This is a genomic window from Corynebacterium sp. HMSC068G04, assembly GCF_001814885.1.
GTDB lineage: Bacteria > Actinomycetota > Actinomycetes > Mycobacteriales > Mycobacteriaceae > Corynebacterium > Corynebacterium hiratae.
The window spans coordinates 46,902-159,564 of sequence record NZ_KV818340.1; the positions used below are offsets into that span (position 1 = coordinate 46,902).

General features: G+C 63.6%; 109 protein-coding genes and 1 pseudogene (1 of these 110 running past the window's edge). 40 read left to right on the plus strand and 70 right to left on the minus strand.

Features of this window, described 5'->3' with window-relative positions; genetic code table 11:
* The coding region (locus HMPREF2993_RS09640) for an MmgE/PrpD family protein (RefSeq protein ID WP_141758290.1) at window positions 1-609 on the minus strand (609 nt) is incomplete at its 3' end.
* Window positions 610-778: 169 nt separating this feature from the next.
* Here HMPREF2993_RS09640 and HMPREF2993_RS09645 point away from each other — a divergent pair.
* Together HMPREF2993_RS09645 and HMPREF2993_RS09650 are read left to right on the plus strand one after the other, a co-directional pair.
* Window positions 779-2,086, plus strand: coding sequence for a short-chain fatty acyl-CoA regulator family protein (locus HMPREF2993_RS09645; protein ID WP_070702118.1), 1,308 nt, complete (start codon window positions 779-781; stop codon window positions 2,084-2,086).
* Window positions 2,087-2,209: 123 nt separating this feature from the next.
* Window positions 2,210-2,947, plus strand: a complete 738-nt coding sequence (locus HMPREF2993_RS09650) for an Ltp family lipoprotein (protein WP_070702120.1) — start codon at window positions 2,210-2,212, stop codon at window positions 2,945-2,947.
* Between the two features lie 48 nt (window positions 2,948-2,995).
* Here the strand turns inward: HMPREF2993_RS09650 and HMPREF2993_RS09655 are convergent, their stop codons facing one another.
* From HMPREF2993_RS09655 to upp, 3 genes are all read right to left on the minus strand, one after another.
* The gene (locus HMPREF2993_RS09655; protein WP_046648361.1) at window positions 2,996-4,420 is read right to left on the minus strand and encodes an NAD(P)H-quinone dehydrogenase; all 1,425 of its coding nucleotides are present in this window, start codon (window positions 4,418-4,420) and stop codon (window positions 2,996-2,998) included.
* A 72-nt stretch (window positions 4,421-4,492) separates the two neighbouring features.
* The gene (locus HMPREF2993_RS09660) at window positions 4,493-5,674 is read right to left on the minus strand and encodes a M20 family metallopeptidase (RefSeq protein WP_049157262.1); all 1,182 of its coding nucleotides are present in this window, start codon (window positions 5,672-5,674) and stop codon (window positions 4,493-4,495) included.
* Between the two features lie 118 nt (window positions 5,675-5,792).
* Window positions 5,793-6,428 carry a uracil phosphoribosyltransferase gene (gene upp / locus HMPREF2993_RS09665; RefSeq protein ID WP_046648363.1) on the minus strand — a complete coding sequence of 212 codons (636 nt, stop codon included), beginning with the start codon at window positions 6,426-6,428 and terminating at the stop codon, window positions 5,793-5,795.
* Window positions 6,429-6,489: 61 nt separating this feature from the next.
* On the opposite strand from upp, the gene HMPREF2993_RS09670 reads away from it, so the two are divergent.
* Genes HMPREF2993_RS09670 through HMPREF2993_RS09680 form a run of 3 tightly spaced genes read left to right on the plus strand, consistent with a single transcriptional unit; the run spans window position 6,490 to window position 8,887 of the window.
* Window positions 6,490-6,774: a hypothetical protein gene (locus tag HMPREF2993_RS09670; RefSeq protein WP_070680438.1), complete on the plus strand. Its 285-nt coding sequence runs from the start codon at window positions 6,490-6,492 to the stop codon at window positions 6,772-6,774.
* Entirely contained in the window at window positions 6,774-7,637 is an 864-nt protein-coding gene (locus tag HMPREF2993_RS09675) for a C40 family peptidase (RefSeq protein ID WP_070702122.1), read from the plus strand. Before HMPREF2993_RS09670 ends, HMPREF2993_RS09675 begins: the two co-directional genes overlap by 1 nt.
* 11 nt (window positions 7,638-7,648) lie before the next feature.
* Complete coding sequence (locus HMPREF2993_RS09680; protein WP_070680443.1) at window positions 7,649-8,887, plus strand: hypothetical protein; 1,239 nt, start codon at window positions 7,649-7,651, stop codon at window positions 8,885-8,887.
* Window positions 8,888-8,890: 3 nt separating this feature from the next.
* On the opposite strand, the gene HMPREF2993_RS09685 is transcribed toward HMPREF2993_RS09680, so the two are convergent.
* Window positions 8,891-9,742, minus strand: coding sequence for an amidohydrolase family protein (locus tag HMPREF2993_RS09685; RefSeq protein WP_210401562.1), 852 nt, complete (start codon window positions 9,740-9,742; stop codon window positions 8,891-8,893).
* 39 nt (window positions 9,743-9,781) lie between these two features.
* Between HMPREF2993_RS09685 and HMPREF2993_RS09690 the strand changes: the two genes are divergently transcribed.
* Window positions 9,782-11,002, plus strand: coding sequence for a D-alanyl-D-alanine carboxypeptidase family protein (locus HMPREF2993_RS09690; protein ID WP_070702126.1), 1,221 nt, complete (start codon window positions 9,782-9,784; stop codon window positions 11,000-11,002).
* On the opposite strand, the gene HMPREF2993_RS09695 is transcribed toward HMPREF2993_RS09690, so the two are convergent.
* The 6 genes from HMPREF2993_RS09695 to HMPREF2993_RS09720 all read right to left on the minus strand — a co-directional run bounded on the left by HMPREF2993_RS09695 (window position 10,977) and on the right by HMPREF2993_RS09720 (window position 16,364).
* Entirely contained in the window at window positions 10,977-11,717 is a 741-nt protein-coding gene (locus HMPREF2993_RS09695; RefSeq protein ID WP_070511444.1) for an RDD family protein, read from the minus strand. The genes HMPREF2993_RS09690 and HMPREF2993_RS09695 overlap by 26 nt on opposite strands.
* 4 nt (window positions 11,718-11,721) lie before the next feature.
* Window positions 11,722-12,804 carry a YhjD/YihY/BrkB family envelope integrity protein gene (locus HMPREF2993_RS09700; protein WP_049157256.1) on the minus strand — a complete coding sequence of 361 codons (1,083 nt, stop codon included), beginning with the start codon at window positions 12,802-12,804 and terminating at the stop codon, window positions 11,722-11,724.
* Window positions 12,805-12,878: 74 nt separating this feature from the next.
* Window positions 12,879-13,913, minus strand: coding sequence for a tryptophan--tRNA ligase (gene trpS / locus HMPREF2993_RS09705; RefSeq protein ID WP_070511442.1), 1,035 nt, complete (start codon window positions 13,911-13,913; stop codon window positions 12,879-12,881).
* Between the two features lie 48 nt (window positions 13,914-13,961).
* The gene (locus HMPREF2993_RS09710; protein ID WP_049157254.1) at window positions 13,962-14,153 is read right to left on the minus strand and encodes a hypothetical protein; all 192 of its coding nucleotides are present in this window, start codon (window positions 14,151-14,153) and stop codon (window positions 13,962-13,964) included.
* A gap of 65 nt (window positions 14,154-14,218) precedes the next feature.
* Window positions 14,219-15,118, minus strand: a complete 900-nt coding sequence (locus tag HMPREF2993_RS09715; protein WP_070511440.1) for an exodeoxyribonuclease III — start codon at window positions 15,116-15,118, stop codon at window positions 14,219-14,221.
* 10 nt (window positions 15,119-15,128) lie between these two features.
* On the minus strand, window positions 15,129-16,364 hold the full coding sequence (locus HMPREF2993_RS09720) for an MFS transporter (RefSeq protein ID WP_198531389.1): 1,236 nt from the start codon (window positions 16,362-16,364) through the stop codon (window positions 15,129-15,131).
* 182 nt (window positions 16,365-16,546) lie between these two features.
* Between HMPREF2993_RS09720 and HMPREF2993_RS09725 the strand changes: the two genes are divergently transcribed.
* Window positions 16,547-18,730: an NADP-dependent isocitrate dehydrogenase gene (locus HMPREF2993_RS09725; protein ID WP_070702128.1), complete on the plus strand. Its 2,184-nt coding sequence runs from the start codon at window positions 16,547-16,549 to the stop codon at window positions 18,728-18,730.
* A 247-nt stretch (window positions 18,731-18,977) separates the two neighbouring features.
* Here the strand turns inward: HMPREF2993_RS09725 and HMPREF2993_RS09730 are convergent, their stop codons facing one another.
* Window positions 18,978-19,160, minus strand: a complete 183-nt coding sequence (locus HMPREF2993_RS09730; protein ID WP_046648373.1) for a hypothetical protein — start codon at window positions 19,158-19,160, stop codon at window positions 18,978-18,980.
* Window positions 19,161-19,865: 705 nt separating this feature from the next.
* On the opposite strand from HMPREF2993_RS09730, the gene HMPREF2993_RS09735 reads away from it, so the two are divergent.
* From HMPREF2993_RS09735 to HMPREF2993_RS09745, 3 genes are all read left to right on the plus strand, one after another.
* A complete protein-coding gene (locus HMPREF2993_RS09735; RefSeq protein WP_070702130.1) occupies window positions 19,866-21,233 on the plus strand; it encodes a PepSY-associated TM helix domain-containing protein in 1,368 nt (455 codons plus the stop codon).
* Between the two features lie 52 nt (window positions 21,234-21,285).
* The gene (locus tag HMPREF2993_RS09740) at window positions 21,286-23,355 is read left to right on the plus strand and encodes a M3 family metallopeptidase (protein ID WP_070702132.1); all 2,070 of its coding nucleotides are present in this window, start codon (window positions 21,286-21,288) and stop codon (window positions 23,353-23,355) included.
* A gap of 82 nt (window positions 23,356-23,437) precedes the next feature.
* Window positions 23,438-24,466: an HNH endonuclease signature motif containing protein gene (locus tag HMPREF2993_RS09745; RefSeq protein WP_070702134.1), complete on the plus strand. Its 1,029-nt coding sequence runs from the start codon at window positions 23,438-23,440 to the stop codon at window positions 24,464-24,466.
* Window positions 24,467-24,608: 142 nt separating this feature from the next.
* Here the strand turns inward: HMPREF2993_RS09745 and ppc are convergent, their stop codons facing one another.
* From ppc to pdxS, 3 genes are all read right to left on the minus strand, one after another.
* A complete protein-coding gene (gene ppc, locus HMPREF2993_RS09750; RefSeq protein ID WP_070702136.1) occupies window positions 24,609-27,359 on the minus strand; it encodes a phosphoenolpyruvate carboxylase in 2,751 nt (916 codons plus the stop codon).
* Window positions 27,360-27,434: 75 nt separating this feature from the next.
* Window positions 27,435-28,223 carry a pyridoxal 5'-phosphate synthase glutaminase subunit PdxT gene (gene pdxT, locus HMPREF2993_RS09755; RefSeq protein ID WP_070702139.1) on the minus strand — a complete coding sequence of 263 codons (789 nt, stop codon included), beginning with the start codon at window positions 28,221-28,223 and terminating at the stop codon, window positions 27,435-27,437.
* Between the two features lie 5 nt (window positions 28,224-28,228).
* Window positions 28,229-29,131, minus strand: a complete 903-nt coding sequence (gene pdxS, locus HMPREF2993_RS09760) for a pyridoxal 5'-phosphate synthase lyase subunit PdxS (protein ID WP_049157099.1) — start codon at window positions 29,129-29,131, stop codon at window positions 28,229-28,231.
* Window positions 29,132-29,212: 81 nt separating this feature from the next.
* On the opposite strand from pdxS, the gene HMPREF2993_RS09765 reads away from it, so the two are divergent.
* A complete protein-coding gene (locus HMPREF2993_RS09765; protein WP_070511423.1) occupies window positions 29,213-30,514 on the plus strand; it encodes a MocR-like pyridoxine biosynthesis transcription factor PdxR in 1,302 nt (433 codons plus the stop codon).
* 42 nt (window positions 30,515-30,556) lie between these two features.
* On the opposite strand, the gene HMPREF2993_RS09770 is transcribed toward HMPREF2993_RS09765, so the two are convergent.
* Genes HMPREF2993_RS09770 through HMPREF2993_RS09780 form a run of 3 tightly spaced genes read right to left on the minus strand, consistent with a single transcriptional unit; the run spans window position 30,557 to window position 32,008 of the window.
* The gene (locus tag HMPREF2993_RS09770; protein ID WP_070511420.1) at window positions 30,557-31,189 is read right to left on the minus strand and encodes an anti-sigma factor; all 633 of its coding nucleotides are present in this window, start codon (window positions 31,187-31,189) and stop codon (window positions 30,557-30,559) included.
* On the minus strand, window positions 31,186-31,794 hold the full coding sequence (locus tag HMPREF2993_RS09775) for a sigma-70 family RNA polymerase sigma factor (RefSeq protein WP_070702140.1): 609 nt from the start codon (window positions 31,792-31,794) through the stop codon (window positions 31,186-31,188). The genes HMPREF2993_RS09770 and HMPREF2993_RS09775 overlap by 4 nt, the downstream gene beginning before the upstream one ends.
* Before the next feature lie 7 nt (window positions 31,795-31,801).
* The gene (locus HMPREF2993_RS09780; RefSeq protein WP_049157090.1) at window positions 31,802-32,008 is read right to left on the minus strand and encodes a hypothetical protein; all 207 of its coding nucleotides are present in this window, start codon (window positions 32,006-32,008) and stop codon (window positions 31,802-31,804) included.
* Window positions 32,009-32,177: 169 nt separating this feature from the next.
* Here HMPREF2993_RS09780 and HMPREF2993_RS09785 point away from each other — a divergent pair, with 169 nt between their 5' ends.
* The 4 genes from HMPREF2993_RS09785 to HMPREF2993_RS09800 all read left to right on the plus strand — a co-directional run bounded on the left by HMPREF2993_RS09785 (window position 32,178) and on the right by HMPREF2993_RS09800 (window position 36,936).
* Window positions 32,178-33,758, plus strand: coding sequence for a redoxin domain-containing protein (locus HMPREF2993_RS09785; RefSeq protein WP_070680489.1), 1,581 nt, complete (start codon window positions 32,178-32,180; stop codon window positions 33,756-33,758).
* Between the two features lie 10 nt (window positions 33,759-33,768).
* Window positions 33,769-34,371: an MBL fold metallo-hydrolase gene (locus HMPREF2993_RS09790; RefSeq protein WP_070702231.1), complete on the plus strand. Its 603-nt coding sequence runs from the start codon at window positions 33,769-33,771 to the stop codon at window positions 34,369-34,371.
* Window positions 34,372-34,469: 98 nt separating this feature from the next.
* Entirely contained in the window at window positions 34,470-35,789 is a 1,320-nt protein-coding gene (locus HMPREF2993_RS09795; protein WP_046648383.1) for an O-acetylhomoserine/O-acetylserine sulfhydrylase, read from the plus strand.
* Window positions 35,737-36,936 (plus strand): homoserine O-acetyltransferase MetX, encoded by a 1,200-nt coding sequence (locus HMPREF2993_RS09800; RefSeq protein ID WP_246822427.1) that lies wholly within the window; start codon window positions 35,737-35,739, stop codon window positions 36,934-36,936. The genes HMPREF2993_RS09795 and HMPREF2993_RS09800 overlap by 53 nt, the downstream gene beginning before the upstream one ends.
* Here HMPREF2993_RS09800 and HMPREF2993_RS09805 read toward each other — a convergent pair.
* Window positions 36,933-37,247 carry a DUF3017 domain-containing protein gene (locus HMPREF2993_RS09805; RefSeq protein WP_049157087.1) on the minus strand — a complete coding sequence of 105 codons (315 nt, stop codon included), beginning with the start codon at window positions 37,245-37,247 and terminating at the stop codon, window positions 36,933-36,935. The genes HMPREF2993_RS09800 and HMPREF2993_RS09805 overlap by 4 nt on opposite strands.
* Window positions 37,248-37,421: 174 nt before the next feature.
* Window positions 37,422-38,276, minus strand: coding sequence for a bifunctional methylenetetrahydrofolate dehydrogenase/methenyltetrahydrofolate cyclohydrolase (locus HMPREF2993_RS09810; protein ID WP_049157086.1), 855 nt, complete (start codon window positions 38,274-38,276; stop codon window positions 37,422-37,424).
* 24 nt (window positions 38,277-38,300) lie between these two features.
* On the opposite strand from HMPREF2993_RS09810, the gene HMPREF2993_RS09815 reads away from it, so the two are divergent.
* The 4 genes from HMPREF2993_RS09815 (at window position 38,301) to feoB (ending at window position 43,015) form a co-directional block, all read left to right on the plus strand.
* Window positions 38,301-38,771 carry a tRNA (cytidine(34)-2'-O)-methyltransferase gene (locus HMPREF2993_RS09815; protein ID WP_070702142.1) on the plus strand — a complete coding sequence of 157 codons (471 nt, stop codon included), beginning with the start codon at window positions 38,301-38,303 and terminating at the stop codon, window positions 38,769-38,771.
* 47 nt (window positions 38,772-38,818) lie between these two features.
* Window positions 38,819-40,690, plus strand: a complete 1,872-nt coding sequence (locus HMPREF2993_RS09820; RefSeq protein WP_070702144.1) for a pyruvate kinase — start codon at window positions 38,819-38,821, stop codon at window positions 40,688-40,690.
* Window positions 40,691-40,828: 138 nt separating this feature from the next.
* Window positions 40,829-41,077 (plus strand): FeoA family protein, encoded by a 249-nt coding sequence (locus HMPREF2993_RS09825; protein ID WP_046648388.1) that lies wholly within the window; start codon window positions 40,829-40,831, stop codon window positions 41,075-41,077.
* A 3-nt stretch (window positions 41,078-41,080) separates the two neighbouring features.
* Entirely contained in the window at window positions 41,081-43,015 is a 1,935-nt protein-coding gene (feoB, locus tag HMPREF2993_RS09830; protein ID WP_070702147.1) for a ferrous iron transport protein B, read from the plus strand.
* 240 nt (window positions 43,016-43,255) lie between these two features.
* Here the strand turns inward: feoB and HMPREF2993_RS09840 are convergent, their stop codons facing one another.
* The gene (locus HMPREF2993_RS09840) at window positions 43,256-44,740 is read right to left on the minus strand and encodes a PH domain-containing protein (RefSeq protein WP_246819852.1); all 1,485 of its coding nucleotides are present in this window, start codon (window positions 44,738-44,740) and stop codon (window positions 43,256-43,258) included.
* Window positions 44,737-45,186 carry a PH domain-containing protein gene (locus tag HMPREF2993_RS09845; protein WP_070702149.1) on the minus strand — a complete coding sequence of 150 codons (450 nt, stop codon included), beginning with the start codon at window positions 45,184-45,186 and terminating at the stop codon, window positions 44,737-44,739. The genes HMPREF2993_RS09840 and HMPREF2993_RS09845 overlap by 4 nt, the downstream gene beginning before the upstream one ends.
* Window positions 45,187-45,244: 58 nt before the next feature.
* On the opposite strand from HMPREF2993_RS09845, the gene HMPREF2993_RS09850 reads away from it, so the two are divergent.
* Both HMPREF2993_RS09850 and HMPREF2993_RS09855 read left to right on the plus strand, forming a co-directional pair.
* On the plus strand, window positions 45,245-45,505 hold the full coding sequence (locus HMPREF2993_RS09850) for a helix-turn-helix transcriptional regulator (protein WP_039673876.1): 261 nt from the start codon (window positions 45,245-45,247) through the stop codon (window positions 45,503-45,505).
* A 7-nt stretch (window positions 45,506-45,512) separates the two neighbouring features.
* Window positions 45,513-45,983, plus strand: coding sequence for a hypothetical protein (locus HMPREF2993_RS09855; protein WP_049157075.1), 471 nt, complete (start codon window positions 45,513-45,515; stop codon window positions 45,981-45,983).
* A 5-nt stretch (window positions 45,984-45,988) separates the two neighbouring features.
* On the opposite strand, the gene HMPREF2993_RS09860 is transcribed toward HMPREF2993_RS09855, so the two are convergent.
* Window positions 45,989-49,126 carry an error-prone DNA polymerase gene (locus HMPREF2993_RS09860; protein WP_070702151.1) on the minus strand — a complete coding sequence of 1,046 codons (3,138 nt, stop codon included), beginning with the start codon at window positions 49,124-49,126 and terminating at the stop codon, window positions 45,989-45,991.
* Between the two features lie 164 nt (window positions 49,127-49,290).
* On the opposite strand from HMPREF2993_RS09860, the gene HMPREF2993_RS09865 reads away from it, so the two are divergent.
* The 3 genes from HMPREF2993_RS09865 to HMPREF2993_RS09875 are packed head-to-tail and all read left to right on the plus strand — an operon-like array spanning window position 49,291 to window position 52,014.
* A complete protein-coding gene (locus HMPREF2993_RS09865) occupies window positions 49,291-50,181 on the plus strand; it encodes a MetQ/NlpA family ABC transporter substrate-binding protein (protein WP_070702153.1) in 891 nt (296 codons plus the stop codon).
* Window positions 50,182-50,197: 16 nt separating this feature from the next.
* Window positions 50,198-51,337, plus strand: coding sequence for a methionine ABC transporter ATP-binding protein (locus HMPREF2993_RS09870; RefSeq protein WP_371325907.1), 1,140 nt, complete (start codon window positions 50,198-50,200; stop codon window positions 51,335-51,337).
* A complete protein-coding gene (locus HMPREF2993_RS09875) occupies window positions 51,334-52,014 on the plus strand; it encodes a methionine ABC transporter permease (protein ID WP_070702157.1) in 681 nt (226 codons plus the stop codon). The genes HMPREF2993_RS09870 and HMPREF2993_RS09875 overlap by 4 nt, the downstream gene beginning before the upstream one ends.
* 18 nt (window positions 52,015-52,032) lie before the next feature.
* On the opposite strand, the gene HMPREF2993_RS09880 is transcribed toward HMPREF2993_RS09875, so the two are convergent.
* Window positions 52,033-52,899, minus strand: a complete 867-nt coding sequence (locus HMPREF2993_RS09880; protein ID WP_070702159.1) for a sucrase ferredoxin — start codon at window positions 52,897-52,899, stop codon at window positions 52,033-52,035.
* Between the two features lie 98 nt (window positions 52,900-52,997).
* On the opposite strand from HMPREF2993_RS09880, the gene HMPREF2993_RS09885 reads away from it, so the two are divergent.
* A complete protein-coding gene (locus HMPREF2993_RS09885) occupies window positions 52,998-53,651 on the plus strand; it encodes an AMIN-like domain-containing (lipo)protein (protein ID WP_083318722.1) in 654 nt (217 codons plus the stop codon).
* Window positions 53,652-53,656: 5 nt separating this feature from the next.
* Here HMPREF2993_RS09885 and HMPREF2993_RS09890 read toward each other — a convergent pair whose 3' ends face one another.
* Complete coding sequence (locus HMPREF2993_RS09890; protein ID WP_070702163.1) at window positions 53,657-55,201, minus strand: DNA polymerase Y family protein; 1,545 nt, start codon at window positions 55,199-55,201, stop codon at window positions 53,657-53,659.
* On the minus strand, window positions 55,198-55,881 hold the full coding sequence (locus tag HMPREF2993_RS09895; protein WP_070702165.1) for a hypothetical protein: 684 nt from the start codon (window positions 55,879-55,881) through the stop codon (window positions 55,198-55,200). Before HMPREF2993_RS09895 ends, HMPREF2993_RS09890 begins: the two co-directional genes overlap by 4 nt.
* 59 nt (window positions 55,882-55,940) lie before the next feature.
* On the opposite strand from HMPREF2993_RS09895, the gene HMPREF2993_RS09900 reads away from it, so the two are divergent.
* Window positions 55,941-56,351: a hypothetical protein gene (locus HMPREF2993_RS09900; RefSeq protein WP_070702167.1), complete on the plus strand. Its 411-nt coding sequence runs from the start codon at window positions 55,941-55,943 to the stop codon at window positions 56,349-56,351.
* A 25-nt stretch (window positions 56,352-56,376) separates the two neighbouring features.
* Here HMPREF2993_RS09900 and HMPREF2993_RS09905 read toward each other — a convergent pair whose 3' ends face one another.
* A complete protein-coding gene (locus HMPREF2993_RS09905) occupies window positions 56,377-57,030 on the minus strand; it encodes a response regulator (protein ID WP_070702168.1) in 654 nt (217 codons plus the stop codon).
* Between the two features lie 2 nt (window positions 57,031-57,032).
* The gene (locus HMPREF2993_RS09910) at window positions 57,033-58,181 is read right to left on the minus strand and encodes an ATP-binding protein (RefSeq protein ID WP_198531335.1); all 1,149 of its coding nucleotides are present in this window, start codon (window positions 58,179-58,181) and stop codon (window positions 57,033-57,035) included.
* A gap of 113 nt (window positions 58,182-58,294) precedes the next feature.
* Here HMPREF2993_RS09910 and HMPREF2993_RS09915 point away from each other — a divergent pair, with 113 nt between their 5' ends.
* Genes HMPREF2993_RS09915 through HMPREF2993_RS09925 form a run of 3 tightly spaced genes read left to right on the plus strand, consistent with a single transcriptional unit; the run spans window position 58,295 to window position 61,611 of the window.
* Window positions 58,295-59,347: a PspC domain-containing protein gene (locus HMPREF2993_RS09915; protein WP_070702170.1), complete on the plus strand. Its 1,053-nt coding sequence runs from the start codon at window positions 58,295-58,297 to the stop codon at window positions 59,345-59,347.
* Between the two features lie 11 nt (window positions 59,348-59,358).
* Window positions 59,359-60,408 carry a threonine aldolase family protein gene (locus HMPREF2993_RS09920; RefSeq protein ID WP_070702172.1) on the plus strand — a complete coding sequence of 350 codons (1,050 nt, stop codon included), beginning with the start codon at window positions 59,359-59,361 and terminating at the stop codon, window positions 60,406-60,408.
* 33 nt (window positions 60,409-60,441) lie between these two features.
* Entirely contained in the window at window positions 60,442-61,611 is a 1,170-nt protein-coding gene (locus tag HMPREF2993_RS09925) for an HNH endonuclease signature motif containing protein (protein ID WP_070702174.1), read from the plus strand.
* A gap of 522 nt (window positions 61,612-62,133) precedes the next feature.
* On the opposite strand, the gene guaA is transcribed toward HMPREF2993_RS09925, so the two are convergent.
* Window positions 62,134-63,702, minus strand: coding sequence for a glutamine-hydrolyzing GMP synthase (gene guaA / locus HMPREF2993_RS09930; RefSeq protein ID WP_070702176.1), 1,569 nt, complete (start codon window positions 63,700-63,702; stop codon window positions 62,134-62,136).
* A gap of 24 nt (window positions 63,703-63,726) precedes the next feature.
* A complete protein-coding gene (locus HMPREF2993_RS09935) occupies window positions 63,727-64,653 on the minus strand; it encodes a LysR family transcriptional regulator (RefSeq protein ID WP_070545947.1) in 927 nt (308 codons plus the stop codon).
* Window positions 64,654-64,727: 74 nt separating this feature from the next.
* On the opposite strand from HMPREF2993_RS09935, the gene HMPREF2993_RS09940 reads away from it, so the two are divergent.
* On the plus strand, window positions 64,728-65,711 hold the full coding sequence (locus tag HMPREF2993_RS09940; RefSeq protein WP_049157046.1) for an EamA family transporter: 984 nt from the start codon (window positions 64,728-64,730) through the stop codon (window positions 65,709-65,711).
* 62 nt (window positions 65,712-65,773) lie between these two features.
* Here the strand turns inward: HMPREF2993_RS09940 and HMPREF2993_RS09945 are convergent, their stop codons facing one another.
* Both HMPREF2993_RS09945 and guaB read right to left on the minus strand, forming a co-directional pair.
* Entirely contained in the window at window positions 65,774-66,940 is a 1,167-nt protein-coding gene (locus HMPREF2993_RS09945) for a GuaB3 family IMP dehydrogenase-related protein (protein ID WP_070702178.1), read from the minus strand.
* A 9-nt stretch (window positions 66,941-66,949) separates the two neighbouring features.
* Window positions 66,950-68,464 carry an IMP dehydrogenase gene (gene guaB, locus HMPREF2993_RS09950; RefSeq protein WP_070680537.1) on the minus strand — a complete coding sequence of 505 codons (1,515 nt, stop codon included), beginning with the start codon at window positions 68,462-68,464 and terminating at the stop codon, window positions 66,950-66,952.
* Between the two features lie 149 nt (window positions 68,465-68,613).
* Between guaB and HMPREF2993_RS09955 the strand changes: the two genes are divergently transcribed.
* The gene (locus tag HMPREF2993_RS09955) at window positions 68,614-68,988 is read left to right on the plus strand and encodes a DUF5319 domain-containing protein (RefSeq protein ID WP_046648414.1); all 375 of its coding nucleotides are present in this window, start codon (window positions 68,614-68,616) and stop codon (window positions 68,986-68,988) included.
* Window positions 68,989-69,077: 89 nt separating this feature from the next.
* On the opposite strand, the gene HMPREF2993_RS09960 is transcribed toward HMPREF2993_RS09955, so the two are convergent.
* Together HMPREF2993_RS09960 and HMPREF2993_RS09965 are read right to left on the minus strand one after the other, a co-directional pair.
* Window positions 69,078-69,920 carry a hypothetical protein gene (locus tag HMPREF2993_RS09960; protein ID WP_070702180.1) on the minus strand — a complete coding sequence of 281 codons (843 nt, stop codon included), beginning with the start codon at window positions 69,918-69,920 and terminating at the stop codon, window positions 69,078-69,080.
* A 92-nt stretch (window positions 69,921-70,012) separates the two neighbouring features.
* A complete protein-coding gene (locus HMPREF2993_RS09965) occupies window positions 70,013-70,630 on the minus strand; it encodes a sigma-70 family RNA polymerase sigma factor (RefSeq protein ID WP_070517446.1) in 618 nt (205 codons plus the stop codon).
* A gap of 352 nt (window positions 70,631-70,982) precedes the next feature.
* Between HMPREF2993_RS09965 and HMPREF2993_RS09970 the strand changes: the two genes are divergently transcribed.
* A complete protein-coding gene (locus HMPREF2993_RS09970; protein ID WP_046648418.1) occupies window positions 70,983-71,282 on the plus strand; it encodes a WhiB family transcriptional regulator in 300 nt (99 codons plus the stop codon).
* A 289-nt stretch (window positions 71,283-71,571) separates the two neighbouring features.
* Here HMPREF2993_RS09970 and groL read toward each other — a convergent pair whose 3' ends face one another.
* The 11 genes from groL to glmS form a co-directional block, all read right to left on the minus strand.
* Window positions 71,572-73,188 carry a chaperonin GroEL gene (gene groL / locus HMPREF2993_RS09975; protein WP_070702182.1) on the minus strand — a complete coding sequence of 539 codons (1,617 nt, stop codon included), beginning with the start codon at window positions 73,186-73,188 and terminating at the stop codon, window positions 71,572-71,574.
* 12 nt (window positions 73,189-73,200) lie between these two features.
* The gene (gene groES, locus HMPREF2993_RS09980; RefSeq protein ID WP_167595557.1) at window positions 73,201-73,500 is read right to left on the minus strand and encodes a co-chaperone GroES; all 300 of its coding nucleotides are present in this window, start codon (window positions 73,498-73,500) and stop codon (window positions 73,201-73,203) included.
* Between the two features lie 355 nt (window positions 73,501-73,855).
* Window positions 73,856-74,284, minus strand: a complete 429-nt coding sequence (locus HMPREF2993_RS09985; protein WP_049157036.1) for a hypothetical protein — start codon at window positions 74,282-74,284, stop codon at window positions 73,856-73,858.
* A gap of 78 nt (window positions 74,285-74,362) precedes the next feature.
* Window positions 74,363-75,415: a tRNA (adenosine(37)-N6)-threonylcarbamoyltransferase complex transferase subunit TsaD gene (gene tsaD, locus HMPREF2993_RS09990; RefSeq protein ID WP_046648420.1), complete on the minus strand. Its 1,053-nt coding sequence runs from the start codon at window positions 75,413-75,415 to the stop codon at window positions 74,363-74,365.
* The gene (gene rimI / locus HMPREF2993_RS09995) at window positions 75,409-75,903 is read right to left on the minus strand and encodes a ribosomal protein S18-alanine N-acetyltransferase (RefSeq protein WP_070702185.1); all 495 of its coding nucleotides are present in this window, start codon (window positions 75,901-75,903) and stop codon (window positions 75,409-75,411) included. Before rimI ends, tsaD begins: the two co-directional genes overlap by 7 nt.
* Window positions 75,900-76,592 carry a tRNA (adenosine(37)-N6)-threonylcarbamoyltransferase complex dimerization subunit type 1 TsaB gene (gene tsaB, locus HMPREF2993_RS10000; RefSeq protein WP_070702187.1) on the minus strand — a complete coding sequence of 231 codons (693 nt, stop codon included), beginning with the start codon at window positions 76,590-76,592 and terminating at the stop codon, window positions 75,900-75,902. Before tsaB ends, rimI begins: the two co-directional genes overlap by 4 nt.
* Window positions 76,592-77,137, minus strand: a complete 546-nt coding sequence (locus tag HMPREF2993_RS10005; protein ID WP_046648423.1) for a hypothetical protein — start codon at window positions 77,135-77,137, stop codon at window positions 76,592-76,594. Before HMPREF2993_RS10005 ends, tsaB begins: the two co-directional genes overlap by 1 nt.
* A gap of 98 nt (window positions 77,138-77,235) precedes the next feature.
* Window positions 77,236-78,828, minus strand: a complete 1,593-nt coding sequence (locus HMPREF2993_RS10010; RefSeq protein WP_070511356.1) for an aspartate:alanine exchanger family transporter — start codon at window positions 78,826-78,828, stop codon at window positions 77,236-77,238.
* Between the two features lies 1 nt (window position 78,829).
* Entirely contained in the window at window positions 78,830-79,294 is a 465-nt protein-coding gene (gene tsaE / locus HMPREF2993_RS10015) for a tRNA (adenosine(37)-N6)-threonylcarbamoyltransferase complex ATPase subunit type 1 TsaE (protein WP_046648424.1), read from the minus strand.
* Window positions 79,284-80,384: an alanine racemase gene (gene alr, locus HMPREF2993_RS10020; protein WP_175973961.1), complete on the minus strand. Its 1,101-nt coding sequence runs from the start codon at window positions 80,382-80,384 to the stop codon at window positions 79,284-79,286. The genes tsaE and alr overlap by 11 nt, the downstream gene beginning before the upstream one ends.
* 31 nt (window positions 80,385-80,415) lie before the next feature.
* Window positions 80,416-82,287: a glutamine--fructose-6-phosphate transaminase (isomerizing) gene (gene glmS / locus HMPREF2993_RS10025; RefSeq protein WP_049157027.1), complete on the minus strand. Its 1,872-nt coding sequence runs from the start codon at window positions 82,285-82,287 to the stop codon at window positions 80,416-80,418.
* A 121-nt stretch (window positions 82,288-82,408) separates the two neighbouring features.
* Here glmS and HMPREF2993_RS10030 point away from each other — a divergent pair, with 121 nt between their 5' ends.
* The gene (locus HMPREF2993_RS10030; RefSeq protein ID WP_070511351.1) at window positions 82,409-83,242 is read left to right on the plus strand and encodes a dienelactone hydrolase family protein; all 834 of its coding nucleotides are present in this window, start codon (window positions 82,409-82,411) and stop codon (window positions 83,240-83,242) included.
* A gap of 55 nt (window positions 83,243-83,297) precedes the next feature.
* On the opposite strand, the gene HMPREF2993_RS10035 is transcribed toward HMPREF2993_RS10030, so the two are convergent.
* The 5 genes from HMPREF2993_RS10035 to glmM form a co-directional block, all read right to left on the minus strand.
* A complete protein-coding gene (locus HMPREF2993_RS10035) occupies window positions 83,298-83,522 on the minus strand; it encodes a hypothetical protein (protein ID WP_070702189.1) in 225 nt (74 codons plus the stop codon).
* A 98-nt stretch (window positions 83,523-83,620) separates the two neighbouring features.
* Window positions 83,621-83,893: a hypothetical protein gene (locus tag HMPREF2993_RS10040; protein WP_046648430.1), complete on the minus strand. Its 273-nt coding sequence runs from the start codon at window positions 83,891-83,893 to the stop codon at window positions 83,621-83,623.
* Window positions 83,893-85,650 carry a zinc metalloprotease gene (locus HMPREF2993_RS10045; protein WP_070702191.1) on the minus strand — a complete coding sequence of 586 codons (1,758 nt, stop codon included), beginning with the start codon at window positions 85,648-85,650 and terminating at the stop codon, window positions 83,893-83,895. Before HMPREF2993_RS10045 ends, HMPREF2993_RS10040 begins: the two co-directional genes overlap by 1 nt.
* Window positions 85,650-85,961, minus strand: coding sequence for a hypothetical protein (locus HMPREF2993_RS10050; protein ID WP_053089098.1), 312 nt, complete (start codon window positions 85,959-85,961; stop codon window positions 85,650-85,652). The genes HMPREF2993_RS10045 and HMPREF2993_RS10050 overlap by 1 nt, the downstream gene beginning before the upstream one ends.
* A gap of 140 nt (window positions 85,962-86,101) precedes the next feature.
* A complete protein-coding gene (glmM, locus tag HMPREF2993_RS10055) occupies window positions 86,102-87,445 on the minus strand; it encodes a phosphoglucosamine mutase (RefSeq protein ID WP_046648432.1) in 1,344 nt (447 codons plus the stop codon).
* A gap of 154 nt (window positions 87,446-87,599) precedes the next feature.
* On the opposite strand from glmM, the gene HMPREF2993_RS10060 reads away from it, so the two are divergent.
* From HMPREF2993_RS10060 to HMPREF2993_RS10070, 3 genes are read left to right on the plus strand one after another with little or no spacing between them, the layout of a single operon-like run.
* Window positions 87,600-88,148, plus strand: a complete 549-nt coding sequence (locus tag HMPREF2993_RS10060; protein WP_128081853.1) for a hypothetical protein — start codon at window positions 87,600-87,602, stop codon at window positions 88,146-88,148.
* On the plus strand, window positions 88,145-88,699 hold the full coding sequence (locus tag HMPREF2993_RS10065; protein WP_070511345.1) for a hypothetical protein: 555 nt from the start codon (window positions 88,145-88,147) through the stop codon (window positions 88,697-88,699). Before HMPREF2993_RS10060 ends, HMPREF2993_RS10065 begins: the two co-directional genes overlap by 4 nt.
* Window positions 88,696-89,376, plus strand: a complete 681-nt coding sequence (locus HMPREF2993_RS10070) for a hypothetical protein (protein WP_046648435.1) — start codon at window positions 88,696-88,698, stop codon at window positions 89,374-89,376. The genes HMPREF2993_RS10065 and HMPREF2993_RS10070 overlap by 4 nt, the downstream gene beginning before the upstream one ends.
* Here HMPREF2993_RS10070 and HMPREF2993_RS10075 read toward each other — a convergent pair.
* The 8 genes from HMPREF2993_RS10075 to eccCa all read right to left on the minus strand — a co-directional run bounded on the left by HMPREF2993_RS10075 (window position 89,373) and on the right by eccCa (window position 98,679).
* Window positions 89,373-90,041, minus strand: coding sequence for a hypothetical protein (locus HMPREF2993_RS10075; protein WP_141745913.1), 669 nt, complete (start codon window positions 90,039-90,041; stop codon window positions 89,373-89,375). The two genes, HMPREF2993_RS10070 and HMPREF2993_RS10075, sit on opposite strands and share 4 nt — an antisense overlap.
* A gap of 9 nt (window positions 90,042-90,050) precedes the next feature.
* The gene (locus HMPREF2993_RS10080; protein ID WP_070702193.1) at window positions 90,051-91,469 is read right to left on the minus strand and encodes a hypothetical protein; all 1,419 of its coding nucleotides are present in this window, start codon (window positions 91,467-91,469) and stop codon (window positions 90,051-90,053) included.
* 108 nt (window positions 91,470-91,577) lie between these two features.
* Window positions 91,578-92,114 (minus strand): 30S ribosomal protein S9, encoded by a 537-nt coding sequence (gene rpsI, locus HMPREF2993_RS10085; RefSeq protein WP_046648438.1) that lies wholly within the window; start codon window positions 92,112-92,114, stop codon window positions 91,578-91,580.
* The gene (rplM, locus tag HMPREF2993_RS10090; protein WP_010189505.1) at window positions 92,114-92,557 is read right to left on the minus strand and encodes a 50S ribosomal protein L13; all 444 of its coding nucleotides are present in this window, start codon (window positions 92,555-92,557) and stop codon (window positions 92,114-92,116) included. The genes rpsI and rplM overlap by 1 nt, the downstream gene beginning before the upstream one ends.
* Window positions 92,558-92,993: 436 nt before the next feature.
* Window positions 92,994-93,281 carry a WXG100 family type VII secretion target gene (locus tag HMPREF2993_RS10095; RefSeq protein WP_046648439.1) on the minus strand — a complete coding sequence of 96 codons (288 nt, stop codon included), beginning with the start codon at window positions 93,279-93,281 and terminating at the stop codon, window positions 92,994-92,996.
* A 71-nt stretch (window positions 93,282-93,352) separates the two neighbouring features.
* Window positions 93,353-93,670: a WXG100 family type VII secretion target gene (locus HMPREF2993_RS10100; RefSeq protein ID WP_046648440.1), complete on the minus strand. Its 318-nt coding sequence runs from the start codon at window positions 93,668-93,670 to the stop codon at window positions 93,353-93,355.
* 177 nt (window positions 93,671-93,847) lie between these two features.
* Entirely contained in the window at window positions 93,848-94,960 is a 1,113-nt protein-coding gene (locus tag HMPREF2993_RS10105) for a type VII secretion-associated protein (RefSeq protein ID WP_046648441.1), read from the minus strand.
* The gene (gene eccCa, locus HMPREF2993_RS10110; RefSeq protein ID WP_246822428.1) at window positions 94,957-98,679 is read right to left on the minus strand and encodes a type VII secretion protein EccCa; all 3,723 of its coding nucleotides are present in this window, start codon (window positions 98,677-98,679) and stop codon (window positions 94,957-94,959) included. Before eccCa ends, HMPREF2993_RS10105 begins: the two co-directional genes overlap by 4 nt.
* A 129-nt stretch (window positions 98,680-98,808) precedes the next feature.
* On the opposite strand from eccCa, the gene eccD reads away from it, so the two are divergent.
* Together eccD and HMPREF2993_RS13215 are read left to right on the plus strand one after the other, a co-directional pair.
* Window positions 98,809-100,140 (plus strand): type VII secretion integral membrane protein EccD, encoded by a 1,332-nt coding sequence (gene eccD, locus HMPREF2993_RS10115; RefSeq protein WP_070702197.1) that lies wholly within the window; start codon window positions 98,809-98,811, stop codon window positions 100,138-100,140.
* Window positions 100,137-101,105, plus strand: a pseudogene (locus HMPREF2993_RS13215) (S8 family serine peptidase); the annotation flags it as partial. The gene eccD and the pseudogene HMPREF2993_RS13215, both read left to right, overlap by 4 nt.
* A gap of 184 nt (window positions 101,106-101,289) precedes the next feature.
* Here the strand turns inward: HMPREF2993_RS13215 and eccB are convergent.
* The 12 genes from eccB to secY form a co-directional block, all read right to left on the minus strand.
* Window positions 101,290-102,549, minus strand: coding sequence for a type VII secretion protein EccB (gene eccB / locus HMPREF2993_RS10120; RefSeq protein ID WP_070702199.1), 1,260 nt, complete (start codon window positions 102,547-102,549; stop codon window positions 101,290-101,292).
* A gap of 53 nt (window positions 102,550-102,602) precedes the next feature.
* Complete coding sequence (gene truA, locus HMPREF2993_RS10125; protein WP_070702201.1) at window positions 102,603-103,463, minus strand: tRNA pseudouridine(38-40) synthase TruA; 861 nt, start codon at window positions 103,461-103,463, stop codon at window positions 102,603-102,605.
* 223 nt (window positions 103,464-103,686) lie between these two features.
* Window positions 103,687-104,187: a 50S ribosomal protein L17 gene (gene rplQ, locus HMPREF2993_RS10130; RefSeq protein ID WP_046648456.1), complete on the minus strand. Its 501-nt coding sequence runs from the start codon at window positions 104,185-104,187 to the stop codon at window positions 103,687-103,689.
* Window positions 104,188-104,266: 79 nt separating this feature from the next.
* Window positions 104,267-105,277: a DNA-directed RNA polymerase subunit alpha gene (locus HMPREF2993_RS10135; protein ID WP_010189530.1), complete on the minus strand. Its 1,011-nt coding sequence runs from the start codon at window positions 105,275-105,277 to the stop codon at window positions 104,267-104,269.
* 69 nt (window positions 105,278-105,346) lie between these two features.
* Window positions 105,347-105,952, minus strand: a complete 606-nt coding sequence (rpsD, locus tag HMPREF2993_RS10140) for a 30S ribosomal protein S4 (protein WP_010189536.1) — start codon at window positions 105,950-105,952, stop codon at window positions 105,347-105,349.
* Window positions 105,953-105,973: 21 nt separating this feature from the next.
* Entirely contained in the window at window positions 105,974-106,378 is a 405-nt protein-coding gene (rpsK, locus tag HMPREF2993_RS10145; protein ID WP_010189540.1) for a 30S ribosomal protein S11, read from the minus strand.
* 3 nt (window positions 106,379-106,381) lie between these two features.
* A complete protein-coding gene (gene rpsM / locus HMPREF2993_RS10150) occupies window positions 106,382-106,750 on the minus strand; it encodes a 30S ribosomal protein S13 (protein WP_039673764.1) in 369 nt (122 codons plus the stop codon).
* 188 nt (window positions 106,751-106,938) lie between these two features.
* Window positions 106,939-107,157, minus strand: coding sequence for a translation initiation factor IF-1 (infA, locus tag HMPREF2993_RS10155; protein ID WP_003854422.1), 219 nt, complete (start codon window positions 107,155-107,157; stop codon window positions 106,939-106,941).
* Between the two features lie 226 nt (window positions 107,158-107,383).
* On the minus strand, window positions 107,384-108,175 hold the full coding sequence (locus HMPREF2993_RS10160) for a L,D-transpeptidase (RefSeq protein ID WP_070702203.1): 792 nt from the start codon (window positions 108,173-108,175) through the stop codon (window positions 107,384-107,386).
* 51 nt (window positions 108,176-108,226) lie between these two features.
* Entirely contained in the window at window positions 108,227-109,021 is a 795-nt protein-coding gene (gene map, locus HMPREF2993_RS10165; RefSeq protein WP_046648458.1) for a type I methionyl aminopeptidase, read from the minus strand.
* 15 nt (window positions 109,022-109,036) lie between these two features.
* Window positions 109,037-109,582, minus strand: coding sequence for an adenylate kinase (locus HMPREF2993_RS10170; protein ID WP_046648459.1), 546 nt, complete (start codon window positions 109,580-109,582; stop codon window positions 109,037-109,039).
* Entirely contained in the window at window positions 109,582-110,907 is a 1,326-nt protein-coding gene (secY, locus tag HMPREF2993_RS10175) for a preprotein translocase subunit SecY (RefSeq protein WP_046648460.1), read from the minus strand. The genes HMPREF2993_RS10170 and secY overlap by 1 nt, the downstream gene beginning before the upstream one ends.
* A gap of 381 nt (window positions 110,908-111,288) precedes the next feature.
* Between secY and HMPREF2993_RS10180 the strand changes: the two genes are divergently transcribed.
* Both HMPREF2993_RS10180 and HMPREF2993_RS10185 read left to right on the plus strand, forming a co-directional pair.
* On the plus strand, window positions 111,289-112,596 hold the full coding sequence (locus tag HMPREF2993_RS10180) for a class I SAM-dependent methyltransferase (protein WP_070702205.1): 1,308 nt from the start codon (window positions 111,289-111,291) through the stop codon (window positions 112,594-112,596).
* 17 nt (window positions 112,597-112,613) lie between these two features.
* Window positions 112,614-112,663, plus strand: the beginning of a protein-coding gene (locus HMPREF2993_RS10185) for an FAD-binding oxidoreductase (RefSeq protein WP_070702207.1). Its footprint extends 1,432 nt past the window's final position; 50 of the gene's 1,482 nt are visible here — the first part of the coding sequence; the start codon lies at window positions 112,614-112,616; its stop codon lies off the right edge, out of view.

Sequence of the window (112,663 nt, forward strand, 5' to 3'; positions counted from 1 at the left end):
AGCGGTGGTGGTGTGCAGCGCCTGGCCGATGGCCTGGTAGATGGTCTCGACGTCGAGGTTCAGCATGGTGCCGAGGCCCGCGGCGACGGAGGGGCCGAGGTGCGCCACGTGGTCGATCTTCCACTCGTGGAGGCAGATGCCCTTAACCAGGTTGACCTGGATTTCATAGCCGGTAGCCAGGCCGCGGATGAGGTCCTTGCCGGTCAGCCCCTTGTGCTGTGCCACGGCCAGAATCGGCGGGATGTTATCGCCCGGGTGGGAGTAATCGGCGGCGAGGAAAGTGTCATGGTAGTCCAGCTCGCGCACGGCAGTGCCGTTGGCTAGGGCTGCCCACTCTGCGGAATAAGCGCCGTCCACACCGAAGATGGTGGCGCCGCCTTCCTGCACCGGGTGAGCCTGCGCAATGACGCGGGCGGAGGTAACCGGGCGGCGGGTGGCGGAAGCGACGGCCACGGAGGCGTTATCGATGATGCGGTTGATGATCATCTCGGTGGTCTCGGCCGGAACCTCGACGGGATCGGCGGCTACCTTGGCGATCTTGTAGGCGAGGTGCTCTTCGATGGGGAAGTTCTCGGCTGACTTGTGGGTACGTACTTCGTGGTTAATCAAAGGGGTTCTCCTCCTAGACAAGAACAACGATTGCGATAGGCATCACACTAACCCCAGCCCGTGCGCCCTGCCACATGTGTAAACTGTGACTATCTGTTGCAGGGATTTGCGTTACTTGCAAAACTTGTGGAATCCCCAGGCAGGAAGGCTTTTTAGGAGGAAACAGACGGTGACCAAGCACTACGCGGGGGCGAGAATCCACGCATTACGCAAGGAACGCCACCTCACGCAAGCCGCCATGGCGAAGCAGCTGGGGCTATCCACCAGCTATCTCAATCAGTTGGAAAATGACCAGCGCCCGCTCACCGTCACCGTCCTCATGCAGCTGACCCAACGCTTCGGCATTGATGCCACCTACTTCGCTGGGGACCGTGACCTGCGTGCGCTCGCCGAGCTGCGCCAACTCTTCCCTGAAGCCTCCGAAGCCACCCTTACTGACCTCAGCGGGCGCTTCCCCGAACTTCTGCCCCGGCTTGTCGACGCCGCCGCGCACACCCCCGCCGAACCCGGCCCCTTCGAAGCGGTCCGCGACTTCTTTTACGCCGCGCACAACTACGTCCACAGTCTCGACATCGCCGCCGAGGAGCTTTCCGATTCGCTCGGGGACCGAGTTCTGCGCCGCGGGCGCTTGGCTTCCGTCCTGCAAGACGAGTTCGGTGTTACGACGCGATTTTCCTCCTCGTCCCCGCGCCGACGCACCTTCCACAACCGGGAGCTGCACCTGCGCGCGGGCCTTACGGAATCCCAGCTGGTTTTTGAGATGGCGCTCCAGTACTGCCTGCTGGCCTACCCGGAGCACTGCGCGGAACTCGTCGCCGAATTACCCGGCGAGGAAGCGCAGACCATTGGCACGCTGGGCCTCGCGCAGTACTTTGCCGCCGCCGTGACCATGCCTTATACCCAGTTCCTCGCCACCGCGGAGGAAACGCGCTATGACATCGACGTCATCGCGACGGCCTTTGGCACTGGTTTCGAAACCACCGCGCAGCGCTTGGCGACGCTACAGCGACCCGGCCACCAAGGTGTTCCCTTCTCCTTCATCCGCACCGACCGCGCGGGCAATATCTCCAAGCGCCAGTCCTCCACCGCTTTCCACTTCGCCCGCAGCGGCGGCTCCTGCCCATTGTGGGTGGTGCACCGCGCGTTTGAAACGCCCAACCGCATCACGCGCCAGGTGGCCTCGATGCCCGATGACCACACCTACTTATGGATCGCGCGCTTCGTCCAAGGCCAGGCCCAGGCCTGGGGCACGCCGCGCAAGGAATTCGTCGTGGGCCTAGGCTGCGATATCGCACAAGCGGATCGCGTGGTCTACGCGGACGCGCTCAACCTCTCCCCTTCCGAGGCGACCCCCATCGGCCCCGGCTGCGCTGCGTGCCCGCGCCCGGCGTGCCCACAGCGTGCTTTCCCACAGGCGGGCCGGCCCGTCAGCCTCGACCTCAATGCCACGCCGGTGACGGCATACGCCACCTCGTAGTTCTCTCATTTTCGCCTAGGCTTTCGAATCTCTTGCGGCGATGTCCGGTGGGCTTGCCACTATAGGACGTGTTCGGCACCACGCCGAGTTCTCTTCACTCACCTACGCAGGAGGTTCTCTCTCATGTCCAACCCTTATGCAGCTCCCCAGTTCTCCCCGGAGCCAACCCCAGAGCAGGCAGCGCCGAAGAAAAAGAAGAAAGGCGGCTGCCTCAAGTGGGGCGCGGGTGCAATCGCGGTATTGGTGCTCGGCAGCGTCGCCCTCAATGCGGGTTCTGACGGCGATGACCCGACCAACACCGCCGCACCGGAGCCAAGCACAAGCATCACGGCCGTCGATATCAACAATGCCGCAGCTGACGTGGAATCCACTGCAAGCGATACTGGCAGCGATGACAACGCCGTGCCCACGGAACACAAGAATGCTCTGCGCGCGGCGAAGCGCTATGTGGACTTTTCTGCCTTCTCTGAGGCTAAGCTCTATGACCAGCTCACGAGCGAATACGGCTCGCAATTCTCCCCGGAGGCGGCGCAGTACGCCATGGATCAGCTCGATGTGGATTGGAATGCCGAGGCTCTCGAGTCCGCCGAACACTACGTGGATTTCGCCGCCTTTTCCAAGGCCAAGCTCTATGACCAGCTGACCTCCGAGTACGGAGAGAAGTTCACACCGGAACAGGCACAGTACGCCGTGGACACGGCAAATGCTGATTGGATGGCCGAAGCCGTCGAGGCAGCGGAAAACTACCAAGAGATGATGCCGATGTCCGGCCCGGCGCTGCTCGATCAGCTCACCAGCGAGTACGGCGAGAAGTTCACCATGGAAGAAGCCCAGCATGCCGTGAGCACACTGGGCTTATAAATCCGAGCCGAAGCTAAACCAGAGCCAGGTCTGATTTACTCGCGGTCGCTATTCAAGGTCGTCGTGGGCGACAAGGCGGCGGGCCGCCTCCGTGATGGTGCCCGACAGGGACGGGTAGACCGCGAAGGAATCCGCCAGCTGGTTCACCGTGAGCTGGTTGGTCACCGCCACGGCGATGGGCAGGATGAGTTCGGAGGCGGTCGGCGCGACGATAACGCCGCCGATGACACGGCCGGAGGTAGCGCGGCAGAAGAGCTTAACGAAGCCATGCTGCAGGGAGCGCATCTTGGCACGTGGGTTGGTGTTCAGCGGCATCATGACGGTGCGGGCAGCGACCTCACCGGCCTCAATCTCTGCCTGGGTGAAGCCCACGGCAGCGATCTCTGGGCGGGTAAACACGGCGGTTGCCACAGTCTTCAAGCGCAGCGGGGACACACCCTCACCCAGGGAGTGGTACATGGCGATGCGGCCCTGCATCGCAGCAACGGAAGCCAACGGGAACAGATCGGAGCAATCGCCGGCGGCATAGATGCCGGCCACGTTGGTGCGGGAGACGCGGTCAACCTCAATGTGACCGGACGGCGTGGTGGCCACACCAACGTGCTCCAAGCCGAGGTTCTTGGTATTCGGGATAGAACCGATGGACATGATGACGTGGGAGCCGTGGATCTCGCGGCCATCCTGGGTTTTGACCACGACGTTGCCGTCTTCTGTACGGGAGACCGTCTCCACGCGGCAGTTCTTCTCCAGCTCCACGCCGCGCTCAGCCAACACGGTCTCGAGGACGTCGGCAGCGTCGGCGTCATCGTGCGGCAGAATGCGGTCGCGGGACGCCACCATGGTCACGCGCACGCCCATCTCCGCGAAAGCAGAAACGAACTCCGCACCGGTCACACCGGAGCCCACCACGATGAGGTGCTCCGGCTCCTCCTTGAGGTCATAGACCTGCTGCCAGGTGAGGATGCGCTCGCCGTCCGGCTGCGCGCCCGGCAGGATGCGCGGGGTGGCACCGGTAGCAACGAGGACGAGGTCCGCGTCGAGGGTCTCAGTGGTGCCATCCTTGTGGGTGACGTCGATCTTGTGCGCTGCCCCCTTCACACCGTGCTGGTCCTCGGAGAAGGCAGCGCGCCCATCGATGACCTTGACGCCGATCTTCTCTAGGCCCGCGCGCACGTCGCGGGACTGGTTAGCAGCCAGCGCCTGCACACGGCCGTTGAGGGCCTCCAGGCTCAGCTGCAGCGAGCCGAGCTGGTGGTTCAGGCCCATATCATCCGCGCGGCGGAAGTCGGTGCGAATGTTGGCGCCAGCGATGAAAGACTTCGAGGGCACGCAGTCCAAGAGAACGGAGGAGCCACCCGGGCCCTGTTCCTCAACCAACGTAATGTGCGCGCCGTACTTGGCGCCGGCGGTCGCAGCCTCGTAGCCTGCGGGGCCACCGCCGATAATTACGATGCGGGGGGCTTCCTGTGACACTGTCGCTCCTTTTTTAAAATTCTGCCTATAAGAACTCTGGGAAATCCTTGTCACAGTGTAGTGCTTAGGCGCTTAATCCTCCACGTTGGCGAACTGTTCTGCTACGGAACCAAAGAGTTTGACACCCACGCCGATAGCCCGCTCATCAGGCGCCAAATCCCCCATGTGGAGATCGTGCTGCTCTCCTTCACCAGACCAGCAGCCCAAACGAGCCATGGAGCCGGGGACCTTCTCTAGGTACCACGAGAAGTCTTCGCCGCCCGAGGACTGCGGGGCCTGAACCACGGCTTGCGGGTCGATGGCCTGGGCAGCGCTGGCGAGGAGGGCGGTGGAGACGTCGTCGTTAAGCACGGGCGGAACCCCACGGTGATAGACCAACTCGTGCTCGACCCCCAAGGGAGCGAGAACCTGCTCGACGAGCTCGGAGAAGAGCTGCTGCATGTCGCGCCAAATGCCAATGTCCGCCGTGCGCATCGTGCCGGATACAGAACCGGTCTCGGGTATCGCGTTCGGGGCATAACCCGAATTCACCTGGCCGAACACCAAAACGGTGCCGGTGCGTGGATCCACGCGGCGCGAGAGCAAGCCCGGCAGGTCCGTCAGCAGCTTGCCCAGCGCATAGACGACGTCCGCCGACAAATGCGGGCGTGACGTGTGTCCGCCCGGTCCGGAGACGTTGATTTCCACGACATCGGTGGCCGAGGTGATCGCCCCGGCGCGGACGCCGATGCGCCCGACGCGCAGCTTCGGTTCCACGTGGACGGCAAAGATAGAGTTCACCCCGTCGAGCGCACCCCATTCAATGACGTCGGTGGCACCGCCCACCCACACCTCTTCAGCGGGCTGGAAGATGACACGAACACCGAACTCTAACGGATGCTCGCGGTTGAGGTCCGCCAAGGCGCAGGCCGTAGCAAGGGCGATGGTGGTGTGCATGTCGTGCCCACACGCATGCATGACGCCGGGCACCTCAGAGGTGTATTCGAGGCCGGTGACCTCAGTGACGGGAAGCGCGTCGATGTCGGCGCGGAAGGCCAGGCGCCCGAGTTCCGTATCGGGACCAATGTCCACCATGAGGCCGGTTTCGGGGAAAAGCTGCGGCTCCAAGCCGTACTCGCGCAGGGTGCGGGACAGGAAGCGGGTGGTTTCCACCTCGTTATTGGAGGTCTCCGGGTGGCGGTGGATATGGCGGCGCCACGCGATGACCTCCGCGCGGTGGTTGCTGAACCACTCACTGACGTAGTCCGAGATCACTGCTTCCTCCTCCGTGGTTTCCTATTGGGAAGAGTCTACAACTAGACCATGCGGTTCAGTTAGTCGGGCAGGTCACGCGCCAGATATACTGAGCGGTCTGCCCCGCCCGATGGTTTTGCTACAGGTCGATATTGCGGGGACCGTAAAGGCGATCGCCGGCATCGCCAAGGCCCGGGACGATGTAGGCGTCCTCGTTGAGGGAGGGATCAATCGCTGCGGTGACCAAGCGGACTGGCAGCCCCGAGTTGGCCAGCGCATCAACGCCCGGCTGCGCGGAGACCATGCAGATTGCCGTGATGTCGGTAGCGCCGCGATCTGCCAGGAGCTTCAGGGAGTGCAGGAGGGAACCACCCGTGGCGAGCATCGGATCAACCACGAAGACACTCCGACCGCTGAGATCCTCCGGCAGAGCTTCCAGGTAAGGCACCGGCTCGTGGGTTTCTTCATCGCGTGCCATGCCAATGAAGCCCACTTGGGCATCCGGGATCATGGACAGTGCCGGATCAATCATGCCCAGGCCAGCGCGGATAATGGGCACGATGATCGGAGGGTCCTGCAGGCGAGTACCGTCGGCCGTGGCGACGGGTGTGACGCACTCAAAGTGCTCAACGGGCAGGTCGCGCGCCGCCTCATAAACAAGCATCGTGCCCAGATCTCGCAAGGCAGCGCGGAAGGCGGCATTGTCGCTGCGGGCATCGCGCATGAGGGTCAGCCGGGATGTGGCGAGGGGGTGGTCTACTACGTGGATATCCATGTCCTTCACTGTATAAGAATTGGTCGGGAACCGATCAGCGGGCGGTGAAGTCTAATAAGGCATGACTAGCTTCGATACTTTCACCATTGATACTGAACACACTCGCCGCTTAGCCCACGAACTTGCCACTGTCTCTCAGGCCTCTCCCGCTCCTTCTCCCGAGCTACCGATAGAGCCGGTCGTGGACGGCTTTAGCAGTGCGTTCAACGCCGCCATGGAGAATCTCACAGCACGCCTTGCCCAGGTCAGGGCCGATGCCGGGGCGGTGGCAGAGTCCAGCTTCCGCATGGCGCGGGAAGCCGAGGAGACCGATAGTGCCCTCGCGAGCGCGTGTGGAGGTCTGTGATGTTGGAATCAGCGATAGCTCAGATTGCGCGGATGCAGCCGGCGCAGCTTCCCGACGTCTCCCTGCCCACTGTGCCCGATCTCACTGCCGCGGGACCCCTCGCGGAGATAGCGCACGGTGATCCGCGAACGCTGTTGGACACCGCCCGCCAAGCCACGGAGGATCTTTCCACGGCCCGCTCCGCCCTGGATTCCGCGCGCGGGCTGATTTCAGCGGCCGTCAGGGATCTCATCGGACTGGGCTTCGAGCTACTCCAGCGCGGGTTACCTATAGCTCTGGGATTGCTCATCCCGAACCCAGCGGCACAGGCCGCGGCGCGCTCAGCATTGCAGGCTCTCGCTATGGAGTACGTCGGCAAGGCACTGCAGCGTTTGAAGCACTTAGCCGGCGAACTCCTGCAGGCGGCGGCTCCCCTCGTTCCCATCGGTCAGCGCGCGGTCCAACCTTCGGTGCGTGGCCCCCAAGAAGAAAACATGGCGCGCCACGCGCTCGTCGCTCCGGCGGCGGAGAACGGGGCAACCACGCAGGGACAGGCCGCAGCACAAGCAGCGCTATCCCAGGTGGGGACTCCTTATGGCTGGGGAGGAACCGGCAACGGTAGTTTCGATTGCTCAGGACTCACCCAATGGGCCTGGAGACAGGCCGGCGTGGAACTGCCGCGCACCGCTGAAAGCCAGACCGTGGGCCGACAGGTCAGCGCGGAGGAGCTGCAACCCGGTGACCTCATCGTGTGGGATGGGCACGTGGCGATGTACTCCGGCGACGGGCAGATGGTGGAGGCCGGAAGCCCCGTGCAAACCAATCCATTGCGCACCAACAACATGGGGATGGCTTTCAAAGGCTTCTGGAGGCCCACAGGGTAGACTGTTTCCCCATGAACACCCGCGCTATTGTCCCTATCCAACTCTCCCTTTCCGAGGGCGATTTTTATACCCTATGGGCGCCAAAGTGGCGCCAGAACGGCTCCGAGTGGCAGGCCTTTCTTGGTGATGACGAGTCTGTCCTGCTCTTTAAAACGGAAGCCGAGATGCTGTGCTTCCTCGAGTCGAGGACGAAGCATGACTTGCTCGATCACCCCAAGTGGGAAGTGTTCAACTCCCAAGCGGCGGACCGCGTGGTTCCTGAAAAGAAGCACGTGTACGACCTCGTCGGCATGCCGAAGTACCTCGCCGGCCGCCCGAGCCACGAGAACGTCTCCACGGTCGCGCGTTGCTTGGAGATTGCGCACTCGCTGGCAGAGGTCAGCGGCGCCGAGCACACCGTCATCTTCTTCGCTTCGCACTCCATCCTGCGCAACCCTGCCCGCGGTGCCGATCACTACGCCGGCGACCAGGGCATGAGCGAGTGGTCCGGCGTGGGCCGCGTTATCCACAGCAACTGGCGCGCAGTGATCGAAGACCTCGACAAGGTGGTCAAGGTCGTTCCTTCTTCTGATTTCACCCAGGATGCAACCACGAGCGCCGCCACCCGCATTTCCTCCGCCACCGAAGCGGCGGAGGAAGCACGCAAAAAGGCCGAAGAAGAGCGCAAGGCCGCCGCACAATCGGCAGATCCTTATGACAGCTCCCCGTGGGCAGCCGCAGGCATCGACCCGGTAAAGATCACCGCCGACCAAAGGACTGTCTACACCCTGCGCACCTACCTCGACGGCAAGCCGGTGTTCCTGGGCAAGTGGGGCGAGATTTTTACCTTCCCCAGCTCCAAGGTGCTCGTGCGCTGGATCATGGAAAATGACGACCACGACTTGGCCAAGGTCTCCACTTGGGAGGAGGTCGTTGCCGCGGCGAACGCTGGTGAGCTGGAAGTCACGGTCCACCCGGATAACCAGTACAACTTCAACGGCATCGTGCGTGACATTGAAAAGGGCCCGGAGGCGGTCGATACGGATCAGATGGGCCGCTGCTACGAGGTCTGCGCTGATGCCGCCGACTGGTCCGGGGATGACTCCATCAACTCCTACATGCTGCAGAACCCGCGATTCCAGGACTACCTGGGCTACATGCTCGGCTCCACCGAGCACGCAGGCTACGTTCCCTCCAAGCCCTACACCGAGCACGCGGAGTCCTGGAAGGGCCTAGAGGAGATGCTGACGAAGCGCTTCTCCCGCTTTTAGTTTCTAGTCGGAGGACTCAGTTTCTTCTTTCTCGGAAGCGTCCTCCGCGAATTCCGGATCCGCCAGCTCCTCGTAGGCGGGCAGGATTTCCTGCTCGATGAGGCGCTGGCGGTCTTCTTCACTGGCAAAAGAGTTCTCAATCGCCTTGATAGTGAGATCGAAGAACTCCTCCAGCCCATAGCCAAAGGTCTCGCTCAGGGCCAAGAAGACGTCGCTGAGTTTCTCGCCCGCCACCGAGCAGGTAAATCCGAGCTGTTGCAGCAGCGGCAGAGGGTGATCAGCCAGCTCCTCTATCGGCATTTCCTCCAACGGCGCGAAGGTCAGCGCGATGTGGCGATCCCGCACCCACGCGGATGCCTTGCCAGGGCGGACGCCGTCGAGATCCGCGCTGAAGTCATCGACAAGATCAGTGGCGTGCACAAGGCGCGTCGCACCCGCCTGCACAGCCGCCACGGCATCCTCATAAGAATCGACATCGCGCTCCCACGGGATGAAATCCGCGCGGAGCTTCTCAGCCGCGGACAGCTCGGTCAGCGCCACGCCAACCGCGGCCTCGCTGGCATCGTCCTCGACGATAAGCCGGGCATCGATTCCAGGAACGTCCAGTCCTTCCTGCACGGCGGCGAGGGCCTCGGCCGCGTCGAAGGGGAAGACGCTGGGGCGCAGGCGGAGCTCGGCGTAGACCACGTGGTCGTCGGCAAGCGCCTGCACAACAGCGTGCGTGGCCGCGCGGAGCTCCTCTGGGGTGGAAGCATCCGTGGGCAACGGCGCGAAGAGCGTCACCTTGGGCAGGCCGACGAAAATCTCGGCGCCGGAGTCTTTATTTTCGGGGCTAATCAGAGGTGCGTCATGCATGAGGATCATCCTAGGACGGGGTCTAGGATTAAGCACGCTATGAAACATGTCCCCGCGATCCTCACTGCCCTCGCCCTAGCCGCCACCCCGCCGGCGTTCGCAGAGGAGGAAGAGTCAACGTCGCCCACGCGCACCACCGCGCCGGATACCGACTCCTGCCCGCACTCCCTCGTTCCCGAGGAACCATCCACCACCTCCGAGCGTCTCTCCCCCGGCCAAGTCGCGCCCACTCCCCTTCCCGCTGTTGCAGGCGCTGCGTGCGGCGTGACCGCCCCGCGCGGTTTTCGGGTCAATAAGGACGTGGTGGCGTCGGCGTGGATGGTCAGTGACCTGGACACCGGCGAAATCATCGCCATGAAGGACCCCAATGGGCGCTACCGCCCCGCCTCCATCATCAAGGCGCTGCTGGCGCTCGTGGTCATCGAGGAACTCCCCCTCGACCAGCGCATCACCGCCACGCTTGACGACGCCTCCATCGAGGGCTCCGCCGTCGGCCTTGGCCCCGATGGGGTCTACACCGTGGAGCAGCTTCTGCAGGGTTTGCTCATGGCTTCCGGCAACGACGCCGCGCACGCTCTCGCGCAGGCTGTTGGCGGGGATGAGGAGGCGCTGGAGAAGGTCAACGCGAAGGCACAGGAGATTGGCACGCGCTCGACGGTGGCGGCGAGCTACTCGGGCCTGGACGCGGCAGGGATGTCGACGTCCGCGGCAGATATCTCGCTGATTTACCGCACGGCTTTTGCCAACGACACCTTCGCGCGCATCGTCGATACAGAGCACGTGGAGTTTCCCGGCTGGGGTGAGATGCCTGGTTATGAGCTGTGGAACGACAATGGGCTCTTCCTCAACGACCCGGATGGCATCGGCGGAAAGACCGGCTATACCGAGGACGCGCACCATACCTTCGTCGGCGCGATCAATCGCGATGGGCGCCGCCTCCAGGCGGTGCTCCTCGATACGACCGTCGAGCATGGGTTCCGTGCCTGGGAGCAGGCGCAGATGCTTCTCGACGAAGCCTCCGACGTCCGCCCCGGCGATGGCGTCGGGCACTTAGATGACTTCGCAGCCGGAAAGGAAGAGCCTGCGGAGTCTGCGGTTACGAGCCCGGCTCCCACCACCCCGGCTGCGCCCGCCAGCGCGGAGGCGGCTGCGGAGTCTTCGTCCTTCGAAGGCTCGCAGAGCTGGATTGGCTGGATGGTGGCGGGGCTCGTCGCGCTCCTCGTCGTAGTGGTTGCTACTTTTTCACTACTTCGGCGTTAGCCATGATGTCGTGCTGGCCGCGTAGATTGTTCTTGGCCCCAATCGTGGTCACCACGTAGAGAGCACCAAAGAAGGCGATCAGCGGCCCAATGAGCGGCACGAGGGAGGCCACGCGCCACCAGTTGCGCCTGATGCTCTGCTGCCAGGTGAGCTTCTCGTGGGTCGTCACATCGCGCACGGTATACCCGGCAATCATCTTCGCAGGTGTTGCCCCGGCGAGGACCTCGAAACAGATGTAGTAAGCCACCGTGAAGATGCTGGAGATGCTGACGATCCACACCGAATTATCATCCGGGTTGGTAAAGCCAAAGCCGACGATGAAGGACACCACGAGGGCCGCGAGAAAGTAGTCAATGACGGCCATGAGCACGCGGTTGCCGGGAGAGGCGCGCCGCGCATCATCGCGGGGCGGAGTTGGCGTTGGGGCGTGCGCGCTCTCACCCCACCGGCCGGTAGTCGCGTAATCCTCCAGCTGCGCCCACGTGAGCTGGGCGCCGGACTCGACCTTTTGGTCATAGCTGGCGCGGGAGGAAGGCTCGCATAGAATGCGGGAGGCAACGGCAAGCTCCTCGCGCTCTGGGGCTTCGGGGAGGTAGCCGAGGCCTTCGAGGTGAGCGTCGGCAGCCGCCAACTGCACGCCCAGTTCTCGTGAGGTCGCGCGTGAATCGAGGCTGAAGTGCTCGTACAGGTTCGGGGCAAAAGACGCTGGTAGCATCGGCCTACTTTCGGCGCAGCAGGGCCCAGGCACCAGCTGCGGCTGCACCCAGGGCAGCACCGGCGCCCAGGGTCACGCCCGGGTTCGGGCCCTGGCGGATCTCGTTGCGGACGCGGATGACAGCCTGGTCTGGGACGGGCGGCACGAGCAGCTCGAGGGATTCCTCGGTGGTGGCCGTCCATGCGGAGACGTACAGGACGACGCGCCAGACCAAGTACATGACCACCATGAGGACGATTACGGGGCCGAACACGGCGCCTGCCGGGTTGCCCGCCGCGGAGGACATGATGACGGTGGACAGCTGCTTGATTACCTCAAAGAGCACCGCACCAATGGCCGCGCCCATCAGTCCCGACTTGGTGGGAACCTTCGTGCGCGGCAGGAAGGCCACCATCCACCAGAAGACGAGGAAGTTGGCGATAAGGCCGATGACGATACCGGCCACAACCAGCACTGCGCCCATGCCAGGGAAAGACTCAATACCGACCCACTCGAAAATCTTTTGGGTCAGTCCGGAAGAACCCGCCGCCGTCACGCCGAAGGCGATAACCATGGCCACGAGCAGGCCGATGAGCCCCAGCAGATCGCTGAGCTTCTTGGTCACAAAGTTGCCCGGGGCGTCAGTCGGATCCTGCATCCACATCGCCGAAATGCCAATGCGCAGGTTGTTCATCCAGCCCAGCCCGGACCACAGGGTAGTCAGGCCACCGATGCCGTACATCGCGCCGCGCTGTTCAATCGCGGTATGCAGAATCTGCGTAATCGAATCCCCCAGATCGCCAGACACGGAGTTCGCGATCTGCTCCTCCAGTTGCTGCATGAGATCGGGGCGATTGGCCAACACGGTGGCGATGGCTGCCACCGTGAGCATGAAGATGGGGAAGATAGCCAGAACCGAGAAATACGTAATTCCGGCCGCGAACTGGTTTCCGCCCTGGCTGCCGTAGCGGTCCAGCATCTTCATGATGTGGTCGATAAAACCGGACTTCTCGCGGACTTTATCTACCGCGCCCGGCTCATCGGCATTAGCACGCTCGATGCCGTAGTCATCGGTCTTCTTCTCATCGGGTTGAGTCGTTGGCGCCACAGGCTTTCCCCTTTTTATGAATTACAGAAATAAGTTACAGAGTCCTCTACACAGTCTTCATCATGCTAACCAACTCAGCCGCGGCGCGCGGGGAGGAAGCCCACCGCCTCGTAGACCTTGTCCACGAGCGGGGAGGCGATCTCCGTGGCGCGCTCGGCACCCTGGGCCAAGATGCGCTCGAGCTCGCCGCGGTCTTCCATGAGCTCGTCGTAGCGTGCCTTCAGCGGAGTGGTGAAGGCCTCCAGCGCTTCTGCTGTGTCCACCTTCAGGTGGCCATAGCCCTGGCCCGCGTACTTGTCCACGAGGTTCGGGATGCTCTCACCGGTCAGCGCAGACTGGATAGCCAGCAGGTTGGACACGCCGGGCTGCTTCTCGCGGTCGAAGGCCACCACGCCGAGGTCATCGGTCACCGCGGACTTAATGCGCTTAGCGGAGGTCTTAGGAGCATCGAGCAGGTTCACGATGCCCTTCGGGTTTGCGCCCGACTTCGACATCTTGGACGTCGGCTCCTGCAGGTCATAAATCTTGGCTGAGCCCTCCGGAATGAAGGCCTCTGGCACGCGGAAGACCTCGCCGTATTTGTTGTTGAAGCGCTCCGCCAGGTTGCGAGTGAGCTCGAGGTGCTGGCGCTGGTCCTCCCCCACCGGCACATAGTGCGGGGAATACAGGAGGATATCCGCGGCCATCAGGACGGGGTAGGTAAACAGGCCCACGGACGTGCGGTCCTGGCCTTGCTTGAGGGACTTGTCCTTGAACTGGGTCATGCGGGAGGCCTCACCGAAGCCGGTCAGGCACTGCAAAACCCACGTCAGCTCCGCGTGCGCGGGGACGTGGGATTGCACGAAGAGGGTCGATTTCGCCGGATCGATGCCCAATGCGATGAGCTGTGCGGCGCCCGCCACGGTGCGGTGGCGCAGCTCCTCCGGGTTCTGCTCCACCGTGATGGCGTGCAGGTCCGGGATGAAGTAAAAGGCCTCGTGCGAGTCTTGCAGGTCAATCCACTGCTTGAGCGCACCGAGGTAGTTACCGAGGTGGTAGGAGTCCGCCGTGGGCTGAATACCAGAGAGGACTCGAGAAGCGGAGGTCGATGCAGAAGTGGAGTCAGTCATGGTTGACTACTCTACTCTGCCGCCTCCGGCGGGGAGGCGGTGCGTCGGTTAAATCTTGCGGGAGGTCGGGCTAATGACGTCCATCATGACGGCGAAACCGGCCACCATGAACGCGCCGCCAACGCCCTGGAGGACGATCGGGCCAAGGAAGGCAAAGGACGGTCCGACGATGGTCCACCACCAGATACCCAGGGCAAGCAGAATAGCGCCGAGGACAAAGTAGATGATTGCGCGGGTCATGAGCATCTCCTGCGAAATAGAAAAGGACGTTAAGACGGGATTATCGTACCACTACTTGAATTCGGCTACTTGTACTCCACCAGAAGAGGAGAGTGATCGGACCAGCGCTCCTCCACCGTCGGCGCCTTCTCCACCCACGTGCGCTGCGCGCGCTCCAGCATAGACTTCGTGGCCGCTTGATAATCGATGCGCCACCCAGCGTCGTTATTGAAAGCCTGGCCGCGGTAGGTCCACCAGGTATAGGGCCCCTCAGCCTCCGGGTGCAGGCGCCTGGCGACGTCAAACCACTGCGGGTCCGCGGCCGCTTCCCAGGCGGTCTTGGTCTCATAATCCACCACGCCGAGCCAATCCCCGAGCCCCTTCTTCTCCTGCGGCTGCGCATCCGGGAAGGAGCCAAAGACGCGATCCATGAAAGCGCGCTCCTCCGGCAGGTGGCCGGACTTCTTCTCGTTGGGCTTGTTGTTCTTCAAGTCCTGGGCGCGGTGGCAAATATTCCAGTCACCACCGATAACAGCCTCCGGGTAGGTCGCAGCCATCTCATCCAAGACTGAAGAAAACTCGTCCAGGAAGAGGTACTTCTCATCCTGCTTCGGCGAATCCACATCGCCGGAGGGCAGATACAAAGAGGCCACGCGCACGCCTTCCACGGTGGCGGCAATGAAGCGGCCGGATTCGGCGAAGGAGCCGAAGCCCACGGAGACGTCGCCAAGCGCATGCTTCGATAAGATGCCCACGCCCGCGCGGCCCTTGGCGGCGGATTCGGCCTGCACCAGGTTCCATCCGGCCTCCAGAGCCGGGGCCAGGGCCTTCTGGGTCTGCTCGGGATTGGCGCGCACCTCCTGCATGAGGACGACATCGGCCGGCGTGGTATCCAACCACGCGTTCATCCCCGGGTTGTTCTCATTGCGCTGTTTGCAGGCCGCGCGGATGCCGTTGACGTTGACGGAGGCGATGGTGAAACTCATGCCGGTCAGTCTAACTCTGTTCAATAATCTTCACGGAAGGGCCCCGGCGGCGCTTGTCCCACATGGTGACGACCCAAGTAACACAGCCGGCCACCGCCAGGCCCGCGCCGGCCAGCGCGGTGGAGTTATAGGAGTAGCCCGCGCCCACGACCGCGCCACCGATAGCCGCGCCCGCTGCATTAGCGATGTTGAGCGCGGACTGGTTCAACGCCGCCGCGAGGGTCTGCGCATCCCCCGCTACGTTGACCAGGCGCAGCTGCAAGGAAGGCACGAGAATGGAGCCGAAGAAGGCCAAGACACCAAAGGCAATCGTGCCCGCCCATGCGTTGTGAGCCAGGAAGTAGAAGGCCACGGACACACCGACCATGCAGATGAGAGCAAAGATGATGCCGAATTCCAGGTTTCGGTCCGCCAGCGCACCACCGGCGACATTGCCAACAGTCATACCGATGCCATAGGCCATGAGCACAATCCACGTGTGGCTCGGGTCCATGCCGGCGACCTCCGTCATGGTCCACGTGATGTAGGTGTAGACGGCGAACATGCCACCGAAGCCGACGGTGCCGAGGAATACGGTGAGCAGAACCTGGCTGTTTTTCAGCGCGCCGAGCTCAGTAAACATATCCGTTTCCGGCATGCGCGTCATGTGCGGGAAGAGGAAAAAGAGCAGGACCATCGTGAGCCCCGCAATGGCCACGACCAAAAAGTACGCCGCATGCCAGCCCAATCCTTGGCCTAGGGCCTGGGCCGCGGGCACGCCGATCACGGTGGCGATGGACAGACCCATGCCCACCATCGACATGGCAAACCCTTGCTTGCCCGGTGGCGCCATCGATGCCGCAGCCAGATTAGCTACGGAAAAGTATGCGCCATGCGGCAGACCCGCGATGAAGCGCGCCACCAGCAGGACGCCGTAGTTCGGGGCCAGGGCTGTCAGCAGGTTACCCACGAGCAAGAAGGCGATGAGCAGGATGATGAGGCGGCGGCGTGGGAGCTTGCCTGTAAGTGCGGCGATGACTGGGGCGCCCACGACGACACCGAGTGCGTAGACGGAGATGACTACCGACGCCGTGTCTTCCGTAATGCCGAAATCATCCGCGATGAGCGGCAGCAGGCCCATGGAGGTGAACTCCGTGGTACCGATGGCGAAAGCACCCAGCGCCATGGCAATCATGACGATGGTGCGGCGCGTCGCGGAGATTTCCGTCTGGCGTGGGACGGGGCGGCGTTGGATACGGGTATTCATCGGTTTCACGTGGGCAGACCTTAGTACTTTCCCTGCCGAGCTCGTAAGTCCAGCCGGAAAGGTTGTGCCAAGTACACAGACTTCCCCCGCTGGTGGTGCGAGTCACAGGGGGACCGGCACCGCGAGAAAATAAGACAGGTATCCTGTGAGGTTGAACAGTTTTCAACTTCTTTAGGAGAACCATGGCAAAGATTATCTGGACCCGTACCGACGAGGCGCCGTTGCTGGCGACCTACTCCTTCAAGCCCGTCGTGGAGGCCTTCGCGTCCACCGCAGGCATCGAGGTGGAAACCCGCGACATTTCCCTGGCCGGCCGCATCCTGGCCCAGTTCCCGGAGCGCCTTGGTGACAAGAAGGTCTCCGATGCCCTGGCTGAGCTCGGCGAGCTGGCCAAGACCCCGGAAGCTAACATCATTAAGCTGCCGAACATCTCCGCTTCCCTGGTGCAGCTGAAGAAGGCCATCGCTGAGCTGCAGGCCGCCGGCTACGACCTTCCGGAGTACGAAGAGGCTCAGGAGAAGTACGACGCCGTCAAGGGCTCCGCCGTCAACCCGGTTCTGCGTGAGGGCAACTCCGACCGCCGCGCCCCGATTGCGGTCAAGAACTTTGCTAAGAAGAACCCGCACAAGATGGGTGCGTGGTCGGCGGATTCCAAGACCAACGTGGCCACCATGGACGCTGACGACTTCCGCCACAACGAGAAGTCCGTCATCATGCCGGAGGAGGACACCCTCTCCATCGTGCTGAAGACCGCCGAGGGCGAGCAGACCCTGCTGGAGAAGCTGCCGGTCCTCAAGGGTGAGGTCATCGACGGCACCTTCATGTCCGCCAAGGCACTCGACGAGTTCCTCAAGGCGCAGGTTGCCCGCGCCAAGGAAGAGGGCGTTCTCTTCTCCGCTCACCTCAAGGCCACCATGATGAAGGTCTCTGATCCCATCATCTTCGGCCACGTGGTGCGCGCTTTCTTCGCTGATGTCTTTGAGAAGTACGGCGAGGAGCTCGAGGCCGCTGGCCTCAACGGCGAGAACGGCCTGGGCGCTATCTACGAGGGCCTGGACAAGCTGGAGAACGGCGCTGAGATCAAGGCCGCTTTCGACGCCGCGCTGGCCGCGGGTCCGGACCTCGCCATGGTCAACTCCCACAAGGGCATTACCAACCTGCACGTTCCGTCCGACGTCATCATTGACGCCTCCATGCCGGCCATGATCCGCACCTCCGGCCACATGTGGAACAAGAACGACGAGGAGCAGGACACCCTCGCCGTCATCCCGGATTCCTCCTACGCCGGTGTCTACCAGGCCGTGATCGAGGACTGCAAGGCCAACGGCGCCTACGACCCGACCACCATGGGTACTGTCCCGAACGTCGGCCTCATGGCACAGAAGGCTGAGGAGTACGGCTCCCACAACAAGACCTTCAAGGTGCCGGCAGCCGGCACCGTTGAGGTCCGCAACTCCAAGGGCGAGGCTCTCATCTCCCACGACGTGGAGGAGGGGGACATCTGGCGCGCCTGCCAGACCAAGGACGCCCCGATCCAGGACTGGGTCAAGCTGGCTGTCAACCGTGCTCGCCTGTCCGGCATGAAGGCTATCTTCTGGCTCGACCCGGAGCGCGGCCACGACGCCAACCTCATCGAGCTGGTCAAGAAGTACCTGCAGGATCACGACACCGAGGGCCTCGACATCTCCATCGAGGATCCGGTCACCGCGACCAAGATCTCCGTCGAGCGCATCCGCAAGGGCGAGGACACCATCTCCGTCACCGGTAACGTCCTGCGTGACTACAACACCGACCTCTTCCCCATCCTCGAGCTCGGCACCTCCGCCAAGATGCTGTCCGTGGTTCCGCTCATGGCTGGCGGCGGCCTGTTCGAGACCGGTGCCGGCGGCTCCGCCCCGAAGCACGTCCAGCAGGTTCAGGAGGAGAACCACCTGCGCTGGGACTCCCTCGGTGAGTTCCTGGCCCTGGCTGAGTCCTTCCGCCACGAGCACAACACCAACGGCAACGCCAAGGCTGGTGTGCTGGCCGCTGCACTGGACAAGGCCACCGAGACCCTGCTGGATGAGGGCAAGTCCCCGTCCCGCAAGGTGGGCGAGAACGACAACCGCGGCTCCCACTTCTTCCTGACCCTCAACTGGGCCAAGGAGCTGGCTGCACAGTCTGACGACGCCGAGCTGGCGGAGGCCTTCAAGCCGGTTGCTGAGGCCCTCGAGGCCAAGGCAGGCGAGATTGAGCAGGCGCTTCTCGACGTCCAGGGCTCCCCCGTCGACCTCGGCGGCTACTACGCCCCGAACGAGGAGAAGCTCAACCAGACCATGCGCCCGGTTGCTGCCTTCAACGACATCATTGATGGCCTGAAGAAGTAATTCTTCGTAGCATCATGTTTCCGACCGCCGCGCGTATCCCCTCCGTAGTGGAGCGCGCGGCGCCGTCGTTTTCCTACGAAGACGTCCTTAACCACCAAGTCACCTTCGACGCCGCTGCGTGACGCGAGACATGGTCCCACCTCACGCTCTACCGGCGGTGTAACACCCCCTCCTCCTCCGATGCCATTGGGCAATTTCTCCGCTGCCTAAAATCAGGTGACTAGCGTCCCGTACAACCATGGGAGCATCAGCTACGGTCGATGCCATCCACTTTTTGAATCTGGCGCTTCTTAGAAATGAAATAGGCTGATACCCAGAGAATCGTCGTAAGTAGGGCCGTCCGGACTACCCACATCAAGTCAGCAGAGGAATACCCCACCATAAGTACCGCGCCTATCGACAAAATCCAACCAGCCAAAAATGATTTCATGCTCTCAACACCTCTACTTAGCGAGAATTGCATCCCAGTCGCAACTGGCGTAACCGTTTAGGCCACCCGCTACAACTCCGGTCGCAATTGCCTTAAGCATTCCTTGCACCGCCCGGCCCGCAGGAACACCAGCAACGGTCATCGCCACTAAGCATCTGTTCCATGCCTCCTGCTTCTCGGGAGATGCACCAGTTGCCACTCCTTCTGGCAATTTGCACGTAGCCGGATTGTTCGCACAGTCTTGGATGTAAGAGTCGGAGGGTTCAGTGGGAAACGGATTGTTGTAGTTTTGCGCATGCGCAGTTGGAATCTTCACAAAGCCTGCCAGCATTACGCCAGCAATGACTACCGCGGTAGTCTTATGTTGTCGTGCAGGGGGGGCAGATCTTCATAATGCTCATGTGCTCAGGCTATCAATATGAGATTAGCCTCGCTATCCCTATTGGCAGATCTCTGTAGCCGACCATCAATTGAAGTCCGACAACGGCTTATGCAAACCCCTAACCTCATCAAAGGTTGTAAAAGCTACACCGCACAGCAAAAGAGAGAGTTTTTCAATCCACGGGAACCAAGCAACCACCGCCTCCGACTAGTAGTGCAGTTGATATCAGCGCCTGTCCATCGCCCGTCTTGAGTGCCCGAAAGCATTCACCCTCAGGCACCCACTACGGGCCCTACCTGTACACACTGAAAAGAGCACTACTTATGAGTCGGACGGCTCTGCGATCCTTCATTCAACGCATCCACTTTTATGGCGGCATGTTCGTCGGCCCCTTCATCCTCGTTGCGGCATTGACTGGCTGTCTCTATGCCATGGCGCCCACCCTGGAGAAGGTGGTGTACCGCGACGTCATGACCGTTCCGGCGGTCGAGCACCCCGTAAGCTTGGAAGAACAAATCCAGGCCGCACAGCAGGGGCACCCCGACATGCCCGTGTCCCAAGTCTGGCCGGCAACCAGCCCCACGGATTCGACGCGCGTGCTGGTTTCCGATGACAGCATCGACGAAAGCCTGCAGCGCACCGTCTTCATCGACCCCGCCAACGCCGAGGTCATCGGGGACTACCCCACCTACTCGGGCCTGGGTGAGATGCCGCTGCGCCGCTGGATTTCCTCCCTGCACGAAAGCTTCCACTTGGGCAAGGTCGGTGAACTCTACTCGGAGCTAGCCGCCTCCTGGCTGTGGGTCATGGCCTGCGGCGGTCTTTATATGTGGTGGATTCGCCGCCGCCCGAAGAACAAGGCAACCGCGAACGCAGCGCAGCAGCAGCCCAAGCGCTCTGCCCGCTGGAAGGCCACCCGCCTGCATTCCACTGTTGGCGCCTGGATCTTCATCGGCCTGCTTGGCCTCTCTGCCACCGGTATCACGTGGTCGGGACTGGCCGGCGACAACGTCGATTCCCTCGTCGAGCGCATGGACTGGAAGGCCACCCCGATCGAGACTGCCCTCCCCGGTACCACCGCCGAAACACATGAGCACACTGGCCATGAAGGACATGAAGGTCATGGGGTTGGAGGGGCGTCGTCAAGCGCGAGCGTGGCTGCCGACGCCGAGCGCGTCCTCGCCACCGGCCGCGCCGAGGGTCTGACCGGACCGCTGCGCCTCTACCCGCCGGAGGACGCCCACTCCGCCTGGCAGGTCAGCGAACGCTGGGTGGAATGGCGCACCACCTCCGATGCAATTTCGGTAGATGGCACTACCGGCGACGTCATCGACCGCCAGCCTTTCTCCAGCCTGCCGCTGTTTAGCAAGCTCAGCAGCTGGGGCATCTACCTGCACATGGGCATCATGTTCGGCCTTCCACTGCAGATTGCGCTGCTCGCACTGGGTCTCGCCACCGCCGCTCTCGTAGTACTGGGGTACTACATGTGGTGGAAACGTCGCCCGCGCTTCCTCCCGACTGCCCACTTCTCCTGGGCCACCACAGGGTTGGGCGCGCTTTTCGCCGCCACCGTGGGCGTCTTCCTGCCGCTCTTAGGAATCACCTTGGCGGCGTTCTTGGTTCTCGATGTCATCCTTGTGAACCGTGCCACCGCCCCGCGCAGGGAACGCACGCCAATCCCGGTCGGATAATTTAGTGAAAGCCATCACATAGGGCGGAGCTTATTAGGTACGGTAGTTTCTTATGACTAACCCACTACTGACACCTTCCACGCTGCCCTACCAGCTCCCGCCGTTTGCGGAGATCAAGGTCGAGCACTACCGCCCCGCCTTCGACGAAGCACTCGCGCTTCACGACGCCGAAATCGCCTCCATCACCGACAACCCCACCACGCCTACGTGGGAAAACACCGTGGAGGCGCTCGAGCGCTCCGGCCAGGACCTCGACCGCGTCATGGCCGTCTTTGGCAACCTCTCCGGCACGGATGTCACCGATGAAATGGAGGAGATCGCCGCCGACATCTACCCGCGCCTGTCCGCGCACTATGACGCGATCTACCAGAACGAGGTGCTCTACGCGCGCATCAAGGAGGCCACGCCGCCTGCCGACGACGCGGAAGGCCAGCGCCTCCACGAGCACCTCCTGCGCACCTTTGCCCGCAAGGGTGCCGACCTCGACGCGGCCGGCAAGGCCCGCCTGTCCGAGATCAACCAGCGCCTCTCCGCGCTCTCTGAAGAATTCGGCCGCAACCTCATGGCGTCTACCCGCGAGCGCGCGGTCTCCTTCACCGAGGAAGAACTCGAGGGCCTGCCCGCCGAACGCATCGCCTCCGCCAAGGCCGATGCCGAAGCACTAGGCCGCGAGGGCTTCGTCATCCCGCTGGAGTTGCCGACCGTGCAGTCCGAGCTGAGCCGTCTGGCGCGGGAGGATGCGAGGGGGAGGCTGTATGGGGCGTCGACAAGCAGGGGCTCCGAGAACAACATCCCGGGGCTCATCGAGGCCGTGCAGCTGCGCGCCGAGCGAGCCGAGCTGCTGGGCTTTGCCACGCATGCCGACTACGTCATCGCCGAGGAAACCGCCGCGACTGCCGACGCCGCCCGCACCATGCTCTTCGACCTCGCCCCCGCCGCCGCGGCCAACGCCGAAGGCGAGCAGAAGCTCCTCACGGAGGAAGCAACGCTCAACGGCCAGGGTTTCAGCGCCGCGGACTGGCCTTATTGGGAATCCAAGGTCCGCGCCCGCGACTTCTCTCTCGATGAGGAGGAGCTGCGCAAGTACTTCCCGCTGGACCAGGTCCTGGAGAAGGGCGTCTTCGCCGCCGCCGAGCGCCTCTACGGCATCACCGTTATCCCCCGCGATGACCTCGAAGGCTATGCGGAGGGGGTTCGCGTGTGGGAGGTGATTGACGGAGACGTCAATCACGTGAATAAGGACCCGCACGTAGATATCGACTCGCACGGGGATAAGGGGATCGGCCTTCTTCTTACCGACTACTTCGGGCGTCCCACCAAGCGCGGCGGCGCATGGATGAGCGAGTTCGTGGGGCAGTCTAGGCTGCTGGAGCGGAAGCCGGTCATCGTCAACGTTATGGGCATCACCAAGCCCGCCGACGGCTCCCAGCCGCTGCTGAGCATGGACGAGGTCCGCACCGTCTTCCACGAATTCGGCCACGCCCTGCACGGCCTGCTTTCCGACGTCCGCTACCCCACCTTCGCCGGCACCAACGTCCCGCGCGACTGGGTGGAGTTCCCCTCGCAGATCAACGAGAACTGGGCGCTCGATAAGAACTTGGTCAAGGAGTACGCCCGCCACGTCGAGACGGGCGAACCTATTCCGGACGAGCTTCTCGACGCTATCTCCGCCGCCTCCGAGTTCGGCCAGGGTTTCGCTACCTCGGAGTATCTGGGAGCGTCGATCATCGACCTCGCGTGGCATTCCCTAAGTGCTGCCGAGGCCGCCAAGTTGGAGGCTACCCCGGAGGCCGTCGCCGAATTTGAGGCCGAAGCCCTGCGCGCGGCCGGGCTGGATAACGAGCTCATCGCGCCTCGCTACCGCTCGACCTACTTCAACCACATCTTCGCCGGCGGCTACTCGGCGGGCTACTACTCCTACCTGTGGGCCGAAGCGCTCGACGCCGATGGTTTCGAGTGGTTCAAAGAGCAAACCGACCTGCGCGAGGCCGGTCAGAAGTTCCGCGATGTCATCCTGTCCAAGGGCGCGTCTCGCGACTTCACGGAGGCCTACCGCGAGTTCCGCGGCCGCGACAAGGACGTCGCGCCGCTGCTTAAGCGCCGCGGCCTCGCCGGCGCCTAGTGCCGACTAGTTATCCACAGATTTCATCGGATGGCTAGTTCGGGGCTTGGAGGTGGGGTGGAGTGCTTTTAGGCTGCGGGGTATGAGATTACAGACGTTCTTCGCCGCCCTCGGCCGCGCCATTGACCTGGTGGCCGAGTGCGCGGGCCTGTCTGAATCTGATTTGGTGGCCCTCGGCGCCACGCCTGCCGACGCCACCGTGTTCCTCTCCCTCCACCACACCTACTTCGGGCACACCTCTTCTTCGAAGAAACAGCGCACGGCGGTTGCAGCCGCGCGCCAGCGCGGGCACGGGCTGGTGACCTTGCAGCTCATCGAGCACTTCGTGGCCAAAGTCCGGGACCATAACAAGGCCTGGGATTTGCGCGTGGAGCTGTGCCAGACCAGCGCGGAGCTGGTGGAAAAGGTAGCGCGCAAGCGCCTGCGTCAAATGCGCAAACCCCGCACGTATGCCGAGCGCGCCAAGCTCACCCAGCATGGCAACGGCCTTGCCACGCTCACCGTGACGGCGGACTCGCTCCAGCTGACGGGCGTATTTGAGGGTATCGACCAGGAACGCCCCGGCGAGAGTTTCCTAGAAAATCTGGAGGGCGGCGGCGTCAAGACTGAAGTTGCCACCATGGCGGTCTTGCAGCTCGATGACTACGCCGAGCTGCTCAAGGGCAATACGGAGAAGGACAGCGAGGAGTTCATCGTCCGGACGACCAATGGCGCGACGATGACCGGCTCGCAGCTGGTGGAGCGCGCTTTGCTGGACAAGGGGATCGTCGTGGCGGTCAGTCGCGAGCACGGTCCGCTTGATGTGTTCCGCTTCCAGCGCTTCGCCACCGCCAAGCAGCGTCTTGCCTTGGCTGCGGAGAATCCCTGCTGCGCCTGGGAGGGCTGCAAGGTTCCCTTTGAGAAGTGCCAAATCCACCACATCAAGGCCTGGGCCCGCGGCGGGCCCACCAATATCCTCAACCTGGTGCCACTGTGCCCGTACCATAATGGCGTCAACGACGATGATCCCGATGCCCCGCCCTCACGCGGCCACATGGACCGCATCGGCGGGCGCGTGGCATGGATCCCGCCATACGACGCCGCGCCGGTCTTTACCAGCGACTTCAACTAACGCTTCAACAAACCTCAAGGTCATCTTGCGCACCAGTGTGCCCCGCTCCGCCAGGGCACTCTTCCAGCACTGTTTGGTCGTACCCCGCAGGAAATCATCTCCTCGCGGGGCATTCGGCGTGCGGGTCAGTTGCCCGTGGGTCCTAGCCGGCGTTGCGCAGCGCGGTGGCCAACCCGTTCATCGTGACCTGGATGGTCTTGGACACCAGGAACTGGTCGTCGCCGCGACGGTAGCGGCGCAGCAACTCCAGCTGGATGGCGTTGAGTGGAAGCAGGTAAGGGTAACGCCGCTTGAGCGAACGCGCTTGGCGCTGATTCTCGCTCACCAGATCCGCGTTACCGGTGACCTTAAGGTAGACCTCGCGGGTGCGCTCAAATTCCTCGGATATCAGGCCAAAGATACGGTCTGCGGTGTCCTTGTCGTCGACCAAGTTGGCGTACAGACGCGCTAGCTGCATCTCCGCCTTGGCCATGACCTGCGCCATGTTGGCAAACACGGAGCGGAAGAAGGGCCACGTGCGGTACAGCTCGCGCAGCTCCTCCCAGCGCATCTCCACTTCTCCATCGCCACTATTTACTCCGGTCTTTCCGGTTTCTGCTCCATCCGCAGTGGCATTTGTTTCTTCTTCGCTGGCCGGTCCCGCTCCTAATGCGCCTCCGGAGGCTTGCTGCACCCACGCCGTCACCGCACTGCCCACGCCGAACCAGCCCGGGATGTTGGTGCGGGATTGTGACCACGACAGCACCCAAGGAATCGCACGCAAATCCGTAATCGCGGTGGTCTGCTTGCGCGAGGTCGGGCGCGAGCCCAAGTTGAGATCACCAATCTCGTGCAGCGGGGTGGACTGGGTGAAGTAGGTGATGAACCCGGGGTCGTCGACAAGCTGGCGGTAGGCCACGCCACTCAACGCCGCCAGCTCGCGCATGATCTCGTAGGCGCGCTCCGGATCCGTAATGGGCTCGGTATCCAACAACGATGCCTCCAGCGCTCCGGAAACAAACGCCTCCAAGTGGCGGCGCGCGGTCTCCGGCGCACCATATTTCGCAGAAATCACCTCCCCCTGCTCGGTAATGCGCACCGAGCCCGACACCGCGCCCTTCGGCTGCGCCAAAATCGCGTCATACGTCGGGCCACCACCCCGGCCCACCGCCCCACCGCGGCCATGCGCTAGGCGCAGCTCCACGCCATGACGCGAACACAACTCAACCAGGGCCAGTTCGGCGTCATACAGCGCCCAATTCGCCTGCAAATAACCGCCGTCCTTGTTGGAATCCGAGTACCCCAACATGACTTCTTGGATATCCCCGCGCGAGCGCAAATGCTCGCGGTACACGGGCACCTGCCACAGCTTCTCCAGAATGCCGGCGCCGGCCTTCAAATCCTCGATAGTCTCAAATAGCGGCACCACATCGACCTCGCTCAGTCCCACCTCCTTGAGCAGCACCATCGGCTCCAAGATATCGGAGACGGTGCCGGTCATGGAGATAATGCAGTGCGACACCGACTTCGGCCCAAAGTCCTGCACGGCGCGCGCCGCCGCACGGAAAATCCCCAGCTCCTTCGAGGTATCCTCGCTGAACTCCCGCTCGGAGCCGGGGAAGAGCAGCGGACGGTTGGTCTGCAGCTCGCGCACGAGCAGGGTGACCTTCTCCTCCTCCCCCAGCGCGCTGTAGTCCGGGGTGATGGTGGCCGCGGCGAAAATCTCGGTGAGAACGTTCTCAAAGGACTCGGAGTTTTGGCGCATATCCAGCGTCGAAAGGTGGAAGCCAAACGTGGTCACCGCGGAGCGCAGCCGAGCCAAGCGGTCATCGGCGATGATGTCGTCATTGAACTGGCGCAGCGAGCGGTCGATCACGTCCAGGTCACGTTTGAGTTCCTCCGGCGACGCATACGCGCTTGGCGACGTCTCCCCCTCCAGCCTCGCCAGCACCTTCTTCCGGATGCCGAAGATGGCCCGGCGGTAGGGCTCGTCGACGCGGGATTTTTCGTCGTTGTGGGCGGCGTCGGCAAGCGCGCCCAGCTCCTTGGAACTGGAGGAATATCGATCCGACAGGGAGAGCTCGCGCTCCAACTCGCCGAGCTCGTCGGCGTAGTACTGCAGCACCGTCGCTGCGGCCTTGCGGGTGGCGTAGGTCAGGGTGTGCTCGTTAACAAAGGGGTTGCCGTCATGGTCACCGCCAATCCAGGAGCCGGGGCGGACGACGGGGGAATCGGGAAGCTGCTGGCCAAAGGTCTCACGCATGGCGTGGCGGATGGCACGGTTGAGGGCGGGAACCTGGTCGAGCAGCGAAAGCTTGTAGTAGCGCAGGCCGACGTCGATCTCGTCTTCGAGGGTGGGGCGGGCGATACGAATCAGCGCGGTCTGCCACAGCAGCGTCATGCGCAGGTACATTTCCTTCTCGATCGCCGCCATGTCGCCGCCGCGGTGCGCTTCCTTGAGGAGATTCTTGATACGGGTCTGGGTATCGAAGACTGTGCGGCGGCGGGTTTCGGTGGGGTGCGCGGTGAGAACGGGGGCGACGTGCGCGCCGCGGATGACGGAGGCGGCGTCGGCGGGCGCAACACCTTCTTCTTTGAGCTTGGCGAATGTTTTGCGCAGGGAAACCGGCGCCTCGACGGACTCGTCATCCAAGTCCTCCGCTAGGTTCGCGATGAGCGCGAAGTAGCTGAACGCTCGCGCCACGAGGTTGACTTTGGTGATGTCGAGGTCGCGGAAAATAGCGACGAGGTCCTCCGGCTTGGCATCGCCGTGTGCGATGTCAAAGGCCATGCGGCGGGTGGATTCGACGAGCTCAAAAACGTCCTCGCCTTCCTGCTGCGCGATGACCCGGCCGAGCACCCGGCCGAGGAAACGGATGTCTTCGCGGACTTGTTCTGGGGCAGGTGTGCTCACGGCGAGGAGCCTTTCTGGGAGTGATGTGTTCAGCTAGCACATCTCAATGTAGCCCAGAGCACTATAGAGCGATAGTTATTTAGCAAAAGAAGCGAGCCACGCGGCGTGGAGGCGCGAGTCACCGTTTTCTTCCGGATGGAAGCTCAGCGCTGTGACCCGGCCCTGGCGCACGCCCACAATTGCTTCGTGCCCCGCGGCGGGATGAGTTAGCTTCCCGTCATATTCGGCGCTATCTTTGCACGCCGCGCTATCTTCGCCAGCCGCACCACTGGCTACGCTGTCGGGTGCAGGGGCAGGCACGGTGGCGATGACCTCGACACCTTCGCCCACGCGGGTAACGATGGGCGCGCGAATGAAGCTCGCCTCAATGTCGAGCGTGATGCTTCGGGCCCCTGTGTCATGAGCCTCGGCGTCGTCATGAGCCTCGGCGCCCCGGCGCCGTGCCCCGACCTCTGAGGCCTCTAGATCGGGCCGCTGACCTTGCAGCGCGACGGGAACGATGCGCTCCTCGGAGAAGCGTTGGTTGCCGAAGGCGTTGCGACGCACGGTGACGTCGATAAGCCCTAGCGTCTGCTGGCCCGGCGCGGGGTTCTCCAACTCGCGGGCGCTGTAGATGAGCCCCGCGCAAGTGGCCAGGACCGGCAGCCCTCCCTCGACAGCGCGGCGCAGCGGCTCGGCGACGCCAAAAGAGCGCGCCAGCTTATCGATGGTGCTCGACTCGCCGCCCGGCAGAATGATTCCGTCCAGCCCGTCGAGATCCTGCGGCAGGCGCACCCGGCGCGTTTCGACACCGAGGCTCTCCAACACGGCGAGGTGTTCCTCCACGCCGCCCTGCAGCGCGAGGACACCGACGAGTGGTCGCACCGCGTTTACCAACCGCGCTCAGCCAGGCGGTGCGGGGCGGGGATATCGTTGACGTTGATGCCCACCATGGCCTCACCCAGGCCGCGGCTGATCTTGGCCAGCTCGGCCGGCTGGTCGTAGAGGGTGGCCGCCTTAACGATGGCCTCCGCGCGCTTCGCAGGCTCGCCGGACTTGAAGATTCCGGAGCCAACGAAGACGCCTTCGGCGCCCATCTGGCGGACGAGGGCGGCGTCGGCAGGCGTGGCCACGCCACCAGCGACGAACAGCACGACCGGCAGCTTGCCGGTCTCCGCAACCTCAGCAACCAGGTCATACGGCGCCTGCAACTCCTTGGCTGCGACGTAGAGCTCATCGCGATCCAGGTTCTGGAGGCGCGCGATTTCACCCTTGATGGTGCGCAGGTGCTTGACGGCCTCGGAGACGTCGCCAGTGCCGGCCTCACCCTTGGAGCGGATCATGGCCGCACCCTCGGTGATGCGACGCAGGGCCTCGCCCAGGTTCGTCGCGCCGCACACGAACGGCACGTCGAAGTCCCACTTGTTGATGTGGTTGACGTAGTCGGCCGGGCTGAGCACCTCGGACTCGTCGATGAAATCTACGCCCAGCTCGCCGAGAATCTGCGCCTCCACGAAGTGGCCGATGCGGGCCTTCGCCATCACCGGAATGTCCACAGCGTTGACGATGCCCTCGATGAGGTCCGGGTCAGACATGCGGGCCACGCCGCCCTGAGCGCGAATATCGGCCGGCACGCGCTCCAGCGCCATGACGGCGGACGCACCTGCGTCCTCAGCAATTCGGGCCTGCTCCGGCGTCACGACATCCATGATGACGCCGCCCTTGAGCATGTCAGCCAGTCCACGTTTGACGCGCGTGGTGGCGCGTCCCTGTTCAATCTTCTGTTCAGTCATGGCTCACATAGTGGCCCAGAAAATTGGTCCAAGACAAGAGCCATTTTCCGAGTGTCGAATTAGACCACTTATGATGGGGTCGTGTCTTTCCGCCTCGATCCATCTGATACGCGCGCGTTGCCGGTGCAGATTGCCGAAGCCCTCCGCACCCAAGTCGCGGCGGGCATTTTGCTGCCCGGCGAGCAGGTGCCGTCGACGCGTTCGCTGGCGCGCGATCTGGGCATTTCCCGAGGCAGCGTGGTCACCGCCTACGAACAGCTCACCGCCGAGGGCTACCTCACTGCGTCGGTTGGCTCGGGCACAGTCATCAACCCGCACCTGCCCCATGGGCGCACCCCACAGCCTCACCCCGCGCCGCGGCCCAGCTCTGCCCCACCGCGCGTGGAGTTGACCCCCGGCTTGCCCGATACCGAAGGAATCATCACCCCCGAATGGAGGGCGGCGTGGCGCAAGGCCGCGGTGAATCCTTCCGGCGATCTTCCCCGCGAGGTGGCCGCGCACCTGCGCCACATGCGCGGGCTCACCGTCGACCCGGCCTACGTCGTCATCACCGCCGGCGCCCGCGACGGCCTCTCGGTGCTGCTGCGCGCGCTGGGCGGCCACTTGCGCGTGGGCGTGGAGTCCCCCGGCTACCCCAGCCTGCGCCGCGTTCCCCAAGCTTTGGGCCACACGCTTGTCGACGTCCCCACCGACGCCCACGGCGTCACCGTCCCCACCGTTGATCTCGACGTTCTCATCGTCACGCCATCCCACCAGCACCCTTATGGCGGTTCCCTGCCGGCCGCCCGGCGCGCGGAGCTCGTCGAGTGGGCACGCAACAACGACGTGCTCATCATCGAGGATGACTTCGATTCCGAGCTTCGCTACGTCGGCCAGCCCTTGCCCGCGCTGACCGCGCTCGCTCCCGAGCACACCGTCTTGCTAGGAACGTTTTCCTCGGTGATTTCGCCATCGATTGCCTGCGGCTACCTGGTGTTGCCCCCGAGCTTACGCACGGCGGTGGATCGGGTGCGGGAGGTCTTCGGCCAGCCTGTCGGCGCAATCCCCCAGGCGGCGTTGGCGAACTATCTGGCCAGCGGTGCGCTGCGGCGGCATACCGGACGGATGCGCCGCGCCTACAAGCGCCGCCGCGACCTCGTCCAAGCCGCGCTGGAAGACGCCCCCGCTACCCTTCTGCCCATCCACGGCGGGCTCCACGCGGTGCTGCTGTGCGATAACGCCGTGGTCGACCGCGCCGCCTCCCTAGGGCTAACGCTCACCCCGCTCAGCGACTACTGGGGCGGCGTGGCCGCCGAGGAAGGCGTGGTCTTGGGCTTCGGGCATTTGAGCGATGTTGAGCTCGCCGCCGCGCTGGAGCTGGTCAAGCAGGCCTTAACTAGCTGACACGTAGCTGGCTGACGCATAACTTGCCTAGCACATACTGGGCTAGCTTGCGCTGGCCAAGGTCACGGTGGCGAGGGTACGGCCCGTCGGTTGCTCGCTGCCACCCGCAGGTTCCTCGGTAACCATGACCTTGACCGCTGCGCCGTCGAAGGGCATCCACACCCCATCGTGTGGGTCCTGGCCGATAACCCCCGCCGAAGCCATCTCACCATCGGCACCAACTGCCCACACTTGGGCGCCCATGCCGTCGGCGAGCTGCGGCTGACCATCGACCATCGCGCCGGATTTCGCCATCGAGGCGGAGGAAACGATATCCAGTTGCGCGCCCGAGGCATCGGCATTGCCCTGCATAAGGTCCTCTGCGCCCATGATGTCGTGCATGGATTTTTCGCCCGGCGATTCAGCCTCTACTTGCGCGCTATCCGGTGCATCTTGCTGACCCAACTGCAAGAGCTGCGGCGCGGCTACCACGCCTGCGACGAGCACTGCGGCGGCAGCCGGCACCGCTACGAAGGCCCGCCAGCGGCGGCGTGGAAGCTCGATGACCTCAGCAGCTTCGCCACCGTCAATTTCCGCAAAGACAGCATCTTTCATTCGCGCTGGCGGTTCGACCTCGGGGAGGGAATCGAGGAAGTCGTCGAAAGTCTCATCAGAAAACTCATGCGTATTGCTCATCTTCCCTCCCTTCCGAGAATCGCTTTTAGCTTCTTAACGCCCTCGCGCACACGCGTCTTCGCCGTACCCAGCGGTACTCCCGTTGATTCTGCCAGTTCAGCATGCGTCAAGCCATTGAAAAATGCGAGGGCTACCGCGGTGGAATGCGGCTCCCCAATCTCGTCGATAGCCCGGCGCAGGCGCTGCGCTTCGACATGTCCCAGGGCCTCATCTTCGAGGGGCTCGGTGTAGGTAGCCTGGGTCAGCAGCGCGTCGCGGTTATCGCGTTGCACTGCAGCAACGTGGCTACGCAGCTTATCGACGGCCCTCCCATGCGCCAACCTGCCCACCCACGACCGCGCGTTTCCCCGCTGCGGGTCAAATTTCGCAGCGGAAGTCCACACCTCAACGAAGACATCTTGGGCAACCTCTTCGGCTAAGGCGGGATTGCGCAGAACGCTCAGGCACACGCTGTACACGGTGGGCGCGAGGGCGTCGTATAGCGCACTGAAGGCATGCTTGTCTGCCGCAGCGGTCTGAACGAGCAGGTCGTTCAGCCGCGCATGTTCATCAGGTGACATCGCAGACACGGGTGTAGAGCTTACCTCCAGCAGCGGGGCGGACATGGCACTTTTACTTAGTCATTTCTTCACTCGGCGCCATCATCTCATCGCTCTTCATTTCCTCAGTCATCATGGAATCCGACTCCATCGCATCAGAACTCGGGGCCATCATCTCAGAGCTGGGCTTCATGTCCACTTCTTCCTTCTTGTCGTTGCAGGCAACCAGCCCACTGGCGGCTACGGCAAGTGCAGCGGCGGCGGTAACAAGCTTCTTCATTTCGGTACTCCTTCTTCAGGTCTTCGGGTCCGGCCTTTCCGGACCCTGTATCTGACCATTCGGAGCCACCCTGCGATGCGGATTGGACGGATTTAAAAGCAATCCGCTTTTCACTCGTGTTCCGAACTAGTTGCATACGCACACCGCATCACAAGCGAAGGAGCACAGGATGTTATCTACGCTATTCATCGGGTTTACCGGTGGCCTTATCACCGGCATCTCGCCCTGCATCTTGCCGGTCTTGCCGCTGGTCCTCGCAGTCAGCGGCGGCTCACGGTGGCGGCCATGGCAGGTCGTCGGCGGACTCGTCACAAGTTTCAGCCTCGTCACGCTGTTTGCCACAACGCTGCTCAATGCCTTGGGCCTCCCGGCCGACGTCCTGTGGAAAGTGGGAATCGCGCTGCTCGTTCTCGTGGGCCTGGGAATGGTGTTCCCTCGCGTTCAGGAAGCCCTCGAGTGGCCTTTCCAGAAGCTCCCGAAAGCTGGCGGCTTGCAAGCCACAGCCCGCGACAAGGGCGGCTTCGTCGTTGGCCTAGCCATGGGGGCTGTCTTCGTTCCCTGCGCGGGCCCAGCACTGGCCGCAATCTCCGTGGCGGGCGCCACCGGGACTGTCGACGCCCACATCCTCCTCCTCTGTCTCTCCTTCGCCCTCGGCGTGGCGATCCCGCTGCTGGCTTTCGCCTTAGGCGGCAACGAGGTGGGCAAACGCGTCGATGCTTTCCGCTCCCACCAACGCGAGGTACGCGTCACCGCGGGAATTGTGGTGATCGCCATGGCCGGCGCCATCTCACTCGGCGCGCCCGCGTGGCTGCAGCAGAAGCTCCCCAGTATCAACACCGACGCCACGCCCGTTGAACAGGCCACCCTCACAGCCGAAGGAACCCCCGTGCCCGCGTTCGCGGGGCTGACCGGCTGGTTCAACACGGATGCGCCCGTCGATCCGCGGACCTCCGGCAAGGTCACGCTCATCGATTTTTGGGCCTATGCCTGCATCAACTGCCAGCGCAACAACACGCACCTGACCAAGCTCTATGCGCATTACAAGGACTACGGCTTCGACATCATCGGAATCCACGCGCCGGAATACGCTTTCGAGCACGAGGCCGACAACGTGCGCCGTGCGGCCCGCGAGCAGGGAATCGAGTATCCAGTGGCACAGGATAATGACTTCGCCACGTGGAAGAACTTTGGGAATCGGTACTGGCCGGCGCACTATCTCGTCGACAAGCACGGCATGTTGCGCCAATCCCACCACGGCGAGGGCGACTACGCCGAGACCGAGCGCCTCATTCGTGAGCTTCTCCTCGAGCGCGACCCCAGCATAGAACTGCCTGAGCCCATTGAAGCCGCCGATGCGCACAGCGCTCCGCGCTCGCCGGAGACCTACCTCGGCACCGCACGCGCACAGTATTTCACCAACCCCGATTACCACGACGGCACGCACCAGTTCACCACGAGCGAGCCGCCGTTAGGTCAGTATTCGCTGGGCGGGACGTGGACTTTGGCCGACCAGCCCATCACCGCCGGACCTAACGCGCGGCTGCGACTGAATTATCGCGCCGCCTGGGTACAGCTCGTGGCATCAGGGCAAGGAACGGTTCGCGTGCACCGCGCGAATGGTTCGGTCCGCACCTTCGACATCACCGAGGACGGCACGGTGGATCTCGTCAGGGAACCGGACAATCACACCGAAACAATCGAGCTGGAAGTAAGCGAAGGCCTCTCGCTGTATTCCTTTACTTTTGGCTAGCGTGGGGATCATGAAGGTTTCTCTGCATGGGCAATCCGCCGTGGCTGTCGAGGCTCCCCAGGGGCGCATCGTCATCGACCCCGGCCCCCTTTCAGACCTCAGCTGCCTGGAAGGCGCTGAGGCGGTGCTGCTCACGCACGCGCACGGCGATCACCTCGACGTCGATGCCGTGCGTGCAAGCGGCCTGCCAGTGTGGGGAACGCAGGAAGCCATCGACGCCCTCGGCTCCGGCACCATCGTGCATGCTGGAGAGACGTTCACGGTTCTGGGCCTTGAGATTCACGCGGTGGGCGGGCTTCACGAGGAAATCCACCCCAGCATTCCGCGCCCGGAAAACCTGGGTTATTTCTTTAATGGCGTGCTGCACCCCGGGGACCAATGGTGCGTCCCGAAGGGACGCACGGTAGACGTGCTCCTGCTCCCCATCGCCGGCCCGTGGGTGCGCGGGGCGGAGGCCGCGGATTATGCCATGCGCATCGGCGCGCGGCTGACGGTGCCCATCCATGACGCCGTGCTTTCCGACGCCGGCAAGCAAAACACCGACGGCATGCTCCAACGCGCCGGCGTGAGCGGCTATCGGCGCCTGCGGGTTGGTGAAAGCATCGACGTTTAAGCCGAACCAACTGCTCGGTCTATTTTTATTCTCGGGCTTGCCTGCGGTTTCCACAAAGCCACTAACGGCACTGAACCGCTTGGTCTAGCCTTTGTGGCATGAGCACCAAATACGATAATTCCGAAGTCAACGAGTGGTCGTTCGCGACCCGCGCCCTCCACGCCGGACAGAACCTGGACGGCTCCACCAACGCACGCAACGTTCCGATTTACCAAACCACCTCGTATGTCTTCAACGACGCCGAGCACGCCGCCAACCGCTTCAACCTCTCGGATGCCGGCCCGATTTATACCCGCCTGACCAACCCCACCCAGGACGCACTCGAGGAGCGCCTCGCTTCCCTCGAGGGCGGCGTCGCCGCCGTAGCTTTCGCCTCCGGCCAGGCCGCCGAAACCGCGGCCATCCTGAACCTGGCCTCCGCCGGCGACCATATCGTGACCTCCCCGCGCCTCTACGGCGGCACCTCCACGCTCTTTACCGTGACCTTGAAGCGCCTCGGCATTGACGTCACCCTCGTCGAGAACCCGGATGACCCGGCCTCCTGGCAGGACGCCGTCCAGCCAAACACGAAGGCTTTTTACGGCGAGACCTTCGGCAACCCAGTCGCCGATGTTCTCGACATCCCTGCCATCGCCGAGGTAGCCCACAAGAACCAGGTCCCGCTCATCGTGGATAACACCATCGCCACCGGCGCGCTCGCCCGCCCGCTGGAGCTGGGCGCGGACATCGTCGTGGTTTCCACCACCAAGTTCTATACCGGCAATGGCTCCGCCATCGGTGGTGCCATCATCGACGGCGGCTCCTTCGACTGGACCATCGAGCGTGACGGCGAGCCCGTCTTCCCCTACTTCGTCACCCCGGACGAGGCTTACCATGGCCTCAAGTACGCCGACCTGGGCGCACCGGCCTTCGCCATCAAGGCGCGTGCGGGCCTGCTGCGCGATACCGGTGCCGCCATCTCCCCCTTCAACGCCTGGCTGACGCTGAATGGCATTGAGACGTTGCAGTTGCGCGTCGAGAAGCACAATGCCAACGCCCAGGCCGTGGCAGAGTACCTGGAGTCCCACGCCAAGGTCACCACCGTCAATTACGCCGGCTTGGACTCCTCGCCGTACAAGGCCACCAAGGAGAAGCTCGGTTACGCCTACACCGGCTCCGTGCTCTCCTTCGACATCGACGGCGGCCGCGAGGAGGCGTGGGCGTTTATCGATGCGCTGAAGCTGCACTCGAACCTGGCCAACATCGGCGATACCCGCTCCCTGGTGGTGCACCCGGCGACCACGACACACTCGCAGTCCGATGAGGCCGCGCTTAAGGCCGCGGGCATTACGCAGGCCACGGTGCGCCTGTCGGTGGGCATCGAGGATGTCAACGACATCATCGCCGACCTCGAGCGTGGGTTCGCGGCCATTGGTTAGCGCCATCCCGGAACTCGCGCCCGAAGGCGAGCTCGCCGTCGTCCCCATCGGTGATTTCACCACGGAAGCAGGCGCCGTGCTTGCCGACGCCCACGTGGCCTACCAACGCTGGGGCGCTTTTGCCGGCGACCCAGACGGCGTCAACAACGTCCTCGTGGTTGAGCATGCGCTGACCGGTGATTCCAATGTGGCGGACTGGTGGTCCGACCTGGTGGGGCCTGGCAAGGCTCTGGACACCACGCGCTGGTGCGTTATCGCGACTAATGCGCTGGGCGGCTGCAATGGCTCGACGGGGCCGAAGTCGCTGCACCCGGATGGAAAGCCGTGGGGCGGGCGCTTCCCGGCGCTGTCGATTCGGGACTTGGTGGAGGCCGAGCACGACTGCTTGAAGGAACTGGGCATTTCGCGTGTGCACGCGGTGCTCGGCGGTTCGATGGGCGGCGCGCGAACTTTGGAGTGGAGCTTGCTGCACCCGGAAAGCGTGTCCGCGGTGTGTGTGATTGCGGTGTCTGCCCGGGCTTCGGGCTGGCAGATTGGCATCCAATCCGCGCAGATTTCTGCCATCGAGCGCGACCCGTTTTGGCATGGCGGAAATTACTACCTCACGGACAAGACTCCGCGGGATGGTCTGGCAGCGGCGCGCCGCATCGCGCATTTGACGTATCGCGGCGAGCAGGAGATCGACGAGCGCTTCGGCGCTACCGCACAGCAAGGCGAGAATCCCTTGGGTCCGCACCGCCAGCTGAACCAGCGTTTCGCGGTGAACTCCTACCTGGATTACCAGGGGGCGAAACTCACCGAGCGCTTCGATGCGGGTTCCTATGTGGTGCTCACGGAGGCGTTGAACCGGCATGACGTCGGCCGCGGGCGCGGCGGGCTCATCAAAGCGTTGGCGGCATCCCAGGTGCCGACGATGGTCGTGGGCGTGGACACGGATATCCTCTACCCCTATCACCAGCAGGAGCACATCTCCCGCAACGTCAACCACCTGCTGGCGATGGCCAAGATTGTCTCCCCCGTGGGCCACGACGCCTTCCTGACGGAGACCCGGCAGATGAACCGCATCCTGCGCAACTTCCTGCTGCTCTCCGCGCCGAATGGCCTCGATGTGGGCCCTGCGTACGTGGGCGATGAATATTACATCTAAGAGCCCAGCGCGTCGATGGAGAAGGCCATGAACACCATCGCCGCGCCCAAGATGCCTGTAAAGCAGGCATCGAAGCGCCGGGAGCGCACCGCGAGCACGCCGACCCGCGAGGAGTCGCAGGTCAAGCGGACCACCGTGAGCCACACCAGCGCCCCGCCCAGCAGCAGCGTGGCGCGGCGCCAGTGCTCGAACACGGCATAGAAACCCGACACCACAACCGCCACGACGAACAGGCCGATGGCCAGCCACTGGAGAGCCGGCGGCAGCGCCGAGGGCTTCAGGTGCGCATCGTGCGGGTTCGACAGGGACACCGGTGGCGTGGTTTTCCCGCGGGCTTGGCTTTCAGTCTGGCTTCCATTCTGGCTTCGAGGCTGGCCTTGAACAGGGCCCTGAGCTGGGCGCCGGGGTGTTCGTCGCTCTCTGCGTTGCGGGTTTTCGTCTGATTGTGGGGACATGCTCATTACTTGGGCGTTCGTGTTGCGCCGTTAGTGAGCGGCAAGCTTTTCGGCGCGCTCGACAATGTTGCTCACCAGGAACGCGCGCGTCAGCGGGCCCACGCCGCCCGGGTTCGGGGAGACGTAGCCGGCCTTCTCCCAGACGTCCTCGGCCACGTCGCCGGCGAGTTTGCCGTCAACGCGGGACACGCCGACGTCGAGAACCGCAGCACCTTCCTTGACCATATCGGCGGTGAGCATGTGTGCCTTGCCGGCTGCCGCGATAATGACATCGGCCTCACGGGTCTCCGCAGCGAGGTCCTTGGTGCCAGTGTGGCACAGCGTCACCGTGGAGTTTTCGCTGCGGCGGGTGAGCATCAGACCAATCGGGCGGCCCACGGTCACGCCGCGGCCAATAACCACGACCTTGGCGCCATCGAGCTCTACCCCAAAGCGGCGCAGCAGGTGGATGCAGCCATTCGGAGTGCAGGGCAGCGGGGCTTCCTCGTTGAGCACCAGCTTGCCCAGGTTGATCGGGTGCAGGCCATCAGCGTCCTTGGCCGGATCGATGAGCTCGAGCACGCGGTTTTCATCCAGGTGCTTCGGCAGCGGCAGCTGCACGATGTAGCCAGTGCAGGCGTCATCATTGTTGAGTTCCTCGATGACGCGCTCCAGCTCCTCCTGGGAGATATCTCCCGGCAGGTCCTTGCGAATCGAGTTGATACCGAGCTTCTCGCAATCACGGTGCTTCATCTTCACGTAGGAATGCGAACCCGGATCATCGCCCACCAAGACCGTAGCCAGGCCCGGGGTAATCCCCTTCTCCTTGAGGGCGGCCACGCGCTGGGCCAGGTCCTCAAAAATCTCGTCGCGGTACAAGTTGCCATCTAGTTTGGTAGCGCTCATGCACACCATCCTAGACTGATGCCTATGAGCAGCTTGCACATCGTCTTCGACAACCCCGTGATCCCTACCAACACCGGCAACGCCATCCGCCCCGCCGCCGTCACGGGCGCGAGCCTGCACCTCATCGAGCCGCTCGGCTTCAACTTCGAGGACAAACACCTCAAGCGCGCAGGCTTGGACTACCACGACTTAGCGGACCTCACGATCCACAAGGATTTCGACGCCTGCATGGACAGCTTGCCCGGCGCGCGCGTTTTCGCTTTCACCACCCACACGGACAAGTGGTTCACCGACGTGGAATACCAGGAGGGCGATGTCCTGCTTTTCGGCACCGAACCCACGGGCCTGCCGGAGGAACACGCCTTTCACCCGCGGGTAACGGAGCGCGTACGCATCCCCATGATGCCGGCGCGACGCTCGATGAATTTATCTAACGCGGCGTCGACAGCCGTGTATGAGGCCTGGCGGCAGCTCGGCTTCCGTGGCGCGGTCTAACAAGTCGCGGCACAATATGGGTGAACTTTCACACCGAAGGAGACACCTTGCCTAGCCTGCGCCCACTGCTTGATTCCCTCATCACCCGCGTCGAAGCTTCGTCTGCCGCCCACGCCACGCAGATCGCGCGCGTGGATCCCATCCACCGCCCCGGCGCGGTCAACCTCGTGCGCTACATGGAATTGCGCTCCCAGGACGCCGTCGAACTCCAGGAAGGCCTCACTGCGTTGGGCGCCACGAGCCTCAGCCACCCGGAGCCCGCGGTGCTGGAGCGCCTCCACGCCGCGCGCAACGTGCTCGACGCCTTCGATGGCCACGCGCCAACCTACTCCGTGCAGCCCATCGCCACGGCTTATGCGGACGCGGACGATATCCTCGACGCCAACACCGAAGCCCTCCTCGGCCCTACCCAGGAGGACACGCACGCGCGCATCATGGTGACTCTTCCTGCTGAGGCTGCGGAGGATTATGAACTGGTCCTCGGTTTCGCCCGCGCGGGCATGGAGTTAGCCCGCATCAACTGTGCGCACGATGACCAGGCGGCGTGGACAAAGATGGTGGAGCACGTCCACCGCGCCGCTGAAGAGGTGGGGCGCGAGATTCTGATTTCCTGCGATATTGCTGGCCCCAAGGTCCGCACCGGCAGCATCGAGCCGGGTCCGCAGGTCATTCGCGTGCGCGGCGAGCGCACCGCTGCGGGCGAGCTGCTGAGCCCAGCAACGCTCGTGCTTCACGACGCCCCCTCCTCTACCCGCGCCCACGGGGTGGCGGGGGAGGCGTCGCCAAGCGCGGCCCGCCCGGCGGTAGCGCTGGAGGTGGATGACGAGTGGTTGGCCCGCCTGCACCCCGGCAGCGAGGTGCGCTTCACGGAAGCGCGCGGGCGCTCGCGTGTGTTCACCGTGGAGAGCGCGGAAGCAGGCGTGGCGGTGCTGCACGGTGATCGCAACTGCTACCTCGCCGAGGGAACGGTGTTGAGCCACGGCGGGGACACCACGCAGGTGCATGGGGTTCCGGCACTGGAGCAGAAGATTCGCCTGCACCGCGGCGAGGAGTTGGTGCTGAGCACTTCGCAGGAGCCGGCGCGCATCGTCGAGGGCGAGGTGACCACGATTGGGTGCACGCTGCCGGAGGTGGTTGGCGCGCTCAAAGTGGGGCACCGGGTGATTTTCGATGATGGCGCCATCGCCGGCCGCGTCCGCGAGGTGCGGGAGAATGGTGCGGCGCACGAGGCCGTCGTCACCGTGGAGCATGCGGGACCGACCGGCACCAACCTGGCCGCCTATAAGGGAATCAACCTGCCGGATACCGACGTCCCGCTGCCCAGCCTCACCGAGGAAGACATCGAAGCACTTCGTTTTGTGGCCACGCACTGCGATATCGCGGCGGTTTCTTTCATCCGCACGCCGGCTGATGTGGCCTTCCTCTATGACACGCTTGAGGCGATTGCCGCCGAGCAGGAATCGGAGGAGATGGCGCAGCGCGTGCGTGACCTAGGCATCGTGCTCAAGATTGAGACGGTTCCGGCTTATGAGCAGCTGGGAAGTGTGTTGCTGGAGGGGATGCGGCACGCCAAGTTCGGCATCATGATTGCGCGCGGTGACTTGGCCGTGGAGTTGGGATTCGAGGAGATGGTCCAGGTGCCGGGGCGCATCATGAAGGTCGCGGAGGCGGCCCACATCCCGGTCATCATGGCCACGCAGGTTCTGGAGACCCTGGCCAAGACCGGGCTTCCCTCCCGCGCGGAAATCACGGACGCTGGCTATGCGCTGCGCGCGGAGTGCGTCATGCTCAACAAGGGGCCGCACATCACGGAGGCCATCCAGATTCTGGACCGCATGTCCCGCAAGCTAGGCCAATCGCGGCTGAAGAATCGCCAGAGGCTGCGCCAGGTCAGCAGCTGGACCAATCCACTCGCTTGATACGCGGCGTACCTGCGCCGCGTGGTGAGGATCACCTAAGAGATAGCCCTCAAAACCTAGACGGACCTATGTTTACTAAGGGTAACCTATAAAGGTAATGCTTATTCGGTAGTGCTTATTTAAGGAAGAGGGCTCACCGTGAAGTTATCTGAGCGCCCACGACAAACCGCCGACGCTATCCCCACGGGGTGCACCATCACCCTGAGAGACGAGTGCATCTCCTGCACCTGCGACGCCGCACTGGCGGTGCGCCTCGGCGAGCTGGGAATCCGCCCCGGCGCCACGCTAATCATGGGCCCGCGCGTGGCCGGTGGCGCGCGTGTTGTCTCGGTGGGCAGCTGCCGCTACGCCATCGATAAGGCGACACTGCAGGCCATCGAGGTCTAAGCCATGTCCACCACGAAACCCAGCTGTCACGGCGATCCGGGCGGCGCGGTAGCCCCTGCTGGCGCGCCCATCATCGCGCTCGTTGGCTCCCCCAACTCTGGCAAGTCCACTCTCTTTAACGCCCTGACCGGCGCGAAGGCGCAGACCGGCAACTGGCCGGGAACCACGGTTGAGGTCAGCCGCGGTGCGTGGAAGATCGGTGACGCAACCGCCGATCTCATCGATTTTCCCGGCACCTACTCACTCGACCCGCTCAGCCCCGATGAGGCGCTGACCCGCGCCATGCTCATCGATTGCCCAGATGATGAGCGCCCCGACGCCGTCGTCGTGGTCGTCGATGCCAGCGCCGTCGCGCGCGGCCTCAACGTGGCCCTCCAGTTAGCGGAGCAGCCCTACCGCCTCATCATCGCGCTGACGAAGACCGACGTGGCCCTCAACCAGGGCCAAACAGTGGATCCCGTTGCGCTCGCTGAATCCACCTCCATCCCGGTGGTGGTGGTTGATGGGCGTAAGCGGGAGGGCGTCGAGAAGCTGCGAGAGGTTGTTGTTGATTCTCTGGCGGCTGAGCCCGTGCAGCTGCGCGAGGACGCAGGTTTGGAGGCCCGCTTCGCGGAGTTGGATGCGGCGGCGAAGGCCTCGGTGAGCGAGGTCGAGCACGCCACACCCCTGTCCCACCGCCTCGATGCGGTGGCCCTCCACCCGGTGGTGGGACCGCTGCTGTTTCTGGCCGTGATGTGGGTGGTCTTCCAGATCACCACCACCGTGGCCGCTCCCCTCCAGGATGGCCTGGAGGCGTTAGTCTCCGGACCCTTGAGCGATTGGGCACGGGCGGGGCTTGAGGCCATCGGCCTGGGCCACCCCCTCGTTACGGGCTTGCTTGTCGACGGCCTCATCGGCGGCGTCGGCATGGTCCTCACCTTCGCCCCGCTCATGGCGCTGATGTTTTTGTGCCTGGCGGTGTTGGAGGATTCCGGCTACATGGCGCGCGCGGCGGTGGTCACGGATCGTCTCATGCGGGCCATCGGTCTGCCGGGCAAGGCTTTCATCCCCATTGTCGTGGGCTTTGGCTGCAACGTGCCGGCGATCTCGGCCACGCGCGTGCTGGGCAGCCCGCGGCATCGCATCATGACCGCGCTGCTCATTCCGTTTACCTCGTGCTCGGCGCGCTTGGTGGTCTTCGTCATGCTTTCGGCCACGTTTTTCCCAGATCATGCCGGCAGCGTGGTGTTCATCATGTACGTCATTTCCATCGCGCTGCTCGTGCTCGTGGGTTTGGTGCTGCGCAAGACTCTGTGGCGCGCGGTTCCGGAAGAGGCACTGGTTATTGATTTGCCGACGTACCAGCTGCCCACCGTGCGCCTAGCACTGAGCGTGATGTGGACGCGCTTGAAGGGCTTCTTGCAGACGGCCGGTGGCATCATCGTGAGCACCGTGGTCGTGGTGTGGCTGCTCATGGCCATCCCGGTGGGTGCGGCGGTCCAGGACTCCTCCTGGGGAGAACCGCCGGCGCCGGAGGATTCGGCCTACGGGGCGGTCGCGCACGCCATCGCTCCAGCCTTTGCCCCGGCCGGCTTCGACTCGTGGTCCTTGGCGGGTCCGCTAGTCACTGGTTTCGTGGCCAAGGAGGCGCTGATTTCGACGTGGGCGCAGACCTACGCGGTCGAGGATGTCACCGACGCCTCCGCGGAGGAACAATCCCATAGCGCGCTCAGCGATCACGTGCGCGCGGACTTCGAGCAGGCTTCTGACGGTCATCCCCTCGCCGCGGTGTGGGCCTACATGCTCTTCCTGCTGGCCTACACGCCCTGCGTGGCCACGATTGCCGCGCAGCGGCGAGAGATTGGCTGGCGCTGGACGCTCTTCGGCTTCGGCGTCCAGCTGGCCACAGCGTGGGTGCTGGCTGTAGCGGCCTTCCAGATTCTGAAGGTGTTTATCTAATGCCCGCCTCCCCCATCCAGGCCGTGCAGGAAGCCATCGAATCCGGCGTGCGCTCGCGGGCGGCCATCGCGGCACAGACCGGGCTGGAGCCCGGCACGGTGGACCTCATCCTGGATCACCTCACCGCCAGCGGGGTACTCGATATGGAGCCACTCGGCTCCTGCCCCGCGGGCGGATGCGGGTCCTGTTCGGCGGCCTCGGCGTGTGCCGGCCCCAGCAGCACGCGTGGGCCGGTTCTGCTTAAGCTTCGTCGCTGCCCCTAACCGCGCTGTCACGGGAGTCTTCACGTGGGTTCTGCCGCGGCTCAACCTGTGAGATGTTGACGGATGAGTCCATGGGACTTAGCGCTGACTCCATGGCAGGCAGGCGGCGGGAGCGCAGGCGGGTGAGGAGCTCGGAGGCGTCGGCAGGCGTGAGGTCTTGACCAGCCATCTTCACGGGGCCAGCCACGAGGTCGAAGCGCACGGTCCGCACGCCCGCAAGGTGCCCCAACGGCCCCACTTTCAGCGTGAGCTCCTGGATGTGCGGGGTTCCAATCACCATGACGCGGCGGTTAATGCGGCCGCGGTGCACGATGGTCACGGGAAGCGGGGAATCCACGAGCGTCACCGACTGCTGCTTGCGGTCGAGGGGGCTGATCCACGTCGCCCGGCGCGGGGAGGTATAAGTGGGCTGGGTGTGCCCTTCGGGGCGCGCGAAATCCTCAATCTGCGCACGATCCAGATCGGAGATGAGCTCTAAAAGCTCCAGCGCCTGCTCGCGGGTACCCACCGGCAGGATGCGAGTGGAACCGGACTGCTTACCGCTGCCCTTCGCGCCATAACCAGCTACAGAGACGTGCACCTCGTACCAGCCGAAGCGCCGCCATAAGAAGGGCTGGCTTACCCGCACGCCGTGGATGCGGCTAATGCGGATGGTTTGGCGGCGGCGGTCGGCAAGACCGTAAGAGACGTTGAGGGCGTTGGTGGGGGCGTCGTGAAGCGCGGTGAATTTCCAGGAAGAGTCCACCAAGCCCCAGACGCTTCCAACAAAGCCCACGATGATGGGCAGCAGCGCGGTCCACATACCCGGGATGAAGAGCAAGCCCCCAATAACGAGGGCCGCGAGGAGCGTGGGCAGGCGCAGCGCCTCAGCGGCAATCGTGCGCAGTATGGGAATCTCCGGGATCAGCGCGGCGGCTTCCTCCGCTTCCGGCGCCGGCTCACTGGCAGGGTTCTTATTCGTGCGCCGCAGCAACTCCGCGCGCAGCTCTTCTGCTTTCGCTTTGGGCAGGTACTCAATCTTGATCACCGACGAGGTACCGCCGGCGGTCTCCACCCGAACCGTGGCCAAACCCAACAAGCGCGCGATGATGGATTCCACGACGTCCACCGCCTGGATGCGCTCATAGCGCGCGGAGCGGAAGGACGTGGAGATGACGCCGTGGCGCAGCGCGATTTCATCCTCGGTGAGCTTGTAGCCCAGCTTGCGCCACCAGATTCCGGAGACCAGCCAAATCACTGCGCACACCAGCACGAAGGCGCCGATACCCAGCAGGGTACCGCGGCCGACCTCGCCGAGGTTGCCGCTCTGCAGGTAAGACACCACGTCCGAAATCATGGCGGCGTTGATGTTCACCGCAAAAATGGCCACCAGCGCTAAAATCAGCGACCAAAAGCGCAGCAGCGGGGTGAGGCGGTGGACGCGAATGTAGCCGTCGGCGTCGATAAGCGCGCGGTCCTTCACAGCCCACTCATCCTCTCGCGAGCCTTGACGGCGAGGCGCTCGCGCAGGGCATCGGCGTCCGCGGCAGGCAGGCCGGGGATGGTGGCGTCGCTGCTGGGCGACGCCGTGTGCAACTTCACCTTCTTCAGCCCCATCGCGCGCTCGATGGGGCCGGCCGTAACGTCGACGAATTGGATGCGGCCATAGGGCACGACGGTGAAAGTGTGCCAGATTTTGCCGCGGGTGACGAGCAATTCGTCGGCGGTTTCCTGCCAGCCTAGGTTTTTGACCTGCGCGGGGATGAGCCAGAGCTGATAGAGCGCCCACACAACGAGCGCTCCGGCGACCCAATAGAGCCAGTCCCACCAGAAATATGCCGCCGCGGCCGCCAGGGCGGCGAGGATGACGTCCCAGCTCAAGCGCGAAATGTAGCGGGCTTTAGTGAGTGACGGGGATACGGTATTCATGCCGCCACTTTAACACGAACCCTTGACAAGTCGTTGGGTTTATACAACACTGTGGTGCATGTCCCCAAAGAAAAAGCCAACCCGCCCACTATTTAACCGGGTCCGCGTGCTCCGCGTTGAACGGGACATGACGCGCGCACAGCTTGCCGACGCCATCGGGGTCAACCCCCAAACCATCGGCGCTCTCGAGCGCGGCGACCACTCCCCCAGCTTGGACCTCGCCTTCAACATCTGCGAAGTTTTCAATCTACCCGTGGAAGCCGTGTTCTCCCGGACCGAATTCACCCCCATGTCCTCCGAAATCTACCGAAAGGACTAAACCACACATGTCCGCCTCTATTCCCGATTCCGTTAAGACCCGCAAGCGCTACATCACCCTGACCGACCTGTCCACCGCCCTCATCATTGCATCCATCCCCCTGCAGTTCTGGAGCGCCTTTACCTCACTCATGGTGGCCGCCCTTGGAACTTTGCTGTGCGCGTTGATGACCGCTCGCCTCCGCACAACGATTGGTGCCGCAGACCTGCCCAGGACAGAACTGGATGAGTATCAGATGCAGCAGCACCTTGAAGCCCGCGACGACGGCCTCAAATTCTCCCTCGCAGCACTCGTCATCCTGCTTCCGGTGACTGGCCTTATCGCCTGGGGTGCCCGAACCATGCCCATCATGGACGGCGTATTCGTCTCCCAGCTCTACCTCAAAATCATCCTGCTACTCATGGTGTGGGTGCCCTTCTCCGTGGCACGTTCCCTGGCCGGAAAGATGAACCGCGACGAGCTCATCTCTAAGGAATAAGCCGCTTAGCGGAAATCCCGCGAGCCGCGCGAGAGCGCCTCACCGAAGGCCAGCGGCTCCAGCTGGTCCGCGGCAACGGTGACCGCGCCGGAGGCGTTCTGCACGATGCCGCGCACGATGAGCGCGGGCGCTGTTCGCGCGGTGACTTTATCCCGGGCCCACAGGCCTGGCGTGACCATCACGTTCATCAACCCGGTCTCATCCTCCAAACCAAAAAAGACCACCCCGCCCGCTGTCTGCGGGCGCTGGCGGTGCGTGACCACCCCGGCGATGCGCACGCGGGTGCCATCCTCCACTGCCGGCAAATCCGCCGCGGATAGGATGCCGCGGGCCTGCAATTCCCCGCGGACCTGCTCCATCGGCTGCTGGTTGTGAGTCACGCCGGTGCTCGCCACATCCGCCGCCATGAGCTCAAAGGCGCTCATCCCCGGCAAAGACGGCGCTTCAATCGCCGAAAGCCCTGGCAACATCCCCGCCCGTTCTGTTGCGGCCACGCCCGCCTGCCACAGCGCCTGGCGGCGATCCACCCCAAAGACGTCCAAGGCCCCCGCCACGGCGAGGGCCTCCACGTGATCGACGGTGAGGTCGGCGCGGCGGGAGAGATCGGGGACGTCGCCAAACGGCGCGGCCGCTTCAATGCGATCGGCGGCCTTATCACCCAACCCCTTGATGAGGTTAAGCCCCAAGCGGATACGCGCCTGACCGTCCGAGCCCACCACCACGCGCGCCTCGCGGCCCGACTCGTTGACGCTGACCGGCAGCACCTCCACCCCGTGGCGGCGGGCATCCTGAATAAGCGACTGCGGCGAGTAGAAACCCATCGGCTGCGCGCGCAGCAGGCCCACGCAAAACTGCGCCGGGTAATAGCGCTTAAACCACGCCGAAAAGTACACCAAGGAAGCAAAAGACTGCGAGTGGGACTCCGGGAAGCCATAAGCAGCGAAGGCCACAATCTTGGCCCACAACTTATCCGCCACCTCCCCGACGATCCCGTTGGTTTCCTCCAAGCCCTCATAAAAGCGCTGCTTGAGCGCTGCCATCTTGGCCGGCGAGCGCTTCGAGCCCATCGCGCGCCGCAGGTCATCCGCCTCCGCGCCGCTGAACCCGGCGGCATCAACCGCAATCTGCATGAGCTGCTCCTGAAAGAGCGGAATCCCCAGTGTCTTGCCCAGGGACTTCTCCAGCACCGGGTGGTCATAGGTCACCGGCTCCTTGCCATCGCGGCGGCGCAGGTAAGGATGCACCGACCCGCCCTGAATGGGGCCTGGACGGATGAGCGCGACCTCCACCACGAGGTCGAAGAAGACCCGCGGTTTGAGCCTCGGCAGCGTGCTCAGCTGCGCGCGCGATTCCACCTGGAACACGCCCACCGCGTCCGCGCGGCAGAGCATGTCATAGACTTCCGGGTCAGCCAGGTCCAGCTCCCACAGGTTGACCACCCGGCCGGTGCTCTCCTCCACCAAGTCCATCATGTGGTGCAGGGCTTCGAGCATGCCCAGGCCCAGCAGGTCGAACTTCACCAGCCCGGCGGCCGCACAATCATCCTTATCCCATTGCAGCACCGAACGATTCTCCATGCGCGCCCACTCCACGGGCACGACATCCGCAATTGGCCGGTCACACAGCACCATGCCGCCGGAGTGAATGCCCAGGTGGCGCGGCTGACCCAGAAACTGCTCGGCCAAGCATTCAACGTCCGAAGGCGCGAGCGCAATGCCCTTCGACCAGGCATCGGCCGAACCCTGCGGATAGCCCAACGCACGGGCCGCATCCCGCAGCGCACCTTTGCGCCGATACGTAATCACGTTCGCCACCTGCGCGGCGCGCTCGCGGCCGTGCTTGGCATAGACGTACTGAATAACTTCCTCGCGCCGCCCCGATTCAATATCGATGTCAATATCCGGCGGGCCATCACGGTCCGGGGATAGGAAGCGCTCAAAGAGCAGGCCCGCGGAAATCGGCTCCGCATTCGTAATCCCCAGCGCGAAGCACACCGCCGAATTCGCCGCCGATCCGCGCCCCTGGCACAGGATGTTCTCCCGTTTACAAAAGTCCACGAGGTCACACACGATGAGGAAGTAGCCGGGAAAGCCCAGCTGCTTGACGACACCCAGCTCATACCGCATCTGCTCCCACGCCCGCTCCCGAATCTCCTCTGGGCGCGTGGCATAACGTTCGGCAGCGCGCTCAAAGGTAAGGTGCTCCAGCCAGGACATCTCGGTATAGCCTTCCGGCACGTCGAAATCAGGCAGGTTCGGGGCCAGCGCCTCCCACGTGAAGCTGCAGTCCTCGAGGACGCGGACGGTTTCGGCAATGAGCTCGGGGCGCTCAGGCAGCAGGCGCGCCATTTGTTCCCCGGAGCGCAGCCAGGACGAGCCCATGGGGTGGGAGCTGGGGGAGGCGTCGGCAAGCGCGAGGCGTCTGGACAGGGCTTGTTTGGCTCCAGCCAACCGCGCGTGTTCACGCGTGGCGGCAGCCGGGCGCGCAGTGGCAATGGCGCGCGAAACCGGCAAGGAATCCAACAGTAGGTGGTGGTCCGCGTCCTCCGGGAGCTGGGTACATGCATACTCCAGAACCATGCTGTCTATTTTTATTCCCTCGACCAAAAGATCGAAATGCTCTACCCATTCCCAGCCCACCAGGAAGAGGCACTCGTCCTGCAGCTGCGCACCAATCTCCGCCAAAGAAGGATAGGATACAGCCCCCTTCTCCCCCGCCTCCATGTGAGCGCGGGAGATAAGCCGAGATAGACGCCTATAGCCCTCCGGGGTGCGCGCCAGGACGGTCAGCGGGGCTGGGTCGAGACTGAGCTCCGCCCCGAAGACCGCAGGCAGGCCAACTTTGGCGGCGGCCTCCGCAAACTTCATAAGACCATAGAATCCATCCCGATCTACCAGCGCAATCCCCCGCAGGCCCAGTTCGACGGCGCGCGCCACGAGCCCCTCCGGCTCGGAAGCGCCACACAGAAAGCTATAGGAGCTCACCGCATGCAGCTCGGCGAAAGGCACGGCGGAATGCCCCACCTTCGGCGCGTCCGTGGCCTGCGGTAGGTGGTCCACCGAGACCGGGACGGGCCCCGGGCGACCAGAGAGAATCCTCTCCACCCGGGACCACGGCAGCGCCTCACCCCCATTGAATCTCATAGCCCCACACACTATATTCGAACACAGGTTCCAGTCAAGGTTTTCGTTGAACAATTCTCCGAATAGACAAAGCGGTTCAATCGTTGCTAGTTTTTCGTGCAGCGCACAAATCCTGCGGTGACACGACTTGCCGCACAACCAAGAAGGGACACTAGGAACCCACCATGAGCATCCGTCGCGTACTTGCTGCCACCTCGGCAGCCGTCATCGCCGCAACCGGCCTGGTTGCTTGCTCCTCGGACTCCGCTGAGTCCAAGGATTCCGGCGAGGCCATCACCAAGGACTCCACCATCACCATCGGCACCACTGACGCCAACATGGAAGAGTGGGCCGTCTTCCAGGACCTGGCCAAGGAAGCCGGCTACGACGTCAAGCTGGAGAACTTCGCCGACTACAACACTCCGAACCAGGCTCTGGACCAGGGCCAGCTGAGCACCAACAAGTTCCAGCACCTGAAGTTCCTGGCTGAGTACAACAAGGGCAACGGCACCGATCTGGTCCCGCTGGCCTCCACCGAGATCTACCCGCTGGCCATCTACTGGAAGGACCACAAGGATCTCGCTGGCATCGAGGGCCAGGAAGTCGCCATCCCGAACGACTCCACTAACCAGGGCCGCGCCATCGGCCTGCTGGTTCAGGAAGGCCTGGTCACTCTCAAGGAGAACAGCCCGCTGACCCCCACCCCGCTAGACATCGATGAGGACAAGTCCAAGGTTAAGGTCACCCCGGTAGATGCTGCCCAGACCCCGGCCGCCTACGGCGAGGGCAAGCCGGCTGTCATCAACAACTCCTTCCTCGAGCGCGCCGGCATTGACCCGGAGTCCGCCGTCGCTCAGGACGACCCAGACTCCGCCGAGGCTGAGCCCTACATCAACGTCTGGGCCGTGCGCGCCGACGACGCCGACAACGAGGCCCTTCACGAGCTGGCCAAGCTGTGGAAGGACCCGAAGGTCACCGAGGCCGTCCTGAAGTCCTCCGGCGACACCGCCGTGGCCGTCGACCGCTCCCAGGAAGAGCTCCAGGAAATCCTGGACCGCCTCGAAGAGCAGGTCTAAGCCCCGCGTAATCCACATGTCCCCCGCGCTCACGCTTGATTGCGTGACCCGGGGGATTTTGCCCGTTACTCCCTCCTCACTCACTACACGGACACGTACAAAGGAAACCCACGTGACTGAACAACAAGGCGCCCACCGGGGCACCCGGATTGAATTCCGCAACATCACCAAAGTCTTTAAAAACAAGAAAACCACCACGAAAGCGCTTGATGATGTCTCCCTGACCGTCGAGCCCGGCGAAATCATCGGCATCATCGGTTTCTCCGGCGCGGGTAAGTCCACGCTGGTGCGCATGATCAACGGTCTGGATAAGCCGACCTCGGGGCAGCTGCTTCTCGACGGCACCGATGTCGTCCCCCTCCCCGAATCCAAGCTGCGCGGCATCCGCCGCAACATCGGCATGATCTTCCAGCAGTTCAACCTCATGTCCTCGCGCACCGCGGCGGGCAATATTGAGTACCCGCTGAAGCTGCAGGGCGTCGACAAGCAGGAGCGTAAAAAGCGCGTCCAGGAACTGCTGGAATTCGTCGGCTTGGCGGACAAGGGCGATAACTACCCGGAGCAGCTCTCCGGCGGCCAGAAGCAGCGCGTCGGCATCGCCCGCGCCCTGGCCAACAACCCTTCCCTGCTGCTGGCGGATGAGGCCACCTCGGCGCTGGACCCCACCACTACCCACGAGGTGCTCGACCTGCTGCGCAAGGTCAACCGCGACCTCGGCATCACCATCGTGGTCATTACCCACGAGATGGACGTCGTGCGCTCCATCGCCGACAAGGTGGCCGTCATGGAAAACGGCCGCGTCATTGAGGCCGGCAGCGTCTATGAGGTCTTTTCCAATCCGCAGACCAAGGTGGCGGAGAAGTTCGTGGCCACCTCGCTGCGCAACACCCCGGACGTCGTTGAGGCCGATGACCTGCTGGCCCACGAGGGCCGCCTGTTCACCATCAACTTGACGGAAAAGTCGGGCTTCTTCGACGCCGCCGGCAAGCTCGCGGACCAAGGCGTGTCCATCGCCGTGGTCCACGGCGGCATCACCACCTTGCAGAAGCATTCCTTCGGCAAGATCACCGTGCGCCTCAACGGCCCGGATGCGGCCATCGAAGATTTCTACGCACACATGCAACGCACCACCGATATTGAGGAGATCCAACGATGAACGTCACCTACCTCGCGCAGGCCAATTGGGACCGACTGGGCAGCACGCTTGTCGACGCCATCAAGGACACCCTCATCATGGTCGCCACCACCCTGGTGGTCGCCGGCATCATCGGCTTGGTTCTCGGCATCCTGCTCTACACCACCCGCCCGGGCGGCATCCTGCAGAACAAGCCCATCTACTTCATCATCAACATCCTGGTGAACTTTGTTCGCCCGATTCCGTTCATTATCTTGCTGGCCTTTGTCCAACCGCTGACGGTGGCGGTGCTAGGCAGCTCTATCGGCCGTGAACCGGCCACGTTCGTCATGGTTATTGCGGCCACGTTCGCGGTGGCGCGCATCGTGGAGCAGAATCTCGTGGCGCTGGACCCGGGCGTGATTGAAGCAGCCCGCGCGATGGGCGCTTCGCCGTGGAAGATCATCACCACGGTCATCATTCCGGAGGCGCTGGGCCCGCTGGTGCTGGGCTACACCTTCCTGTTCATCGGCATCGTCGACATGTCCGCGATGGCCGGCTACGTCGGCGGCGGTGGCTTGGGTGACTTCGCCATCGTCTACGGCTACCGCGCCTTCGAGTGGGAGGTCACCGTGGTGGCTACGCTTATCATCATCGTGCTGGTGCAGGCAGCGCAGTTCTTTGGCAACTGGCTCTCGGCCAAGATTATGCGCCGCTAACCGCGCCGACCCCGTGCTCTATACGCTGCGCTTTTCGACGCGGCGCGCGGCATAGAAACGAGAGGTCTTCGGCTCGTCTCCACAAGAAGAGACGACGCCGGAGGCCTCTTTTTCTTCGAGTTCTACGTCCCATGCGCGGCCATCGCGGTGGCGCACAGCGGCAGTACCTGCCGCTGTGGTATCTGTCGCGTCGACGGTGAGGTCGCCGTAGTGGAGGGTCTCGGAGGCGTCGAGAAGCTGGCGCGCCACCGCAAGCTCCGCCACCTGCCCTTGGGGCGTGGTGAGGCCGGAACCGCGGTTAGCGGGATAGAAATACTCGCCGTGCAGCGCCTTGCCCACGAGTTCGCGGCCAGCTTCCACGTTGAGGCGACCGAAGGAATATCCCCAGGGCATCAGCAGCACCGACGGTGCGAAACGATGGCCTTTGGTGTGGGAGGTTTCCCACACGGTCTCCTCAAATTCGCATGCCAGGGAGGCAGCAAGCGGGCGGCCCTTGATTGCGCAGCAGGCATCGCGCTTGGCGTGGGTGCACACGAGCACCAGCGGCAGGCACGTGCCGGTGGGGTGCTCCAGATCCAGATCGAGGATGTCCTCCGGGCCGTTCAGGACGTAATCCTGCACTAACCCCTCGCGTGCCCACACGACGAAACAGCGAAAGTGCCCCGTCCCCCGCTCGTGCCCGGCGCGCCCGGGGCGGCGAATGAGCTGCAGGCCCGCCACGCCTTTGAGCTTGGCCTTGAGCTTCTCGGTGAGGCCTGGGCCAAAAGTACGACTATCCAGCACGTCGCGAGACCAGGCCGTAGGCCACTCAAAAAGGACATAAACAGATTCTTGTTTAGCGGTACCAGCCAGGGGCTCGACCTGGACATCGGAGCAGAAGGTCATGGCGCCATCTTAACTGGCATCACTCCTTTCACAACAATGTGGTTACGATGTTTACTTCAATGCATAGAATGTCTCGCGGTACCGCTACCCTCGGAGTTATGCCGAAACACAATCTCTTGCGCACAGCCGCCCCCGTGGCCGCACTCGTTGTCTCGGGTGCGCTCGTGCTTCAGGGATGCGCTCCGTCTTCCTCCTCGGACGGCGGTACCGACGGCCCCACGAGGACTCTCGACGCTACCTTGTCCGGCGCCTCCACCTCCACTGCCACAGTCACTCCTGCTGCCCCCTCCCCCGCCGCACCGGCTGGGCTGACCCCGCTGGGCGACGCCAACATGGAGATGAAAACCCTCCGCCCACCGGCCCCCTCGGAGCTGGTGGTGACCGATGTCCGCGTGGGCAAGCATGAAGGTTTTGACCGCGTGGTCTTCGAATTCGTCGGGAACGGTTCACCGGGCTGGTTCATTGATTACACCGATGCCCCCGCCCAGCAGGGCTCCGGCAACCCGATTCCTTTCAAGGGTTCCACCGCGCTCGACGTCAGCATCGACGGCACTGCTTATCCCTTCCAGCTCGATATGGAAGACCCGAATATCGGCACCGTAAACGGCGCCGGCGGGCTGGTAACCCAGGTGGTCAGCGGCGGTACCTTCGAGGCTCGCTCGCAGTTCGTTATCGGGCTTAATGAACGCCACCCGTACTCGGTTCAGGTGCTCAAGGCACCGACGCGCCTGGTTATCGACATCCTGAACTAAACAGTTCAGGCATAGGTTGCCTCCACAGACCAGCGCCCGCCTGCCCACACGAGGAGCCAGGCGCGCTGGCCTTTCTCGTTTTCTCCGACGACTTGCAGACGCGCGCAGCGCTGCGCCGCGCCTGCTTCCCACCACCCGGTGTCTACGGGCCACGGGCCGGCCCAACCGGTCACCCGGTAGCGGTGGCACCCCCATCCCAGACCCGCCGGCTCCCCGGAAAGGAGGGCCTCGGCGGTGACGATGACGTCCTTCGAGGAGACGTCGATAAGCCGAATCCGCGCGGCCGGGTGCGCCAGGCTCGCCGGGAGCGGCGCCGGGATGCGCCCCGGCCAGGTGCCCTCCGGCTGCGGATCGCGCTGCTCGCCATAGGGGACGTACTCGATGCGCTCGGCCACCCCACGCCCGCCCGCTGGGCGGGGCTGCAGCACGCGGTCCACCCCCAGCTGGGATTGCACCCGCGCGATAACGCGCTTGGCCTGCTCCGCGGATTCGCCTGCGCCCCACAGGAGCCCATCCCCCGGCGGGGCGACCTCCACCGGCTCCAACGCCAGCTTGACGACGCCCCCTCCCTCACCCGGCGCACTTCCCGCCCGCGCAGCACTCAGCCAGCCATCGAGCTGCCAGCGCACGCGGTCTGCTGTAGCGGCCTCGCTGAGCGCTTCCTGGGTACGCCAGATCCGCTCCAAACGCTCGCCGCCCTCGAACTCCGCAGCAACGCGCAGCCGCAGACACACCACGCCGGCCTCATCGAGCACCACATGCAGGCGCGCCGCGAGCTGGCGCGCAGCAAAGGCCGCGGCGTCTACGCGCTCTAAGGGTTCTTCGAAGCCCTGCTCCACGCCCAGGTCCGGGCGTGCAAGCTCCGGCGCCACGCGCCGATCCGGTGCGGCCGCGGCCACCGCGTGGCACCGCCGTCCAGCCTCGCCGAAACGGGTGGTGACTTGGCGCAGCGGCAAACTCGCCAGCTCCCCTAACGTGCGCACGCCCAGCTGCTCCAAGGCATGCACCACGTCCGCCGCACACCCCAGCGCCACTTCCGCGGCCAATACTCCCACCGGCTGCTGAGCCAGAAAGTCGCGCGAGCCGCCTGCCGGGACTACCGCGCCCAGGTTGTGGTGGCGCGCGGCAATCAGCGCGGTGGCGATCTCATCGGCGACGCCGACGGTGGCGTCGAGGCGGGATCTGGAGGTGGCGTCGACAAGCATCTCTACCGCCTTCGCCTCACTGCCGTGGAAACGCCCGGCCGCGCCCGCATCCACAATGACCAAGCCCGGACGCAGCACCTCCACCGAGGAGGCCACCGCATCCAGCCCCGCGGCGATCTCCGCGAAGACCACGCCGTCTCGGTCCGGGTTGGCCTCCTCCACGCGCAGCTCCGGTAGGAGAGCTTGGGCTTGGCGCACCCGCATCCCGCGGCGCACCCCTGCCCGGCGCGCTGCTGCGTTGCAGACCGCCACGCGGTGCTGAGCAGCAATAACGCACGCTGCCCTGTCAGCGTCCTGCAGCGCCTGGATAGGCCAATCCGGGAACCACAGCGCCGCGACCCTCACACGACCTCCAAGTGCGGGCGCGCGTCCGGCCGCTGCCCGCACGTGAGCACTCCACGGCGCGGGCGCATGCTTGCCGACGCCACCCGCACCCCTATATCAACCCCCCGAATCCGCCCGCTGCCCCGGCCCAAACCATGTACCGCAACGACCTCCGCACCTATCTCCACAGCCGTGCCCGGCAGCCGGGTCCCCACGGTAAGCAGGGCCGCCTGCCCTGCCCGCACTTTCGCCAGCACGGGGCGCGCCCGGGTGGGGCTCAGCTCGCCTGTGCCTTTGTGCACCACCAGGTCCAGTCCCTCACACAGCACGCCGGTCACCGCCCAGGGCTCCGCGCCCGGTTCGGGCACCGCGATGACCCGGGAGATATCTCCATCCTCAACCACCTGTGCGAGTGAGAGATCGGGCCAGCCCACCACCGCAACGTGTCCGCCCGCCGCGCTAACATGGGATATCAGCTCCACCACGAGAGCGGCACATTCCGCACAGACGGTTGCCCGCTTGCGGGGAAGGCCACCGCCCGGGAGCAGCTCAGATAGCCCTTCGGGGACGCCGAGAAGCTCCACCTCCGGCTGCACCTGCGCGGCAACATCCGGGGTTTCCAGGCGTTGAATCTGGGCGCGCAGGACCGCAATTTGCTCGGCCTGCGATCCGCCCACCACACGAACACCTGTTTGATTCATGGCTCCTATTATGAACCTCTCTCCGGACGCGCGCAATTGCGCTGGTAGCGTTAGGCGCCATGAATCCCCTCCGCGCGCACACCACCCCAATCCCCACCCCGCTGTGGGTGCGACTCGGCGGATCTGCCTTGGCCGGCGCCGCCGTGGCGGTGGGTACCAGCCGCATCCACTTCGGCCTCGCCATGGGGCTTAGCCTGCTCTTCCTCCTCGCCGCCTGCACGCTCGTACTCCTACACCCCTACCGCGCGGACCTGCGTGATTATGCCCAGCGCCACAACGTCACCATGCTGCCCAACGCGGCACAGCTCATCCCGCTTATGGCGCTGTGGTTGATGGTCATGTTCTCCCCACTCCTCGCGCTGCCTGCCTGGGGCAGCGCACTGGTGTGGGTACTCGTTTCAGGCGCGGCCTTCCTCCTCTTCCCCCACGTCGACGGCTCCCGCAAGCTCGCCTACGCACCCCCTGCCTAAACCCAACCCGCCTAGGCCAGGCTGTTTAAGCCAGGTCGCGCGAGGTGGCCCAGCGCGTGAGCTGATGGCGGTTGGACTGCTGGGTCTTGCGCAAAATATTGGAGGCGTGTGTTTCCACCGTCTTCACCGAAATAAACAGCTGCTTGCCAATCTCGCGGTACGTATAGCCGCGCGCAAGCAACCGCAAGACCTCCAGCTCGCGGCGCGTGAGCGCATCCACCGCCGGGTCTTGTCCCTCCTCCGGCTCCGGCGCGGGCGAACCGGAAGCAAAAGCGTCGAGGACAAAACCCGCCAGGCGCGGCGAGAAATACGCATCCCCGCTGTGCACCTGCACCACCGCCTCGGCCAGATCCGGGCCGGAAATATTCTTCGTCACGTAGCCGCGCGCCCCTGCCCGAATCAGCGCAATCACGTCCTCCGCCGCATCCGACACGCTCAGCGCCAAAAACACCGGCTGCGCCGGCTGATTAGCCGTCGCGTTAATAACGGCGAGGCCACCGCCGTCGGGCATGTGGACGTCGAGAAGCACCACGTCCGGGGAGGTACGCGCAATGCCCTCCAGCGCCTCGGAGACGGTCCCAGCATCGCCCACGATCTCAATCTCCGAGGACGCCGCCAGCTCCGCGCGAACGCCCGCGCGAAAGACGGAGTGATCATCAACCAAAAAGACCTTCACCATGCTCATAACGCTACCGCGAGCTCCACCTCGGTGCCCTCCCCCGGGGTCGAGGAAATCCGCACGCGCCCACCAGATCCTTCTACGCGCGCGCGAATACTGTCACGAATCCCGTGCCTATCAGCGGGAATATCCTCCACGTCGAAACCCACCCCGCGGTCGCGCACAAAGATACTCAGCTCGCCCGCCAACAACTCCGCATAAACATCCACCACGTCCACACCCGCATGCTTGCCGGCATTCACCATGGCCTCACGCGCGGCCTGGATAAGCAGCTTCGCGGACTCCGTCAGCTCCGTGTCCTCACCCACCGTCACAGCAGATACCCGCATGTCGAAGAGATCTTCCACCTCCCCGCACGCCGATTCGAGGGCACCGAAACAGGTGGTGGGGGCGGCGGAGGGGGCATCGAAAAGCCAGGCGCGCAGCTCGCGTTCTTGGGCGCGCGCCAAACGCGTCACCTCGCGCGAATCCCCCGCCCGCTTCTGAATCAGCGCCAGCGTCTGCAGCACCGAATCGTGCAGGCGGGCGGCAATCTCGGCGCGCTCCTCCGAAACCGCCTTCGCCGCCTGTTCCTGAGATAGCGAGCGCCAGAGCTTCAGCACCAGCGGCACCACCAGCGCGCCAAAGCCCACCAGCGTCAGCGCCGTGGCCAGGATCGCCGAACCCGATCCGCTCTCCCACGTCACCGCCGCCACCACGACGCCACCGATGACCAGGACGGCACCGGCCGCCACAGCAACCAGGCCCACCGGCGTGTTCAGCCCGCGGTCATACGCCAACCACGCCAGCACCGCGCCGATGGCCACCACCGCCAATGGCACCGCCACGCTTAGCGACGCCCCCGAAACCCCCAACACACCCACCGCACTACCCGCCAGCGCCAGGAACACCAGCACGAGGGAGAGGGGGCTGCGGCGGGTGGAGGGGGCGTCGTCAAGCGCGGGCGTGAAAATCCACAGCCCGGCATAGGCCATCGCCCCCACCCCACCCAGCAGGGTCAACGCGGTCAAGGCGATGCGCACGGAGAGCGCCGAAACCCCCAGATTCTGCGCCAGCCCCGCCGCCACGCCGGCGACCACGCGGCCAGATTGGGGACGCGACATCACGGGATAGGGCGCCGCGTTTTCTGCGGGCACATAGGGCGAAGTCATACTAGCCATAGTCCCACGCGCCACCCCTCGGGCACATCAGGGACAACCCTGAGGTCAAAAAATCAGGGCGATTACCGATACCGCCGCGAGGCCCCACGCGGCACCATAAAAGCATGACGAAGAACAGCACACTCAACCAGATGTGGACGACCCGCCCCGTCCGCCTTCCCAAGAAACAGGGCGGTGACGCGCACATCGCTGGTGTCTGCGAAGGCATCGCGGTGCGCTACCAGCTTGACCCCACGATTGTGCGCGTGGCCTTCGTGGTCGCAGCACTCGCCTTCGGCGGCGGCATCGCCGCCTACCTCCTCGCGTGGGCGCTCATGCCGCGCTTCGGTTCGCCCTACTGCCCGCTCGATGCGGCCATGGGCAAGGATGGCGTCAAGGAGGAACAAGAGCTCGGCTGGGTGCTGATTATCGGCGTCCTTCTGACGTTTGGCTCCGGCCCGCTGTTCCTCAGCGGACAATTCCTCGCCGGCCTTCCGCCCGCTGCGCTGACCTTCGGCCTGTTGGCGCTGGCGTGGTACGCCCTTCACCAACGCGAACCGCTACCGCCCAGCGGGCTGTTGGCTGCCGAACAGCCGGTGCGCGAGGAACCGGTCAACCTCAACCCTTATACCCCAGCAGACGGACACCCCTTCCCACCGGGGCGCACGACCCCGCCGTCCTGGGATCCACTCGGCGTGGTGCCCGATGCCTGGGACCTGCCGGAGCCGGGCCCGCGGGAGGAACCGAAAAAGAAGCGCGGTTCGCAGTGGGTTGAGGGCGCGATTGCGCTCGGTGCCGTAGGCGCCGCCCTGACGATTGCCTTCCTTGGAGTCACCTTCGTCTCCGAGGCCGACGAGTCCGGCTTCAGCGCCCGCTTCAACGTCGGTGAGCAAGACATCGCGCCCACCCATGAAGATGAACTCGAGGACTACTACGACCTGGGCATCGGCGAATCGACGGTGGACTTCAGCCAGCTCCACGACCTCACAACCAAGCACGACGTCACCGTCGACGCCGGCATCGGCGCCGTCGAGGTCATCCTCCCGAAGGACATCCCCGTCGCGCTGACCTGTGATGACGGCCTGGGAGAGAGCAACTGCACCGAACGCCAAGACCCTGACGCGCTGCTGACCATTCACATCGACGCAGGCATCGGCGAGGTCACGGTCACCGGCTAAACTGGCCACCCATGATTCACTTCGGCAACGACTACCACCGCTTAGCCCACCCCCGCGTCCTCGAAGCCATTGCGGAGGCGGATGGGGCTTATGCCGGCTATGGCGCCGACGAGCTCTGTGCCACGGCCGCTGAGCGCATCCGCACTGCCTGCCAGGCGTCGAACGCTGAGGTGCATTTCATGGTCGGTGGCACGCAGGCCAACGCCACCATCATCGCCCACCGCCTGCGCCCCTGGGAAGGCGTTATCGCGGCGGATAGCGGGCACATCGCCACCCATGAGACGGGCGCCATCGAGCACACCGGGCACAAGGTCATCACGTTGCCGAACCAGCTGGGAAAAATCACCGCCGCGCAGGTTCGCGCCTGCATGGATGAGTACCGCGCCTCCGGGGTGGAAGAGCACATGCCGGAGCCGGCGCTGGTCTACATCACGCAGCCCACTGAGTTTGGCACCGCCTACTCCCGCGCCGAGCTCGTGGCCCTGCGCGCGGTCTGCGACGAGTACGAATTGGGCCTGTTTGTCGACGGCGCCCGCCTCGGCTACGGCCTGTCCGCTTCGGATGTCACCCTGTCGGACCTGGCCGCGCTTGTCGACGTCTTCACCATCGGCGGCACCAAATGCGGCGCCCTCTTCGGCGAAGCCATCGTCTTCCCCGCGGGTGCGCCGCGCTTTCGCAATGCCATGAAACAAAGCGGTGGCCTGCTGGCTAAGGGCTGGTTGCTCGGCGCGCAATTCGCCGCCCTCTTCAGCGCCCCTCCTACTGCCTCCGCCGACGCAGCAACGACCCTCTACGAGCAGATCTGCGCCCGCGCCAATGCCCAAGCCCAGCGCATCGCCGAGGCATTTCGTGCCGCAGGCATCGACATGCTCTTTGACTCCCCCACCAACCAGCAATTCGCGCTGTTGACCCGCGAGCAGGAAGAGAAGCTCTCGCAAGACTTCGTGTGCCAGTTCTTCGAAGAACACGAAGGCCTGCGCGTGGTGCGATTCTGTACGGCGTGGTCGACGGAAGAGAGGGACGTCGATAAGCTCTGCGCTGCGATTTCTGCGCTCAAGTAGCGAGGTTCCCCGGCCTGGTTTAGGCTGTGGGCTATGCAACTGGGGGGTTACATTCAAGCACTAGCGCGCGGGCTCGACGTGGTCGAGCAATGCGCCGGTGTCACACGCGCTCAGCTGGTTGAGATGGGTGCGCGGCCGGATTTCGCGGAGAAGCTCCTAGGGCTGCACGCGGTGTATTTCGGGGACACGATGTTCCGCTCCCGGCAGCGCAAGGCCCGCCGCACGGGCCACGACGTGTTCACGCTCCTCGATATCGAGCGCTATTGTTCCAAGCTCAAAGCCCGCAGGGCCTGGGAGCTGCGCCAGCTACTAGCTGCCACCCCGCGGGAGAAAATCCCCATGGTGGCGAAGGCAAAGCTCAAAGAATGGCGCCCGCCCAAGGACCCCGCCCCAGGCGTGCGAGTGACGCGGCGCGCGGGCCGCAACCACACGCTGAGCATTACGGATTCCTCGCTCAATATTTCCAAATTGCTGGCCGTGCTTAAGACCACCGACAAGGACTTGCTCACCGCGGCGCATACCGTGTTCCGCGGCGGGGGTGGCTCCGGCCAGAAGCTGCAGTCCAACGTCATCGTGCGATTGGATGAGCTCGACCGCATCGTCGATGGTGATGGCGAGGAGATTGAGTTGCAGCTGACTAATGGGGCCACGATGACGGGTGCGGAGTTCGTGCGCGAAAAGCTTGCCGACGTCGGCCTCATCACCCTCGTCCATCCCCACCACGGCCCCGTGAACCTGTACATGGCGAGCCGTTTCGCCAACACCAAGCAGCGCCTCGCGCTGTCTGCGGAGCACCCGACGTGCGCGTGGCCGGGTTGCAACGCGCCCGCGGAGGATTCGCAAATTCATCACCTCACCCGTTTCCAGGACGGCGGGCCGACAAACATGGCCAACTTGGTGCCACTGTGTGCGTATCACAACGCGGTCAATGACGATGATCCGGAAAAGCCCACCGGCCGCGGGCACCTCGACCGCATCGATGGCCGCGTGCACTACCTTCCGCCGTGGGCGGGGCCGCCAATTCCCATCGAAAGCCCGGCCCACCCGCCGCGCTCCGCTCCGGGGCCAGCTCGCGCATCCACGGATCCGCCGGCATCCGGCCCGCCCGACCCACGCTCCACGCCGCGTGGGACACCAGCCCCTGTCTCCGGCGCGCCACCGCATAACTCCGGCGAACCTCCGGACCCGCCACCGAGTTCATGAGTGCTTTTAGTCCGTAGACTTCGCCCTGATCTCACGGTGGAAGCGCCACCCCGCCGGCTCAATGGTTCAGCGGCTCGCGGGTCACCGCTCCGCCGAACCAACCGGTCGCAGGCTGCCGCTCCGCAGCCCCACCAGCCGGAGACGCCCTACGGCACACAGCCGCTTTAACCAGCCGCTCGCTGAGAAAATTTGCTCAGCGTGCGGCTACTCGCGCGCGCGATATAGAGGTATGCGTCCTTGTGCCGTGCGTACTAACGCCGTCGATACTGGCAACGGGCACGCTAACGCCATCCAGACTGGCGCCTGTCGCGACCACCCCCTGGAGGGTACGCAGGAGCCTGGCACCGCGCCATCTGCCCCCATTCCGCGGAGCTGAGTGCCGGGGATCGAAAACGGGGAACGCGGCCGCGCTACACAGCGTCTGGGAGTTTGCTTCGCTGCCCGCTTTCTACCACCGAGCTATCTCACTGAGATACTCCACTGCACTACTACAGTGCGTGTCCTAGTGTCTTTCGGCTGCGCTTACTCCCACTCGATGGTTCCCGGCGGCTTCGAGGTTACGTCGAGCACCACGCGGTTGACTTCCTTGACCTCGTTGGTGATGCGGGTGGAGATCTTCTCCAGCACGTCGTACGGCAGGCGGGTCCAGTCTGCGGTCATGGCGTCCTCGGAGGAGACCGGGCGCAGGACGATCGGGTGGCCATAGGTGCGGCCGTCGCCCTGGACGCCGACGGAACGGACGTCGGCAAGCAGCACCACCGGGCACTGCCAAATCTCGCCGTCCAGACCAGCGTTGGTCAGCTCGGTACGCGCGATGAGGTCCGCCTGACGCAGCGTCTCGAGGCGCTCCTCGGTGACCTCACCGATGATGCGGATACCCAGGCCCGGGCCCGGGAAGGGCTGGCGCGCCACGATTTCCTCCGGCAGGCCCAGCTCACGGCCCACCGCACGCACCTCATCCTTGAAGAGCAGGCGCAGCGGCTCGACGAGCTCGAACTCGACGTCGTCAGGCAGGCCGCCCACGTTGTGGTGGGACTTAATGTTCGCGGTACCGTCACCGCCACCGGACTCCACGACGTCCGGGTACAGCGTGCCCTGCACCAGGAAGGCGGCATCCTGGCCGTCCAGCGCCTGGTCGACGGCACGCTCGAAGGAGCGGATGAACTCCGCACCGATGGCCTTACGCTTGGCCTCTGGCTCGGTCACACCGGCCAGCTTGTTGAGGAAGGCCTCGCGCTCATCCACGGTGATGAGCTTGGCGCCAGTCGACGCCACGAAGTCCTTCTCCACCTGCTCACGCTCACCCGCGCGCAGCAGGCCGTGGTCAACGAAGACACAGGTCAAACGGTCACCGATAGCGCGCTGCACGAGGGCTGCGGCTACGGCGGAATCCACGCCGCCGGACAGGGCGCAGATTGCACGGCCTTCCTCACCGATCTGCTCGCGCACATCGTTAATGAGCTGCTCCGCAATGTTCTCTGCGGTCCAGTTCTGCTCCAAGCCTGCTACCTCAGTCAAAAAGCGCGTGAGCACCTCCTGGCCGTACGGCGAGTGAAGGACTTCCGGGTGATACTGCACGCCGGCCATCTGCTTGGACAGGCACTCGAAGGCTGCCACGGGAGCGCCTTCCGACGACGCGGTCACCTCAAAGCCCTCCGGGGCTTCAGAAACCGAATCGCCGTGGGACATCCACACCTTGTGCGTATCCTCGAGGCCCTTGTGGAGCACACCGCCAGACACGGTCATGTCCGTGCGGCCGTACTCGCGGGCACCCGTGGAGGCCACGGTGCCGCCCAGGGCTTGGGTCATGGACTGGAAGCCGTAGCAGATACCAAAGACCGGGATGCCGAGCTCGAGCAGCTCCGGCTTCAGTGCGGGGGCGCCGTCCGCGTATACGGAGGACGGGCCACCGGAGAGGATCAGCGCGGCCGGGTTCTTGGCCTTGATGTCCTCCACGGAGGCGGAATTGGGGACAACCTCGGAGTAGATGTTGGCCTCACGCACGCGCCGGGCGATGAGCTGCGCGTACTGGGCGCCAAAATCCACCACGAGGACAGGACGCGGGGTTGTATTTGGGTTAGTCACGGTCATCAGTTTAACGCAAGAACCCGCACCCTAGACCGCAGGGAGTGGCCCATAATCTTTCGCGGTGGCAGCTGCCTTGCTCAACGCTGCCCGAAACGCCCGCAAGGCTGGGTGTCCCTCGCGCCCAGCGCGAACCGCGGTGTAGAGCGTGCGGGTGGGATTACCAGGCAAGGCAACCACACGCACGCCTTCGATCTCTTCGAGAAAAAGGTCCGAGATCACCGCCACCGCGTGGCCCGTACGCACCAGGTGCGCGTGCAGGAACGGGTCCGGGGTTTCATAGAGCACACTGGGGTTAAACCCATGCCTGCGGCACAGCCGGTGGACGAACCTCCCCAACAAAAACTCCTCCGGGTCCATGGCAAAAGGGATTTCGTCATCGAACGCTGCAAAATCCTCCAATCGCAACTCGCTCCAGGGGCCGGTGAGTGGGGTGATGAGGCGGAGGGGGTCGTCGAGAAGCAGCTCCCGATGGGTGTGCTCATCCGTGGCGGGCATGTCCGACTCGTACTCCTCACCCAGGATGAGGTCCACCTCCCGGCGCTCCAGCAGCTCCATCGCGCCATCGGCTTCGCGCTGGATGATCTGCACGCGCAGGTCCGGGTACTCCCTGGCCAGCTCCGTGAGCGCCCGCGGGACCAGCGAGGACATGATGGTTTGAAACGTCGTGACCTTAATCGTGCCACGCACCGCATTGGTTGATGCGATGACCTGCGACTCCGCCTCATCCGCCAACGCGAGCATCCGCTCAGCATAAGACGCAAGGATTTCCCCCTGCTCCGTCAAACGCACGCGCCGGCCGACCTTTTCATACAGCGCCACGCCTACATCCTTTTCACACTGCGCCAGTTGTTGGGAGATAGCCGAGTGCGTATAGCGCAGCGATTCCGCCACCGCGGTGACGGTGCCGAGGCGTTGCAGCTCGTAGAGAATGCGCAGACGATGCAGATCCAACATGACAGAATCCCTAACAGGTACGTGTTAAAAACTGTAGATAGACTAACAGTTCTTCCCACCCCACAATGGTCTGCATGACCAACCCGTTTGCCGTTCTATGCGTCATTGGCTCGTGCATTTCCCTCCAGCTCGGAGCCAGCCTCGCCATCCAAATTTTCCCCACCGGCGGGCCCTGGGGCACCGCCTCGCTGCGTTTGCTTTTCGCCGCCGTGATTCTGCTCGCCATTGCGCGACCGCGCGTGCGCACATGGAGCCGCGAGAAATGGATCTCTGCCACCATTTTCGGCCTCACTCTGGGCCTGATGAATGGCTTCTTCTATTCCGGCATCGAGCTGGTTGCGCTGGGGCCTGCCGTGACCATCGAGTTCCTCGGCCCGCTGCTGCTGGCGGCGTGTCTCTCCCGCTCGCTTCGCGACGCCACCTGCGTCGCCCTCGCCCTTCTCGGCATGGGTCTGATGGGCCTGGATTCCTTCAACGGAGACCCCCTCGACCTGCGAGGTGTGTTCTTCCTGCTGTGCGCCGGCGCGATGTGGGCTGCTTATATCTTGGCCAGCAAGAAGGCCGGCGCGCTCTTTAGCGGTGCAGACGGCTTGGCTATGGCTTTCCTCATCGGCGGCCTCGTGCTCCTGCCAGTGGGTGGGCGCGGGGCGGTGGCGTTGGCCAGCGACCCCACCCTATTGCTGTTTGCCCTGGGCACGGGCGTGCTGGCCTCGCTCATCCCCTACTCGTTGGAGTTCCTGGCGCTACGCAGGCTTGCCCCCAACGTCTTTTCCATCTTGATCGCTTTGGAGCCCGTTTTCGCCGCGCTCTTTGGCTGGATCCTGCTCTCCCAGAACGTGTCTCAGCTCAAGCTGGCAGCTATCGGGCTGGTGGTGGTGGCCTCGGTGCTCCAAACCATGGCGCCGGCGCGCGGGCGCGTGGTTTTCCGCAAGGTGGCACTGCGCCCACGCCGCCTGAAGAAGCCCCGGCTGCTGTGGTTTCACAAGCCACGCAATCGCAGCTCTGATCCAGCAGTGAGTCCAGTGCTCAGCACAAAGGACGCCGAGGCAGCGAAGTAAACTCCGTCCCGAGCCAGGCTGAGCGGCGCAGCGCCCCAACGGGGGAAGCTGCGCCTGCAGGACTAGCGAACGGCTAGCCCAACCTTCTGGAAGGACTTCAGATCCGTGTAGCCGCACTTTGCCATGGCGCGCTTCAGCCCGCCAACCAGGTTGAGCTCACCCAGCGGCTCGTTGGACGGGCCATGGAGCACAACCTCCAACGACGGCGCACCCGCTGAGGCATCCTCGGCGGCGTCAAAAGCATCGGCGCCAGAAGTGCCGGTGCCCAGGAGGGCATCGGCCACGCCAATCGGCTCGATGAGGCCGCGCGGGAAACGCGGGTGGCCGGCCGTGGACGGCCAGTACCAGCCCTTGCCGCCGGCCTCCGCCGCGCGGGCCAGGACTGGCCCTAGAACGACACCATCGGCGCCACAGGCAATGGCCTTGGCGATGTCGGCGGAGGTGAAGATGTCGCCGTCGGCAAGCACGTGCACGTAGCGGCCCTCGGTCTCATCCAGGTAGTCGCGGCGTGCGGCCGCAACATCCGCGATGGTCGTCGCCATGGGGATATCGATGCCGACGGTCTCCGGGTTGGTGTTCACTCCGGAGCCAACGATAATGCCCGCAGCACCCGCGCGCATCAGGTGCAGCGCAGTGGTGTAATCCGCCACGCCACCGGCAATCACCGGGGTATCCAGCGAGCCGATGAACTCCTTCAAGTTGAGCGGCTCGCCACCAGTCTGCACGTGCTCAGCGGAAATCAGAGTGCCGTGGATAAACAGCAGCTCCGCGCCCGCCTTAATAACCACGGGCGCCAGCTCGCGGGCGCGCTGCGGGGACACGCGCACGGCGACGGTCACGCCGGAATCGCGGACCTGTGCGATGCGCTCGGCCAGCAGCTCTTCATTCAGGGGTGCTGCGTGCAGCTCCTGCAGCGTCGACAGGTCGCCGAAGTTCTCCGTCACGCGGGCAATCGCGCCCTCCAGATCCTCGTGACGGCCCCACAAGCCCTCTGCGTTGATGACGCCAAGGCCGCCCTGCTTGCCCATCTCGATAACGAACTCGGGAGTGGCCAGCGCATCGGTCGGCGCCGAGACGAATGGCACGTCAAAAGTGTAGGCATCGATGTGCCACGAGGTGTCCACATCCTTGGAGGAACGGGTGCGGCGAGTCGGCACCAGGGAGATCTGGTTCAGGTCATAGGTGCGGCGTGCCTCGCGGCCGACGCCGATTTCTACGTAATCGCGCATTGTTAGTCCTTAGCGGTAGTTCGGAGCTTCGACGATCTGCTGAAGGTGGTGCGGGTGAGACTCCTTGAGGCCCGCAGCGGTGATCTGGACAAACTGCTTGGTCTTGAGCTCAGCCAAGGTGGCGGAGCCGGTGTAGCCCATCGAGGCTCGCAGGCCGCCCACAATCTGGTGGACGATGGCATCGATATCACCGCGGAATGGCACGCGTCCCTCGACGCCCTCCGGCACTAGCTTGTCCTCGCTCTTGACGTCGGCCTGGAAGTAACGGTCCTTGGAGTAGGAGCGCTTCTCACCCGTCAGGCCGCGGCCCTGCATGGCACCCATGGAGCCCATTCCACGGTAACGCTTGTACTGCTTGCCCTGGACCACGACGATGTCACCCGGCGCCTCCGTGGTGCCGGCCAGCATGGAGCCCAGCATGACGGCATCGGCGCCGGCTGCCAAGGCCTTGGCGACGTCACCGGAGTACTGCATACCGCCATCGCCGATAACCGGCACACCTGCCGGGCCTGCCACGGCGGCGGCCTCCATGATGGCGGTGATCTGCGGGGCACCGACGCCCGCCACGACGCGCGTGGTGCAAATGGAGCCCGGTCCGATGCCGACCTTGATGGCGTCGGCGCCAGCCTCAATCATGTCGCGGGCTGCTTCACGGGTGGCCAGGTTGCCGCCGATGACGTCAATGCGGTCGCCGAAGTCCTTCTGCACGCGGGAGACCATCGCCAGCACGCGGTTGTTGTGGGCGTGGGCGGAGTCGACGACGAGGACGTCTACGCCGGCGTCGACAAGCTGGCCTGCGCGCTGGTAGGACTCCTCACCGGTGCCAATGCCGGCGGCCACGAGCAGGCGCCCGGAAGCATCCTTGGAGGCGTTGGGGAACTGTTCAGTCTTGACAAAGTCCTTGACGGTGATGAGGCCGACGAGCTTGTTCTCATCGTTGACGATGGGCAGCTTCTCCACCTTGTTGGCGGACAGCAGCGCCAGCGCCTCCTCCTTGCTGACGCCTTCCTTGGCCACAACCAGCGGCATCGGGGTCATAATCTCGGAGACCTTGCGGGAGAAATCCGGCTCGAAGCGCATGTCACGGTTGGTGCAGATACCCACGAGGGTGCCCTGCTTATCGACGACCGGCAGGCCCGAAATCCGGAACCGCGCGCACAGCGTGTCCACCTCGTCGATAGTCATGTCCGGGGTGGCGGTGACCGGGTCGGTCACCATGCCGGACTCGGAGCGCTTCACAATTTCCACCTGCTGCGCCTGATCCTCAGCAGAGAGGTTGCGGTGTAGGACGCCAATGCCGCCCTGACGGGCCATGCCGATGGCCATGCGGGCCTCGGTCACGGTGTCCATCGCGGCGGAAGCCAGCGGCACGCCGAGGCGAATGTTGCGGGTGAACTGCGCCGAGGTATCCACCTCGGAGGGAACGACGTTGGATTCTGCCGGCAACAGCAGGACATCATCAAAAGTAAGGCCGTAGAGTGCAATCTTGTCGGGGTTGTCTCCGCCGGTGTGGACGTGGCTCATGAGGGTGGGGCTCTCCTAAACTGACCAGATAGTTTTATGCGGTAGCCCTCACTGTAGTGCGTGGACGCCCCGTAGTGGTAGCCGTGGGTGGACGAATCGGTGTCGAGAGAGAATTGCTATGCGCGCACGGAGTTAATAGGCTCGCAGACGTGAACTTTTTCGCCAACATGCCCCGCGATCCTTTCGCGGACGATCCCAACGACCCAGCTTCCTTCCTCGAGGAGGAGGACCACGTCGAGCCGCTGTCCGAGGAGGACCGCCTCGCCGTCATCCACGATCTGGCCATGGTCCAAGAGTTCGCGCGCGTTCTCAGCCCGCGCGGCATCGACGGCATCTTCTTTTTCTGCGAGGACTGCGAGGAGAACCACTTCTACGAGTGGGACATTATGGCCTCCAACATGCAGGCCACGCTGGCAGGCCAGCTCGCCCCCGTCCATGAGCCGGGCGCGGAGCCGGACCCCATGCGCTATGTCCCATGGGATTATGCGGTGGGCTACCTCGACGGCATGGATTCGCGCTACTAACGCGCGCGGTTGGCGCGGATTAAGTACCGCGCCTTATACAACGAAAGAACCTCTCCTCCCCGCTGTGGGAAGGAGAGGTTCTGTGCGTTTTATTGCTGGAACTGCGGCGGCGGGAGTTGGCCGTTATCCCCAGTACCATCCCCGTCGGAGTTATCGCCCTGCGGAGGCGTTGGCTGCTCGCCACCACCCGGCTGGCTCGGCTCCGGGTAAGTAGGCGCTGGAGGGTTCAGCGGGTTACCGGCCGACACCGTCTGCGTGACCACAACGGTGGACACCGCAGTCTGGGTCTGCGTGACGGTTGCCGGCTCCTGCGGCGGCTGCTCCTCTTCCACCGGAACGGGCTTTTCCACGGTCTGCGTCTGCGTCACCGTGGCGCGGGGCTGCTGCTTCGTCGTACGCGGCGCTTCTGCCTCGCGTTCCCGCTTGGCCTGGTCCACCATCTTCCGGGCTTCTTCGAGCAACTGGCGGGTGCCGTCCATGTCTCCCTGTGCGGAACGCTTTTCCATTTCGTCGAGCGTTCCAGCGAGCTCCACTACGGACACATCCTCATTGTTCGTGCCGAAGAGCGACTGATTCACGCCATAAAGCGGCGATCCCGGGCCGGCGTTGACGACCACCGCTCCGCTACCTGCGATCAGGAGCGTAGCTGCGGCCGCGCCGATGAGGCCGTGAATGAATGGCTTGCCCCGACGACGGCGACGTGCCGCATCCAGGGAAATAACCTCCGGCTCTTCGTCCGCGCCTTCAATGAGCGGGGCCGGGGGCATCTGCTTTTCGACGTCCCCGCGCAACTCCAGCAGGAGCCCTGCCAGCTCATCACCGCCATCGGAGGGATCCGTTCCTTCGGAGAGAGTGGTGAGGAATGCATCATCATCAACCAAAGGCTGCAGCTGCTCAGCGACGCCCTGCTGAGGCTGGTCCTTCTTTGCCACGATGTCCTCCCTTCCTTGATAGAGAAATTCTTAACTTGTCGGTGCCAAGTGCCGATGGCTCACTGCTAGCTTGTGCTAGCCCCACTGCTGGTTCATAGCGTCTCGTGCGAGTCGAGGGATTTGCGCAATTGCGCCAGTGCACGATGCTGTGCCACGCGGACTGCGCCAGGGGTGGACTCCACAATTTCTGCGGTCTCCTCTGCCGACAGCCCCACGAACACACGCAAAATGATAATGTCCCGGGCCTTGTCACTTAACGTATCGAGCATGGCCCGCACTCTGTTACTACCGTCCATGACCAGAGCGGATTCTTCGGGGGTAGCGTCCTCAGCAGCGTCTTCCGGGACGTCGTCCGTGGGGTGGGTCTGATCGCGGCTGAGGGCGCGGTGGGCGTCGGTCACCTTGTGGGCAGCGATGCCATACACGTAGGCCATAAACGGGCGGCCCTTGTCCTTGTACGTGCCAATCGACGTCGCTACCGCCAAGCAGATTTCCTGCGCCACATCCTCTGCCGTGGGCTGGCGGTGGCCGCCGATGCGGGCGCGGCAATAGCGCAGGACCTGCGGGTGAATAATGCGCATGATGCGCTGAAGGGCGCGGCGGCTACCGTCGACAGCGAGCGGAACGAGGTCCGCTAGTTCCTTATCGCTGTCGCGCTTCGACGCCGCTGAGGAGCCGCTCGCGTCTGTAGCTTGAGTAGCCACTGTCATCCTTGCTTGTTCTGCTTGGTGTATTAGTTCATATTCTGCACGAATATCATGTCACAACCTTTGGTTGAAACCCGAAACGACGGGCCTATTCCCCACCCTTCGACGGCTATGAGAAAAGTTCATACACCGTTCATCTTAAGCGTAGGCGCAGGTCATTCAGGGTAAAAGTGAGAGGTTCCGACCTGCTACACCTACATGTCAGCATTGCGTAACGCGCCGTTTACCCAAGGGGGACACACTTCTATCTCGTCTCACCTCGCCCCGGTGCTCAGGGCATCACGCCCCGTGCGGAGGCTTGCCCACAGCACGATGCGCACCAGGGCGCTCTATCTTTGATTAAGGAGAATCGAACGTGTCTCAGTCCTTCCTGCTCCCCGGGCCGAATGCGGACTTTTGGGATTGGCAGCTCCACGGGGCATGCCGTGGAGAAAACTCTGACGTGTTCTACCACCCGGACGGCGAGCGCGGGCGCGCCCGCGCTCAGCGCGAAAGCCGCGCCAAGGCGATCTGCCACACCTGCCCAGTCATCGAAATGTGCCGCGAACATGCCCTGGCCTCCGGCGAGCCCTACGGCGTGTGGGGTGGCATGAGTGAATCTGAGCGCGTCGTAGCTCTGCGCTCGCGCGACGCTCACGCCACCGTCAGCGCCTAAGCCCCTCGCTTCACGCTTCGTAGCCGTAACGGGGCCAGACGCGCGGTTTCTTTAGGTAGCATCATTTCCCGCTCGTACCGACAGTCTTCGCGTCGAGGCAACCCCCGGATTCCGTGCCCACATCCCAGGGGATAGCACGGCTAGCTCCGTAGAACAGTTGCTCACCGGTGAGTCACCGGTGAATGCAGGACAAAGGCCCGCAGCCCCTTCCCCACGTACGGGGCTTGGGCGACGGGCCTTTTCTTGTAGCTCTTTGCTATTCCCGGAGAAACGTTGTTTCCCCGCGCTTTTAGTGGGCGTGCGCGTGGCCTGCCTGTGCTGGTTCCTCCTCGGCGGGCTTCTCCACCACGGAGGCCTCGGTGGTGAGCACCATGCGGGCCACGGAGGCGGCGTTAACCACGGCGGAGTGGGTGACCTTTACCGGGTCGATGATGCCCTGCTCCAGCAGGTTGCCGTACTCCAGGGTGGCGGCGTTGAAACCTTCACCGTTGGCCTGCTCGGCAACGCGGGCGACCACGACGGAACCATCCAGGCCGGCGTTCTCAGCGATCCAGTAGGCCGGGCGGGTCAGCGCACGGGCCACAGCCAGCACGCCAACCTTGGCCTCGCCCTCGAAGCCCTCGGCGAAGGCCTCAAGCTCCTGGGAGATCTGAACCAGCGCGGAGCCGCCGCCAGCGATAACGCCCTCTTCAACGGCCGCGCGGGCGGCGTTGATGGCGTCCTCGACGCGCAGCTTGCGCTCATTGACCTCGGTCTCGGTAGCGGCACCAACGCGGATGACGGCAACGCCACCGGAGAGCTTGGCCAAACGCTCCTCGAGCTTCTCCTTATCCCAGGTGGAGTCGGTGCGCTCGATCTCGCGACGCAGCTGCTCGCGGCGCTCCTCGACGGCCTCAGCAGTACCTGCACCATCCACGATCACGGTGTCCTCCTTGGACACGGTGACGCGACGTGCGGAGCCGAGAACCTCCGGGCCGACCTCCTTGAGGTTGATGCCAACCTCCGGGTCGACGACGGTAGCACCGGTGACAACAGCCAGGTCATCCATGAAGCCCTTGCGACGCTCGCCGAAGTACGGGGACTTCACGGCGGCGACCTTGAGGACCTTGCGGATGGAGTTCACCACGAGCGCCTGCAGCGGCTCGCCCTCGATGTCCTCAGCAATGATGAGCGTCGGGCGCGAGGACTCCGCGATCTTCTCCAACAGCGGCAGGAAGTCCGGCAGGGAGGAGATCTTGTTGCGGACGAGGAGAATGGCGGCGTCGTCAAGCACGGCGTTGTAGGTCTCCTCTTCCGTCGCGAAGTACGGGGAGAGGTAGCCCTTGTCGAAGGAAATGCCCTCGGTGACGTCCACGGTGGACTCAATGGTCTGGGACTCCTCGACGGTGACGACGCCGTCCTTGCCCACCTTGTCCATGGCGCCAGCAACCATCTCGCCGACCTCCGCATCGCGGGAGGACACGGTAGCAACCTGGGAGATCTCCGCAGAGGAGTTCACCGGGGTGGCGCGCTTCTTGAGCTCCTCGACGACCTTCTCGGCCGCCGCCTCGATGCCCTTGTTGAGCTCCACCGGGTTAGCGCCGGCAGCAACGTTGCGCAGCCCCTCGAAGACGAGTGCCTGGGCCAGCAAGGTGGCGGTGGTGGTGCCGTCACCAGCGATGTCGTTGGTCTTCACGGCCACGGACTTCACCAGCTGGGCGCCAAGGTTCTCAAAAGGATCGTCGAGGTCAATGTCGCGGGCGATGGTGACGCCGTCATTCGTGACGGTCGGGCCACCGAAAGCCTTGGACAGCACGACGTTGCGGCCGCGGGGGCCGAGGGTGACCTTGACGGCGTCGGCCAGCGTGTCTACACCGCGCTGGATGCCCTCGCGGGCCTCCTGGTCAAATGCAATCAGCTTTGGCATAGGGTTAATCGCCTACTTCTCGATGACAGCGAGCAGGTCACGAGCGGACAGCAGGAGGTACTCCTGGCCGTCGTACTTCAGCTCGGTGCCGCCGTACTTAGAGAAGATGACGGTATCACCCTCGTTAACGCCAACCGGAACAACCTCGCCCTTGTCGTTGGTGCGGCCCGGGCCTACGGCTACGACGGTGGCCTCCTGCGGCTTCTCCTTTGCGGAGTCCGGGATGACCAGGCCGGATGCAGTGGTGGTCTCAGCTTCAACGATCTGGACGAGGACCTTGTCCTCCAGCGGCTTAATGTTTGCCATGATGATTTCCTCCAAAGTGTTCTCAATGCGCGCCCACATGAGCGCGCGTGTGCCGGTTGTGGGTAGCCCAGCACAGCCGTCGTCGCGGGTGAACAACTGTGGGTCAAAACAACCTGCCTAGCACTCTACCCTCGCGACTGCTAGCCCTCAACAGCCCGGGCCGCTAACCCGTTCGCCCTCCGCGAACGCCGCCCTCGCGCGCGCGAGAGTTGTCATGATTCCCGCCGCAACCTCGGCCAATAGAACCGGAGAGAGACCCGAAACCCGCCAAAGACGCTCGGGCTCGAGACGAGCCGTCGCGTCCTTGGGTTCCTGAGGGCTGCGCTAACGCATCCTAGGCCTGCCTATGGGAGTTACGAATTTAAACCTGCTTATCGGAGTTGATGACGGCCGCGCGCCACAGGTTGTATTCCTCCGGGTTGTCCTCGCGGTAGTTCTTCACCGCGCGGATGCCGTGCTCAACGGCTTCGACGACCTCGTCGATGTTCTTGTCGTCGCCGTCGGCAGTGACGAAGATGACCGGGCCGCAGATGGAGCGGATCGGGTCCTGCAGGAAAGCGGAGTTTCCGGTAGCGGCGGCGTTGCGGGCCAGGGAGGCCACCGGGTTCGGGTCGGCGTCGTCAGCCTTCGCGTTCGGGTTAAACAGCGCCGCGTAAGTCTGGCCATCATCCTGGAAGGCCACGGAAACGCGATCCTCGGTGGTACCACCGAGGAATTGGTTTGCCTGTTCGAGCTCAAACTCGATGATGCGGCGGGACAGATCAGGGTTAACGAGGAATCCAGTGGTCATAGCGGTGTGAGCTCCTTGTGTGTGAGCCGGACGATTATCGGTCATCACACTACCGGCACCCTGGAGGTTGCGCATCCGCTAGCGCGCAGCGGCCACGAGCGGAACCTCCACCTCAAGCTGCGTATCGGTCCCACACGCCAGACCGGAAGGTTCAGCGCCTTCGTGGATGAGCTGGGCAGCCACCGCGGCGATCATCACGCCATTGTCGGTGCACAGCTTGAAACGCGGCACGCGCAGCTCGATTCCTGCGGATTCGCAGCGCTTCGCCGCCAAGGCGCGCAGACGCGAATTCGCCGCCACGCCGCCGCCGAGCAGCAGTACCTTGGCGCCGGTGTCCTGGCAGGCGCGCACGGCCTTGGCGGTGAGCACATCGGCCACCGCCTCCTGGAAGGAAGCACACAGGTCCTCAACCTGGACCGTGGTGCCCTCGCGCTCGGCCTTTTCCACGTGGCGTGCCACCGCCGTCTTGAGCCCTGAGAAAGAGAAGTTGTGGCGGTTGGGCCCGCGCAGGTCTTCGGCCTTGGACAAACCTCGCGGCAGGTCGATGGTGGGCTTTCCTTGGGCGGCCAGCTTATCGATGACCGGCCCTCCCGGATACCCCAACCCTAGGAGGCGGGAGACTTTGTCGTAGGCTTCGCCGGCGGCGTCGTCAAGCGTGGTTCCCAGCTCCTTCATGGGTTTGCCCACGGCCTCGACCTCAAGCAGCTGGGTGTGACCGCCGGAAACGAGCAGGGCCACCGAGTGCGGCAGCTCCTCGCCCTCCAGGTTGGCCACCGCGACGTGCCCGCCGAGGTGGTTGACGCCGTAGAAAGGCACGCCCCACGCGGAGGCGAAGGCCTTGGCTGCCGACGCCCCGACGAGGAGTGCACCGGCGAGGCCGGGCCCCACGGTGGCGGCCACCGCATCGGGCTTCTCGATGCCCGCCTCCTCCAACGCCGCCTTCATCACCTGCGGCATGGCTTCGAGGTGGGCGCGGGAGGCGATCTCCGGAACCACACCGCCGAAGCGGGCGTGCTGCTCCATGGAGGAGGCGACGACGTCGGCTCGGATCTCCATGTGTCCATTCTCAGACAGCTCGATGATGCCCACGCCGGTTTCGTCGCAGGAGGACTCGATGCCGAGGATTAACATCTCTCACTCTTTCGTGGTCGGTACATGGTGTGGGCGTCCGCGCCGGAGGGCTGATAGTAGTTGCGGCGCAGGCCGTTGATGACAAAATCATAGGCCTCGTAGAGGCGGATGGCCGGATCGTTGCCCACGCGCACTTCGAGGAAGATGGGCGCGTCGTGGGAATCTGCAAGCTCGACGATGGCGTCCATCATCAGCCGCGCGATGCCGCGCCGCTGGGCGGCGGGGTCGACGCCGATGGTGTGGATTTCGTACTCCGGCCAGGCGGCAGGCCCCATCCGTCCCACGCCGGCGTAACCGAGAACTTCCGCGCGGTTGTCGTTGTGGTCTTCGCGGTTGACGCTTGCGTCAACCGCCCAGTAGGTGGTGTGGCCCTCCGCGATTTCCTGCTCGAAGGCATGCGCCGGCCATGGGTGTTCGCCGGGGAAGAGGACCTTCTCGAGCTCAGCACAGCGCGGCGCGTCCGCGGGGGTCAGTGGGCGCAGCCTCATGATGCGGGAGTGTCCTCGATGCCGCCGACGAGCGCGGCCGAGCGCGGCTTGGTCTGTGGCTCCACGGCATCGGGACGGCGCAGGTAGAGCGGGACGAGCGGCGCGGGTTCAGCGGACAGATCAGCGCAGGCCACCAAACCCGCGGCGCGCGGTGTGGCCCACTCGCGGGGAAGGTCAGCGATACCTTCCGGCAAACGCGGGGCGATGGACTCTGGGAACACTAGGCGCGCGGTCTCCGGACTCGAAAGTCCGGCGGCGCTCAGATCGAGGGTTTCCGGCTTCGATACGTTCGGGCCGCTACGGCGCTCCCCTTCGTCATAGGTGGCCCAGTAGACCTCTTTGCGGCGGGCGTCGATGGCCACCAGCCACTCCCCCGCGCGCCCATGCGCGATGGCATCCAAGGTGCACACGCCGTGTACCGGCACGTGGAGGGCCACGCCCAACGCGGAGGCGGTGGCCATGCCCACGCGCAGGCCGGTAAACGGTCCGGGCCCCGTGCCCACGACGATGGCGGAGAGATCTGGGTAGGTCAGGGAGGCGTCGGCAAGCAGCTCCTCGATGGTAGGGATGAGCTGCTCGTTGTGGGCGCGCGTACCGCTGATGACGCGGTCAATGCTCTCCCCGGTGTCGGTGTCAACGATGCCCGTGACCAGATCCGTGGTGGCGGTATCGAGTGCGAGGACCTTCATTAGCCCACGAACTGCCAGGCAGGAGCGTCCTCATTGTCAGCACCCTGCTGCAACATCTGGTCATCACCGCGCAGGAACTGCAGCGGCTCGCCCGGCTGGATGCCGCGCAGCGGCGGAGCGTCCTGGCCCTGGGCCTTGGCCATCTCCACCTGCTCGAGGACGCCGGAGCAGAGGTCCACCTGGGAGCGGTTCAGCTTCTCCACCTGGTACTCCTGATTGACGCTCACGGTGACAAAGTAGTTCTCATCCTCCGCCACCTTGCCGTCGACAAAGTCGATACCGGCGACATCCACGCCGCCTTCCCCAAGCTGCTGCTCCGTAGCACCCGGGCAGACGACGAGACCAGCAATCCAATCCTGGCCGTAAACGTCGGGGACCAAGAGCGCGGAGAAGCTCAGGTTCTTCGGGTACGTGTCCAAGGTTTCACCCAACGTCGAGGAAGGCTCCTCCGGCGAGCGGGTCATGGACAGCGCGATGAGCAAGCCAAGGACGATGGCAAAGCCGCCGATGACGACGGTCGTGATGAATTGGCCGATTTTATTCATGGGGATGTGCTCCTAATATTAGGGAGTTCAGTACGGGGATATCCTACGTGACCGCCCTGCAGCGACCCTGACCGGCCCTTCCGGTGCCGAGAAAAGGATCAGACGATCAACAGGGCAAGGACCTGACACATGAGGATCTTGCCGATCATCGCCGTGGGGTACACGGTGGCATAGCCGCGCTCTGCCAGCTGGGTGCCGGTCTGGGGGTTGAGGTAGGCCATGATCGCCGGGTTCGTGGTCATGCCTGCGGCGATGCCCATCGACTCATCAAACTTCAGGCGCAGCACCAGCATGGATACCGCGACGATGCCGATGGCGGAGACCAGCGACAGCACAATACCCACGCCCATATACTTCAGGGAGGTCGGATCCGACAAGGCGTCGCGGAACTGGCCGCCAGCCGACGTTCCCACGCCCGCCAGGAACAAGGTCAAGCCCAGCGTGGAGATAGTCTGCTTGGCGTGGAAAGGAAGCTGCCAGTTAATCGGGCCCGAGCGGCCCAGCGCGCCCAGGATGAGGCCGACGACGATGGGGCCGCCACCGAAGCCGAAGGACAGCGTCGTGCCGCCTGGCAGCGGAATCGGGATAGCACCGAAGAGCAGACCAATGAAGAGGCCGAGGGCAAAGGGGAAGAGATCGACGTTGCCGAGTTTGGCTTCGGAGTCGCCGAGGAAACGGCGGACGTCGTCAAGCCTGCCCGGCGCGGTGATGACGCGCACACGGTCCGAGTAGTGCAGGACGGTTTCCTCGTTCGGCACGACGTCGGAGTCACCGCGGCGCACGCGCGCGATGAGGAAGCCTTCCTTGACAGTGTCCAAGTCCTTGAGCTGATAGCCCGCAACACGTGGGCTGGACACGGTCAGGCGGCGGTAGACCAGGCCATCTTCCTCGTGGAGGTTGAGGTGGATCTCCTCACCCAGCTGGGAAATCGCACTATCGAGCGCTGGTGCCGTGCCGTTGAGCAAGAGCTCCATGCCGGCGCGCAGTGGCAGCTCCGGGTAGGCCAGGTTGTGGTTGTGGGGATTGTTGACGTGGCGGGTAGCGATGACGCGCTCGCCAGTCACCTCCTGCAGCTCCCCTACCGTTGCGTCAAAGTCGCGGGTCAGGCGCACCGCCCGCCACTCCAGCGGCTCCGCAATCATGCCCTCGGCGCGGGCGTCCTCAACGTGATTCACGCGCAGCGCCTTCGCGCCGATGGCGGCCACCAGGATGGTTCCGATAATGCAGCCAGGGTAGGCCAAGGAATAGCCCACCACCGGGGTGCTATCGCCGCCCAGGGCCTCGACGACCGCGGCCATACCGGGCGTCGAGCTCAGCGAACCTGCCAGCGTGCCCACGCTGATCGCGGGGTCCAGATCAAAGAGGCGCATCGCTAGGGTTGCCAGCCCCGCGAGCAGGAAGAAGAAGACGATGACCACCATGGACATCTTCCAACCGCGCCGGCGGAAATCTTCGAAGAAGCTGCGGCCAAAATTCAGGCCGATAACGTAGACGAAGATGGCCAGGCCAAACTGATAAACAAAGGCGGGGACCACGATGTCCGGGTTCGCCGCGGACAAGCCCAAGGCCACGAACATCGCCGCGGCGGCGCCGAGCGAAATGCCGAAGACATTGATCTTGCCCACGGCCAGTCCCACCGCCATGATCAGAAAGAGCGTCAGCAGGGGCTGTTCGGCAAGAAAAGCCAGCACGTTAGTTCACCCATTTCCATGTAAAGACGCGGACGTCATCGTCCGAGTCGCGGTTGATTGTGATGGCGAGGTACGCATCGGACAGGCGCTCCATGAAGCCCCCACCCCACTCGGCAACGACCACGGCGTCCTCGATTTCGGTGTCCAAGTCTAGACTGTCCAGCTCCCCCAACGGATCATCCGAATGATCGAGCAAGCGGTAGGCATCCACGTGCACCAACGTCGGCCCGCCCACGCGGGAAGGGTGCTCGCGCGCGATGACGAAGGTCGGCGACGTCACCCGCCCCTTCACCTGCATCCCGCGGGCAATGCCCTGCGTAAAGGTGGTTTTCCCGGCACCTAAGGGGCCGTCGAGGATCACCAAGTCCCCTGCTTCCAGCGTCGCGCCCAGCTCTTCGCCGAAGGCCTGGGCATCCTCCGGGGTGGCAGCCACACGGCGCCCTTCGTGCGGAAAATCACTGCGCATCGTTAGCTCCTTCACAATAGGTGCGCGTGGTGCGCCCGGTGGGGCGGCACACCACTTCATAGTTGATGGTGCCAGCGGCCGCGGCCAATTCTGTAGCGCTCATACCGCCGCGCCCAAAGATAACGGCAGTGTCCCCGGCGCGCACGCCATGAGGGTTCGCGCCGAGGTCGACGACGATCTGGTCCATGCAGACCCGCCCCACCTGCTGGTACAACTCGCCACCAATGCCTACCTGCAGCGCCCCCTGAAAGGCGCGCGGCAGCCCGTCGGCATAACCCACGCTGACGGTGGCGAGCTCGCGGTCACTATCCGCGGTCCAGGTCAGGCCATAGCATGTGGACTCCCCCGCCGAAATCGGCTTCACAGCAACAACGGAAGCCTCCCACGTCATGGCTGGTTCCAGCCCATGGTCGAGCCCGGCCACCGGTTCAAGCCCGTACAGGGCCACACCGGCGCGCACTTGTTCAAAACGTGCTGAGGGGCGAGTCAATGCCGCCGGCGAATTGGCCAGGTGGTTCAGCGGGCACTCCAGCCCCACCTCGCGTGCAAGCGCTAGGGCCTGGCGGAATTCCGCCTCCTGATGATCATTGTGCGGGTGCTCCGGCTCGTCCGCACAGGCAAAGTGGGACATGAGGCCTAGGACGGTGATGTGGGGGGCGTCGGCAAGCAGGCGGAAGGTCTCCTGCCACGCATGCTTGTCGACGCCCGACCGGTGCATCCCCGTTTCCACCATCACGAAGGCTTCGGTGGGCGCTTCGGCAGCCTCGATGAGGGCTCGTGCGTGCATCAAAGATGGGATGCCGATCTGAATACCAGCGGCAAGGGCTGGGGCGAGGTCCTCCGTTGGCTCCCACAGCCACGCGGCGATGGGAAGGTCCTCGATGACGCCTCGCAACTCCACGGCCTCGACGAGCGTGGCCACCCCGAAGGCGTCTGCCCCCGCCTTCGCCATGACCGGTGCGCAGCGCTGCGCACCGTGCCCGTACGCGTCCGCCTTGACCACGCACATGAGGCGGGCCGGGGCCACCGCCTCCTTCACGCGAGCAACATTGTGGGCAATAGCGTTGAGGTCAACGGTGGTTTTTAACATACCCACCATTGTGCCACTTGAGGGCTCAGCGCTATTCGACGGTCACCGACTTCGCAAGGTTACGCGGCTGGTCCACGTCATAGCCCTTGGCGGTGGCCACACCGCAGGCGAAAATCTGCAGCGGAACGGTAGCCAGCAGCGGCTGCATCAGCGTCGGCGCCTGCGGGATGCGGATGATGTGGTTGGCGTAGGCCTCGACCGCCTCGTCGCCCTCTTCCGCGATGACGATGGTGATAGCGCCGCGGGCGCGGATCTCCTGGATGTTGGAGACAACCTTGGCGTGCAGGGAATCGCGGCCGCGCGGGGAAGGCACGATGACGAAGACCGGCTGGCCCTCCTCGATGAGCGCGATCGGGCCGTGCTTGAGCTCGCCGGCGGCGAAGCCCTCCGCGTGCAGGTAGGCAATCTCCTTGAGCTTGAGCGCGCCCTCCAGTGCGACCGGGAAACCGACGTGGCGGCCCAAGAAGAGCACCGACTTAGCGTTCTCCATGGCAGTGGCCAGATCGTAGACCTGCTTTTCGTTGTCGATGACTGCCTGGACCTTATCCGGCATCGCACGCAGGTCATCCAGGACGGAATTGACCTCATCGGAGAACATGTTGCCGCGCAGGCGTGCTAGGTAGAGGCCCAGCAGGTAGGTCGCGGTGATCTGTGCCAGGAAGGCCTTGGTGGAGGCCACGGCGATCTCCGGGCCGGCGTGGGTGTAGAGGGCGGCGTCGGACTCGCGCGGAATGGAGGAACCCTGGGTGTTGCAAATAGCAATCACCTTGGCGCCCTGCTGGCGGGCGTGGCGCACTGCCATGAGGGTATCCATGGTCTCGCCCGACTGTGACAGGGCCACGACCAGGGTCTTCTCGTTGACAATGGGATCGCGGTAGCGGAACTCGTGGGCCAGCTCCACCTCACACGGGATGCGGCACCAGTGCTCGATGGCGTAGCGCGCGACGTGGCCGGCATAAGCGGCGGTGCCGCAGGCGATGACGATGATCTTGTCGATGGACTTGAGCACCGACTCCTCAATGCGGATCTCATCGAGGACCAGGTTGCCGGTCTCGTCGAGGCGGCCGAGCAGCGTATCGCGCACTGCTGCTGGCTGGTCGTGGATTTCCTTCTCCATGAAGGAGTTGAAGCCGCCCTTTTCGGCAGCAGCGGCGTCCCATTTGATCTCGAAGGGCTTGCCCTGGGCGGGGTTGCCGTCGTAGTCGGTGATCTCGATGTCATCCGCGGTGATGGTCACGACCTGGTCGTTGTCCATCTCCACGGCGGACTTGGTGTAGTCGATGAAGCCGGAGACATCCGAGCCGAGGAAGTTCTCACCCTCGCCCAAACCGATGACCAGCGGCGAATCGCGGCGCGCAGCCACGATGCGGTCTGCCTGCTCGGCATGAATAGCCAAGAGGGTGAACGCACCTTCCAGGCGCTTGCCGGTCAACTGCATGGCCTTGGTGAGGTCGCCGTGGGCCTCGTTGTGGAAAACATCTGCTAGAAGGGTGGCGGCAACCTCAGTATCGGTCTCGGACACAAAGTTGTGGCCCTTGCCCTCCAGCTCGCTCTTGAGCTCGGCGAAGTTCTCGATGATGCCGTTGTGTACGACGGCGAGCTTGCCGCCGTCCACGACGTGCGGGTGGGCGTTCAGATCGGTTGGACCGCCGTGGGTTGCCCAGCGGGTGTGCCCGATGCCCAGGACGGAATCCTTGAGTGGGCGCGCCGCGATTTCAGCTTCCAGCGCAGCGACCTTTCCAGCCTTTTTGCGCCAGGAGATCTCCCCATCGGCGTACATTGCGACGCCTGCTGAGTCATAGCCGCGATACTCCAATCGGCGCAGGCCCTCCAGCACAACGTCGAGGGCAAAGTACTCACGACCATCGGTGTTATGGCCAATGTATCCAACGATTCCACACATGGAACGGAATTTTACAGCATGATTTATCGTGCCGAATCGCAAGGATCGTGCTTAAAACCTTCCCCCACCTATCTGGTACATGTCCACCTCTTTGTCTACGCTTTCCTCTATTCTGTAAAGCGTGTCTGCGAATTTGAAGAAGCATCTCGGTACGTTGTCCAAGCGCGGCCCGCACCGCGTCCTCGTTGGGGACCTGTCTTATGCAGGGCTAGAAGGCAAGGTCTACACCCCTGCTGAAGGCAAGGGCCTGCCCGCCGTGGCGTTTGCTCACGACTGGACGAAGAACGTCAAGGACTACCACGCCACTCTGCGCCACCTAGCCAGCTGGGGCATCGTGGTGGTTGCTCCCGATACGGAGACTGGTGTGTTTGCCAAGCACCGTAACCTGGCTGCCGACCTCGAATCGGCTTTGCAGATTGCCGCCGGCGTTAGGCTGGGCGCTGGCAAGATTTCGGTGTCCGCTTCCAAGCTGGGCGTTTTCGGCCACGGCATGGGAGGCGGCGTAGCCACCTTGGCTGCCGTGGATAACCCGAAGGTCCGCGCCGTCGCAGCCCTCTACCCTGCTGATACCTCACCATCCGCCGTTCAAGCTGCCCGCTCCGTCAAGGCACGCGGCCTCGTTATCGGCGCGGGCCAGGATGACATCTTCCGCGCCGGCAACCCCGCAAAGCTGGCCAACGCGTGGGGCGGACCGGTGGCCTACCGGGAGATTGCCAAGGGCACGCAGTCCGGTTTCAGCGAGGATAAGTTCTTCAAGTTGGCGCTCGGTTCCGGCTTCTTCCAGGGCTCCGCAGTCGAGACCGCCCGCGGCCTTGTGACCGGCTTCTTCCTTTCCACCCTGGCTGGCGAATCCAAGTATGACGGCTTTGCGGATGCCGACGCCTCCGCGAAGGGCGTTGAGAGCTTCACCGGCGAGGACCTGGCTCAACGCGCCGGCTTTGAGTACAGCAAATAAAGCTCCAACGAAATAGCGCTTCACAGCGCGGCTTTTCCTAACTACAGCAGGACGATCAGTTGTCGTCCTGCTGTAGTTGTTTTAGCTTAGGGACTTCAAAAAAATACCAGGCAATAAGTGCAATGCCCGGCAGAAGCAACTGAGCGGCCGTCCACAGCTTTATGTGGGACATTTCTCTGTCGAATTTAATCTCAATGCCAAGCACAACAAAAGCCACCAAGAGGTACAGCATGGGAAGAACGCCCCACAGGACGTCATGAAGCCAAGGCACTGTTGTCATGCGGCATTCTCCTCACCCTGGTTGATACGTGCAGTAGGCAGTCACCTCACGGTATCACCTGTGGCTGCGAGGAACCAGACTTGTTTCTCGCTGCTGCTTCAGCTGCGCCTGAGCACCGACTGCACCTGACCGCGCGGACGGCCCCGGCCCTGCCCCTGCGCTTGACTATGCGGCACGCCCCTGGACTCTGGGTTTCGCCCCGGCGTATGTGTGTGCGGCGCATGTGTGTGCGCTTGGGCTTGGGCCGCGCGCTGAGCGGACTTCTCGAGCTCGTCCTGTGCCTTGGCCATCGCTTTCTCAAACTCCAACAGCCGTGCGGCTGTGCGCTCACGGAATCCGCGTGCGAACTCATCGAAATCATTGTGCGGCATTACCACTGCCCTGCCTTTCGCGCCTGTACGGATGGGGAATCTGAGCTTTCTTCCGGTGCCGTTTCCGGCTTCATTTCTGGTGCGGCTCCCGCGCCGGGAGCCGGCCCAGGAGCTGGCTCAGGGGGCGGTTCAGGGGCTGGCACCGGTGCAGGTTCCGGCACTGGTGCCGGTGCCGGCGCTTCCGCTGCCTGCATATGCGCCAGCTTCTCCGGTGGAGCTTCTGGCTCCGGAACGTTATTTAGCTCTGGCGGTGGTGGCGTGACTCCGTTGTCCGGGGCTGGTTCTGGTGCCGGCGGTGGACCTGGCTCCGGTTCCGGCTGCGGCTCTGGTTCTGGTTCGGGCTCAGGCGCAGGTTCCAGCTCAGGCTCCGGTAGGTTCTCAATGAAATCCACGGCGGCTTCAGCCAGCAGCCCAAGCCCCAGAATGGCAACTCCTACGCCTAGGATGCCCAGACTTCCGCAGCAGGATTCCTCCAGCTTACACTCACAGGATTCCGCGTTAGGACTCTCGCCGCTTTCTTCCTCACAGTCTTCAGCTTCTACAGGCTCGTCAGGCTCCTCGACCTCTTCGACTACCTGCACCGCCTCCTCCGGGCATTCAGTCACCTCCGCCTGCACGGGTGCGGTCGGCACGTCAACCTCGCTGGGCACCTCAATCCCGGCGTCGGCCGGCGTGGTGGTTCCCACGTCGCGCGGCTGCTCAGTGCAGGTACAAGACTGCTGCGACTCCTTCTCCGCGTGGCACCCGCACGGCTTGTGCTCTTCTTCTGTTGCGGTGGAATCGGGTGTGGGCTGCGCTTGCGCTGCGGGCTCAGTCGGCACGGTATGCGGCGTGTTCGGTTTCGCTGGCCGAGGCTTATCCTCAGCCGGCGGGCATTCTTCTTCCGAAACCCCTGCGGGCTGGGTTGGCGCAGGTTTTTCTGGCGGTGCCACCGGTTTGTCTGGTTCCGGCTCGACTGGTTGCTGCGGTGGAGCGGGCTGCGCTGTCGGCGCCGGTGGCGTTGGCTGGGCTTGCGCCGGTGCCGTTGGTTCTGCGGGGCTCACAGGTTTCGTCGGTTCACAGGGCTCAGGATCCGGTTGTGGGCACTCCTTCGGCTTCTCCTCGCAACCGCATTCAGGCTCAGGCGGGGTTTCCGGCAGCTCCCGCTCGCATACCTCGGTGCAGCGCTTTTCAAACTCGCCGTAGCAATTTTCAATGGCAGTGTCGCGGTCCCGACAGGTTTGCGAAATGGTGTCATTCGTCTGGTCGATTAGGTCACCGCCAATGCGCGAAATAACTGGGACGATGGCCTTGCCCAACGGGTGCCGCTGCAGCAACATGGTCAAGATATTCAGCAGCGGAATTACTGCAGAAATCAACTCCGCTACGGCAGATTCGGAAACACTGACCACGTCTTCGATGGCCTCGGAGCACTGCTGCGCGGACTCCACCAGATCATCGGCTTCGTCCCTTTCCTTCTCAAAGTCATCCTGCACGCCGCGCAGGTGATCCATGATCGCTCCCCCAGCCAGCGACAGCACCGTGCCAAGGAGGAAATCCCGCAGACCATTGCCGCCGCGCAGTGGACGTCGCGCGCCCATCGCCGACGCGGTATGCGTCACGAGCTCTCCTGGGTTGATCCCGTCGACGGAACCCACCATGTCCCCCAACAAATCAATCGGTGTGCTGGGACCGGAGTAGCCGCCAAGGCTCGCAGCCTGAAACTGGGAGACTACCTGTGAATAATCGCCCAAGAGCGACTTGATCATCGTGGACATCAGTTCGCCCCCGTTTCCTGGCTGCCGAATTGGCCAGCGAGGCCACGGTCGACGTCGCCAAACGCCCGCACCTGCTCACGCGCGGCGCCCGCGGTGGCCGATATGTTCTCCAAGCGCCACGCACCACGCTCGTGTAGCCGACTCAACAACGCCTGAATCTGCGCCCCATGCCCGCTAAAATCCCGCCCCGCAGAAGACGGGGCAAAGCTCGGTCTGTCCCCGCGGTGTGCGTCACTTTGGGCGCGGGCTTGGTCCATGACGTCGTCGAGAAGCCGCGTGGCTTCCTCCTCATCAAAAAATACGTCGGGCATGTGCGCCCTCCTTCTTGTCCACAACAAACAGTGATTCCTGCTCTTATTGGACTGAGAAAGCCACCCGCCGGTTCCCCCACCGCGCAGAAAAAGAAGAAACCCCAGGCCAAAGGCCCAGGGTTGCGATTATGCGGGTAGAACTAGACAGCGGCAACGACGGCAGCAAGCTTGCCCGCTACCTTGCGTGCCTGCTCCTTTTCAGCTGCTTCCACCATGACGCGGAAGAGCTCCTCTGTGCCTGAGGGGCGCAGCAGGACGCGGCCCGTATCACCAAGCTCTGCCTCGGCGGCGGCAATAGCTTCCTTGACTTCGGGGGCATTGAGGATGACCGCCTTATCGGACACCGGCACGTTGATGAGCACCTGCGGCAATACCGTCATCACGGAGGCCAGCTCCTTAAGGGTCTTGCCGGACTTAGCCATGCGCGCCATGATGGACAGTCCCGTCAGTGTGCCATCGCCAGTGGTGCAATCATCCGGCAGCACGACGTGACCGGACTGCTCGCCGCCCAGGGAGAAATCACCGCGGTTGAGCTCCTCCAGCACGTAGCGATCCCCCACGGCGGTTTCCTTGACCTCAATGCCCTGCTCCTGCATCGCCAGCTTCAGCCCCAGGTTCGACATCACGGTGGCCACCAGGGTGTTGAAGCGGAGGTCGTTCTCTTCCTTCATGCCCACCGCGAGGATCGCCATGATCTGGTCACCGTCAACGACGTTGCCCTCAGCATCGACGGCTAGGCAACGGTCAGCGTCACCGTCGTGGGCCAGGCCCAGATCAGCGCCGTGCTCGACGACGGCCTCCTGAGTCTTCTCAATGTGGGTCGAACCGCAGTCCTCGTTGATGTTGAAGGCATTGGGCTTGTTGTGGATAGCAATGACCTCAGCGCCCGCTGCCTCATAGGCCTGCGGAGCAACCTTGGAGGCAGCACCGTTTGCGGTGTCGACGACAACCTTGATACCGCTCAGATCCGTGGTGACGACCTCTGCTAGGTGCTTGAGGTAGCGCTCCCGGCCGTCGGGGGCCTCCGAAATAATGCGACCAATCTTGGTCCCCGTGGGCCCACCGTCGGTGAGGTTGTCCATGGCAGCCTGGATGCGGTCTTCCACCTCATCCGGCAGCTTCTTGCCGCCCGCGGAAAAGAACTTGATGCCATTGTCCGGCATCGGGTTGTGGGAGGCGGAAATCATCACGCCGAGGTCCGCCCCAAAATCATCGGTGAGGAATGCGATGGCCGGGGTCGGCAGCACGCCGATGCGCACGACGTCGACGCCGCGTGAGGCCAAGCCCGAGGCAATCGCCGCATCCAACATCTCGCCCGACACACGCGGGTCGCGCCCAATAATCGCCAGCGGGCGGCGCTCGTAGGACTCCCGGTCCGAGGTCAGCACCTCCGCCGCTGCCTGCCCTAGGCGCAAAGCCAGAATGGGAGTGAGCTTCTTGTTCGCGAGGCCGCGAACTCCATCGGTTCCAAAAAGTCGAGTCATAGTTGTTTATTATGCCCGCTCCCCCTTGCCTGGCGCAGGTCGGCTCGTTCTTGTTGTGTAGACTTCTTCCCACCTTCTGCCCTGTGAGCAGGGCCGGTGGGGAGTTTCCCCAGTTAACGCGCGCGCTGGGCCGTCCTCTGCTTGAATAATCACCATGTCCTATGCGAAAGGCTTGACTCGCGTGAGGGAGTCGAAGGGAGTGAAACTCTTCAAAGCCCTCACCGATGGTGTGCTCACCAAGTTCAACATGGCGGTACTCGTTGTCGCAGCGCTATTTCTGGTGCTCGGAAATACCGAGCCCGCGGAAACGGAAGAACCTGCAGTCATCGCTCCGGGCGAAACGGTGGAGTTGCAGCAGGCCCAGGTGGTCGTCGATAAGCCCCGCGTCGAGGCCGGCCAAGTCCACGTCACCGCCACGTTCCTCAACACCCAAGACACCGCCTTCACGGACTACCAACAGATGTTTAGCCTTACCCGCAATGGTGAGCCTATCCCCTTTGAGCAGTTCTCCATCGCGCCTTCACTGGAGAACGGGGCGGTGACCAGGCCCAACCCCGGGGTTCCCTTCGCCGTCGACATCACCGTCGACGATGCCCCCGGAACAGCGCTTGTTCTCAACGATCTGACGGTGCGCAAATCCAGCCTGGACATGTCCTACCGCTGGTTTGACCCCACCCCCGTAGCAGAGATGGAGTTGGCATGACCCACCGCAAATCTTCCTCCCTGCCCCTGCTCAACCGCAAGAAGGTCCCCATGATCGCCGTGGCCGCAGCGATCACCTCCCTGGGCATCTTCATTAGTGACCAGATGCCCGATCCGCGCGAGGTGGAATTCTCCCACTTTGAGTACACCGACGAAATACCCGGGCACACCCGCATTAGCCAGGTAGACGTCCACACTCGCCCGCTGGCGTCTGGAGACTACGCGGAATTCACCGGTACTCTGCCCGAGGGCGAGGAGCTCAGTGAGCTGTATGAAGTAGCCGTCGATTTCACGCTGGAGCGCACTCACTCCTACCCCCTGAGCCTGAAATTAGAAGACTCCGAGGGCCGTGTTTTCCGAACGACCACACCGCAATGCGACGCCGAGGTCGTCTCCCTCCCCATGACCTGTACCAGTCTCTTTGTACTCCCAGAGCATTCGCTGGGCCCCGCCACGCTGGCGCTAGAGGTGGAGAATCTCCTCGGCGACTTCCACCAACAACCGGTCCCCATGGGCAAGGAAATTCACACAGCCGTGGAGGTTAAAGCATGACGTCCCAAGACACAGCATCGAAGAAGGCCTCGAAGGCGTGGTGGTGGGCAGCAACTCTTCCGGCGCTCGCGATCATGGTGGCGGCCTCCTCCTCCGTCATGGTGCACGGATACCGACCGCTGTCGGTCCATTCGACCGTCGAGGCCACCAAGCAAGAGCCCGCCGAGTTCAGCTTTGATTATCAGCTAGACCAGGACACCGCCCAGCGCTCGGCGACGGTCACCCTGGCCGCCATCGACAAGGCAGACCCCTCCGAATTCGGCTCCCTTTATGCCGACAAGAACCTCATGGATCCCCCTGCGCTCCCCGGGGACACCGCACTCTACAAGGCCACCGTGGACTGGCATGCGGATCCGGAAAGCCCACTTGAAGGATGCGAGGTCGGGCTCCGTGACGGCCAAGGGATCGAGCAACCTGTCCGCCTCGTGTTGTCCCCGCAGGACGTGCCGACCGATATGCCCGCCGCCTTCCCCAACCTCTGTGAACCCGAAGGGGCTGCGGGGCCGATGGCCATCAATCCTTTCGAACTAGATGCCAATATCCTCCCCGAGCCCAGCGCGCGGCCGGCTGAATGGGAGATGACGTACTACTTCGTCACCAACGCCGATTTCGAGCCTTCCGAATTATTCGTCACCTGGGGCGCCCCTTATGAGGTGCGCCTGCGCACAGGCGCTTAGAAGCCTTCTGCGCGGACAACCGCCTCAACGTCCTCCGCGCCCGGATCGGTCTTGTTCCACGGCCACGACACCATTACCTTCTCTTCTGGGTAGTAGACGAAAATGTCGCCACCGCCGAATCCATCCTTGCCCCATTCGTTGACGAGGACTTCCGGGGCGGAACCATTCGCCTCGCGAACAGTACGGGTCGACGTCTGGAAGGCATCATCGTGATAATCGGGCAAGGCTCTGTACATCTCTTCGGCCTCCTCCCCAATGACAATGTCCCGCGGACTATGGAATGTCATGAGCCCCTCAGCGTCCTGCTCCTTGGTAAGCCACGGCTTGCAGGAATAGCCGTGGGCTCCTTCTAGCAGAGCATTCTCGGATTGCAGCGGTGCTTCGGTACACAGGGCGATCTTCTCAATGAAGGCCTCCGGCAAGACGTCCGCGGTCTCAGGGCGCAGGTTCACGATGTGGTCCTCCCGCAGGTCCGGACGCGCCAGCTCCTCGCTGGACCCGCGCCTGTTGATCTGCTCAACCGTAATCCCGCCAGCAATCAACACCACCGCGACAACCAGGGTGAGAATGTTCAGCTTGCGCGCGCTGATGTGGGTATCAGGATCGGTCGTGGCTTCTGCGCGATCCACGTCACCGGCTTGAGTGTGCTCAGTAGTCTGTGTCACCGATTCCACCTACTTCTCTCCCGCCTGGCTCGCTGGGACGGCAGATTCAGCGTCCGGCTCTTCGCCTTGGTTTTCGTCGGTGCTCTCATCTGCGTCCTCCGCCTCGGCGTACTCAGCGTTGAGGAAGCGGTCCAGCGCGGCTACCACCAGCGGGAGCGCAACGAGGAAGTACACGGCTCGGGCAAGGACCAGCACATAAGGCTCAAGCCCAATGGTGATGGTCCCCAGCGCCAGCGGTTTGATGATGGCACGCAGGGCATAGATTACGCCCAGCTCAGCGCCCGAAGCCAAGACGAAGACGAGGCAGAAGGTCAGCATGGGGACCGCACCGGCGACTGCCAGCGTCTTGAAATTGCGCCACGCATTACGGAAGGGGCCGACGAGTGGCTGCGCGGCGTTGTCCAGCATGTCTCGCGTCGTTCGGAAGGCTGCTTCCGAATAGCGACGCCCATAATCGGCCCACATCTTCTGCTCGGCATGCGGGGAGAGCTTTCCTCGTTCGGCGGGACCTTCGATGGGGGCATCGGCTACCGTCTGCAGGGGCGGTACCGCGTCCTCCTCGCCTGACGTGTCCGGCTCAGAACTGTCCTTCTCTCTGGTCAGGCTCGTGTTGTAGACCACCGCGCCGAGGGTCAGCCATGCGAAGGGCACGACGATAAAGTTGCCGATTTGCGCCGCGTTATTCCACAGCCACCCAATCACCGCACCAATGACCCAGGTGTGGGCGACGATCCAATCCTTCGCCGTGACAATAGAGTCCCACACGGGGCCAATGCCTTGCCGGCTAAGAATCCACACACGGACCTTCTCAAAATTGCTGGTGATACTTAGCGACGCCGTGGCCATCCACAGCACCTCCAGGTACGCCGCCGCAGTGGCCACGCCAAAGGCGCGCTCCCCCAACTGCAGCGCACCAATGAGTTTGCGCAGCACCACGATAGAGATGAGGAACCCGGCAAACAGCCATCCGGAGCTTATGAATGAGCGCCCGAAATCATAATCGAGAAAGCTAGTGGCCACCTCGATGGTCACGGAGTCGTAGACAAAGGTCCGCGCGTCATCCCGCAACAGGCCGTGGGAGGAATACACGGTGAGGAACGGGATGAGGAGGCCACCGACGGTCAGCAGCGTGGTCTTATCCAGTTTGCTAAAGCGGGTCTCGCCGCCAAAGAACTCCATGGACGGCTGCATGATCCAAAAGCACACGATGACGCCGGTCATCACAGAAAGCGGCGCAAAGGGGAAGATGAGCGTGGCGGCCAACGGCGAATACTCAGAAATGACCACCGCCAACCACAGCACCGCCGCGCGCACTGCCAGCGACAGGCAAATCACCGTGATCAGCTGCGGCAGGTACCGCCACAGCAACTTTGCTGCGTCCAAGGGGACCGATAGTGCGTCCCGCGCGCTCTCAAGAATGACTTTCACGCCGCTTAGTATAAGGAGAATCACACCAGTGCGCTGGCCGAACGGGGAAAGCCGCCACCTCCCACGAAAGGGAAGCAGCGGCTTTCGAAAATGCAGTATGCGCGAAGATTAACGCTTGGAGTACTGCGGGGCACGACGTGCCTTGTGCAGACCAGCCTTCTTACGCTCCACGGCACGAGCATCACGGGTGAGCAGGCCAGCCTTCTTCAGGGCCTGGCGGTCAGCCGGGTTGTAGATGTTCAGTGCGCGGGCGATAGCCAGACGCAGGGCGCCGGCCTGGCCGGTCGGGCCACCACCGGTGACGGTGACCTTGAGGTCAAACTGGCCCTCGCGCTCGAGGATGGTCAGCGGCTGCAGGATGTCCTGCTGGTGCAGCTTGTTCGGGAAGTACTCGTCAAAGGCACGGCCGTTGACAGAGATGTTGCCGGAACCAGCGACGAGGCGGACACGAGCGATGGCGCGCTTACGGCGGCCAACGGTCTGAATCGGGCCCTCGTGGATAGCCGGGGCAGCGGTCTCAACCTCAGCCTCGGTGTCGGTTGCCAGGGAATCACCGATGGTGTTGGTGAACTCCTCGGTAGCGGCGGTTGCTGCAGCGATGTCGGCAGCGTCGGCTACATTGTTGTCGATGTTCTGCTCGGTCATTACTGTGCCACCTGCTTAAACTCAAAGGTTTCCGGCTTCTGGCCGGCGTACGGGTGCTCCTCGCCCACGAAAACGTGCAGCTTCTTGATGGAGGCGTTGGAAAGCTTGTTGTGCGGCATCATGCCCTTCACAGCTTCCTCGATAACGCGGACCGGGTTGGCGTCCAGGGACTGACCAAGGGTCATGGACTTCAGGCCGCCCGGGTAACCGGAGTGGCGGTAGCGCATCTCGCGCTCGCGCTTGTTGGAGGAAATGTGGATCTTGTCCGCATTCAGGATGATGATGTGGTCGCCGCAATCAACGTTCGGTGCGTACTGGGGCTTGTGCTTGCCGCGCAGCATGTCAGCCACGGTGGAAGCAAGCTTGCCCAGAACCACGTCGGTAGCGTCGATGACGTACCACTTGCGGGTGATGTCACCGCTCTTCGGGTGGAAAGTAGACAAAATGACTCCTTGAAAGTCTGTCTCGGAACTGCCGGCCAACGCTATGTAAGCCCCTACGCGGTACATACAGCGGCCGGTGGAGACCTGCAGCACGCGCGCACCCACGTAGACGCGGGTGCGGACACATAGGTGTTTCACTTTAGTATGAGGCTGTTTGAAAACCCAAAACGCCGATATCGCCCCTCACCAACGCCTCCATCCCCAGATACTTCGGGGTGGGGGTAGAGACAGAAACGTTGATGAGAAGCGATACCGGCGCCTTTCACTAGGTGGGCGGAAAGTGCTGACTGTGAGGCGGTGCGTCCAGCCCTTCCATTCACTACACCCCTCTCCTAGCCCTTCACGCCTTCCTCCACGCCACCCACCGCTCATGGTTGTGAATGGTGATGGAAGACTGCGCCCATACTCCTAGCGAAAGACCCGCAGTCGAGACGGTTTAGCCCCAGCTAGCGGCGGCGCGGCGGTTGACGTCACTCATATTGTCATTGCCCTGGGACACCGTGGTGGAGATGGTCGCTAGCACCGTATTGAGCTCGGCGGCAGCTTTATCCCACTTGGCCTGCGCCGCGTTATATGCGGCGGCGCTTTCTCCCTCCCATGTCGATACCATCGGCTGCAGGGTGGCCTTAAGGTCACCGAGGAGCCCGTTGATGCGGCCGGAGGTGGAGTTGATGTCGGCGGCGGCACCAGCGATGGCGCCAAACTGATACTTAATTCCAGACATTGCGTGTTCCTTATCTTCTGTGTGCTCGTGTGTGGTTCAGTGCGTACGGCTATAGGAGGCTGCGGCTCTGTTTAAAGGGCCAGGCCCGCGCCGCCGACGTTGTCGAAGGACTGGGCGTTATCTGCCTCAACCGAATCAAAGTTTCGGGCATTGTCCCTGATGTTGTCGCTGATGGCGGTCAGTGCCTCACGCAGCTGCTGTGCGGAGGAGTTGTAGCGCTGCATCAGGTTGTCAAAGGAAACCTGCGCGCGGCCTGCCCAGCTGGCGCGGACGGAGTCCACAACTCCCTGCAGACGGGTGAGCTCACCCTGTACCTCGTCATTGGTGGAGTCGACGCGGCCGGCGGTGGCCACCATTACGTCGGCTTCTGTGCGGAACGTTTGAGTCATTGTTCTCTCCCTTTCTTTGTTCCCTACCTGGGGCATGCCCTTTTACTACGGGGCCTGATGTGTGTTTCTTTCCCCCCGAGAAGCACCCTGTGTCCTTCTCACCCTTATTGGACTGAGTTAGTGGCGCATCGGTTCCCACCGGTTTCAAAGTTTTTAATTTTTCTGGCTTGCCGCTGCTTAGTCCTTCTTAACCAGCGATTCCGCCGCCATTCGGCACGCTGCCTTCTGCACCACGTTGGGCTCGAACTTGGTGTGGCAGCCCACGGACATCTGGTGGCCTTTGTCCTCCCACATCATCCAGGTCACCCGCGAGCCATCGCCGGGGTCTTCGGTATAGGTCAGCCGCCCGGACTCCTCTACCGGATCACGGAGGGCGGGATCGGATTCGATCTGCTCCTTGATCTCCGCAAAAAGGACGTCAACGGGCACGTTGAAAAGCGGATCTGCAGCGACAAGGATCCGCAGGTTGGGATCCTCACCGGCCGCGGTAACGAGCCCATCTTCCACGCTGGTACGAAAACCCTGTGGCAAGACCAAGGACATCCCTTCCACGTCGATGGCTTGTTGGCCCGGACGCAGCTGCGCACTGCCGGTATCCCCGGGCGAGCCTTGCGTCCCGCCCTCCTCAGTCGGCGCGTCCGAGCTCTGGGTCGGGGCCGTACCCGGCGAATGGGCAGCACTGGAAGTACTTACCGCCGTCTGGTGTGGTGTCGCGGCTGCTAAGGCTGCGTCTTTGCGTCCCACGGCCCACCAGGACACCCCGGCCACGACGAGCACCATGACCGCAATGGCGATATAGAAGGGGTCGATGCCTCCCACGAGCGCAGAAAGGCGGTGTGGTGTCGCGCGATGGGAGCGTCGCGCGCGCGTGGCTCGCGGCCGCTCAGCTGTCACGGTGTCTGCATGGCCCTCGTCGTGCCCGTCCACAACCGCCCTTGTAAGAGTCGGTGTTTGTTCCACCACGGGCGGCGATGGTTCTGTTTCCACTACCGTCGCGCCCGCGCCGGTCAGTTGGCGGCGCAGGATGCTCACTGCCTCGTCAGTGATGTCCGTACCGGATGGATCCGCTACCACCTCGGCGCTTACCTCCGGCCACTCCGCCCCGCAGACCTTTTCTGCCTGGTCAAGGACGGCGTCGAGCGCCCAGCCTTCGGCGATACCAGTGCCGGGTAAGTCGTAGCGGTAGATCGTCTCCGGCCCCTCATAGATCGTGGCGGCGTCGAGCACCGTGATAACGAGTGTGGTCTCTGGCGTAGTCGACGGTGTGCGCAGTGCATGAGTCGCGGTCATTGGTTATCTCCCTTGCTGGATGTGGTGTGTGGTGGTTCTTCTGGTGTGTCGGTGTCCGGCACATACACCTGTGCCAGGCCTTGGGGTGCCCCACGCACGACCCATTGGCCGCGGCCGGGCGGCAGCGCTACTGGTTTGATGCCGAAGATGGCGCCTTCGTCGCGGTCGGCGTCGAGAAGCAGCAGTGCTGGCTGCAGGTCGCGCACTGCCGAGAGGAACTGCCCAAACAGCGCGCGCCCGATTCCTCCTGATTTGCGCGCGAGCACTAGGTGCAGGCCCACATCGCGGGCGTGCGGGAGAATCTCCACAAGTGGTGCCAGGGCAATGTCACTGACCAAGTCGAGATCATCGATGACAAGGTAAATATCCGGCCCCTCCCACCAGCTCCGCGCGGCCAACTGCGCGGGAGTGACCTCGGGGCCGGGGAGGCGCTGCTCTAAGGTGCGGACGGTATCGAGGATGGCCTGGGTGGCTGCGCTTGCCGACGCCCCGTAGACCGCCACCATCTCCTCATCCAGCGTCCCCAAATGTGCCCGGCGCTCATCGATAACCACGAGGCGGGCTTCCTCCCGGTTCAGTTGGCTGATACCGGCGAGAATCACGCTGAGGAACTGCGACTTACCGGAACCTTGAGAACCAATGCACACGAGGTGGGGCTGCGTGGTCGGATCCCACGTCAGAAGGTCCAGGTCCGGCCCGCCAATTCCCCAAGCCACCCCGGCCGGTGGGCTGCCGGCCGGTTGTGGAAGCTCGGTGAGCAGGGCGGGCAGCATCTTCAACGGCGGGACCGGCTGGGCGTCCGCATGCACTCCGCAGATATGAGCGATATCCTGCGGGGACGTCGCAGCGAAGAGCAGGTTCTCCCCCGCCAGCGTGATGCCCCGACCGGGCGCTGCCGGGAGTTTTTGTTGTGCTTTGCGGTCAATGAGGGAATCCATGGCTTCACCCAGACGCAGCTCGAGGCGCGCCGCGATAAGGTCCCGGATTGACGGCCGCAGGCTGGTCCACCGCGCCGCCGCGATCAGGACGTGAACGTGGGAAGACGCACCATCTGCGACCAGCTGGGTAATCGGCTCGGCGAGATCTTCAAAATCCGCCCCAGAGGTGCCAATGTGGTGCCAGCCATCCACAATCAGGAAGGTGTGGCGGGATTCCGGGCGACGCACGAGGCCAGCGACTTCGTCGACGATGCGCCGTACCTTCTCCGGTTCCTCGCGGCCGGCCACCCCGGCCACGTGGGGCAGCCGCTCCAGAACCTGCAGTTGTCCGCCACCCAAGTCGATGACATAAAAGCGCACCTGGTCCGGCGAGTGCCGCAGTGCCATTCCGGAGGCGATACTGCGCAGCGCCATTGACTTGCCCGACTGCGGCCCACCGCACAGGGCCAGGTGCCCGCCACCCGTCGTGAAGTCCACGGTGAGTAGGTCTTGGCGCTGGTGGTAGGGGCGGTCGATAAGCCCCACCTCGGCGCACAGCCCGCCGCCCGCGCCGGGCGATTCTACCTGCACAGCGGCGACACTGGACAGCTCCACCACGGCGGGCAAGGGCGGCAGCCAGATTCGCCGCGCTGATTGACCGCGCCCGGCGGCTTCGTCCCGGGCAGCCCCCACCACGGTGTCAAGGAGGGTGCTCGAGGAGTCCACGAGTACTGCGAAGTCTAGGTCCTCCTCCACCACGCGGTGCCCGGTGAAAAGCTCTAGGCGCGCCGTGTGCTGTGCGGAAGCATCATCTTCTAGCGCTACCCGGCGCGTCACCGGGCCGGACACATAGGAGGCCTGGAAACGTGTGGGGGCATCGGCATCCGTCTTGAGGTAGCCGGATCCCGGCTGGGCGGGGAGGTGGTAGGCGTCGGGCACACCGAGGACCTGGCGGGACTCCCCGGCGGAGAATGTCTTCAGGCCAATGCGGTAGGACAGGTGCGAATCCAATCCCCGTAGGCGCCCTTCTTCCAGGCGCTGGGAGGCCAGCAGCAGGTGCACGTGCAGTGAGCGGCCGAGCCTTCCTACTGCGACGAAGAGCTCCGCGAAGTCCGGGTGCTGGCCCAACAGTTCCGAGAACTCGTCCACCACGATGACCAGCGCCGGCAGCGGCCCGTGCTCCGCCACCGCGGCAGCGGAAGCATTGAACTCGCCCACATTGGCAAAATTGCCCGCCTTGCGCAGCAGCTCCTGGCGGCGGTTCATCTCCCCGGAGATGGCATCGTACATGCGCTCCACCAGGGTAGATTCCTCCTCCAGGTTGGTAATCACGGCGGAGGTGTGCGGCAGCTCCTCGCAGCCGAGAAAGGTCGCCCCACCTTTGAAGTCCACGAGCACGAGGTTGAGCTCCTCCGGGCTATGCGTGGCGGCTAAGGCCACGACGAGTGTCCTGAGCAGCTCCGATTTTCCGCTGCCCGTAGCACCGATGCACAGCCCATGCGGGCCCATGCCGCCCTGCGCCGACTCCTTCAGGTCGAGCACCACCGCCTGCCCGGACTCGTCCACACCGATGGGCACGCGCAGGCGTTCGACCGGGCTGCGGCCTTGCCACATGCCGGAGGCCTGCAGCGCATCCACGTCCCGGTAGCCCAGCAGCACAGGGAGGTCCGCATCGCGACCGTGCCGTGGCGTTGCCGTAGCATCGCCGCCGAAGGGGCGGTGATAGGGCGCAAGCGTGCGGGCGTGGAGGAGGGCCGTGGAAACGTCGACAAGCGCGCAGCTACCCAGCTTCTCCTCCCCCGCGGCGGTGACCACGGACAGCGCGCCTTCCGCCCGCAGGTAAATGCCTTCGTCCTCCGCACGGCGGCCCAGCGGCGAATGAGGTGTGACACCCACGGCGATGGTGGTCGTCGGGGCGTCTTCCGACGCTCCCTCTTTGTCGAGTACACCACTATGCCGGTGGTCCTCCTCCACGACGCGGATACGAAACTGAGCGCTCTCCGGATCCCTCGAGTGCGGCAGCCACTTCAGCCACTCCCAGCTCTCCCCGTGGTACTCAATGCCCACGGTTTCCGGGCCATGCAGTACCGCCAGGTGCAACAGCAGCGCGCGGGCCATACCGTGCGCATCCGCACCGGCCAGCCCCACGATAGGGAAGGCTTGGAGCTGGATGACCACCGGCATATCCGCCAGCGTTCCCACCGCGCGCACGGTCTGGCGCAGGCTCACCGCACACACTGGGTCGAGGTCTTCTGCGGCACCCGAATCTGGAACATTGATCGGCGTGCACAGTGCCATCGGCCCCGTCCCCACCCGCACTTCCAGGGCATCCGGGGCATCTGCCGTCCGCTCCCACAGCCGCGGGGTGGGAATCAGCGCGCCAAGCTGTTCGGGGTCAGGGTTGCGGTGTTCCTCGTGCGCACGTTGCGCCGCCCCGCGCTCTAGCGCTTCCTCCCGCAGCGCCTTGAGGTGACGCAGGTACGTCCGGCGAGTTTCGTCCGGATCCTGCCCGCCTCCCTGCGGGTTGAACATCATGGCCATGCTGGCCAGCATCATGAGCGGGAACATGAGGCTCATGGGGCTTACCCGGCGCGCATCACCCGCGCCGAGAACCATGAGCGCCACCATGCCCACCATGGCCGCGATCATGACCAGCGGCATAAGCAGGCGAACCAACGGAACGGGCTGGGCACGGGCCGCCTCCGGCACGGCCTCGGCATCAATGCTGCCTTGCGGCAGTGGTGGCGCTGGTTCCCGATATGACGACAGCCCGGTGTCAACGACGCGTGTAGGTACGCGCATGTCAAAGTCCTTCCCCCCGAAGTACTCCACCGCCTCCTTAAGCGGTGGACAGCGTGCCACCAGTAAGCCACAATGTGAGGCAATGGGCAAGGGGTTGCCCAGAAATTTTTCTCGGGGGAGGTATTTTCCATGACTCGCGCACTCGCGCATTCTGTCCGTGTCACCGTCCGTATCCACGCAGGCCAGACCCGCAAAGAAGCGGATATCTCACTGCCGCTTTCGTCCAGCCTCGGGGAGGTGCTGGGGGAGCTGCTCGTGCTTGTCGACGTTCCCCCAGCACCCATCCTGTGGCGCGCCACTACCGCGGCGGGCAAGACCATATCGATGACCACGCCGCTGGATCGCACCAGCGTGGAAGAAGGCTCCGTGCTGGTGCTCAGCCCTGATGCACCGGCGCCAGCACCCATCGTGCGCGACGCCGCGGAAGCATTAGCCGCCGATGTCTCCGCCACGCAGCTTTCTGGCCTGGCTGGGCTGTGGGGTGTGGCGGGCCTTATCGCCGGCGGTGGGCTCCTTGCCGCAACACTGTCCCCCACGGTCGGCTGCGCCGCCACTGCACTCCTCGCCCTCGTTCTTGCGGTATGGACGCGGCGAGGATCTCTGCTCGCCACCGCGCACGTCGCCGCGGGGCTGGCGGGCGGGTTAGCCACTGGCGCAGCATTTGTCGCTGGACCTGCAGGTACCGCGGTGCCGGCGGCACCCGTCGTGGGGGCCGCGACCGCCGTCGGTGCGACGGCGGTGCTCTCCCACCTGGTACGCATCGGCGGGCTGCGGGACCGGGCTACTGCCGCGACGTGGTGCCTGCTCGTGCTCGTCGGTCTCCTCGGCCCCGCCCCGCTCCTCGCAGCCACCGTGGGCCTGTTGGCGGGCGCTCCCCTGCTGACCACGCGGCTGGCGGGTTTGCGCGTGCCGCAGCTTCCCACCGCCGGGCAAGACTTAAGCATCTCGGACGAGGTACCCACCGATAACGCGCTCGCTGCCCGGCGCGCCGGGCAGGCCTACGAGGGCATCGCGGTGGGCTGCGCGGTGGCGGGTGCCCCTGCCCTGCTCCTCGTCACATTGAACGCCAACGCGGCGGCAACCCAGGGGGCCTCCCAAGCGCTGTGTGTAAGTATCGCTGGCGGGGTCATCGTGCATGCAGCACGCCATGCCCGGCCCATTGCTGCGTGGGCACTGGGAATCTATGGCCTCGCCGCTGCTAGTGCCTCGGTGGCTGTGCCACTACACGAGTGGCAGCGGCTTTCTGCGCCAACCACGGAAACATGGGTGCTCAGCGTCGTCGCGGGGCTCATCGTTGTAGCCATGCTGTCAGTACCGGTGTGGGCAGGCAAGCTACGGCAGATTGAGCCGACCACCATCGTGTGGTTCGAGCGCGCCGAAGCCCTCGCACTGGCTGCGTGTTTGCCGCTCGCCGCACACCTGGCTGGGCTTTTCGAGTTCATTAGGGGGTTGGGCTCATGACAGCTCTAATTAGAATCGGCGCCGCCAGCGCTGCTCTTGGCGCTGGTCTGGCGTGGGGGTCCTGCGTGTTGTCCGGGCCGGTAGCTGCTGCCCGCGAGCCAGACACCGCGTGCGCGGAGGCTACCCTCGCCGCGGAAGGGCCACAGCCTTCCGCACAATACTCGGACTATCGCGCGCGGCTGCATTCTTTTGCCACGGGTGCCGGGGTGAAGGTCGCGGTCATCGACACCGGAGTGGCCGCGCACCCCCAGCTGCGCGTGACACCGGGAGCGGACTTCGTAACCCCAGACGAGCCCGACCCGCTGCGAGACTGTGACCTGCACGGCACGGTGGTGGCCGGGGTCATCGCAGGAAGAGAGCTCGGCGTGGCCCCGGATGCGGAAATCTACGCCATCCGGCAAACCAGTTCGCATTTCAGGCAACCGGCGCCGGATAACTCGGCAGGGGCCGATGGTTCAGCGGAGGAAGACCACGGTTCCGGAACGCTGGCCAGCCTGGCTGCTGCCATCGAGGATGCCGTGAACGCGGGAGCTCAGGTCATCAACGTCTCCGTCGTGTCCTGCGTCCCGCCGGATGCCGCCTCACGGGTGGATCGATCGGGCTTGGACGCAGCGCTGCAGCGCGCGGAGGACGCTGGGGCGGTGGTGGTGGCGGCGTCGGGAAACGCGACATCCGGTGGCTGTGAACAAGGTGATGTGGTCTTCCCCGCCGTGGCGGATACTGTCCTCGCGGTTGGCGCCCTAGCCACCCCGTACGACCTTGCGGATTACTCCATCGCTGCACCTCTCAGCGCAGAGGGCAACGTACCACTCGCCTTGGAACCCGGCGGCGGCTGGGCCAGTGCCAAGGGGGATACCCTCTTTCAAGGCACGTCTTTCGCCGCGCCCCTGGTCAGCGGAACGCTCGCTCTGCTGGTGCAGCGCTACCCCGACGAGTCCCCGGCGCAGCTGCGCCAACGCGTCATCGATTCCGCCGAGCCCGGCCACGGGGTGGTCGATCCCCTCACCGCGGTGACCTTTCGTCCTGCGGCCGAAACCCGCGAGGAGCGTTCCTTTGCGGTGACACCACTGACAGCACCGGCCGCCCAAGGCTGGCCTATGGTGCGCCTACTCCTCGGGGCCCTGGGGTTCCTCGTCCTCGTGGCTGTTATCAGTGCTCATTCTTTAAGGCCTCCGCGCGGCTCAAGGCAGAACCTTCCGGCAGCAGACGCAGAATCTCCCACGGCACCTGCTCCGGTTCCCCCAGGCCCAGCGCGTTTAGCTCCCCGGCGCTAGCCAGCTCGTGGCGCCTGCCGGTGGCAGAGACCACGTGATAACCATGCCCGCTGTCTACGCCCACGCCCGCCCGCAGACCGGCGAAACGCTGCGCCGCCGAATCACCCGGCAAGTCCACGGTGGCTGACACCGGGCGCGTCATACCGGCTCCATGCTGGTGCGTCGCGCACAACCAGCCCTGCTCAGGAGACAGGAAGTCCATGCGGGTAGCCGGGAGGTTGAAGGTCGGTGGGACGTCGCCAAGCGCGGCTACCTCCTGCGACTGTGCCGGCAAACGCTGCGCGCCCATGCCGACGAGCATCTCCGCCTGGGTGGGAGTGATGGCGAAAACGCCCTGCTCCGTTCGCGCCCACAGCTGTTCGCCGGTATCCAGAATCTCTGGTGGCGCGGCTGGGAAACTCAGCGGCTCCAGTTCGGCGAAGGCATTGAGTAACTCCGCGGGCACGCTCCACACCGCCGTCTCCGCGGTCATCCCCAAGGCGCGGCGCAGTACCCTGCCTTGCGTGCTCGTGGCCTCGGGCAACACGACGCGCCCTTGGCCGGTGAGCAACCACTGCGTGCCCTCGGATTCCGCCACGGCGGCATGCTCTTCGTCGAACCCGGGAACGGCGTGGTGCGCCACCACGGTCACGGTGCCGACGCGACTGCTGGACTGCCAGTTCTCCCCTTCGGTGGATTCCTCCAAGCAGGCTGACCAGCTTGGCTCCTCCCCTGTCGCAGCGGCAAGGAGGTTCGGGGCATCCGCAATCCCCAGCGGGGTGCCTAAGCTTATCTGGTCTAGAAAGCTATCCCCGGCCGCATGTGGCTCCACCGCTTCGTTGGCAATGAGCCGGGCCGACGCCAGGTTAGCCACCGGGTGGTAGGTGCCATCGACCAGAGCTAAAAGCTGTCCCTCCGCAGAGCGGACCACGGGCGCATCCCCGGGTTGCGGATCCGGTTGCATCCACGCAATGAGCCCCGAACCGAGGCTAAGGAATGCGACTGCAGCTACTCCACCGAGCAGTGCGCGCCGTCGCCGCTTCAGCGGATCATGGATCATCCTGATATCCCCGAACACCAAGCCGTGCTCGAGCCGACGCAGTAGAAACTTGTGCCCGGATACCTGGGCCTTGGTAGTAGGCAACGCGCGTGCCATGAAAATCCTCCCCGAATCAGTGCACCACCCTCCCTGGTGCAGTGGGGTCTAGATTAACCCAACTCCGTGTCCTCCGCAGCGCGACGGCTGCGAGTCATCTTCGCGCGTGCAGCCAATTGGTCTGCGTCGGGATAGTCCACGCCAACCAGGCTCAGCCCTGCGGCCGGGGCGAGGGGAATCTGGGAGGACCTGCTGGTTTCCTGAAGCATCTGGGCCGCGAACTCCACATCGCGGGAACCTTCGCCCACTCGCAGGCAGCATCCCACGAGGCAGCGCACCATGGACCAACAGAAGGCATCGGCGCTAACGTGTGCCTCATAAAGCTTCGGTTCTGCGGGCGTTGAGACGTCCTTCCACTCGAAGGCGAGCAACTCGCGGATGGTCGTGGCGTGTGGCTTGGCCTTGCAGAAGGCCACGAAATCGTTGAGACCCACCAACTGATCGGCGGCGGCCTGCATTAGGTCCAGGTCCACCGGCTTGAGCCACGTTGCGGTGTCCCGAGCGCGGGTCGGCAGCGCGCCGCGCGGATGAGTGGTGATGCGGTAGACGTAATGGCGGCGCAGGGCGGAAAAACGTGCGTCGAAATCGTGCGACACCTCGGTGCAGGCGTGCACGCGGACGTCGACCGGCAGCAGCTTGGCCAAGCGCCGGACCAGTTTGGCGGGATCGCCATCGATGCTGCGCTGACTTAGTGCGGCGCGAGTGGTGTCGAAGTGCGCCACCTGACCGCTGGCATGCACGCCCGCGTCGGTGCGCCCAGCCACCGTGAGCTCCACCGGGTGGCGCAAAACCATGGCCAGCTTCTCCTCGATGGTCTGCTGTACCGTGCGAAGGCCGTCCTTTTGACGGGCCCACCCGTGGAAGTCGGTGCCGTCATAGGCCAAGTCCAGTCGCAGGCGAACGCTTTCACTCATGGGGGTTGATGATACCGTGCGCTCGATCTGCCGTGGGGACTACGTCGATGGTCCGTTTTAACAAATAGTGGCCTGAAAAGTGCAATTCTTGGACCCTTATTTGTTAAAACGGTACTTCATCCAGAGCACGGCTCCCCTCTCTGCGCCGTGGCGCGGAGAAAACGACAAAGGCCCGCGCCCCACCGCAGTGGTGAGCGCGGGCCTTGCCTAGACCTCAGAAGAATTACTTCTCCTCGGTGGTCTCCTCAGCCTCAGCCTCAGCCTCGGTAGCCTCAGCGGATTCAGCCTCAGCCTCTTCAGCCTTAGCTTCCTCAGCCTGCTTGGAAGCAGCAGCGCGAGTAGCGCGGTTTGCCTCGGAGGTCACGGTCTCCTCGAGAACGAGGGAGATCTGGGACATCGGAGCGTTGTCGCCGGAGCGGTTGTCCAGCTTGATGATGCGGGTGTAGCCACCCTCACGGTTCTCAAACTTCGGTGCCAGCTCGTCGAAGAGGTAGGCAACAACATCCTTGTGCGGGATGAGCTTGAGCACTGCGCGACGGTCAGCAACGGTGCCGGCCTTCGCCTTGGTGATGATCTTCTCAGCGTAAGGACGAAGCAGCTTCGCCTTAGCGTCGGTGGTCTTGATTGCGCCGTGCTCGAACAGGCTCGCTGCCATGTTGCTCAGCAGGTGCTTCTGCTGGCTGGCGGAGCCGCCGAGACGCGGACCCTTCTTGGGGGTAGGCATTATGTACTCCTCGTGTGCGGATTAATTGAGCGCGCGACGGGGCGCAAAAAGCCGCGCCGTCACGATTCAGTGGAATTCTTTACTCGGAATCGTCGGAAGCCGGGTCCTTGAAGTCGCCGGTCTCTGCGTCGTAGCCTTCGAGCTGGGTCGGGTCGAAGTCCTCAGGGGTGTCCTTGAGGGCCAGGCCCAGGTTAGCCAGCTTGATCTTTACCTCGTTGATCGACTTCTGACCGAAGTTGCGGATATCCAGCAGGTCCGATTCGGTGCACTCAGCGAGCTCACCGACGGTGTGGATCTCCTGACGCTTCAGGCAGTTGTAGGAGCGGACGGAGAAGTTCAGATCCTCGATCGGCATGCTGTAGGCGGCGATGTACTCCGTCTCCTGCGGGGACGGGCCAATCTCAATGCCCTCAGCAGCGGTGTTCAGCTCGCGAGCCAGGCCGAAGAGCTCGACCAGGGTGCCGCCGGCGGAAGCCAGGGCGTCGCGTGCGGAAATCGAGTTCTTAGTCTCGACGTCGATGATCAGCTTGTCAAAGTCAGTGCGCTGCTCAACACGAGTAGCTTCGACCTTGTAAGAGACCTTCAGCACCGGGGAGTAAATCTGGTCGACCGGAATGCGGCCGATTTCTCCCGAGGTGGCGGCAGCCGGGACGTAGCCACGGCCGCGCTCGACGACGAGTTCCATCTCCAGCTTGGCGGACTCATTCAGCGATGCGATGTGCAGATCCGAGTTGTGGATCTCCACGCCGGCCGGCGGCTGGATATCGCCTGCAGTGACCTCACCCGGGCCTTCCTTGCTCAGGTACATGACCACCGGCTCGTCGGAGTCGGAAGACAGAACCAGACCCTTGACGTTAAGGATGATTTCGGAAACGTCTTCCTTCACACCATTGATGGTGGTGAACTCGTGGAGCACACCGTCAATCTTGATGGAGGTTACTGCCGCGCCCGGGATGGACGAAAGCAGCGTGCGACGAAGCGAGTTACCGAGGGTGTAACCGAAGCCCGGCTCGAGCGGCTCGATAACGAACTTAGAGCGAGACGAGTCGATGAATTCCTCGGTGAGCTGAGGACGCTGGGAAATAAGCATGGAGTTTCTCCTTGTCGGCGCCCGCTATTTGACGCCGGTAGAAGGGGTAAAGATGAAAGTGTCGAAGGATTACTTCGAGTAAAGCTCGACGATGAGCTGCTCTTGCAGCGGAACGTCGATCTGAGCGCGCTCGGGCAGCTGGTGCACGAGGATGCGCAGGGTGTCCGGAACGACCTGCAGCCACGCCGGAACGTTGGCGTCAACCAGGCGGTCCTGAGCCTCTTCGAACCATTCCATCTTCTGGGAACGCTCACGAACATCGATGATGTCGTACTGCGTAACGCGGAAGGAAGGAACGTTGATCTTCTTGCCGTTCACGGTGAAGTGACCGTGGGAGACAAGCTGGCGAGCCTGGCGGCGGGTGTTGGCCAGACCTGCGCGGTAGATCACGTTGTCGAGACGGGACTCGAGCAAAACGACGAGGTTGTCACCGGTCTTGCCCGGAAGGCGGTTAGCCTCGGCGTAGTAGCGGCGGAACTGACGCTCCAGCACACCGTAGGTGTACTTGGCCTTCTGCTTCTCCTGGAGCTGCAGCAGGTACTCAGATTCCTTGATGCGGTTGCGGCCAGCCTGTCCCGGAGGGTACGGGCGACGCTCAAATGCCATGTCGCCGCCGACCAGGTCGACGCGCAGACGGCGGGATACGCGGGTAGCGGGGCCAGTATAACGAGCCATTTTCTTACCTCTTCCTTTCCCTTAAACCTTGCGGCGCTTGGTCGGACGGCAGCCGTTGTGCGGCTGTGGGGTGGCATCCGTGATCGAGGAAACCTCGAGGCCTGCAGCCTGCAGGGAACGGATGGCGGTCTCGCGGCCGGAGCCCGGACCCTTGACGAAAACGTCAACCTTCTTCATACCGTGGTCCATGGCCTTGCGGGCCGCGTTCTCAGCAGCCATCTGCGCTGCGAACGGGGTGGACTTACGGGAACCCTTGAAGCCGACGTGGCCGGAGGATGCCCAGGAGATGACAGCACCGTGCGGGTCCGTGATGGACACGATGGTGTTGTTGAAGGTGGACTTGATGTATGCGTGGCCAGCGGCCACGTTCTTCTTTACGACGCGACGACCACCACGGCGCGCGCCGGAACGAGTCTTGGGTGGCATGTTTTACTTCTTCTTTCCTGCGATCGTCTTCTTCGGACCCTTGCGCGTACGAGCGTTGGTCTTGGTGCGCTGACCACGAACGGGCAGACCACGGCGGTGGCGGATGCCCTGGTAGCAACCGATTTCAATCTTGCGACGAATGTCAGCCTGAACCTGGCGGCGGAGGTCACCCTCGACCTTCCAGGTAGCTTCAATGACGTCACGCAGCGCCGACAGCTGATCGTCGTCGAGGTTGTCGGTGCGCAGGTCGGGAGAAATGCCGGTCTTTTCCAGCAGTTCCTTGGCACGGGAAGGCCCGATGCCGTAGATGTAGGTGAGAGCAACCTCCATGCGCTTGTTGCGCGGGAGGTCAACACCAGCTAGACGTGCCATATGGCTAGTCCTTTCGGGTTGTTACGATGGTTTTCTCCTCATCCGTCCCCCGCCACGCATACGCTTCGACCCGGGCCGTGCCGGGGAAACTGTGGGCATGCTTAGCAGCGTGGGCTCAGGCCATCGCAGCCTGAGGTAAAAAAGGACGCACGAAGGGCGCGTCCCGTGGGTGAGGAGGCTTACAGTCTTTACTTGTAGCGGTAGACGATGCGTCCGCGGGTCAGGTCATAAGGAGACAGCTCCACAACAACGCGATCCTCTGGGAGGATGCGGATGTAGTGCTGACGCATCTTGCCCGAGATGTGGGCAAGAACCTTGTGCCCGTTGTCGAGTTCGACGCGGAACATTGCGTTGGGCAGGGGTTCGACGATGCGACCCTCAACCTCGATTGCGCCTTCCTTAGCCATAACCTCTACTTTTCTGATGGAGTTCTTTTCGCCACGCTTGGCGACGCCTCCACCTGCATGTTTGGTGTCTACTGCCTGGTGTCCTCAGCAGCCAATCCGGCTGCGTACAGACACCAGCACTAAAGCATACGCTGCGAGAACGGGTTTTCCAAATACAGAAACCTCCCGTCGCACTAAAGCGCGGGAGGCAAATGGTGTCTAGCGGTGGCTTGCCCACCGCTACGTCCTAGTAGATGAAGACCTTGGAGCCCATCGGCACATCATTCCAGTAGCGCACGGCATCCTGGTGGGTCAGGCGCACGCAGCCATTGGACTGGTAGGCCGGGGAGCCCTCGTGGAAGGCGTGGCCGTTGTTCGTGAAGTACATTGCGTAAGGCATCGGTGCGTTACCGAATTCCCACGAGATCTCGTCCTTCACCTTACGGTTGATGTAGTACGTGCCGGCCGGGGTTTCCTCACCCGGCTTACCGGTGGACATGCCCTGCGCAACGTAGGTGACGTTGCCGTTGCCGTCCTGCAGCCAGGTACGGCGGCCATCGCGGTCCACGCAGATACGCGCATCTGCCGGGCACGGGCCAACATCGAAGCGCTGCGCCTGACGCTCAGCCTCAGCCTTGCGCGCGGCTTCCTCAGCGGCGGCCTTCTCGCGAGCAATCTGCTCAGCGTGGGCGCGCTCCTCAGCTTCACGAGCAGCGCGAATCTCGGCGTTCTTCTGATCAATCAGCCCCGGGAAGACGAGCTCAATAGCGCCATCGATTACTGGGCGAAGAGCATCGGCTGCCTGCGGGTTAACATTCTGCAGCGCTTCCAGCATTTGGTTGCGGCTAGCCCACGCGTTCTCACGGGTCTGGCCAGCGAACTCATCAAGCTGGGACTGGACGTTGGAGGATAGGGAATCAATAGAGGGGACCGTCTGTGCGTGTGCGGCCGGGGCGACCGAGAGAGTAGCGGTCAGAAGGCCGATTGCGGTGGCTCGGCGTAGGGAGCGAGCACCAGCGCGGGAGCGAATTTTAGACATGGCAAGAAGTATAAACCTTCCGACCATGATTTCCTACCCGAAAGACGTGTTTTAGTAGCGCGGGGTCAGGATTCGGGGACCATTCTCCGTCGCCGCGACGGTGTGCTCCCAGTGCGCCGACCACGATCCATCGAGGGTTACCACGGTCCAGTCATCCTCTAAGACCTCGCTGTCCTCAGTACCCAGGGTCAGCATCGGCTCAATGGCCAACACGGAACCTTCCTGGATGAGGGGACCGCGCCCTGCCTTACCTTCGTTGGCCAGGTAGGGCTCCTCGTGCATCTCTCGGCCGATGCCGTGGCCGCCGTAGCCATCGACGATAAAGAGAGCGACGCCGAACTTATCCTCGGCGCGGTAAGTCGCCTGCTCGAGGGCAGCGGAGACGTCGGTCAGCCGGTTGCCCGGAACCATCGCCTTGAGGCCCTCGTGGAGGACCCATTCGGTGGCGTCGCTCAGCGCCTGCGCTTCGGCGCTGAGCTTGCCGACGCCAAACGTCCACGCACTATCCCCCACCCAGCCGTCGAGGGTGGCACCGCAGTCAATGGAAACCAGGTCCCCCTCAGCCAGCAGCATTTCCTTGCTGGGGATGCCGTGGACGATGACGTCGTTGACGGAAGCGCAGATGGAACCCGGGAACCCGCCGTAGCCCTTGAAGGTGGGCACGGCACCGGCATCGCGGATGGTCTGCTCGGCCACCTCATCGAGTTCCAGCGTGCTCACACCCACCGCTGCGGCAGCGCGTACCGCCTGCAGGGCGCGGCCGACGATCTCGCCGGCCGCCTGCATGGCATCGAGCTCGCCTGGGGTGCGGGCGGGGATGGTTTTAGTGCGTCGTCGAAAAGCCATGGCTTAAAAGGCAGATTACTTGCCCATGGCCTTCAGGGTGCGCTCGTTGATCTCCTCAACGGAACCCTCAGCCTTCACGGAGATGATGGCATCGCCGTAGTGCTCAATAAGCGGGAAGGTCTCCTCGCGGTACACGCCCAGGCGGGTGCGGATGGTCTCCTCGGTGTCGTCTGCACGACCGCGGGCGAGCATGCGCTCGACGACGACGTCCTCGGACACCTCAAAGTTCAACACGCCATCCAGCTTGAGGCCCTTGTCGTCAAGGAGCTTCGCCAGGATGTCGGCCTGCTCCACGGTGCGCGGGAAGCCGTCAAGGAGGAAACCTTCCTTGGCGTCATCCTGGTTAAGGCGGTCCTCTACCATGCGGGCGGTGACGTCAGTCGGCACCAGCTTGCCGGCATCGATGTAGGACTTGGCTTCTACACCAAGCGGGGTGCCCTCACCAATGTTGGCGCGGAAGAGGTCACCGGTGGAGATGTGCGGAACGCCGAGCTTCTCGCTGAGGAGGGCGGCTTGGGTGCCCTTGCCGGCACCGGGAGGGCCAAGGAGTACGTAACGCATTACTTAAGCAGTCCTTCGTAGTTGGATTGTAGAAGCTGGGACTCGATTTGCTTGACCGTAGTCAAGGCAACCGAGACCATAATGAGGATGGCGGTACCACCGAAGGCGGAGGTGCCGCTGGCACCTGCAGTGCCCACGCCGAGGTCCAAGAGGATATTCGGCAGAACAGCGATGAGCGCCAGGTAGATCGAACCGACGAACAGCAGGCGGTTCATCACGAAGCCTAGGTACTCGGCGGTCGGTCGGCCCGGGCGGATACCCGGGATGAATCCACCATACTTCTTCATGTTGTCGGCTTGTTCCGCAGGGTCGTACTGAACCGATACGTAGAAGTAGGAGAAGAAGATGGTGAGCACAAAGTAGAGGACGATGTACTGCCAGGAGCTCGGTGCTTGCAGGTGAGCAATGACGTTGCGCTGCCACCAGTTATCGGAGACACCCGGGGAGCCGGAGTTGACGATCTGGGTGATGAGCACCGGCATGTAGATCAGCGAGGAGGCGAAGATGACCGGGATAACGCCGGCCTGGTTGACCTTCAGCGGCAGGTAGGTTGAAGAACCACCGTACTGGCGGCGGCCCACCATGCGCTTGGCGTACTGCACCGGGATACGGCGCTGGCCCTGCTCGATGAAGGTAATGCCCGCGACGAGAACGATGAGGCCCGTGAGAACCATGGCGAAGACCAGACCACCATTGTTCTGGAAGATGTTGACGCCGTCGGTAGGAAGGCGGGTAGCAATACCGGCGAAAATCAGCAGCGACATGCCGTTGCCGATTCCCTTCTCCGTAATCAGCTCACCCATCCACATCACCAGGATCGCACCAGAGGTCATGGTGATAACGAGCACGACGAGGGTGAAGAAGTTACGGTCCTCCGCCAAGACGCGCACGCCCTGACCCAGGAGCTGCTCGCGGTCCGCCAAGGCCACAATGCCCGCGGACTGCAGCAGGGCCAGCGCAAGGGTGAGGTAACGCGTGTATTGCGTCATCTTCGCCTGACCGGACTGACCCTCCTTCTTCAACTGCTCGAAGTGCGGAATAACCACGGTGAGCAGCTGCACGATAATGGACGCCGTAATGTACGGCATGATGCCGATGGCGAAGATCGACAGCTGCAGCAGCGCACCACCGGAGAACAGGTTGATCACCGAGTACAGGTTTCCGGACTCCTCCGTAAGGTCACGAAGGCGACCGGCGATGGTGGCGTAATCAACGCCCGGCGACGGGATCTGCGCGCCAACGCGGTAGAGAATAATCATCACGAGCGTGAAGATGATTTTCTTCCGCAGGTCGGCATCTTTGAAAGCCTGCAAAATGGCGGACACTACTCAATCCTCCTGGCCTACCGCGCTTGCTGTGCGGTTCGAATTCGCCGCGCACGGGGGTGGATCTCATCTGTTCCCAAAAGTTAAGAACCTTCTTAAGGTCCTTCATAGGAACGCTTGGACAGTTTTGACCCCATTACCCTACCAGCCCCGCCCCCTTTCGCCACATTGGCCCCGCGAAAACCAGGCTTATCCTTCTCGGATTAGTTTCCCCCTTAGCGCCATCGACGCATGAGGCCTACCATGGACCGCGTTGCCCTAAGGCAATGTCCTTACAACATTTCTACGTCTTTTCGACCTCTCAAGCGGCGCCCCGGGGCGCCACAGAGTATGGCCGTCTTCTATCTGCCTAACCTTAATCCGAAAGTAGTATGTAGTTTTATGAGTAAGCGATTCTCCCCAATGACCGTGGCTGAGATCATCGATACCTTCGTTCCCAGCCCCAACCCCTTCCGCTGGGAAGCTTTCGACGGTTCCGCAACCGGCCCAGCCGACGCGCAGTTCACCGTCAAAATTAATAACCTGCAGGGTCTGGCCTACATCGCCACACACCCGGGCGATGTAGGCTTCGCCCGCGCCTACGTCACCGACGGAATCACCGTCGAGGGGGAACACCCGGCACACCCCTACGGCATCTTCGACGCCTTGCACGCAATGTATGACAAGTTCTCCCGCCCGGACGCGAAAACCCTTGCCCGCGTCGCGCGTTCCTTGGCTTCGATGGGCGCTTTTCAAATCCAGCCGGTCCCGGATGTCGAGCGTGCCTCGTGGCTGCGCCGCAAGCTCCATGAGGGGCTGTCCAAACACTCCAAGGAGCGCGACGCAGAAGTCATCTCCGATCACTATGACGTGGGCAACGACTTCTACGAGCTCTTCCTCGGCGACTCGATGACGTACACCTGCGCCTACTACCCCTCCCCTGACGCCACGCTGGACGAGGCCCAAGAAAACAAGTACCGACTCATCTTCGACAAGCTGCGCCTCAAGGAGGGCGACCGCCACCTGGACGTCGGCTGTGGCTGGGGCGGGATGGTGCGCTACGCCGCCAAGCGCGGCGTGAAGTCACTCGGTGTGACCTTGTCCAAGGAACAGGCTGAATGGGGCCAAGCCAAGATTAAGGAGGAGGGTCTCGAAGACCTGGCGGAAATCCGCTTCCTGGACTACCGCGACGTCACCGAGGAAGGCTTCGACGCCATCTCCGCCATTGGACTGCTGGAGCATATCGGAGTCAAGAACTACCTGGACTTCTTCAGCTTCCTCCACGGCAAGCTCAAGCCGGGTGGTGTGATGCTCAACCACTGCATCACCTACCCGGATAACCACAAGACGCCGAAAGGCGGGTTCATCGACCGCTACATCTTCCCCGATGGCGAGCTTTCCGGATCCGGCACCATTACCAAGTCCATGCAGGATGCCGGCTTCGAGGTCGTCCACACGGAATCCCTCCGCTTCGACTACATGCGCACGCTGCATGATTGGTGCGAAAACCTCAAGGAGAACTGGGAGGAGGCCTGCTCGCTAGTGGGCCTTCCCACTGCCCGCCTGTGGGCCATCTACATGGCCGGCTCCGAGTGGGGCTTTGAGCACAACATCATCAACCTGTACCACTTCTTGGGCGTCAAACTGGGTGATGCTGGCTCCCGCGCCGGCGTGCCCGAGCGCCGCTGGTGGGAAGATTCGCGCTTCTAAAGACTTAAAGGAGTTTTATGTTGACAGATCTCATCCGCAATCACCGCAGCGTCGACGCAGTAGAGAT

Coding starts and splice junctions, on each gene's coding strand:
- HMPREF2993_RS09650 (WP_070702120.1), top strand. CDS start 2,210: ATGTCCAACCCTTATGCAGCTCCCCAGTTCTCCCCGGAGCCAACCCCA.
- upp (WP_046648363.1), bottom strand. CDS start 6,428: ATGGATATCCACGTAGTAGACCACCCCCTCGCCACATCCCGGCTGACC.
- HMPREF2993_RS09670 (WP_070680438.1), top strand. CDS start 6,490: ATGACTAGCTTCGATACTTTCACCATTGATACTGAACACACTCGCCGC.
- HMPREF2993_RS09675 (WP_070702122.1), top strand. CDS start 6,774: ATGTTGGAATCAGCGATAGCTCAGATTGCGCGGATGCAGCCGGCGCAG.
- HMPREF2993_RS09680 (WP_070680443.1), top strand. CDS start 7,649: ATGAACACCCGCGCTATTGTCCCTATCCAACTCTCCCTTTCCGAGGGC.
- HMPREF2993_RS09685 (WP_210401562.1), bottom strand. CDS start 9,742: ATGCATGACGCACCTCTGATTAGCCCCGAAAATAAAGACTCCGGCGCC.
- HMPREF2993_RS09690 (WP_070702126.1), top strand. CDS start 9,782: ATGAAACATGTCCCCGCGATCCTCACTGCCCTCGCCCTAGCCGCCACC.
- HMPREF2993_RS09695 (WP_070511444.1), bottom strand. CDS start 11,717: ATGCTACCAGCGTCTTTTGCCCCGAACCTGTACGAGCACTTCAGCCTC.
- trpS (WP_070511442.1), bottom strand. CDS start 13,913: ATGACTGACTCCACTTCTGCATCGACCTCCGCTTCTCGAGTCCTCTCT.
- HMPREF2993_RS09710 (WP_049157254.1), bottom strand. CDS start 14,153: ATGACCCGCGCAATCATCTACTTTGTCCTCGGCGCTATTCTGCTTGCC.
- HMPREF2993_RS09715 (WP_070511440.1), bottom strand. CDS start 15,118: ATGAGTTTCACCATCGCCTCCGTCAACGTCAACGGCATCCGCGCGGCC.
- HMPREF2993_RS09720 (WP_198531389.1), bottom strand. CDS start 16,364: ATGAATACCCGTATCCAACGCCGCCCCGTCCCACGCCAGACGGAAATC.
- HMPREF2993_RS09725 (WP_070702128.1), top strand. CDS start 16,547: ATGGCAAAGATTATCTGGACCCGTACCGACGAGGCGCCGTTGCTGGCG.
- HMPREF2993_RS09730 (WP_046648373.1), bottom strand. CDS start 19,160: ATGAAATCATTTTTGGCTGGTTGGATTTTGTCGATAGGCGCGGTACTT.
- HMPREF2993_RS09735 (WP_070702130.1), top strand. CDS start 19,866: ATGAGTCGGACGGCTCTGCGATCCTTCATTCAACGCATCCACTTTTAT.
- HMPREF2993_RS09740 (WP_070702132.1), top strand. CDS start 21,286: ATGACTAACCCACTACTGACACCTTCCACGCTGCCCTACCAGCTCCCG.
- HMPREF2993_RS09745 (WP_070702134.1), top strand. CDS start 23,438: ATGAGATTACAGACGTTCTTCGCCGCCCTCGGCCGCGCCATTGACCTG.
- pdxS (WP_049157099.1), bottom strand. CDS start 29,131: ATGACTGAACAGAAGATTGAACAGGGACGCGCCACCACGCGCGTCAAA.
- HMPREF2993_RS09770 (WP_070511420.1), bottom strand. CDS start 31,189: ATGAGCAATACGCATGAGTTTTCTGATGAGACTTTCGACGACTTCCTC.
- HMPREF2993_RS09775 (WP_070702140.1), bottom strand. CDS start 31,794: ATGTCCGCCCCGCTGCTGGAGGTAAGCTCTACACCCGTGTCTGCGATG.
- HMPREF2993_RS09780 (WP_049157090.1), bottom strand. CDS start 32,008: ATGAAGAAGCTTGTTACCGCCGCCGCTGCACTTGCCGTAGCCGCCAGT.
- HMPREF2993_RS09785 (WP_070680489.1), top strand. CDS start 32,178: ATGTTATCTACGCTATTCATCGGGTTTACCGGTGGCCTTATCACCGGC.
- HMPREF2993_RS09790 (WP_070702231.1), top strand. CDS start 33,769: ATGAAGGTTTCTCTGCATGGGCAATCCGCCGTGGCTGTCGAGGCTCCC.
- HMPREF2993_RS09795 (WP_046648383.1), top strand. CDS start 34,470: ATGAGCACCAAATACGATAATTCCGAAGTCAACGAGTGGTCGTTCGCG.
- HMPREF2993_RS09800 (WP_246822427.1), top strand. CDS start 35,737: ATGTCAACGACATCATCGCCGACCTCGAGCGTGGGTTCGCGGCCATTG.
- HMPREF2993_RS09810 (WP_049157086.1), bottom strand. CDS start 38,276: ATGAGCGCTACCAAACTAGATGGCAACTTGTACCGCGACGAGATTTTT.
- HMPREF2993_RS09815 (WP_070702142.1), top strand. CDS start 38,301: ATGAGCAGCTTGCACATCGTCTTCGACAACCCCGTGATCCCTACCAAC.
- feoB (WP_070702147.1), top strand. CDS start 41,081: ATGTCCACCACGAAACCCAGCTGTCACGGCGATCCGGGCGGCGCGGTA.
- HMPREF2993_RS09845 (WP_070702149.1), bottom strand. CDS start 45,186: ATGAATACCGTATCCCCGTCACTCACTAAAGCCCGCTACATTTCGCGC.
- HMPREF2993_RS09850 (WP_039673876.1), top strand. CDS start 45,245: ATGTCCCCAAAGAAAAAGCCAACCCGCCCACTATTTAACCGGGTCCGC.
- HMPREF2993_RS09855 (WP_049157075.1), top strand. CDS start 45,513: ATGTCCGCCTCTATTCCCGATTCCGTTAAGACCCGCAAGCGCTACATC.
- HMPREF2993_RS09860 (WP_070702151.1), bottom strand. CDS start 49,126: ATGAGATTCAATGGGGGTGAGGCGCTGCCGTGGTCCCGGGTGGAGAGG.
- HMPREF2993_RS09865 (WP_070702153.1), top strand. CDS start 49,291: ATGAGCATCCGTCGCGTACTTGCTGCCACCTCGGCAGCCGTCATCGCC.
- HMPREF2993_RS09870 (WP_371325907.1), top strand. CDS start 50,198: ATGTCCCCCGCGCTCACGCTTGATTGCGTGACCCGGGGGATTTTGCCC.
- HMPREF2993_RS09875 (WP_070702157.1), top strand. CDS start 51,334: ATGAACGTCACCTACCTCGCGCAGGCCAATTGGGACCGACTGGGCAGC.
- HMPREF2993_RS09880 (WP_070702159.1), bottom strand. CDS start 52,899: ATGACCTTCTGCTCCGATGTCCAGGTCGAGCCCCTGGCTGGTACCGCT.
- HMPREF2993_RS09885 (WP_083318722.1), top strand. CDS start 52,998: ATGCCGAAACACAATCTCTTGCGCACAGCCGCCCCCGTGGCCGCACTC.
- HMPREF2993_RS09895 (WP_070702165.1), bottom strand. CDS start 55,881: ATGAATCAAACAGGTGTTCGTGTGGTGGGCGGATCGCAGGCCGAGCAA.
- HMPREF2993_RS09900 (WP_070702167.1), top strand. CDS start 55,941: ATGAATCCCCTCCGCGCGCACACCACCCCAATCCCCACCCCGCTGTGG.
- HMPREF2993_RS09905 (WP_070702168.1), bottom strand. CDS start 57,030: ATGGTGAAGGTCTTTTTGGTTGATGATCACTCCGTCTTTCGCGCGGGC.
- HMPREF2993_RS09910 (WP_198531335.1), bottom strand. CDS start 58,181: ATGACTTCGCCCTATGTGCCCGCAGAAAACGCGGCGCCCTATCCCGTG.
- HMPREF2993_RS09915 (WP_070702170.1), top strand. CDS start 58,295: ATGACGAAGAACAGCACACTCAACCAGATGTGGACGACCCGCCCCGTC.
- HMPREF2993_RS09920 (WP_070702172.1), top strand. CDS start 59,359: ATGATTCACTTCGGCAACGACTACCACCGCTTAGCCCACCCCCGCGTC.
- HMPREF2993_RS09925 (WP_070702174.1), top strand. CDS start 60,442: ATGCAACTGGGGGGTTACATTCAAGCACTAGCGCGCGGGCTCGACGTG.
- guaA (WP_070702176.1), bottom strand. CDS start 63,702: ATGACCGTGACTAACCCAAATACAACCCCGCGTCCTGTCCTCGTGGTG.
- HMPREF2993_RS09935 (WP_070545947.1), bottom strand. CDS start 64,653: ATGTTGGATCTGCATCGTCTGCGCATTCTCTACGAGCTGCAACGCCTC.
- HMPREF2993_RS09940 (WP_049157046.1), top strand. CDS start 64,728: ATGACCAACCCGTTTGCCGTTCTATGCGTCATTGGCTCGTGCATTTCC.
- HMPREF2993_RS09945 (WP_070702178.1), bottom strand. CDS start 66,940: ATGCGCGATTACGTAGAAATCGGCGTCGGCCGCGAGGCACGCCGCACC.
- guaB (WP_070680537.1), bottom strand. CDS start 68,464: ATGAGCCACGTCCACACCGGCGGAGACAACCCCGACAAGATTGCACTC.
- HMPREF2993_RS09965 (WP_070517446.1), bottom strand. CDS start 70,630: ATGACAGTGGCTACTCAAGCTACAGACGCGAGCGGCTCCTCAGCGGCG.
- groL (WP_070702182.1), bottom strand. CDS start 73,188: ATGCCAAAGCTGATTGCATTTGACCAGGAGGCCCGCGAGGGCATCCAG.
- HMPREF2993_RS09985 (WP_049157036.1), bottom strand. CDS start 74,284: ATGACCACTGGATTCCTCGTTAACCCTGATCTGTCCCGCCGCATCATC.
- tsaD (WP_046648420.1), bottom strand. CDS start 75,415: ATGTTAATCCTCGGCATCGAGTCCTCCTGCGACGAAACCGGCGTGGGC.
- rimI (WP_070702185.1), bottom strand. CDS start 75,903: ATGAGGCTGCGCCCACTGACCCCCGCGGACGCGCCGCGCTGTGCTGAG.
- tsaB (WP_070702187.1), bottom strand. CDS start 76,592: ATGAAGGTCCTCGCACTCGATACCGCCACCACGGATCTGGTCACGGGC.
- HMPREF2993_RS10005 (WP_046648423.1), bottom strand. CDS start 77,137: ATGAATAAAATCGGCCAATTCATCACGACCGTCGTCATCGGCGGCTTT.
- tsaE (WP_046648424.1), bottom strand. CDS start 79,294: ATGCGCAGTGATTTTCCGCACGAAGGGCGCCGTGTGGCTGCCACCCCG.
- alr (WP_175973961.1), bottom strand. CDS start 80,384: ATGTTAAAAACCACCGTTGACCTCAACGCTATTGCCCACAATGTTGCT.
- glmS (WP_049157027.1), bottom strand. CDS start 82,287: ATGTGTGGAATCGTTGGATACATTGGCCATAACACCGATGGTCGTGAG.
- HMPREF2993_RS10035 (WP_070702189.1), bottom strand. CDS start 83,522: ATGACAACAGTGCCTTGGCTTCATGACGTCCTGTGGGGCGTTCTTCCC.
- HMPREF2993_RS10040 (WP_046648430.1), bottom strand. CDS start 83,893: ATGCCGCACAATGATTTCGATGAGTTCGCACGCGGATTCCGTGAGCGC.
- HMPREF2993_RS10045 (WP_070702191.1), bottom strand. CDS start 85,650: ATGTCCACGATGATCAAGTCGCTCTTGGGCGATTATTCACAGGTAGTC.
- HMPREF2993_RS10050 (WP_053089098.1), bottom strand. CDS start 85,961: ATGCCCGACGTATTTTTTGATGAGGAGGAAGCCACGCGGCTTCTCGAC.
- glmM (WP_046648432.1), bottom strand. CDS start 87,445: ATGACTCGACTTTTTGGAACCGATGGAGTTCGCGGCCTCGCGAACAAG.
- HMPREF2993_RS10060 (WP_128081853.1), top strand. CDS start 87,600: ATGTCCTATGCGAAAGGCTTGACTCGCGTGAGGGAGTCGAAGGGAGTG.
- HMPREF2993_RS10065 (WP_070511345.1), top strand. CDS start 88,145: ATGACCCACCGCAAATCTTCCTCCCTGCCCCTGCTCAACCGCAAGAAG.
- HMPREF2993_RS10070 (WP_046648435.1), top strand. CDS start 88,696: ATGACGTCCCAAGACACAGCATCGAAGAAGGCCTCGAAGGCGTGGTGG.
- rpsI (WP_046648438.1), bottom strand. CDS start 92,114: ATGACCGAGCAGAACATCGACAACAATGTAGCCGACGCTGCCGACATC.
- HMPREF2993_RS10095 (WP_046648439.1), bottom strand. CDS start 93,281: ATGTCTGGAATTAAGTATCAGTTTGGCGCCATCGCTGGTGCCGCCGCC.
- HMPREF2993_RS10100 (WP_046648440.1), bottom strand. CDS start 93,670: ATGACTCAAACGTTCCGCACAGAAGCCGACGTAATGGTGGCCACCGCC.
- HMPREF2993_RS10105 (WP_046648441.1), bottom strand. CDS start 94,960: ATGACCGCGACTCATGCACTGCGCACACCGTCGACTACGCCAGAGACC.
- eccCa (WP_246822428.1), bottom strand. CDS start 98,679: ATGCGCGTACCTACACGCGTCGTTGACACCGGGCTGTCGTCATATCGG.
- eccD (WP_070702197.1), top strand. CDS start 98,809: ATGACTCGCGCACTCGCGCATTCTGTCCGTGTCACCGTCCGTATCCAC.
- eccB (WP_070702199.1), bottom strand. CDS start 102,549: ATGGCACGCGCGTTGCCTACTACCAAGGCCCAGGTATCCGGGCACAAG.
- truA (WP_070702201.1), bottom strand. CDS start 103,463: ATGAGTGAAAGCGTTCGCCTGCGACTGGACTTGGCCTATGACGGCACC.
- rplQ (WP_046648456.1), bottom strand. CDS start 104,187: ATGCCTACCCCCAAGAAGGGTCCGCGTCTCGGCGGCTCCGCCAGCCAG.
- HMPREF2993_RS10135 (WP_010189530.1), bottom strand. CDS start 105,277: ATGCTTATTTCCCAGCGTCCTCAGCTCACCGAGGAATTCATCGACTCG.
- rpsD (WP_010189536.1), bottom strand. CDS start 105,952: ATGGCTCGTTATACTGGCCCCGCTACCCGCGTATCCCGCCGTCTGCGC.
- rpsK (WP_010189540.1), bottom strand. CDS start 106,378: ATGCCACCCAAGACTCGTTCCGGCGCGCGCCGTGGTGGTCGTCGCGTC.
- rpsM (WP_039673764.1), bottom strand. CDS start 106,750: ATGGCACGTCTAGCTGGTGTTGACCTCCCGCGCAACAAGCGCATGGAG.
- infA (WP_003854422.1), bottom strand. CDS start 107,157: ATGGCTAAGGAAGGCGCAATCGAGGTTGAGGGTCGCATCGTCGAACCC.
- HMPREF2993_RS10160 (WP_070702203.1), bottom strand. CDS start 108,175: ATGTCTAAAATTCGCTCCCGCGCTGGTGCTCGCTCCCTACGCCGAGCC.
- map (WP_046648458.1), bottom strand. CDS start 109,021: ATGGCTTTTCGACGACGCACTAAAACCATCCCCGCCCGCACCCCAGGC.
- HMPREF2993_RS10170 (WP_046648459.1), bottom strand. CDS start 109,582: ATGCGTTACGTACTCCTTGGCCCTCCCGGTGCCGGCAAGGGCACCCAA.
- HMPREF2993_RS10180 (WP_070702205.1), top strand. CDS start 111,289: ATGAGTAAGCGATTCTCCCCAATGACCGTGGCTGAGATCATCGATACC.